General features: G+C 68.4%; 108 protein-coding genes, 1 tRNA gene and 2 pseudogenes (1 of these 111 only partly in view). 66 read left to right on the top strand and 45 right to left on the bottom strand.

All coding sequences use genetic code 11. The annotated features are described in order from the left end of the window. The 5 genes from mshC to AC4HOU_RS22190 form a co-directional block, all read right to left on the bottom strand. Nucleotides 1-753, bottom strand: the 5' portion of a protein-coding gene (gene mshC, locus AC4HOU_RS22210) for a cysteine--1-D-myo-inosityl 2-amino-2-deoxy-alpha-D-glucopyranoside ligase (RefSeq protein WP_194990896.1). The gene continues 486 nt to the left of window position 1, outside the view; the window shows 753 of its 1,239 coding nt (coding positions 1-753); it begins with the start codon at nt 751-753; its stop codon lies off the left edge, out of view. A gap of 155 nt (nt 754-908) precedes the next feature. Then, nucleotides 909-1,709, bottom strand: a complete 801-nt coding sequence (locus tag AC4HOU_RS22205; protein WP_194990897.1) for an SCO1664 family protein — start codon at nt 1,707-1,709, stop codon at nt 909-911. Between the two features lie 3 nt (nt 1,710-1,712). Beyond that, complete coding sequence (locus tag AC4HOU_RS22200) at nt 1,713-2,297, bottom strand: DUF3090 domain-containing protein (RefSeq protein ID WP_014351002.1); 585 nt, start codon at nt 2,295-2,297, stop codon at nt 1,713-1,715. 87 nt (nt 2,298-2,384) lie between these two features. Then, nucleotides 2,385-3,119 carry a histidine phosphatase family protein gene (locus AC4HOU_RS22195; RefSeq protein WP_194990898.1) on the bottom strand — a complete coding sequence of 245 codons (735 nt, stop codon included), beginning with the start codon at nt 3,117-3,119 and terminating at the stop codon, nt 2,385-2,387. A gap of 16 nt (nt 3,120-3,135) precedes the next feature. After that, entirely contained in the window at nt 3,136-4,071 is a 936-nt protein-coding gene (locus AC4HOU_RS22190; RefSeq protein WP_228815071.1) for an undecaprenyl-diphosphate phosphatase, read from the bottom strand. A gap of 255 nt (nt 4,072-4,326) precedes the next feature. Between AC4HOU_RS22190 and AC4HOU_RS22185 the strand changes: the two genes are divergently transcribed. The 11 genes and pseudogenes from AC4HOU_RS22185 (at nt 4,327) to AC4HOU_RS22135 (ending at nt 14,467) form a co-directional block, all read left to right on the top strand. Beyond that, complete coding sequence (locus tag AC4HOU_RS22185; protein ID WP_490725110.1) at nt 4,327-5,301, top strand: aldo/keto reductase; 975 nt, start codon at nt 4,327-4,329, stop codon at nt 5,299-5,301. A gap of 92 nt (nt 5,302-5,393) precedes the next feature. Further along, nucleotides 5,394-6,431, top strand: a complete 1,038-nt coding sequence (locus AC4HOU_RS22180; protein ID WP_163815410.1) for a heme/hemin ABC transporter substrate-binding protein — start codon at nt 5,394-5,396, stop codon at nt 6,429-6,431. A 130-nt stretch (nt 6,432-6,561) separates the two neighbouring features. After that, nucleotides 6,562-7,641 carry a FecCD family ABC transporter permease gene (locus tag AC4HOU_RS22175; RefSeq protein WP_194990900.1) on the top strand — a complete coding sequence of 360 codons (1,080 nt, stop codon included), beginning with the start codon at nt 6,562-6,564 and terminating at the stop codon, nt 7,639-7,641. Nucleotides 7,642-7,846: 205 nt separating this feature from the next. After that, nucleotides 7,847-8,719 carry a heme ABC transporter ATP-binding protein gene (locus AC4HOU_RS22170; RefSeq protein ID WP_195007145.1) on the top strand — a complete coding sequence of 291 codons (873 nt, stop codon included), beginning with the start codon at nt 7,847-7,849 and terminating at the stop codon, nt 8,717-8,719. Between the two features lie 153 nt (nt 8,720-8,872). After that, the gene (locus AC4HOU_RS22165) at nt 8,873-9,739 is read left to right on the top strand and encodes a helix-turn-helix domain-containing protein (RefSeq protein ID WP_194991553.1); all 867 of its coding nucleotides are present in this window, start codon (nt 8,873-8,875) and stop codon (nt 9,737-9,739) included. A gap of 77 nt (nt 9,740-9,816) precedes the next feature. Beyond that, entirely contained in the window at nt 9,817-10,929 is a 1,113-nt protein-coding gene (locus AC4HOU_RS22160) for a serine hydrolase domain-containing protein (protein WP_490725109.1), read from the top strand. Between the two features lie 335 nt (nt 10,930-11,264). After that, entirely contained in the window at nt 11,265-11,903 is a 639-nt protein-coding gene (locus AC4HOU_RS22155) for a hypothetical protein (protein WP_490725108.1), read from the top strand. Between the two features lie 76 nt (nt 11,904-11,979). After that, on the top strand, nt 11,980-12,774 hold the full coding sequence (locus AC4HOU_RS22150) for a hypothetical protein (protein WP_490725107.1): 795 nt from the start codon (nt 11,980-11,982) through the stop codon (nt 12,772-12,774). Between the two features lie 18 nt (nt 12,775-12,792). Further along, nucleotides 12,793-13,032: pseudogene (locus AC4HOU_RS22145) on the top strand (recombinase family protein); the annotation flags it as partial. A gap of 52 nt (nt 13,033-13,084) precedes the next feature. Beyond that, entirely contained in the window at nt 13,085-13,330 is a 246-nt protein-coding gene (locus tag AC4HOU_RS22140) for a hypothetical protein (protein WP_228815073.1), read from the top strand. Between the two features lie 54 nt (nt 13,331-13,384). Further along, nucleotides 13,385-14,467 carry an MBL fold metallo-hydrolase gene (locus tag AC4HOU_RS22135; protein WP_324197297.1) on the top strand — a complete coding sequence of 361 codons (1,083 nt, stop codon included), beginning with the start codon at nt 13,385-13,387 and terminating at the stop codon, nt 14,465-14,467. A gap of 273 nt (nt 14,468-14,740) precedes the next feature. Here the strand turns inward: AC4HOU_RS22135 and AC4HOU_RS22130 are convergent, their stop codons facing one another. From AC4HOU_RS22130 to AC4HOU_RS22105, 6 genes are all read right to left on the bottom strand, one after another. Beyond that, nucleotides 14,741-15,901, bottom strand: coding sequence for a hypothetical protein (locus tag AC4HOU_RS22130; RefSeq protein ID WP_195019344.1), 1,161 nt, complete (start codon nt 15,899-15,901; stop codon nt 14,741-14,743). A 196-nt stretch (nt 15,902-16,097) separates the two neighbouring features. After that, entirely contained in the window at nt 16,098-17,102 is a 1,005-nt protein-coding gene (locus AC4HOU_RS22125) for a BtrH N-terminal domain-containing protein (protein WP_194990832.1), read from the bottom strand. 107 nt (nt 17,103-17,209) lie between these two features. After that, nucleotides 17,210-17,641: a hypothetical protein gene (locus AC4HOU_RS22120; RefSeq protein WP_228806514.1), complete on the bottom strand. Its 432-nt coding sequence runs from the start codon at nt 17,639-17,641 to the stop codon at nt 17,210-17,212. A 165-nt stretch (nt 17,642-17,806) separates the two neighbouring features. Further along, nucleotides 17,807-19,966 (bottom strand): MMPL family transporter, encoded by a 2,160-nt coding sequence (locus AC4HOU_RS22115; RefSeq protein WP_195019345.1) that lies wholly within the window; start codon nt 19,964-19,966, stop codon nt 17,807-17,809. 22 nt (nt 19,967-19,988) lie between these two features. Beyond that, the gene (locus tag AC4HOU_RS22110) at nt 19,989-20,543 is read right to left on the bottom strand and encodes a WKL family lipoprotein (RefSeq protein WP_194990830.1); all 555 of its coding nucleotides are present in this window, start codon (nt 20,541-20,543) and stop codon (nt 19,989-19,991) included. A 6-nt stretch (nt 20,544-20,549) separates the two neighbouring features. Further along, nucleotides 20,550-20,900, bottom strand: a complete 351-nt coding sequence (locus AC4HOU_RS22105) for a hypothetical protein (RefSeq protein WP_163815380.1) — start codon at nt 20,898-20,900, stop codon at nt 20,550-20,552. A 160-nt stretch (nt 20,901-21,060) separates the two neighbouring features. Between AC4HOU_RS22105 and AC4HOU_RS22100 the strand changes: the two genes are divergently transcribed. From AC4HOU_RS22100 to AC4HOU_RS22090, 3 genes are read left to right on the top strand one after another with little or no spacing between them, the layout of a single operon-like run. Then, nucleotides 21,061-22,095 (top strand): NHL repeat-containing protein, encoded by a 1,035-nt coding sequence (locus AC4HOU_RS22100; RefSeq protein WP_194990829.1) that lies wholly within the window; start codon nt 21,061-21,063, stop codon nt 22,093-22,095. Beyond that, nucleotides 22,095-22,346 (top strand): DUF5703 family protein, encoded by a 252-nt coding sequence (locus tag AC4HOU_RS22095; protein ID WP_130916523.1) that lies wholly within the window; start codon nt 22,095-22,097, stop codon nt 22,344-22,346. Before AC4HOU_RS22100 ends, AC4HOU_RS22095 begins: the two co-directional genes overlap by 1 nt. Nucleotides 22,347-22,354: 8 nt before the next feature. Further along, entirely contained in the window at nt 22,355-23,434 is a 1,080-nt protein-coding gene (locus tag AC4HOU_RS22090; RefSeq protein ID WP_163815444.1) for a quinone-dependent dihydroorotate dehydrogenase, read from the top strand. A gap of 14 nt (nt 23,435-23,448) precedes the next feature. On the opposite strand, the gene AC4HOU_RS22085 is transcribed toward AC4HOU_RS22090, so the two are convergent. Then, a complete protein-coding gene (locus AC4HOU_RS22085) occupies nt 23,449-23,814 on the bottom strand; it encodes a hypothetical protein (RefSeq protein ID WP_195019346.1) in 366 nt (121 codons plus the stop codon). 345 nt (nt 23,815-24,159) lie between these two features. On the opposite strand from AC4HOU_RS22085, the gene AC4HOU_RS22080 reads away from it, so the two are divergent. The 3 genes from AC4HOU_RS22080 to AC4HOU_RS22070 all read left to right on the top strand — a co-directional run bounded on the left by AC4HOU_RS22080 (nt 24,160) and on the right by AC4HOU_RS22070 (nt 28,431). Beyond that, a complete protein-coding gene (locus AC4HOU_RS22080) occupies nt 24,160-25,641 on the top strand; it encodes a PfkB family carbohydrate kinase (protein ID WP_195019347.1) in 1,482 nt (493 codons plus the stop codon). Nucleotides 25,642-25,726: 85 nt separating this feature from the next. Beyond that, nucleotides 25,727-26,395, top strand: coding sequence for a GTP cyclohydrolase II (locus tag AC4HOU_RS22075; RefSeq protein ID WP_194990826.1), 669 nt, complete (start codon nt 25,727-25,729; stop codon nt 26,393-26,395). A 206-nt stretch (nt 26,396-26,601) separates the two neighbouring features. Continuing rightward, nucleotides 26,602-28,431, top strand: a complete 1,830-nt coding sequence (locus AC4HOU_RS22070; protein ID WP_195019348.1) for an AMP-dependent synthetase/ligase — start codon at nt 26,602-26,604, stop codon at nt 28,429-28,431. 68 nt (nt 28,432-28,499) lie between these two features. On the opposite strand, the gene AC4HOU_RS22065 is transcribed toward AC4HOU_RS22070, so the two are convergent. Both AC4HOU_RS22065 and AC4HOU_RS22060 read right to left on the bottom strand, forming a co-directional pair. Continuing rightward, complete coding sequence (locus tag AC4HOU_RS22065) at nt 28,500-29,027, bottom strand: YbhB/YbcL family Raf kinase inhibitor-like protein (RefSeq protein ID WP_195019349.1); 528 nt, start codon at nt 29,025-29,027, stop codon at nt 28,500-28,502. A 22-nt stretch (nt 29,028-29,049) separates the two neighbouring features. Then, nucleotides 29,050-30,411 (bottom strand): M20/M25/M40 family metallo-hydrolase, encoded by a 1,362-nt coding sequence (locus AC4HOU_RS22060; protein WP_163815364.1) that lies wholly within the window; start codon nt 30,409-30,411, stop codon nt 29,050-29,052. A 298-nt stretch (nt 30,412-30,709) separates the two neighbouring features. Between AC4HOU_RS22060 and AC4HOU_RS22055 the strand changes: the two genes are divergently transcribed. Both AC4HOU_RS22055 and AC4HOU_RS22050 read left to right on the top strand, forming a co-directional pair. Continuing rightward, complete coding sequence (locus AC4HOU_RS22055) at nt 30,710-32,350, top strand: Eco57I restriction-modification methylase domain-containing protein (RefSeq protein ID WP_195019350.1); 1,641 nt, start codon at nt 30,710-30,712, stop codon at nt 32,348-32,350. A 76-nt stretch (nt 32,351-32,426) separates the two neighbouring features. After that, complete coding sequence (locus tag AC4HOU_RS22050; RefSeq protein WP_195019351.1) at nt 32,427-33,023, top strand: hypothetical protein; 597 nt, start codon at nt 32,427-32,429, stop codon at nt 33,021-33,023. A gap of 305 nt (nt 33,024-33,328) precedes the next feature. Here the strand turns inward: AC4HOU_RS22050 and AC4HOU_RS22045 are convergent, their stop codons facing one another. Next, nucleotides 33,329-34,078 (bottom strand): nucleotidyltransferase domain-containing protein, encoded by a 750-nt coding sequence (locus AC4HOU_RS22045; protein ID WP_195019352.1) that lies wholly within the window; start codon nt 34,076-34,078, stop codon nt 33,329-33,331. 240 nt (nt 34,079-34,318) lie between these two features. Further along, nucleotides 34,319-34,675, bottom strand: a complete 357-nt coding sequence (locus AC4HOU_RS22040) for a winged helix-turn-helix transcriptional regulator (protein ID WP_163815354.1) — start codon at nt 34,673-34,675, stop codon at nt 34,319-34,321. A 140-nt stretch (nt 34,676-34,815) separates the two neighbouring features. On the opposite strand from AC4HOU_RS22040, the gene AC4HOU_RS22035 reads away from it, so the two are divergent. The 4 genes from AC4HOU_RS22035 (at nt 34,816) to AC4HOU_RS22020 (ending at nt 38,952) form a co-directional block, all read left to right on the top strand. Beyond that, nucleotides 34,816-35,685, top strand: coding sequence for an NAD(P)-dependent oxidoreductase (locus AC4HOU_RS22035; protein WP_163815352.1), 870 nt, complete (start codon nt 34,816-34,818; stop codon nt 35,683-35,685). Nucleotides 35,686-35,853: 168 nt separating this feature from the next. After that, entirely contained in the window at nt 35,854-37,203 is a 1,350-nt protein-coding gene (gdhA, locus tag AC4HOU_RS22030) for an NADP-specific glutamate dehydrogenase (RefSeq protein WP_163815350.1), read from the top strand. A 56-nt stretch (nt 37,204-37,259) separates the two neighbouring features. After that, a complete protein-coding gene (locus AC4HOU_RS22025) occupies nt 37,260-38,117 on the top strand; it encodes an NAD-dependent protein deacetylase (RefSeq protein WP_490725106.1) in 858 nt (285 codons plus the stop codon). 40 nt (nt 38,118-38,157) lie between these two features. Further along, nucleotides 38,158-38,952 carry a DUF72 domain-containing protein gene (locus tag AC4HOU_RS22020; RefSeq protein WP_490725105.1) on the top strand — a complete coding sequence of 265 codons (795 nt, stop codon included), beginning with the start codon at nt 38,158-38,160 and terminating at the stop codon, nt 38,950-38,952. A gap of 144 nt (nt 38,953-39,096) precedes the next feature. Here the strand turns inward: AC4HOU_RS22020 and AC4HOU_RS22015 are convergent, their stop codons facing one another. From AC4HOU_RS22015 to AC4HOU_RS22005, 3 genes are all read right to left on the bottom strand, one after another. Continuing rightward, the gene (locus AC4HOU_RS22015) at nt 39,097-39,468 is read right to left on the bottom strand and encodes a hypothetical protein (RefSeq protein ID WP_490725104.1); all 372 of its coding nucleotides are present in this window, start codon (nt 39,466-39,468) and stop codon (nt 39,097-39,099) included. 209 nt (nt 39,469-39,677) lie between these two features. After that, nucleotides 39,678-40,454, bottom strand: a complete 777-nt coding sequence (locus AC4HOU_RS22010) for an SMI1/KNR4 family protein (RefSeq protein ID WP_490725103.1) — start codon at nt 40,452-40,454, stop codon at nt 39,678-39,680. Between the two features lie 64 nt (nt 40,455-40,518). Next, nucleotides 40,519-41,319: an ankyrin repeat domain-containing protein gene (locus AC4HOU_RS22005; protein ID WP_490725102.1), complete on the bottom strand. Its 801-nt coding sequence runs from the start codon at nt 41,317-41,319 to the stop codon at nt 40,519-40,521. 134 nt (nt 41,320-41,453) lie between these two features. On the opposite strand from AC4HOU_RS22005, the gene AC4HOU_RS22000 reads away from it, so the two are divergent. Beyond that, nucleotides 41,454-41,963 carry a nucleoside deaminase gene (locus AC4HOU_RS22000; protein WP_490725101.1) on the top strand — a complete coding sequence of 170 codons (510 nt, stop codon included), beginning with the start codon at nt 41,454-41,456 and terminating at the stop codon, nt 41,961-41,963. Nucleotides 41,964-41,984: 21 nt separating this feature from the next. Here the strand turns inward: AC4HOU_RS22000 and AC4HOU_RS21995 are convergent, their stop codons facing one another. After that, a complete protein-coding gene (locus AC4HOU_RS21995) occupies nt 41,985-42,647 on the bottom strand; it encodes a GntR family transcriptional regulator (RefSeq protein WP_490725100.1) in 663 nt (220 codons plus the stop codon). 58 nt (nt 42,648-42,705) lie between these two features. Then, nucleotides 42,706-44,418 (bottom strand): cation:proton antiporter, encoded by a 1,713-nt coding sequence (locus tag AC4HOU_RS21990; RefSeq protein ID WP_490725099.1) that lies wholly within the window; start codon nt 44,416-44,418, stop codon nt 42,706-42,708. Nucleotides 44,419-44,533: 115 nt separating this feature from the next. On the opposite strand from AC4HOU_RS21990, the gene AC4HOU_RS21985 reads away from it, so the two are divergent. Continuing rightward, on the top strand, nt 44,534-46,777 hold the full coding sequence (locus AC4HOU_RS21985; RefSeq protein ID WP_490725098.1) for a glycoside hydrolase family 3 C-terminal domain-containing protein: 2,244 nt from the start codon (nt 44,534-44,536) through the stop codon (nt 46,775-46,777). 181 nt (nt 46,778-46,958) lie between these two features. Here the strand turns inward: AC4HOU_RS21985 and AC4HOU_RS21980 are convergent, their stop codons facing one another. Next, entirely contained in the window at nt 46,959-47,654 is a 696-nt protein-coding gene (locus tag AC4HOU_RS21980; RefSeq protein ID WP_490725097.1) for a methyltransferase domain-containing protein, read from the bottom strand. On the opposite strand from AC4HOU_RS21980, the gene AC4HOU_RS21975 reads away from it, so the two are divergent. Continuing rightward, nucleotides 47,653-48,084 (top strand): MerR family transcriptional regulator, encoded by a 432-nt coding sequence (locus AC4HOU_RS21975; protein WP_228815371.1) that lies wholly within the window; start codon nt 47,653-47,655, stop codon nt 48,082-48,084. The two genes, AC4HOU_RS21980 and AC4HOU_RS21975, sit on opposite strands and share 2 nt — an antisense overlap. Nucleotides 48,085-48,114: 30 nt before the next feature. Here AC4HOU_RS21975 and AC4HOU_RS21970 read toward each other — a convergent pair whose 3' ends face one another. Further along, the gene (locus AC4HOU_RS21970) at nt 48,115-48,624 is read right to left on the bottom strand and encodes a MarR family winged helix-turn-helix transcriptional regulator (RefSeq protein WP_194990949.1); all 510 of its coding nucleotides are present in this window, start codon (nt 48,622-48,624) and stop codon (nt 48,115-48,117) included. A 93-nt stretch (nt 48,625-48,717) separates the two neighbouring features. On the opposite strand from AC4HOU_RS21970, the gene AC4HOU_RS21965 reads away from it, so the two are divergent. The 4 genes from AC4HOU_RS21965 to AC4HOU_RS21950 all read left to right on the top strand — a co-directional run bounded on the left by AC4HOU_RS21965 (nt 48,718) and on the right by AC4HOU_RS21950 (nt 52,426). Next, the gene (locus tag AC4HOU_RS21965; RefSeq protein ID WP_163815325.1) at nt 48,718-49,149 is read left to right on the top strand and encodes a nuclear transport factor 2 family protein; all 432 of its coding nucleotides are present in this window, start codon (nt 48,718-48,720) and stop codon (nt 49,147-49,149) included. Nucleotides 49,150-49,261: 112 nt separating this feature from the next. After that, nucleotides 49,262-50,992, top strand: coding sequence for an FAD-dependent oxidoreductase (locus tag AC4HOU_RS21960; RefSeq protein ID WP_490725096.1), 1,731 nt, complete (start codon nt 49,262-49,264; stop codon nt 50,990-50,992). A gap of 188 nt (nt 50,993-51,180) precedes the next feature. Further along, nucleotides 51,181-52,047 carry a DMT family transporter gene (locus AC4HOU_RS21955; RefSeq protein ID WP_163815321.1) on the top strand — a complete coding sequence of 289 codons (867 nt, stop codon included), beginning with the start codon at nt 51,181-51,183 and terminating at the stop codon, nt 52,045-52,047. A 97-nt stretch (nt 52,048-52,144) separates the two neighbouring features. Next, nucleotides 52,145-52,426 (top strand): hypothetical protein, encoded by a 282-nt coding sequence (locus AC4HOU_RS21950; protein WP_490725095.1) that lies wholly within the window; start codon nt 52,145-52,147, stop codon nt 52,424-52,426. Between the two features lie 86 nt (nt 52,427-52,512). Here AC4HOU_RS21950 and AC4HOU_RS21945 read toward each other — a convergent pair whose 3' ends face one another. Next, nucleotides 52,513-53,172 (bottom strand): hemerythrin domain-containing protein, encoded by a 660-nt coding sequence (locus AC4HOU_RS21945; protein ID WP_490725094.1) that lies wholly within the window; start codon nt 53,170-53,172, stop codon nt 52,513-52,515. A gap of 57 nt (nt 53,173-53,229) precedes the next feature. Beyond that, nucleotides 53,230-53,673: a DUF4267 domain-containing protein gene (locus AC4HOU_RS21940; protein WP_194990954.1), complete on the bottom strand. Its 444-nt coding sequence runs from the start codon at nt 53,671-53,673 to the stop codon at nt 53,230-53,232. 136 nt (nt 53,674-53,809) lie between these two features. Between AC4HOU_RS21940 and AC4HOU_RS21935 the strand changes: the two genes are divergently transcribed. Both AC4HOU_RS21935 and AC4HOU_RS21930 read left to right on the top strand, forming a co-directional pair. Beyond that, nucleotides 53,810-57,046: an ATP-binding protein gene (locus AC4HOU_RS21935; protein WP_228815074.1), complete on the top strand. Its 3,237-nt coding sequence runs from the start codon at nt 53,810-53,812 to the stop codon at nt 57,044-57,046. 106 nt (nt 57,047-57,152) lie between these two features. After that, nucleotides 57,153-58,073: an NADP-dependent oxidoreductase gene (locus tag AC4HOU_RS21930; protein ID WP_163815314.1), complete on the top strand. Its 921-nt coding sequence runs from the start codon at nt 57,153-57,155 to the stop codon at nt 58,071-58,073. A gap of 31 nt (nt 58,074-58,104) precedes the next feature. On the opposite strand, the gene car is transcribed toward AC4HOU_RS21930, so the two are convergent. Both car and AC4HOU_RS21920 read right to left on the bottom strand, forming a co-directional pair. Continuing rightward, nucleotides 58,105-61,599, bottom strand: a complete 3,495-nt coding sequence (gene car, locus AC4HOU_RS21925) for a carboxylic acid reductase (protein ID WP_490725093.1) — start codon at nt 61,597-61,599, stop codon at nt 58,105-58,107. Between the two features lie 172 nt (nt 61,600-61,771). Then, a complete protein-coding gene (locus AC4HOU_RS21920) occupies nt 61,772-62,629 on the bottom strand; it encodes an RNA polymerase sigma factor SigF (RefSeq protein WP_228815075.1) in 858 nt (285 codons plus the stop codon). 224 nt (nt 62,630-62,853) lie between these two features. Here AC4HOU_RS21920 and AC4HOU_RS21915 point away from each other — a divergent pair, with 224 nt between their 5' ends. Beyond that, nucleotides 62,854-63,426: a type 1 glutamine amidotransferase domain-containing protein gene (locus AC4HOU_RS21915; RefSeq protein WP_195019369.1), complete on the top strand. Its 573-nt coding sequence runs from the start codon at nt 62,854-62,856 to the stop codon at nt 63,424-63,426. 8 nt (nt 63,427-63,434) lie between these two features. Here the strand turns inward: AC4HOU_RS21915 and AC4HOU_RS21910 are convergent, their stop codons facing one another. Beyond that, nucleotides 63,435-63,752 (bottom strand): MerR family transcriptional regulator, encoded by a 318-nt coding sequence (locus tag AC4HOU_RS21910; protein WP_163812980.1) that lies wholly within the window; start codon nt 63,750-63,752, stop codon nt 63,435-63,437. A gap of 134 nt (nt 63,753-63,886) precedes the next feature. Between AC4HOU_RS21910 and AC4HOU_RS21905 the strand changes: the two genes are divergently transcribed. From AC4HOU_RS21905 to AC4HOU_RS21895, 3 genes are read left to right on the top strand one after another with little or no spacing between them, the layout of a single operon-like run. Then, complete coding sequence (locus tag AC4HOU_RS21905; protein ID WP_280211720.1) at nt 63,887-64,321, top strand: Hsp20/alpha crystallin family protein; 435 nt, start codon at nt 63,887-63,889, stop codon at nt 64,319-64,321. Between the two features lie 38 nt (nt 64,322-64,359). Next, entirely contained in the window at nt 64,360-64,779 is a 420-nt protein-coding gene (locus AC4HOU_RS21900) for a hypothetical protein (protein ID WP_195019370.1), read from the top strand. 4 nt (nt 64,780-64,783) lie between these two features. Beyond that, on the top strand, nt 64,784-64,993 hold the full coding sequence (locus AC4HOU_RS21895; RefSeq protein WP_163812986.1) for an Rv3202a family protein: 210 nt from the start codon (nt 64,784-64,786) through the stop codon (nt 64,991-64,993). 19 nt (nt 64,994-65,012) lie between these two features. On the opposite strand, the gene AC4HOU_RS21890 is transcribed toward AC4HOU_RS21895, so the two are convergent. Beyond that, the gene (locus AC4HOU_RS21890; RefSeq protein WP_228805994.1) at nt 65,013-66,131 is read right to left on the bottom strand and encodes an alkane 1-monooxygenase; all 1,119 of its coding nucleotides are present in this window, start codon (nt 66,129-66,131) and stop codon (nt 65,013-65,015) included. Nucleotides 66,132-66,752: 621 nt separating this feature from the next. Here AC4HOU_RS21890 and AC4HOU_RS21885 point away from each other — a divergent pair. Beyond that, on the top strand, nt 66,753-67,577 hold the full coding sequence (locus tag AC4HOU_RS21885; protein ID WP_195019371.1) for a hypothetical protein: 825 nt from the start codon (nt 66,753-66,755) through the stop codon (nt 67,575-67,577). 413 nt (nt 67,578-67,990) lie between these two features. On the opposite strand, the gene AC4HOU_RS21880 is transcribed toward AC4HOU_RS21885, so the two are convergent. Continuing rightward, nucleotides 67,991-69,592, bottom strand: coding sequence for a serine hydrolase (locus AC4HOU_RS21880; protein WP_195019372.1), 1,602 nt, complete (start codon nt 69,590-69,592; stop codon nt 67,991-67,993). Between the two features lie 82 nt (nt 69,593-69,674). Continuing rightward, nucleotides 69,675-70,172 (bottom strand): MarR family transcriptional regulator, encoded by a 498-nt coding sequence (locus AC4HOU_RS21875; protein ID WP_163812994.1) that lies wholly within the window; start codon nt 70,170-70,172, stop codon nt 69,675-69,677. Nucleotides 70,173-70,272: 100 nt separating this feature from the next. On the opposite strand from AC4HOU_RS21875, the gene AC4HOU_RS21870 reads away from it, so the two are divergent. Continuing rightward, nucleotides 70,273-70,716, top strand: coding sequence for an SgcJ/EcaC family oxidoreductase (locus AC4HOU_RS21870; RefSeq protein ID WP_195019373.1), 444 nt, complete (start codon nt 70,273-70,275; stop codon nt 70,714-70,716). A gap of 7 nt (nt 70,717-70,723) precedes the next feature. Here the strand turns inward: AC4HOU_RS21870 and AC4HOU_RS21865 are convergent, their stop codons facing one another. After that, entirely contained in the window at nt 70,724-71,698 is a 975-nt protein-coding gene (locus AC4HOU_RS21865; protein WP_195019374.1) for a helix-turn-helix transcriptional regulator, read from the bottom strand. Nucleotides 71,699-71,863: 165 nt separating this feature from the next. Here AC4HOU_RS21865 and AC4HOU_RS21860 point away from each other — a divergent pair, with 165 nt between their 5' ends. Further along, a complete protein-coding gene (locus AC4HOU_RS21860) occupies nt 71,864-72,217 on the top strand; it encodes a RidA family protein (RefSeq protein ID WP_163813265.1) in 354 nt (117 codons plus the stop codon). 60 nt (nt 72,218-72,277) lie between these two features. Here the strand turns inward: AC4HOU_RS21860 and AC4HOU_RS21855 are convergent, their stop codons facing one another. Further along, nucleotides 72,278-72,934 (bottom strand): SDR family oxidoreductase, encoded by a 657-nt coding sequence (locus AC4HOU_RS21855; RefSeq protein WP_194989628.1) that lies wholly within the window; start codon nt 72,932-72,934, stop codon nt 72,278-72,280. 286 nt (nt 72,935-73,220) lie between these two features. On the opposite strand from AC4HOU_RS21855, the gene AC4HOU_RS21850 reads away from it, so the two are divergent. Next, nucleotides 73,221-73,305, top strand: a tRNA-Leu gene (locus tag AC4HOU_RS21850). A 742-nt stretch (nt 73,306-74,047) separates the two neighbouring features. Here the strand turns inward: AC4HOU_RS21850 and AC4HOU_RS21845 are convergent. Next, a pseudogene (locus AC4HOU_RS21845) lies at nt 74,048-74,947 on the bottom strand (recombinase family protein); the annotation flags it as partial. Between the two features lie 935 nt (nt 74,948-75,882). Here AC4HOU_RS21845 and AC4HOU_RS21840 point away from each other — a divergent pair. From AC4HOU_RS21840 to AC4HOU_RS21830, 3 genes are all read left to right on the top strand, one after another. Beyond that, a complete protein-coding gene (locus AC4HOU_RS21840; RefSeq protein WP_195026216.1) occupies nt 75,883-76,233 on the top strand; it encodes a hypothetical protein in 351 nt (116 codons plus the stop codon). A gap of 113 nt (nt 76,234-76,346) precedes the next feature. Further along, entirely contained in the window at nt 76,347-77,102 is a 756-nt protein-coding gene (locus AC4HOU_RS21835) for a DUF2637 domain-containing protein (RefSeq protein ID WP_195026215.1), read from the top strand. 89 nt (nt 77,103-77,191) lie between these two features. Further along, a complete protein-coding gene (locus AC4HOU_RS21830; protein ID WP_195026214.1) occupies nt 77,192-77,857 on the top strand; it encodes a hypothetical protein in 666 nt (221 codons plus the stop codon). Nucleotides 77,858-77,940: 83 nt separating this feature from the next. On the opposite strand, the gene AC4HOU_RS21825 is transcribed toward AC4HOU_RS21830, so the two are convergent. Next, complete coding sequence (locus tag AC4HOU_RS21825; RefSeq protein WP_195026213.1) at nt 77,941-78,489, bottom strand: hypothetical protein; 549 nt, start codon at nt 78,487-78,489, stop codon at nt 77,941-77,943. A 633-nt stretch (nt 78,490-79,122) separates the two neighbouring features. Here AC4HOU_RS21825 and AC4HOU_RS21820 point away from each other — a divergent pair. From AC4HOU_RS21820 to AC4HOU_RS21785, 8 genes are all read left to right on the top strand, one after another. After that, nucleotides 79,123-79,860: an amidoligase family protein gene (locus AC4HOU_RS21820; protein ID WP_490725092.1), complete on the top strand. Its 738-nt coding sequence runs from the start codon at nt 79,123-79,125 to the stop codon at nt 79,858-79,860. Continuing rightward, complete coding sequence (locus tag AC4HOU_RS21815; protein ID WP_490725091.1) at nt 79,848-80,630, top strand: class II glutamine amidotransferase; 783 nt, start codon at nt 79,848-79,850, stop codon at nt 80,628-80,630. The genes AC4HOU_RS21820 and AC4HOU_RS21815 overlap by 13 nt, the downstream gene beginning before the upstream one ends. Before the next feature lie 91 nt (nt 80,631-80,721). Beyond that, a complete protein-coding gene (locus tag AC4HOU_RS21810; RefSeq protein ID WP_490725090.1) occupies nt 80,722-81,939 on the top strand; it encodes a hypothetical protein in 1,218 nt (405 codons plus the stop codon). Then, complete coding sequence (locus AC4HOU_RS21805; RefSeq protein ID WP_490725089.1) at nt 81,927-82,676, top strand: hypothetical protein; 750 nt, start codon at nt 81,927-81,929, stop codon at nt 82,674-82,676. The genes AC4HOU_RS21810 and AC4HOU_RS21805 overlap by 13 nt, the downstream gene beginning before the upstream one ends. 69 nt (nt 82,677-82,745) lie before the next feature. Continuing rightward, on the top strand, nt 82,746-82,997 hold the full coding sequence (locus AC4HOU_RS21800) for a hypothetical protein (RefSeq protein WP_490725088.1): 252 nt from the start codon (nt 82,746-82,748) through the stop codon (nt 82,995-82,997). Further along, entirely contained in the window at nt 82,994-83,383 is a 390-nt protein-coding gene (locus AC4HOU_RS21795; RefSeq protein WP_490725087.1) for a hypothetical protein, read from the top strand. Before AC4HOU_RS21800 ends, AC4HOU_RS21795 begins: the two co-directional genes overlap by 4 nt. Continuing rightward, nucleotides 83,376-83,627 carry a hypothetical protein gene (locus tag AC4HOU_RS21790; RefSeq protein WP_490725086.1) on the top strand — a complete coding sequence of 84 codons (252 nt, stop codon included), beginning with the start codon at nt 83,376-83,378 and terminating at the stop codon, nt 83,625-83,627. The genes AC4HOU_RS21795 and AC4HOU_RS21790 overlap by 8 nt, the downstream gene beginning before the upstream one ends. Beyond that, a complete protein-coding gene (locus AC4HOU_RS21785; RefSeq protein WP_195026206.1) occupies nt 83,617-83,781 on the top strand; it encodes a hypothetical protein in 165 nt (54 codons plus the stop codon). The genes AC4HOU_RS21790 and AC4HOU_RS21785 overlap by 11 nt, the downstream gene beginning before the upstream one ends. Nucleotides 83,782-84,066: 285 nt before the next feature. Here the strand turns inward: AC4HOU_RS21785 and AC4HOU_RS21780 are convergent, their stop codons facing one another. Together AC4HOU_RS21780 and AC4HOU_RS21775 are read right to left on the bottom strand one after the other, a co-directional pair. Then, nucleotides 84,067-84,813 (bottom strand): hypothetical protein, encoded by a 747-nt coding sequence (locus tag AC4HOU_RS21780; RefSeq protein WP_195026205.1) that lies wholly within the window; start codon nt 84,811-84,813, stop codon nt 84,067-84,069. Nucleotide 84,814: 1 nt separating this feature from the next. Next, nucleotides 84,815-85,606, bottom strand: coding sequence for a hypothetical protein (locus tag AC4HOU_RS21775; protein ID WP_195026204.1), 792 nt, complete (start codon nt 85,604-85,606; stop codon nt 84,815-84,817). An 80-nt stretch (nt 85,607-85,686) separates the two neighbouring features. Between AC4HOU_RS21775 and AC4HOU_RS21770 the strand changes: the two genes are divergently transcribed. The 8 genes from AC4HOU_RS21770 to AC4HOU_RS21735 all read left to right on the top strand — a co-directional run bounded on the left by AC4HOU_RS21770 (nt 85,687) and on the right by AC4HOU_RS21735 (nt 91,997). Then, nucleotides 85,687-85,839: a hypothetical protein gene (locus AC4HOU_RS21770; RefSeq protein WP_195026203.1), complete on the top strand. Its 153-nt coding sequence runs from the start codon at nt 85,687-85,689 to the stop codon at nt 85,837-85,839. Nucleotides 85,840-86,019: 180 nt separating this feature from the next. Beyond that, the gene (locus AC4HOU_RS21765) at nt 86,020-86,340 is read left to right on the top strand and encodes a hypothetical protein (protein WP_195026202.1); all 321 of its coding nucleotides are present in this window, start codon (nt 86,020-86,022) and stop codon (nt 86,338-86,340) included. 60 nt (nt 86,341-86,400) lie between these two features. Further along, nucleotides 86,401-87,099 carry a hypothetical protein gene (locus AC4HOU_RS21760; protein ID WP_195026201.1) on the top strand — a complete coding sequence of 233 codons (699 nt, stop codon included), beginning with the start codon at nt 86,401-86,403 and terminating at the stop codon, nt 87,097-87,099. A gap of 276 nt (nt 87,100-87,375) precedes the next feature. Beyond that, a complete protein-coding gene (locus AC4HOU_RS21755; protein ID WP_490725085.1) occupies nt 87,376-87,996 on the top strand; it encodes a hypothetical protein in 621 nt (206 codons plus the stop codon). Continuing rightward, nucleotides 87,993-88,901, top strand: coding sequence for a bifunctional DNA primase/polymerase (locus AC4HOU_RS21750; RefSeq protein WP_195026199.1), 909 nt, complete (start codon nt 87,993-87,995; stop codon nt 88,899-88,901). Before AC4HOU_RS21755 ends, AC4HOU_RS21750 begins: the two co-directional genes overlap by 4 nt. Before the next feature lie 148 nt (nt 88,902-89,049). Further along, nucleotides 89,050-90,000 (top strand): DNA-processing protein DprA, encoded by a 951-nt coding sequence (gene dprA, locus AC4HOU_RS21745; RefSeq protein ID WP_195026198.1) that lies wholly within the window; start codon nt 89,050-89,052, stop codon nt 89,998-90,000. Nucleotides 90,001-90,014: 14 nt separating this feature from the next. Then, nucleotides 90,015-90,251, top strand: a complete 237-nt coding sequence (locus AC4HOU_RS21740; RefSeq protein ID WP_195026197.1) for a hypothetical protein — start codon at nt 90,015-90,017, stop codon at nt 90,249-90,251. Between the two features lie 51 nt (nt 90,252-90,302). Beyond that, the gene (locus tag AC4HOU_RS21735) at nt 90,303-91,997 is read left to right on the top strand and encodes a ParB/RepB/Spo0J family partition protein (protein WP_490725084.1); all 1,695 of its coding nucleotides are present in this window, start codon (nt 90,303-90,305) and stop codon (nt 91,995-91,997) included. 119 nt (nt 91,998-92,116) lie between these two features. On the opposite strand, the gene AC4HOU_RS21730 is transcribed toward AC4HOU_RS21735, so the two are convergent. Further along, nucleotides 92,117-92,644 (bottom strand): hypothetical protein, encoded by a 528-nt coding sequence (locus AC4HOU_RS21730; RefSeq protein ID WP_195026195.1) that lies wholly within the window; start codon nt 92,642-92,644, stop codon nt 92,117-92,119. A gap of 667 nt (nt 92,645-93,311) precedes the next feature. On the opposite strand from AC4HOU_RS21730, the gene AC4HOU_RS21725 reads away from it, so the two are divergent. The 7 genes from AC4HOU_RS21725 to AC4HOU_RS21695 all read left to right on the top strand — a co-directional run bounded on the left by AC4HOU_RS21725 (nt 93,312) and on the right by AC4HOU_RS21695 (nt 107,159). Continuing rightward, entirely contained in the window at nt 93,312-93,917 is a 606-nt protein-coding gene (locus tag AC4HOU_RS21725; RefSeq protein WP_195026194.1) for a DUF4192 family protein, read from the top strand. Between the two features lie 382 nt (nt 93,918-94,299). Further along, nucleotides 94,300-95,328, top strand: a complete 1,029-nt coding sequence (locus tag AC4HOU_RS21720) for a DUF4192 domain-containing protein (RefSeq protein WP_490725083.1) — start codon at nt 94,300-94,302, stop codon at nt 95,326-95,328. A gap of 176 nt (nt 95,329-95,504) precedes the next feature. After that, a complete protein-coding gene (locus AC4HOU_RS21715; protein ID WP_195026192.1) occupies nt 95,505-96,017 on the top strand; it encodes a single-stranded DNA-binding protein in 513 nt (170 codons plus the stop codon). Between the two features lie 356 nt (nt 96,018-96,373). Further along, nucleotides 96,374-97,927: a hypothetical protein gene (locus AC4HOU_RS21710; RefSeq protein ID WP_195026191.1), complete on the top strand. Its 1,554-nt coding sequence runs from the start codon at nt 96,374-96,376 to the stop codon at nt 97,925-97,927. Between the two features lie 541 nt (nt 97,928-98,468). After that, the gene (gene mobF, locus AC4HOU_RS21705; RefSeq protein WP_490725082.1) at nt 98,469-104,417 is read left to right on the top strand and encodes a MobF family relaxase; all 5,949 of its coding nucleotides are present in this window, start codon (nt 98,469-98,471) and stop codon (nt 104,415-104,417) included. A gap of 189 nt (nt 104,418-104,606) precedes the next feature. After that, complete coding sequence (locus tag AC4HOU_RS21700) at nt 104,607-105,344, top strand: hypothetical protein (RefSeq protein WP_195026190.1); 738 nt, start codon at nt 104,607-104,609, stop codon at nt 105,342-105,344. 237 nt (nt 105,345-105,581) lie between these two features. Next, on the top strand, nt 105,582-107,159 hold the full coding sequence (locus AC4HOU_RS21695) for an endonuclease NucS domain-containing protein (protein ID WP_490725081.1): 1,578 nt from the start codon (nt 105,582-105,584) through the stop codon (nt 107,157-107,159). 940 nt (nt 107,160-108,099) lie between these two features. On the opposite strand, the gene galE is transcribed toward AC4HOU_RS21695, so the two are convergent. The 7 genes from galE to AC4HOU_RS21660 all read right to left on the bottom strand — a co-directional run. Continuing rightward, complete coding sequence (gene galE, locus AC4HOU_RS21690) at nt 108,100-109,080, bottom strand: UDP-glucose 4-epimerase GalE (protein WP_195026188.1); 981 nt, start codon at nt 109,078-109,080, stop codon at nt 108,100-108,102. A gap of 28 nt (nt 109,081-109,108) precedes the next feature. Next, nucleotides 109,109-109,915 carry a class I SAM-dependent methyltransferase gene (locus tag AC4HOU_RS21685; RefSeq protein ID WP_490725080.1) on the bottom strand — a complete coding sequence of 269 codons (807 nt, stop codon included), beginning with the start codon at nt 109,913-109,915 and terminating at the stop codon, nt 109,109-109,111. Beyond that, nucleotides 109,912-111,114, bottom strand: coding sequence for an amidohydrolase family protein (locus AC4HOU_RS21680; RefSeq protein ID WP_490725079.1), 1,203 nt, complete (start codon nt 111,112-111,114; stop codon nt 109,912-109,914). Before AC4HOU_RS21680 ends, AC4HOU_RS21685 begins: the two co-directional genes overlap by 4 nt. Further along, nucleotides 111,111-111,452: a cupin domain-containing protein gene (locus AC4HOU_RS21675; RefSeq protein ID WP_195026185.1), complete on the bottom strand. Its 342-nt coding sequence runs from the start codon at nt 111,450-111,452 to the stop codon at nt 111,111-111,113. Before AC4HOU_RS21675 ends, AC4HOU_RS21680 begins: the two co-directional genes overlap by 4 nt. Then, nucleotides 111,445-112,602, bottom strand: coding sequence for a hypothetical protein (locus tag AC4HOU_RS21670; protein ID WP_195026184.1), 1,158 nt, complete (start codon nt 112,600-112,602; stop codon nt 111,445-111,447). The genes AC4HOU_RS21675 and AC4HOU_RS21670 overlap by 8 nt, the downstream gene beginning before the upstream one ends. After that, nucleotides 112,599-113,459, bottom strand: coding sequence for an NAD(P)-dependent oxidoreductase (locus tag AC4HOU_RS21665; protein ID WP_490725078.1), 861 nt, complete (start codon nt 113,457-113,459; stop codon nt 112,599-112,601). The genes AC4HOU_RS21670 and AC4HOU_RS21665 overlap by 4 nt, the downstream gene beginning before the upstream one ends. Continuing rightward, on the bottom strand, nt 113,452-114,108 hold a 657-nt coding region (locus tag AC4HOU_RS21660), incomplete at its 5' end, for a ferredoxin (RefSeq protein WP_490725077.1). The genes AC4HOU_RS21665 and AC4HOU_RS21660, both read right to left, overlap by 8 nt.

Raw genomic sequence — 114,108 nt, 5'->3', positions numbered from 1 at the left:
ATCGCTACCGCCGCCCTGGATGTCGAACTCGGTGCCCAGCCGGTTCACCGCGATCGCAGCGCATTCGATATGCCAGCCCGGGCGTCCCGGCCCGAACGGCGACGGCCACGACGGCTCACCCGGGCGGGCCGCGCGCCACAGCAGCGCGTCGATGGTGTCGCGTTTGCCCGGACGGTCCGGGTCGCCGCCGCGTTCGGCGAACAACCGCTCCATGGTGGCCCGGTCATAGCCGGATTCGTAACCGAACTGTTCGGTGGCGTCCGCGCGGAAGTAGATATCGGGGAATTCGGCATCGTCGACGGTGTAGGCGGCGCCGGAGGCGAGGAGTTTGCCGACGAACTCGACCACCTCGTCGACCGATTCGATGGCGCCGATGTAGTCGCGCGGCGGCACGATCCGCAGCGCGGTCATGTCCTCGCGGTACAGCTCGATCTCGCTGGTGCCCAGCTCGCGCCAGTCGACGCCGTCGCGGGCGGCGCGTTCGAACAGCGGGTCGTCGACGTCGGTGACGTTCTGCACGTAGTGCACCTCATGGCCGCGGTCGCGCCAGATCCGGTTGATCAGATCGAAGGTGAGGTAGGTCGCGGCGTGGCCGAGGTGGGTGGCGTCGTAGGGGGTGATGCCGCACACGTACATGGTGGCGGTGGCGCCGGGAGTCACCGGGCGCACCTGCCGGTCGGCGGTGTCGTACAACCGCAACGGGGGTCCTGCTCCGGGGACCGTCGGGATCGGGGTATCGGACCAGGACTGCATTCTTCGAGGGTAAAGGTGGCGTCGAGGCCGTCGGCGCCCACCCCGGCGCACACGCGTGACACGGCATGCGATACGCGGGCGCGGACCTGCACGAAACCGGCCGCGCGGCGATGTCAAGGGTTTGGCTCAGGCAGAACCGATGCCCCGGGGAATGCTCAGAACGCCGGCCATGGAATGGGCCGCGCGGTCACCGGCAGAGGCATGACCGGCTCGTCGAGCAGCCGCTTGGCGCGATCGAGCAACGCGTCGATCTCGGCATCGGTGATATGCGCGGACAAGGTGTCGGCCAGCTCGCCCGGCAGGGCGTTGGTGAAGGATTCGATATCGGCGATCAGGGCGTCGTCGATGGGCCGACCGGCCCAGCCCCACAGCACGGTGCGCAGTTTGTGCTCGGTGTGCAGGCAGATGCCGTGGTCCACGCCGTACACCTGGCCGTCGATGCCTTCCAGGGCGTGCCCGCCCTTGCGGTCGGCGTTGTTGAGCAGCACATCCAGCACCGCCATCCGGTGCAGGCGCGGGTCGTCGGCGTGGATGAGTGAGACCTCGTTGCCTTCGGGATCGAGTGCGCGCAGCACCTCGCAGAAGCCCTCCGGTACCGCGCCCGGCGGGCACAGGTCGACCAGGTCGAGACGGTGACCGCGGTCGGTGTGGTTGTCGGCGGCGGTGATCCAGCGCTGCACCATGCCAGGCCCGAACGGGCCATCCCGCAGGATCGTCTCGGGGATCACCGACCAGCCCAGCGCCTGGGAGATCAGGTAGGAGGCCACTTCGCGGCCGGCGAGGGTGCCGTCGGGGAAATCCCACAGCGGCTGTTCCCCGCGCACCGGCTTGTACACCACCCGCAGCGGGGCTTCGCCGTCACCGATATCGCAGACGAGGGTGAGGTTGCTCGCGGTGGTCACGCGCCCGATCACCGTCAGCTCGCCGGTGGTGAACTCGTCACCTGCCGCGGGCACGGTTCACTCCTCCAGCTCGGTGGCGCCGAAGATGTCGCCGCGTTTGTAGCCGTTGGTGCGCACGCACATGTGCCCGCGCGCCGACAGCGGTTCCCCGCACAGCGGGCACGGTGGGCGTCCGGCCGCGATCACGCGCGCCGAGCGCAGCGCGAATTCGCGGGCCTGCATCGGGGTCAGGAACACCCGGACCGCGTCGGGGCCTTCCTCGGTGTCGTCGAGCACCACCGATTCGTCGACCTCGGTTTCGGTGATCGCCAGCAGTTCGACCACGACCGCGCCGGCGTCGGCGTCCCAGCCCAGGCCCATGGTGCCGACCCGGAACTCGGCGTCGATCGGGGTGACCAGCGGCGCGTTGTCGCTGACGTCGTCGGCTTGCGGGGGCACCTCGGCGCCGAAGCGGCGTGCCACCTCGTCCAGCAGCAGACCCATGCGGTCGGCGAGCACCTTCACCTGCTGCTTTTCCAGCAGCACGCTGACCACCCGGGGTTCTTGCACGGCCTGCAGGTAGAACGCGCGATCGCCCGGCTCACCGACAGTTCCGGCGACGAAACGTTCGGGGGTGCGAAATACATGGATTGCTCGTGACACATGCACCTCCTGATACGTGATCATGTTCGGCCCGCGGCGCCCGTATCGGGGTCGACGCGGCCGCGAGTGCCCGGTTCGGCCGACTACTCATGACAAGGAATCGCTGGGCCGCGCATTCCCATTATCCGTGTTCCCGGCCGCACCGATCTCACCCCCGGGCACCGGACCCGACTCGGCGGACGCACGAGCGGGTGCGGGGGCCAGGCCGTCGAGATCGGGACCGGTATCGTTGATCCGGGTCACATACGGCGCGGTCGGGGTGTAGCGGACCACGCTGATGGAGGCCGGTTCGACCACGATGCGCTGGAAGCCGTCCAGGTGCAGCCCGAGCGCGTCGGCGAGGACCGATTTGATGACGTCGCCGTGCGTGCACGCCACCCACAGCACGTCGCCGCCGTGCGCCTCGGCCAGGGTGCGGTCGTGTTCGCGGACCGCGGCCACCGCGCGGGTCTGGACGTCGGCGAGGCCTTCGCCGCCGGGGAACACCGCGCCGGAGGCGTGCCGTTGCACGACCTTCCACAGCGGTTCCTGCAGCAGTTCGGAAATCGCCCGGCCGGTCCACTCGCCGTAGTCGACTTCGGCCAGCCGAGCCTCCACCACCGGTTCCAGGCCGGTTTTCTCGGCCAGCGGGGCGACGGTGCGCTGACAGCGCAGCATCGGTGAGATCACGATCTGCTGGATCGGGAGCCCGCCCAGGCGTTCGGCTACCGAGCGGGCTTGTTCGGCGCCGCGGTCGGTGAGTTCGACGCCGGGGCTGCGGCCGGCCAGTGTGTGCGCGGTGTTGGAGGTCGACACACCGTGGCGCAGCAGAATCACCGTCATGGCGCCAGCCTAGCGATCACGTGGCCGACACCACCCCGCCCGCGAGCAGACCCATCACGACCACACCGAGGACGATGCGGTAGCCGACGAACCAGTAGAGGCTGTGATTGCTGACGAAACGCAACAACCAGGCGACCGAGGCGTAACCGGCGGCGAAGGCGATGAGCGTCGCCACCAGCAGCTGCGCGCCGCTGGCATTGAGGCCCTCACCTGCGGGTTCGAACGCGTCGGGCAGGCTGAACAGGCCCGAGGCGGTGACGGCGGGGATGGCGAGCAAGAACGAGAACCGCACCGCGGCCTCGCGTTCGAGACCGAGGAACAGACCCGCGCTGGAGGTGGCGCCGGAACGGGACACGCCGGGGATCAGCGCCAGGCACTGCGCCAAGCCCATGATCAGACCGTCGCGGGTGGTGAGCTGTTCGATCGGGCGGGTCTTGCGGCCGTAATACTCGGCGGCCGCGATCACCAGCGCGAACGCGATCAGCATGAACGACACCAGCCACAGGTTGCGGGCACCGGTGCGGATGATGTCTTTGAACAGGAACCCGAGCACACCGATCGGGATGGTGGCGATGATCACATACCAGCCGATGCGGTAGTCGAGTTCGCGTTGCGCGTCGGCGTCGGGGTCGTAGCCGAGTGGCCCGGATCCGGTGACCACGGGCAGTTTCGTGGTGACCTGTTCGCTGAGCGGCACGGTCTCGCGGGAACGCTGGGTCAGCTTCTCGAACACCGTTGAACACCACACCTTCACGATGCGCCAGATGTCCTTGGCGAAGAACACCAGCACCGCGGCCTCGGTGCCGAGCTGGGTGACGGCGGTGAAGGAGGCGCCCGCGTCGTCGCCGAAGAACACCGACGACACGATCCGCAGATGTCCGGAGGAAGAGATCGGCAGGAATTCGGTCAGCCCCTGCACCAGGCCGAGCACTATCGCCTGGAGCCAGGTCATCGACTCGCCTATCACTCACCCTCCTGTACTGCCGCCGAAATGTCCGTTCCGAGAAGATGATTGGTTCATCGGCGGGTGACCCCGGCGTTCGGACCGCTATCTCGCAGCGACAGTACCGTGTCGACCTCGACGACGCCGGACGGGGTTGGGCGCCTGCGGTGTGGCCCACACGACGCGCGACCCGGCGCGCGAGAGGGACCGCACCGGCGGATCAGGCTCTACGCTTGGCGCCGTGACGAATGCGCGGACACGGTGATGGAACAGCGGACGGTCGGTCGCAGCGGCCTGCGGGTGTCGCGGATCGGGTTGGCCACCCACACCTGGGGCAGCCGCACCGATGCCGACCAGGCGGCGGTGCAGTTGATGGCGTTCGTCGAGGCCGGTGGCACCCTGGTCGACACCTCCCCGGTCTACGCCGGCGGCGCGGCCCAGCGGATCCTGGCCGATCTGCTCGGCGATCTGGTCTCCCGCGACGATCTGGTGCTCAGCGGGTGCGCGGGTCTGCATCCGCGGCCCGCCCCGCCCGCCGCCGACGGCACACCCCCGCTGCCGCAGGTTCCGGGCATCGGTGTGGACACCTCACGCCGGACGCTGCTGCGGCAACTGGATCGCACCCTCCTCGAACTGGGCACCGATCATCTCGACATCTGGCACATCGCGGCCTGGGATCCGCGCACCCCGCTCGAGGAGGTGGCCGCCACGGTGGAGTTGGCACTGCGTTCGGGCCGGGTGCGGTACGCGGGGGTGCGTGGGTTCACCGCCTGGCAGTTGGCGAGCCTGGCCGCGATGGCGCCGATCACCGTCACCCAGACGCCGTATTCGCTGCTGGCGCGCAGCGCCGAGGACGACACCGTGCCCGCCGCGGCCCACCACGGCGTCGGCATGATCGCCACCGCACCGCTGGCCGGCGGCATCCTCACCGGCAAGTACCGCGACGGGGTTCCCGCCGATTCCCGCGGCGCCGATGAAGCCACCGCCGCCGAGATCCGCGGCAGGCTCGACGACCGCGCCACCCGCGTGGTGGACGCACTCGTGACCGCCGCGGACGGGTTGGCGACCTCACCGCTGGCGGTCGCGCTGGCCTGGATCCGGGACCGCCCCGGAGTGGCGAGCATGTTCGTCGGCGCCCGCGATATCGGCCAGTTGACCGGCGTGCTGGCCGCCGAGACCCTCGAGCTGCCGCGGGCCATCGCCGCCGCGCTCGACGATGTGAGCGCGCGCACCGACTAGCCGTGGTGGATTGCCCGCGCGCCAGGGGATTCGGCTGTGATCTGCCGGACCGAGGCCGCACCGCCGGCGGACCCGCCGTTAGGCTTGCCTTCATGAGGTATGACCGTGTCCGATCCGGGTGGGTCCGAGCGCTGCTCGCGGTGCTCGCACTCGGCGTGCTGGTGGTGGCGACCGGGTGCGATGCCGGCAGTCAGGGCGCCGTCGACGGCCGCCGCGGCCCGGCCACCGCGCAGCTGGCCGACGCGGCGCCGGTGCCGATCGGCCCGGAACCGACCCCGGTCCTGCCCGCCACGGTGCGCTCCTTCGACGGCACCGAGGTCACCGTCGGCTCCGCCGACCGCATCATCGCCGCCGACCGCTACGGCACCCTGATGCAAACGGTGTGGGCGCTCGGGCTCGGCGACAACCTCGTCGGACGCTCCACCGCCGGCGTGTTTCCCGAAGTCGCCGATCTGCCCAACGTCACCGGCGGCAACGGCTCACTGAACGTCGAATCCATCCTGGCGTTGCGCCCGACGGTGTTCCTGACCGACACCACCAGCGCCTCACCGGCGGTGCGCGAGCAGCTGCGCGCCACCGGCGTCACGGTCGTCTACTTCGATCCGCAGCGCACCATGGAAGGCGTCGTCCCGCAGATCGAGGCCGTGGCCGCCGCGCTCGGTGTCCCGGATCGCGGTCAGGCGCTGGCCCAGCGCACCCGCGACGAGATCGCCGCCGCCTCCGCCGCCGTGCCCGCGCAGAATCCGCCGCTCAAGATCGCGTTCCTGTACCTGCGGTCCACCGCCATCACCATGCTGGCCGGGCCGGGTTCGGGTGCCGATGCGTTGATCGCCGCCATCGGCGGGCGCGACGCAGGCACCGAAGCCGGGGTGAGCGAACCGTTCACCGCGATCACCAGCGAAGCCATGATCACCGCCGCCCCGGACGTGCTGCTGGTGATGACCGACGGCCTGAAATCGGTGGGCGGGGTCGACGGGGTGGCCAAGATCCCGGGGATCGCGCAGACCCCGGCCGGGCGCAATCAGCGCATCGTGGACATGTCGGATGCGGTGCTGCTGAGCTTCGGGCCCAACACCGGTCGCGTCATCGAAGCGCTCAGCGAAGCCGTCTACGGTCCGGCAGGCGCATGAGCGTCATCCCCGGACGCGGTGGGCTCGGCGGCGCGCGCCGCGGCAACGAACGGCCCGTCGGCGCGAAGGCTCGGCAGATCACCGGCATCTCACCGCGCCATGGCCGTCCGGGCCGCCGCGGGGCGGGCGCATGAACGAGCAGGTGAAGCTCGCCGAACGACGGCCGGCGACAGCCCGCTGGTCCCGCACGACCGTGGTGTTCGCGGCGGCGATCGCGGCGCTGATCGTGCTGGCGCTGGCGTCGGCGGCGATCGGACAGGTACCGACGAGCATCGCCGAAGTGACCGGGTCGGTACTGCACCGCATCGGCCTGGACTGGGGGCCGATGCCCGCGCATCCCGCAGGCGAGGTGACGCTGTGGGAGGTGCGGTTCCCGCGGGTGATGCTGGCGATCCTGGTGGGCGCCGCGTTGGCGACAGCCGGTGCGTTGTTGCAGGGTGTGTTCGCCAATCCGCTGGCCGAACCGGGCGTGATCGGAGTGTCGGCGGGTGCGGCGGTCGGCGCGGGCACCGTCATCGTGGTGGGCGGGGCGTTCGTGGCGGCCTGGTCGGTGGCCGCGGCCGCGTTCGTGGCCGGTTTGGCGACCACGGCGCTGGTGTATCTGCTGGCCCGCGCCAACGGCCGCACCGAAGTGGTGACGCTGGTGCTCACCGGTGTCGCCATCAACGCCTTCGCCAGCGGCCTCATCGCGTTCCTGCTGTTCGTCGCCTCGCCGGCGGCGCGCGACCAGATCGTGTTCTGGCAGTTGGGCAGCCTCAACGGCGCCACCTGGTCGGCGGTGTGGGTGGTGGCCGTGCTCACCGTCGTCGGGGTGTGCGCGGCGATCGTGGTGGCGCCGAAACTGGATCTGCTGTCGCTGGGTGAATCGGCGGCCCGGCACCTCGGTGTCGATGTGGAGCGGTTGCGGCGCAACGTCATCGTGATGGTGGCGATCCTGACCACCGCCGGTGTGGCGTTCAGCGGCATCATCTTGTTCGTCGGGCTGATCGTGCCCCACCTGGTACGCATGCTGGTCGGACCGGGGCATCGGGTGCTGATCCCGCTCAGCGCCGTGCTCGGCGCGGTGGTGTTGCTGGCCGCCGACGTGGCCGCCCGTTCGCTGGTCGACAATGCCGACCTCCCGCTGGGCATGTTGACCTCGCTGATCGGCGGCCCCTTCTTCTTCTGGCTGCTGCGCCGCACCCGGGCACGCTCGGGAGGCTGGGCATGATCGAGCGGCCTCGCGCGCCGAGGGGTCCCGGCGCGTCGCGCACCGCGCGCCGGGCGGCACATGATGCTGGGACCAACCACCCGCCCGCCGGCCGGCCACGCCCGGTCGGTCCATGCGACCGGCTCGTGTTCACCGATGCGGCCGGCATCGCCGTTGTGGCAACGCCCGAGAACACTGCGGGCCGCACACCGAGGATGGTCGCCGGATGACCGGGCTCAAGGCCGGATTGGACACGGTGTTCGCCCGGGCACATGAACTGCCGGCCGCGCCCGACCGCGGCTCGGTGACGTTGCGCGCGAGCGGGGTGAGCGTCGACCGCCGCGGCGGTGGCGCGAAGGTGCGCCGAGTGCTCGCCGAGGTCGATTTCGAGGTCGCCGCGGGCGAAGTGGTGGCGTTGGTCGGCCCCAACGGTGCCGGCAAATCGACGCTGCTCGCCGTGCTGGCCGGCGAACTGGATCCCACCGAAGGCACTGTCGAACTCGACGGCCGATCGGTCACCCAGTGGACGCCGCTGGATATGGCCCGCCGCCGCGCGGTGCTGCCGCAGAGCCACACCGTGGGGTTCCCGTTCTCCGCCGGTGCGGTGGTGGCGATGGGCCGCGCCCCCTGGCAGCGCACCACACTGCGCGAACGCGACGACGAGATCATCGCCGCGGCGATGGCCGCCACCGATGTCACCCACCTGGCCGAGCAGGCATTCCCCACCCTGTCCGGCGGCGAACGGGCCCGCGTCGCGTTGGCCCGTGTCCTCGCCCAGGACACCGCCACCCTGCTGCTGGACGAACCGACCGCCGCCCTCGACCTCGGCCACCAGGAGGCCGTGCTGCGCCTGGCCGCCCAGCGCGCCGAGGCCGGCGCGGCCGTCGTCGTCGTCCTGCACGACCTCGGCGTCGCCGCCGCCTACGCCGACCGCGTCGCCGTCCTCGACGCAGGCCGCATCGCCGCCGACGGCCCACCCCGCGAGGTCCTCACCACCGAACTGCTGACGCGGGTCTACCAGTACCCGGTCGAGGTGCTCGATCACCCGGTGACGGGTGCGCAACTGGTGTTGCCGGTGCGCGGCGGAATCGCCGGGTAGGCGGCTGGTCCGGGAAGCCGCGCCGGCGTTCGCGCCCGAGCTGCGCGCAGACGCCGCGGCCGAGTGATCGTACCGGCCTCGACAGTGGTTGGCGCCGTTGGCGATCGATCACACGGCGCGGCCTGCAGTATGTGGTCTCCGTAATCTGGCGGAATGGACGTTGTGGAGCTCGGCGGCGCACCGGCCTGGGATATCGCGGGCCCGGCCGCTGCCGCGCCCGCGGGTGCCGCCATCATCGGCTACCGCGATGTCGGTGGCACCGGATTGGATCTCCAGGTGGCCGGGGCGGCGGCGGTCACCCTGGTGATCCCGTTCGGGGACGCCGACCCCGTCGTCGAGGACGCCTTCGGGCGGCGCAGGGTCGGCGGCTTCCTCGCCGGGCTGCCGCTCGAAGCGATGCGCGTGCGCAGCGAACGAGCCGAATGCGTCGAGGTCCGTGTGTCGCCGATCCAGGCCTACTCGCTGTGGGGCGGTCTCGTCGCTGAATTGGGCCGCGGCGCGGTCGATCTGGAGGATCTCTGGGGTCCGCGTGCCCGGCGTCTACGTGCGCAACTGGCCGCCTGCCGCAGCTGGGATGAGCGTTTCGCGGTGACGAAAGCGTTCCTGGCGCAATGGGACAACTCGGCGCGCACCCCGGATCCGGAGATCCTGGCGGGTTGGCATCGCATCATCGGCTCCGGTGGACAGGTCCGCGTCGGTGAGCTCGCCGCGTCCGTCGGATGGAGCCACAAACGGTTCGGGGCGCGATTCGAGTCGCAGATCGGCCTCACCCCCAAGCGGGCGGCGATGCTGGTCCGATTCCGGTGCGCGGTCGACGCGCTGCTGGCCGGACGACCCGCCGCCGAGGTCGCCGCCGAGTGCGGGTACGTCGATCAGGCCCATCTGTGCCGTGACGTCTCGATCTTCACCGACCGCACACCGGGCGCGCTGACCACGCACTATCTGCCGCCGATCGCCCGGCACCGGCACCGGGCGTGGGGAGAATTTTTCCAATACCGGCAGGGGCGGGCCGGTCGATAGTGGTGGGGCCTCGGGCGCGGTCGGTGAACCGGCCGCGGCTCGAATCCGCACCCATCGACACCGAGAGGACCTTCGCCGTGACCGACACCCTCGAGCCCGCCGCACTCCAGACCGCCCTGGACGCAGTGCATCACGCAGGTATGCCAGGAGTTTTCGCGGAAGTACGTGCCGGCGAGCACACCTGGCAGGGCGCCGCGGGCATCGCCGATCTGGCCACCGGCCGCCCCGTCAGCGCCGACATGCGTCACCGCGTCGGCAGCCTCACCAAGACCTTCACCGCCGCCGCCGTCCTGCGGCAGGTCGAGGCAGGCGCGATCGGACTGGACACACCCATCGGCCATTACCTGCCGCGGCTGGTACCCGGCGAACGAGCTTCGGCGATCACGGTCCGGATGCTGATCAATCACACCAGCGGGCTCGCCGAATACCTCCCGCACGCCTACCCGTCGCTGGCAGCCTTCCCCGATCTGGCCGCAACGACACCGGCGAGCCTGGATGAGCAGCGGTTCACCCGCTTTCATCCGACCGAGCTGATCGAAATGGGCGTATCCGCACCCGCGACCGGGAAGCCCGGCGCCACACCGGGGGTGTACTCGAACACCAATTACCTACTGCTGGGCCAACTCCTGGAGTCGGTCACCGGTGTCACGGCCGAGAAAGTCATCACCCGTGACGTCATCGAGCGGGCCGGACTGCGCGACACCGAACTGCCGGACGGCCCGTACCTCACCGGCCCGCATTCACTGCACTACGAGGCATGGTTCGGCATGATCGACCCGCCCCGCGACTACAGCGTGTACGACATGTCGTGGGTCGGGCCCGCGGCATCACTCATCTCCACCGTCGCCGACCTCAACCGCTTCTACCGCCTGCTTGCGGACGGCGAGATCATCAGCCGGGAATCGCTGACGCAGATGCAGCGCACCGTCCCGGTCATCTCCTTCGAAGGCGAGCTCATCGACTACGGCCTGGGTTTGCAGAAGACGACCATCCCCGGTCACGGCACCTTCTGGGGCCACGAGGGCTCGGCCTGGGGTGCCGGCGCGGTATCGATGATCAGCGACGACGGCGCCCGCCAGATGTCGGTGATGGTGAACCTCCAGCGCTGGAAAACCCCCGGCTCCCTCCGCCGACCCCATCCCATCGATACCGCCCTCGAAGCTTTCACCCGCCTCGCCCTGTGTGATTGATTCCCGCTTATGGGCGTATGTGTCGGCGTCCGGTGGCAGGAAGGCGAAGCCTGACTTCGCCGAACTGCTGCTCGGATTCTTCGCTGATGCGGACTGGACGTGAGCGGCCGCGGCGGCGGTCATCTTCCCGCCGCCCTTACCACCGGGACTTGGACATTGACGCTCTCCTGCCTTGTGCCCCTGCTTCAGCCTTCGCCACGGTCGGCCCGGACCGCCAGGGCCACCGGCGCGCGTTGTCTCGTTACCAGGGAAGCGGAACGGCCGAGGTCATATTCCTATGGCATGCTGCTCGTATCCGCTGGCCGTTCGATCGCCTGCTGGGGCAGGATCGGGCTGTGCGTCATGATCTCCACGGGCTGGCCGAGAACCCCGCGCTGCCATCGGAGCTGGTCGATCGGCTCATCGCGGTTGCGGACACCGACCTCGCCGAGGTTCTGGCCTGCCGCCCGGACCTGATCGGCACACAGGTGGCCGCGCTCGCGCGCTTCGAGGGGGCCGCGGTACGGCTCGCTCGCGCTGGTCGATTCGCCGCCGAAGATGTTGATCCGCTGGCTCACCCGCGTGTCGCGCTCGCCCTGCTGGAGGCGGGCTCCGGCAGGCCGGAGTGGGCACGCCTACTGGCAGCCGATCCGTTAGTGGACAACCGGGAGAAGTTGGCGGCCTGTCCTGGTCTGCCGCGCGATGTGACGCAGACGCTGGCCTGCGATCCCGACGTCAGGGTCGTCGCGGAGCTTGCACTGTGGGCGACAACGGATGTTGCCGCCGAGCTTGCGGCGCATCCCCCATGCTTCGGTCCGCCGCGCGGTGGCGGCCAACGAGGCCGCGCCGCCCGCCGCGCTGGCAGCGCTGCTGACCGGTGTTGGGCTGCCGCCGGCACGCTCCTGCCTGGTCTGCGACCGCGAGCCAATTCCTTTCGTTCACGACCCGAACTGCCCGCGGCCCGACTGTGTTCTGCCACCGGGCGCTTCCTGTAGCGGCTCCCACGAATCCACCGTGCACGAGATCCAGCAGATGGCCCTGCGGAACCCGGCCACACCGGTCGACGCGGCGGTGGGCTTCGCCGACCACTCCTCGACACTGCTTCGCTGTGAACTGGCAGCACGCACCGATCTGCCGCAGCACCTCTACGCGAGGCTCGCCGAGGATTCTGTCCCATGGGTTCGCGCGCATCTCGCGGACAACCCCGCCATCGACGAAGGCACGATCCGTGCCCTGGCCTTCGACCGTGGCCACGATGTCCAGCGCCGACTGGCCCACCATCCGCGCCTGCCACTCGACGTCCTCTCCCACCTTGCCGAGGCCACCCGGATCGGCTCGACTCTGCTACCGCGTATCGGCTCAGCCTCGACGGCCGAGGCCGAGGAACTGGCCGCGTCCCCGAACTCGACCCTGCGGATGCTCATCGCCCAGCGACGCGATCTGCCGACCGGGCTGCGTGACGCGCTCGCCCGCGACCCGGATGCGAAGGTGCTCGAGTCCATCGCGCCGCACCCGGGCCTGTCCGAAGCCCAGTTGCGGGCGATGGTCGCATCGCACGGTGTCCGGGTGATGGCGAAGGTCGCAGCAAATCCTGACACCACGTCATCCCTGCTGGAGGACCTGGCACAACACCGGCCTCCGGTACGCAAGGCGTTCCGTGAGATCGCCCGCCACTCCAACGCGACGGCCGCAGCTCTGCTCGCGTGCCTCACCGATCGCCAGGCCAGACCATGGGCCGCCGGCCACCGTGCCCTGCCACCGGCGATCATCGTTGAACTGCTCGACGACGAAGACTGGCAGGTAGTGAAAGCAGCGGCAGCCAATCCGTCGCTGCCGCATGCCGCGATGGCCAGGCTCGTGCCCTGAGCGAAGCGGTTCGGTTCTATCGGTGAAGTATGCAGCGCAAGCACTTCTCTCCGGCTCGACGCCCTCGCCAACACCGGACTGCCCGACGAACGGATCTACATCGACAAGAAGACCGGTGACACCGTCGCCCGGCCCGGCCTGACCAAACTGCTCGAATACGCACCCCCCGGCGACACCATCGTCGCCTACACCCTCGACCGGCTCGGCCGAAACCTGCGCGAAGTACTGAACCTCGTCCACGACCTCAGCGAGAAAGGAATCGGCGTACACCCTCGCCGACCCCATCCCGATCAACACCGCCGACGAAGGCATGGCCCGCATCGCGTTCCTGCTGCTCGCGCTGTTCGCAGAGATGGAACGCACCTTCACCGCCGAACGCGCCGCCCACGCCCGCGCAGTCGCCGAAGCCAAAGGCCGCCACATCGGCCGATCCACCGCCTGGCCCGACGACAAAATCGACTACGCCCGACTGCTCCGAGACGCGATCGGCATTCCGGTGGCAGTCGTGGCGCTGGTGATCTGGTGGCCGAGCGACGACAACGATCCGCCGCGGTGAACCCGAATCCTTGTCCGGACGCCCGGCACGTGGTGTTGTTGCAGCGTGTGCGATGTGGCGCGGCGGTTGATGAGCAGGCGGATGATGCTGGGCGGTGCGCTCGGCGCGGGCGCGTTGGTCGCGCTCGGTGCGGGGGCGGCCGCGGGGGCCGAGCCCCGGACGGTGGCGGCGCGGCAGCGGTTTTTCGGTGGCGACGTCGTCGACCCCATGACCGGTGCGGTGCGCGCGGACCGGGTGGTGCTGTCGTGGGTGGGATGTGCGACATACGCGGTGGCGTTCGCCGGCACCGTGGTGTTGCTGGACGCGTGGGTGCCGCGGTTGAGCAGCGCCGGGTATGTGCCTGCGACCGCGCAGGATCTCGCCGATCTCCAGCCTGCGGCGATCCTGATCGGGCACGGGCATTTCGACCACGCGGGTGACGCGGGCCGGATCGCGCAGGCCAGTGGTGCGGTCGTGCACGGCACCGCCGAACATTGCGCGACGATCCGGGCGCAGGTGCCGGATCCGGGGTTCGGCACCATCGCGCTCGGTGATGCGGGCACGCCGCCGGGGCACATCCACGAGTTCCGCATCGGCGATATCGAGGTGACGGCGGTGCGGCATCTGCATTCCGGGCCCACCGCACCCGACCCGGTCAACGGTTCGGCACCGTTCTTCCCGGTGCCGGATCTGTGTGCGATCACCGAACATCCCCCGACTCTCGACGACCTGCGCGTCGGCCTGCCGCGCCTGCGCGACGAGGAGGGCGGCTGCCTGCTGTATCAGCTTCGCGCAGGCGGCTTCTCGCTGGTCTGGCACGACTCGGCCGGCCCACTCACCGAGAAGGCGCCGCACGTGTTCGACGTCTTCGCCGGCCTGCCTCCCACCGACCTGCAGATCGGCGCCATCCAAGGCTTCAACCAGCTCACCAACGGCCTGCGCGACCCACGCACCTACATCGAAGCCATCCGCCCCAAGATCTTCGTGCCCGCCCATCACGACAATTGGCTGCCCGGGTTCACCGCCCCCGCCGCCACCTACGATCAGCCGTTGCGCAGCGAGCTGGACCGGATACCGGCGGACAGGCGACCCGAGCTGCACGCACTGCTCGACCCCACCGACTACATCGCCCCGGCCCTGCTCACCTTCGCGCTCTGAGGCCGCGGGCCGTGACCTGCCCACGGATCGGCCGTTCAGCCGCCTATGACACCGGTGATGTCCAGTGGGATGGTCTGAACGAGGATGTCTGCTGCCGGTTCGCCGAGCGCCCTGCCACCTGACCTCCCACGGTCCGATCCGAACCCCTTCAGCGGTAATGCTCGTTCGGACCGCCGTCCACACGGCCCGTGATTCCCACGGATGCGAGGGTCCCGGGAGTGCGCATCGTTTCGCGGCTGAGACCTGCGCCTCTCGTATGACGGCAGGGGTGGTTCAGCGGTGACCGCCGGAGTGATCGTGGGCGCAGGTGTCGGTGCGGCGGCCGTCGGTGCCGACGGCTTGTCCGGCTCCGTGGCCTTCGAGGGCGGCGAAGGGGCCGCAGTGATGGGCGGTGATCCACACGTGCACCATCGGGTTGCCCGCGCCCGGGTTGACCGAACCCGGCGGGCACGTGCCCTGGTCGTCGGTGACACCGGCGACGACCGGACCGTTGTCGCCGCGCTTCCAGCACAGGTTGTCGTGCACATGCCATTGCATCAGCGGGCCGCCGAAATCCACCAGTTCGGGATCGTCGATCTTCTTGTCCTTGGCGATGTACATCGCCGAGACCAGAGTGCGCCGATCGCCGTCGACCTGGTACACCAGCGACTCCGGGTAGGCGGGATCGAGGAAACGGTCGTCGCGGATGTAGGCGGTGTTGATGTAGTGCTCGTGGCCGGTGGACGCGTCGCCGATGGAACGGAAACCCAGGGCGCCGATCGTGCTGACGTCGGCGAAGGCGGGCAACGTGTCCAGGGTGGTGCGGATCAGTTCGGCGGCGCGCTGCTCCTGCGCGGGCGTCACGCCGGGCACACCCGAGACATCGATCGGGTTCGCCGGATCCCACGGCCGCGGCCATGCGGCGCCGGTGTCGTGGTCGTGGCCGGTGTGCTCTTCGCCGGCGGCATGGGAGTGGCCGCCGGCGCCATGGCTGTGCACATGTCCGGCGCCGCCGAGCATCGCCGCCACAGCGAGGGCTCCGGCCAGGCCGGCGGCGGTCGCGGTCGACGTGGTGGGCAACGTCGCGGCGGGCCGCACCAGGGCGAGCACGGCACCGGCGATCGCCAGCGCGCCCAGCACCGCGCACACTGTGTCGAGCAACTGCGGTGATTCCGCCGCGGACAACCCGTCGGGCCACGGCAGCCCGGCCAACCGCGTGTACCCCCACACCGCGACGGCCACGAGGTTCACCCCGATCACCATGGCGGGCACGACTTTTCGTGTCGTGACCGTGGCCAGCAGGCCTGCCGCGCATTGCGCGGCCGCCAGCAGCACCATCAGCCGGGCCAGCGTCGCGTGCTCGGTGTGCAGCCCGGCCCCGAACAGGTGCAACGCACCCGCCGCGACCGAGGCCATGCCGGCCGGCAACAGGAATCCGTGGCGTCCACCAACCATGTTCGATCTCCTCGTCGTTCTCGGCGGACTCTACTGTCCCGGGCCGACGTCGAACTCCCCTGTCGTGTGAGAGAACTCTGTGGATTTCAGTCCGGCCGAACCCAGCCGCTGCGACAGCTCATCATTGCGGCGCTCACCCAACGACGGTCGCGATCGCGGTGGCCGACACCCTGCGGCCCCCGGACGTTCGCAATGATCAGCTCAGAGCCACGTCATCGGCTCCGAGACGACTCAGTACCTCCATCGCTTCGTGCTCGAGGCGAGACAGGTCGCCGAGCAGCGTGCCTGCCCGGTCCAGCAGGTGCCGATCCCCTGATCGGCCGGCCTCCGCGATCAGGGTGGCGACCTCCGTCCACCCGTCGGCGGCGTCGGTGTATAGCCGGTGACCGGTGCGCAGGTTGTCGCTATCGAGGATGTCGCGGCATTCGCCGAGAAAGTCGCGGTACAGGTTGCGGAACAGGGCGCCGCCGGTGCCGCCCCTCTCCATCAGCAGCGCGGCCTGCGGCAGGTCGCGCTGCGGGTTGTCGGTGCGGTCGAACCAGGTAGGGATCATCGTGCTTGCCTTGGCGATTCCGCGATAGCCGAGATTGGCGATCGGCGGGTGCAGGAAGGCGCGGGCGCAGGCGGTAATGGCGGGGACGATCCGGAGCCCTACCTCGGTCACCTCACTCGGGACGGTAAGGGTGAACGAGCGATGCTGGGCCGTCATCGGTCCGCGCGCGGCCCTGGCCTGGGCCAGGCTGTCCAGGCTGGTGGTGACGGCGCCGCCTTGCTGTTCGGTGTCCACCAGGTAGGCGGTGTCCGAGTCGTAGCCGTACAGGGCGACGATGTGCCCACCGAAGTGCACCCTCGACCCGAAGTAGTCCAGGTAGTAGCTGTCGAGCTGCAACCCGACGGGCCGGCCCGCCTCGATGTCGCACGCCACGTTCTGCCAAGCCTTGCGCGCGGACCTGGTTTCCCGCACCTCGAGCCCGAGCCCGAGCGTGCCCGCCAGGTTCCTGGTCAACTCGAACGGCTTGACCCGCCCGCCGAGGAACGGGAAATCCAATGTCTTGCTGCCCCAATAGACGAACGACAGCCCGGCACCGAGACCGAAGAGCATCGGCTCGGACAGTTCAAGCCCTTGATGCCGCAGCAGCACTCCGAGCGCGGTGGTCTCGCAGTGCTGCATGCCGCGCGCCTCGACACCCTCGACGATCATGCTCTGATCATGAGCCCTCCGGTAGCCGGAGAGTCCAGCGGCTCGCCGTCCCGGCCTATCGCACACGCGGCCGGTCGTGGTGGCCCCGGCATGCGAGGCCACCAGGATCAGCCGCAGTGACTCGGCCCCGGCGCGTTCCATTCGACAGCCCGTGCTGCACCCGGCTTGTGCGCGAGGCCGCCCCACCCGATGCATTTGCCGGGAGCATCCACCTTGACCGGTCCGGCGTAGTAGGCGTAGAAGCCCTGGTCGATCTGTGGCTGATCGGCCCCCCAGATGCCGACACCGGCCCGCAGGCCGGTCTTGGTGCCGATGTAGGCGGTCTTCCACGTGACGACGCAGTTGGTTCTGCCGTTGTAGAGCAGATAGATCGTCGCCAGGCCGTCCAGGTTGTGGCTATCGATGACGTGATAGCTGCCCCCGCCGCATGCCGCGACCGGGGATGAGGCGGCATTCGCCGGGGCGGCCATGGTCAGCGATCCAGTAAGAATCGCCGCGACGGCCAAGCCCAGGCGGGCTCCGCGCTTGATGACACGCATCGTTCGATTGTCCTTCCGAGGCACCAATGATCGACCACCTCACGGCGGCGGATGACCGCCGGCCGATCAATGATCTGTCAAGATCCTGCCCTGAACCCGACTGGACGGTTTCTCAGCAGTGGAGGGCCTCGGAGCACACCGATCGTCGACGCGATGTCTGACGGATCAGACCGGATCCGAAGCCTTTTCGACGTCAGCGACGGCCGGCTGCGCCCGGCCGGGTCGGCGTCGATCACGCCAGATGAGCTTCAGCAGTGCGGGCGTGAGCAGCATCCGCACCACCGTCGCGTCCAGGATCAGCGCCGCGATCATGCCGTAGGCGATGTATTTCATCAGCACCAGATCGGAGAACCCGAACGCTCCGGTGACGACGATGAGGATCGCCGCCGCCGAGGTGATCACACCACCGGTGTGGGCGATGCCGTAGCGGATCGCCTCGGGCGGGTCGGCGCCCTCGGCGCGCGCCTCCGACATCCGCGACAGCAGAAACACCTCGTAATCGGTGGACAGGCCGAATACCACCGTCACGATCAGCACCAGCACCGCGAACATCAACGGGCCCGGGGTGAAATCGAACAGCTCCGCGCCGTGTCCTTCGACGAAGATCCAGGTCAGGATGCCGAGGGTGGCGCCGAGGCTCAGCGCCGACATGGCCACCGCCTTGACCGCGAGCACCATCGACCGGAACGCCAGATACATCAACACCAGGGCCGCGGCCACCAGCAGCGCCGCCAGCAACGGAAGCCCTTCGATGAGGCCGTTGATGCTGTCGCGTTCGAGGGCGGGCACCCCGGCCACCATCACCCGTACACCGTCCGGTGCGTCGATGCCGCGCAGCGTGGCGATGGCGGTGTCGGCCGCGCGTTCGTCGACCAGGCCGGCGTTGAGGACGTTGATGCCGTCTTTGGTGGGCGCTGCCGGTTCGAACGGCCCGGTCAAACCGGGAGTGTGGTTGGCCTGGAAGCGGATATCGCTGAGCTGCTGCGGGTCGGCGCCCACCACCACCAGTTTCAGCGGTTCGGTGCGGAAGCCGGGGAACAGCTCATCGAACTGTTCCTGCGCGACGCGCGCGGGATTGTCGTCGGCGAGATAACGTTCGCTCAGCCCGCCGAATTCGATATGACGGAACGGCACGATCAATGCCAGCAGCGCCAGCACGATCGGCACGATCACCAGCCACGGCCGTTTCATCGCCAGAATCGCCAGCCGGGAGAAGAACCCCGCGTCGATCTCTTCGGCGGTTTTGGATTTGGCGAACCGATGCCAGCCCCACAGATCGATGCGGTGCCCGATGATGGCCAGCACCGCGGGCAGCGCCGTCACCGACAACACCGCGGCCAGCAGCACCGAGCTGATGCCACCGTAGGGCACCGACCGCAGCACCCCGTTCGGGTAGATGAGCAGCGCACCGAGGCTGACGGCGATGATCGCCGCCGAGAACAGCACCGTGCGTCCCGCGGTGGCGACGGTGCGCGCCACCGCGTCCTCGACACTGCGTCCGGCCGCCAGCTCCTCCCGGAACCGGGTGACGGTGAACAGCCCGTAGTCGATGGCCAGGCCGAGGCTCACCAATGTCACCACCGCGCTGGCGAACACGTTGACCTCGATGTGGTCGGTGAGCAGCCGCATGATGCCCTGGGTGCCGAGGATCGTCATCCCGCCGATCAGCACCGGCAGCAGGGCGGCGATGACGCCGCCGAACACGAAATACAGCAGGATCGCCACGATCGGCAGCGCGATCAACTCGGCGCGATGGATGTCGTCCTGCATGCCGTGGTTGATGCCCTCCACCACCGGTTGCAGCCCGGCGAGCTGGACGGTGGTGCCCGCGGGCCCGGCGCCGGGGACCCCGGCGTGCAGATCGGATTTGATGGCGGTGTAGTTGTCGACGGTGGCGGTGCCCTCGCCGCGCAGACCGACGCTGGCGAAGGCATGGGTACGCGAGTCGTCGGCGAACCCGCTGGTGAACGCGCTGTCCCAGTAGCTGTCGATCTTGAGGACGCGGTCGGGATGCTCGGCCTGCAGGCCGGCCAGCTGGGCGGTGACCGCGGCCCGGATGTCCGGGTCGTCGACGGTGCGGCCGTCGGGGGCGGCGTAGAGCAGGATCAGATCGCTGTCGGTGTCGCGGCCGAAGGTGGCGTCGGCCAGTTTCGACGCGGCGACCGATTCGCTGGATTCGTCGAACCAGCCCTCCTGGGTCAACCGGCCCGATAGGTCGCGACCGTAGAAACCCGAGAGGGCGACCGCGAGCAGGAAGACGGCGAAGACGAGATAGCGGTGGCGGTAGACGAACCGCCCCCACCGTTGCGAGCCAGTGGAGATCATCGGTATCGGTGCGGTCGCCGGGTCAGCCGCAGGCCGGGGTGCGGTAGTCGGCCGAGCGCAGGATGCCGCACAGATCGGTGCGCGAGATCTTCCACTTGCCGTCGAGGTAGACGAAATGCACGACGGTGGTGCGGATCTGGGTGCCGGTGCCGTCCTTGTCCAGGCGCATGGTGGCGGTCAGGGTGCCGTCGTGGTTGTCGAACACCGGATCGGTGACGCCGTAGACGGCGTGCGGATTGTCCTGCAACGCCTTGTACATGTCCGGGATGGCGTCGCGGAACGCCTCACCGTCTTCGATGAGCGCGGTGCGTTCCGCATCGGGCAACGCCGGATCCAGCGCCCGTTTGATCTGGGCGTCGAGTTCGGCGGCGGTCGGCAGCACCCGCGCGGCGACCGACGAGGAGGTGGCGGCCGCCGATGACGACAGGGCCGCGTTCGCCGCGGAGCGGGCGGCGGCGACGGCATCGTCGTCGACTCCCGAACCACAGGCCGAGGCGGCGGCCAGCGCGACCAGCGTCGCGGCCGCCAGTGCGGCGCGGACAGGTCGGACGGCGCGGGAGAAGGGTGTGTAACGCATCACTACCTACATACCATCGATCACGGAGCTGATTCGGCCGAGCAACGCCCGGACGGTGGTGACGTCGCGGTCGGCGACGGTGGGGACGGCCTCTGGCACCAGGTCACGCACGAGGGCGGTCACGCTGCGTTCGTCGTCGAGGTCGATATCGGTGACCTTGACCTCGGCGACGGCGACGACGTCTTCGGGGGCGGGTACCTCGGTGTCGAGGTCGGGGCGGTAGATCTCGAGGCGCAGCGTGGAGCGGACCGTGCGGAAGGCGAAGGGGCGGCCGTCGTCGGTCGTCCCGAAACCATGAGCAAACGAACCAATTGTTAAGTCATCGATCGAAAATCCCGAAGGATGTTCTGATTTCAACCGGAACTCCTGACATTGGACGCTGTGCTGGCTCAACCGTAACTCCCCGCCACAATTATCCGCCGGAGGCGGTCGCCAAACCCCTCCCGCGTGCTCACCGCGGCGCACGTGGTCAGATGGTGTGGTTCGCGGTTGTGTCACAAGGTAGAGGAGTTCGTGGATGCGCCCACGCGGCTCGGTCCCCGCAGTAGTGGCTGGTGTGACGGTGCTGGCGTTGCTGGCGGGCTGTTCGTCCGACACCGACCCGGACAAGGTGCCCACCCGCGATCCGGCCACCGCCGCCGTTTCCCCGGACCAGGGCGCCGCCCCCGCGGGCACGGTGCTGAGCGCGCCCGCGCCGATCGGGGCGCTGGTCGCCGAGGCGAAGACCGGCCGCATCGCCGCTCTGGACGCGCGCGCCGGCACCCCCGCGGTTTATCTCATCGACGCGGCCGACCCCTCGGCCGAGACACGCGCGCGCACCGTCGCGTTGGCGGCGCCCGGCGCCACCGTGGCCCAGGGCGCACCTGGTGAGGTGCTGATCCCGGCGCCCGGGCGGGTGCTGCGCGTCGACGTCACCAGCGGTGCGGTCACCGACGTGCCCGTCGATGCCGACGCGCGGTCGGTGCACCTGGGTGCCGACGGCGGGCTGGTGATCGGCACCGCCGACGGCCGGGTGCTCTGGCTCGACGCCGAGGGCGAGGTCACCGACAGCGTGGACGGGTTGATCTCGGCCGACGCGGTGACCGTTGCCGGCGACCGGGTGGCGGTGCTGGATCGCCACCAGACCTCGATCACCGAGATCGACCCCGCCGAAGACCACCTCGGGCTGGCACTGCGGGCCGGCGACGGGGCCACCAACATGATCGGCGACCGGTTCGGGCGCATCGTCGTCACCGATACCGCGGGCGGGGAACTGCTGGTGTACACGACCGGACCGCTCGTACTGCATCAGCGTTTCCCGGTAAGATCGTCGCCTTACGCGCTCGCCTATGACAACGAGTCGGACATCGTCTGGGTGACGTGCACGCAGAGCAACGAAGTCGTCGGTTTCGATCTGTCGACGGGTATACCGGAGGAAGTGGGCCGCTACCCCACCGTCGGGCAACCGAACTCGGTGACCGTCGATGAGCGCAGCGGCGATCTGTTCGTCGGGTCCGCGACCGGTGACGGTCTGCAGCGGATTCGCGCGGACGAGCGGAAGAGAGGGCAGTGATGGCAGCGAGCCGGCGCGCGGCGCTACCGGCCGGCTGGGAAACCAGCACCGACGATTACGAATACGTGCCGCTGCGGCTGCCACCGGATGTGACCAGGGTGACGGCGTCGATGCGGCTGGCGATCCAGGCCGAATACGGCGGCTGGGAACTGTCGCGGGTGCGCGCCTACACCGACGGCAGCCGACGGGTGTTGCTTCGCCGCCGCCGCACCCCGCTGAGCAGCCCGGTCACCGCCGAGCCGGGGATGTGAGCTCGATGCTGTACCGATTATTGCTGCGGGTGATGTTCCTGGTTCCCCCGGAACGCATCCATCATCTCGTCTTCGCCGCCCTGCGCGCGGCCACCGCCTTCCCGCCCTCGCGCGCGGTGCTGAACCGGCTGCTGGTCGACCACGATCCGATCTTGCGCAGCACCGTGTTCGGCGTGGAGTTCCCGGCGCCGCTCGGTCTGGCCGCCGGCTTCGACAAGAACGCCACCGGCGCCGACGCCTGGGGTCCGATGGGGTTCGGCTTCGCCGAGATCGGCACCGTTACCGCGCAGGCCCAGCCCGGCAATCCCGCGCCGCGGCTGTTCCGGCTGCCGGCCGACCGCGCGCTGATCAACCGGATGGGGTTCAACAACGAGGGCGCGGCCGCCGCTGCCGCACGACTGCACTCCCGGCGCCGTAAGACGGTGCCGATCGGGGCGAATATCGGTAAGACCAAGATCGTCGAACCCGAGCATGCCGCCGAGGATTACGCCACCAGCGCCCGGCTGCTCGGCCCGCTCGCCGATTTCGTCGTCGTCAACGTCAGTTCCCCCAACACCCCTGGACTGCGTGATCTGCAGGCGGTGGAGTCGCTGCGGCCGTTGCTGCGCGCGGTGCTCGACACCGTCGAGGTGCCGGTGCTGGTGAAGATCGCCCCGGATCTGTCCGACGACGATATCGACGCCGTCGCCGATCTGGCGGTGGAGCTGGGTCTGGCCGGGATCGTGGCCACCAACACCACCATCGGACGCAGCGGCCTGGCCAGCGATCCGGCGACGGTGCAGCAGATCGGGGCGGGTGGGCTGTCGGGTCCCCCGGTGGCCGATCGTTCGCTCGAGGTGTTGCGCAGGCTGTACGCGCGCGTCGGTGACCGGTTGGTGCTGGTGTCGGTGGGCGGCATCGAAACCGTCGATCAGGCGTGGGAACGCATCCGGGCGGGTGCCAGCCTGCTGCAGGGCTACACCGGATTCATCTACGGCGGTCTGTTGTGGACGCGCCGCATTCATCGTGGGCTGGCGCAGAAGCTGCGCGAGAACGGTTACGCGAGCCTGGCCGAGGCCGTGGGCTCCGAACACACCGCGCGCGCCTGAATATCGCGGCGCGATCAGCTCAGTACGCACGGCGGGCCGCCCGCGAACCGGAAGTCCTCGTCCAGGTCCGCGGGCACCGTCGCGCTCTCGCACAGCCGGGCGCTGAGCCGCTTGCAGAGCAGTACGACAGCGTGTTCCCACAGCAGCCCGAGCATGCCCGCGCACTGTGCACCGCGGGCGAGGGCCGCCTGGTCATAGACCAGCGTCGGATCGCTGACGATTTCGTCGAGTTCCATGCCGGCGCGGGCCTGCTCGGCGCTCAGCCGCCGATCCGGTAGCCAGCTCAGCCGCCAGGGCGTGCGGGACTCACCGGGTACCCGATGGGCTGTTTCGGGAGTGATATCGCTGGTCATCGACCAGTCGGTGGCGTGGATGGTCACAGCTGCCTCCTGACAAACTCCGGCACCGAGACCGGGCCGGGCATTCCCGGCGCGGCGTCGCTACCGTCGTGCGGAGCGGGATGGTCGGGCGTTATCGCGAGTTGCGGATGCGTCCGGGTCCGTCCCGAGGTGGCCGTCGGGCTGTGTGTGCCTGCGGCGGCTGCGGAACCTCAGCGTCGTTGTCATCACCAGGGCCTCCCGTCCGTCTGGTGCGGCGCTCTCTCACCATCCAGTCTGTCATTTGCCGGGAATGGCGGTCAATTGCCGTTGCGATATGGTAATTGCCGGAATGACTGGTGGTTAAACCTCGTTCACGACCGGGAAATGCCGAAAGGTGGGGACGCCATGGTCCAGCAGGACTCGGGCATGGTCGCCGTGCGCAACATCCTCACGCGGCTGTGCAAACGGTCCGGTCTGAGCCCGGAACGCTTGCGCACCACCGAAATCGACGTCGGACCGCTCCTGGATCTGCCCGCGGTGCGCCGCCACGCCCACCGCAGTGGCCTCGCACCGGAGGAGGCGGTGCTCCCGGTGGTCCGCGACCTCGCCCGTCATCTCCCGCCGACCCACCGCCTGATCACCGATGCCGAATTGTCACTGGGCCTGTTACGGGACGACACGCCCGAGGGCATCGATCCGGACCGCCTCTACGCGCAGGATCTCGGCGAGCGGCGCGAATACCTCACCCAGCAGTGGCAGCGGCTGCACGAGATCGCCGGCGCCGAGCAGATCCCGCCCACCCCGACCGTGCGCTCGTTGCGGGCCACTCCGGAACGCCGCGCGTTCAGCGCGCTGGCGGGACTGCTGACGACCGGCCCGGTGTTCGGCACTCCCGTCGACGCGGGCATCAGTGTGGACACCGGGGCCGCGCACGAGCCGGCACCCGGGGTGCTGACGGTGATCGGCGACGCCGTCATCGACCACATCTACCGCGTCGACCACGTCCCTGCCGCCGGCACGTCCACCCGCGGCAGTTTCGAAGCGCATCCCGGCGGCAAAGGTCTCAACCGCGCGGTGGCCGCCGCCCGCCTCGGCGTGGAGGTGCGGTTGGTGGCGGCCGTCGGCGACGACGAGGCGGGACGGCAGATCCTGGACTATCTGCGCGCGGAGAACGTCGACACCGAGCTGGTGACCGTCGTGCGCGACGCCGCCACCCCGGTGACCTCGGTGATGATCACCGCCACCGGTGTGGCGGCCAGCATCGGCTGCAAGGACGACCGGATCCGGCTCGGCGAACGCGAACTCACCGGCCCCGCCCTGCATGCCGCGCTCGCCGCCTCCGATGCGATCCTGCTGACCTTCGAACAGCCGTTGGCGGTGATCGAGCAGGTGATGGCGCGGGTGCGGCAGATGCGGCCGCGGCCGCTGCTGATGGTGCATCCGGCCCCGCCGGTGGACGCACCGCAGCATCTGTATCAGCATCTGGGGGCGGTCGACTATCTGATGGGCGCGACCTGGGAACTGGACGAAATGGTGCCGGAGGTCAAAGCCACCTCCGGCGATCACATCGCCCGCCATCTGCGCGCCCTCGGCGTCCGAACCGTCTGTGTCATCGACGATTTCGCGTGCACGGTGCGCTCGGAGGAGCTCGATCTCGACGTCGGCCGCTTCCCCGCCGCGCTCAGCGATTCCCCGGGAGCCCGGGCCGCGTTCGCGGGGGCATTGGCGTATAGGCTCCTGTCGGCGCGCCGCCCGGCGCAGGAACAGGACTACGTGTGGGCGACCGCTGCGATGGTGGCGACCCAGTCCTTCGGCGATATCCCGGGCGCCATGCCGCTGGCAGGCGAGATCGACCGACTCGTCCGGCTCGGCCCGGAAGAGCGGTGACCACACCACTTCAGGTTCGGTTCGGCGGCGATCGCGCAGCGCACCGAACCGGCGGGGCCACACCCCGTACGACACAGGAGGCGCGTTGACCATAGTTGCGGTACCGACCGGCGACACCGGTCACCGGTTCACCCGCGGCGGGCGCGATATCAGGGTCCGGGTTCTGGAGGTGGCGGGCGGCGCCGAGGACGGGCATGTGCTCGTGTTCGGTGAGCCGGCCAACGGCTGCCTGGTCCGGGTGCATTCGCGCTGCCTCTACGGCGAAGCTCTCGGTTCCCAGGATTGCGATTGCGGCCCCGAACTCGCCAAATCGCTCGACCACATCCAGGACGAAGGCGCCGGCGTGCTGGTGTATCTGGAGCAGGAAGGCCGCGGTTGCGGGCTGGTCGCGAAGGCGCACGGCTACCGCGAGAGCGAACGTTCCGGCGCCGACACCTTCACCAGCTATGAGCGCCTCGGCCTGCCCGCCGACGCCCGCACCTACACCCACGCCGCGACCAGCCTGCTCGAACTGGGCTTGACCCGGGTGCGGCTGCTCACCAACAACCCCGACAAGGTCGCCGCCCTCACCGACGCCGGGATCGAGGTCACCGCGGTCCCGCTGGCCACCACCCCGCTCAGCGACCGGGCGGCGCAGTATTTGCAGGCCAAGCGGCAGCGGCGCGGTCACTGGATTCCCGCCGACACCTCCGTGTGGGAACAGCAGGCGGCCGTGCTGGACCGGCCCGAGACCCAGCATCGGGGCCGTAACTAGCGCCGGCCCGCGCCGGTCCGGGTGCCGTCGTGCGCTCGGACCGGTTTCGTAACCCAGGTCACAAATGTCCGGTTTCCGGCTACCATGAGTGAGCCGCGTCACTCGGTGCTGCCTCGGTGAGCCGGTGTGCCGCACAGGCCGGCGCGCTGTCCAGTCAGGGGCTCCGCCGAGACGCTCGGTTCATGCAGCGACATCGGGAACGGAACATGACCACAACAGACATCGGCTACGCCCATCCCAGCGGCACCACCGTCTACACGGTGCCGCAAGCCTTCCAGCAGACCCTCGCCCTGCGCCCCGATCAGATCGCCTTGCGCACCGTCGGCGGCACCCAGGAGATCACCTGGCGTGAATACGGTGAACGCGTGCGCGCGCTGGCCGCTGGGCTGGCCGGGTTGGGCGTTGGGCACGGCGACACCGTCGGCATCATGCTCACCAACCGGCCCGAGTTCAACCTGATCGACACCGCGGCCCTGCATCTGGGCGCCACGCCCTTCTCGGTCTACAACACCAGCTCCGCCGAACAGATCACGCACCTGTTCACCAACGCCGCCAACAAGGTGGTCGTCACCGAACAGAAGTTCCTCGATGTCATCACCGGCTCCGATGTGCCGATCGAGCATTTGATCGTGGTGGACGGCCCCGTCACCGGCGCACTCACCATCGACGATGTCGAAGCCGCCGCGAGCGAGGATTTCGATTTCGACGCCGCCTGGCAGGCGGTGCAACCCGACGATCTGGCCACCCTCATCTACACCTCCGGAACCACCGGCCCGTCCAAGGGTGTGGAGATCACTCACCGCAATGTGCTCGCGCAGGTGATCGCGCTGGTCAACGGCCCGCTGTCGGTGGGCATCGATGACCGGATCGTGTCGTACCTGCCCGCCGCGCATGTCGCCGACCGCATTTCCGCGCACGCGATGAACCTGCTCACCGGCATCCAGCTCACCACCGTGCCCGACCCGCGGGAGGTCGCCGCGGCCCTCCCCGACGCCAAGCCCACGGTGTTCTTCGGGGTGCCGCGGGTGTGGCAGAAGATCAAGGCCGGTATCGAAGCCAAGCTCGCCGCCGAGACCGGGGTGAAGAAATCGCTGGCCGAGTGGGCCATCGGTACCGGTGTCGCGGCCGCGCGCGCCGATCTGGCAGGCAGCGGCCGCCCGCTGACGTTGCGCATCCAGCATCCGATCGCCGACGCGTTGGTGCTGTCGAAGCTGCGGGCGGCGCTGGGCTTGGATCAGCTGAAGGTGGCGTCCTCGGGTGCGGCGCCCATTCCGGCGGAGACCCTCGAATATTTCCTCGGGCTCGGGTTCACCGTGTCGGAGGTGTGGGGCATGTCCGAAACCACCGGTGTCGGCACCTACACCGAACTCGACAAGCCGCGCCCCGGCACGGTCGGGCGCCCGGTCGACGGCCTGGAGTTGCGGTTGGACGCCGACGGCGAGGTGCTGGTGCGCGGACCCATCGTCACCCGCGGCTACCGCAATATGCCCGACAAGACCGCCGAGGCCTTCGATGACGACGGCTGGCTGCGCACCGGCGATGTCGGCACCCTCGACGCCGACGGCTACCTGCGCATCGTGGACCGCAAGAAGGAACTGATCATCAACGAGGCGGGCAAGAACATCGCGCCGAGCAATATCGAGAACTCGGTGAAGGCGGTGTCGTCGCTGATCGGGCAGGTCGTGGCCATCGGCGACGCCAAGCCCTACATTTCGGCGCTCATCGTGCTCGACCCGGATATCGCGGCGGTGCGGGCCAAGGAGCTCGATGCCACCGGCACCGATATCGCCGGTCTGGCCCAGCGCCGCGAAATCCTCGACGAGGTGCTGGCCGCGGTGCAGGCGGGCAACAAGAAGCTCTCCCGGGTGGAGCAGATCAAACGGTTCACCGTGCTCGGCACGGTGTGGGAGCCCGGTGGCGACGAGTTGACCCCGAAGATGTCGCTGAAACGTCAGCCGATCGCGGCGAAATACGCCGACCAGATCACCTCGCTCTACGCCGAACCCGCCCCCGACAGCGTGATCAACGTCAAGTAGCTGTCCGAGACCTGCCGATGGCGCTGTGGCCCTGAGCGAGCACGCTCAGGGCCACAGCCTTGTCCTGCTCAGTTCTGCTCGTAGGTGGCGACCAGGGTGGCGCGGGCGAGGGTACGGGAGAACAGGTTGAAACCGAGGAAGGCCGGGCTGGCGTCGGCGGGGATGTCGAGGGAGTCGACGTCGACGGCGTGCACGACGATGAAGTAGCGGTGCGGTCCGTGCCCGGAAGGTGGGGCGGCGCCGACGAAGCCGGCGAAGCCGCCGTCGTTGCGCAATTGCACCGCACCCGTTGGCAGTTCACCGCCCTGGCTGCCCGCACCGGCCGGCAGCGACGTCACCGTGGCGGGGATGTTCGCCACGGCCCAATGCCAGAAACCGGAGGCCGTCGGTGCGTCGGGGTCGAAGACGGTGACGGCGAAGCTCTTGGTTCCGTCGGGGAAACCCGACCACGACAGCTGCGGCGACACATCCTTGCCTCCGGCCCCGAACACGCCGCTGACCTGGTCGTTGCCGAACCTCTGGCCGTCGGCCACATCGTCGGAGGTCACGGTGAAGGACGGGACCTGCGGGAGAGCGTCATAGGGGTTGTAGCTCATTGGCTCCTCATCTCGGATCGGTTCAGCTGTGCAACAGGAAGTGTTCCAGCACCTGGGTGCCGAATTCGAGGGCGTCGACCGGGACCCGTTCGTCGACGCCGTGGAACAGGGCCGCGAAGTCCAGTTCCGGCGGCAGCCGCAGCGGCGCGAAGCCGAAGCAGCGGATCCCCAAGCGGGCGAACGCTTTCGCGTCGGTGCCGCCCGACAGCATGTAGGGCACGGTGCGGCCCTGCGGGTCGTGGGCGAGGATCGCCTCGTTCATGGCGTCGACGAGGTGGCCGTCGAAGGTGGTTTCGTAGGAGTCGAGTTTGGTGATCCACTCCCGTTCCACATCCGGGCCGATGAGTTCGTCGACCTCGCGTTCGAAGGCGGCCTGCCGGCCGGGCACCACCCGACAGTCCACCACCGCCTCCGCCGTCTGCGGGATGACGTTGGCCTTGTAGCCGGCGTCGAGCATCGTCGGATTGGCGGTATCGCGCAGGGTGGCACCGATGATCCGCGCGATCGAGCCCAGTTTGGCCAGGGTGCCTTCGATGTCGGGGCTGTGCGGGTCGAAGTCCAGGCCCGATTCCTGCGACACCGCGGCCAGGAACTCCGCCACCGAATCCGAGATCACCAGTGGGAAGGTGTGGGTGCCCAGGCGTGCGACGGCGCCGGCGAGGATGGTGACGGCATTGTCTTCGTGCAGGAACGAGCCGTGCCCGGCGCGGGCCTTGGCCCGCAACCGCATCCACCCCAAACCCTTCTCCGCGGTCTCCACCAGATACAGCCGCCGCTCCCCGCCGTCGGGGCGCGGCACCGTCAGCGAGAAACCACCCACCTCCCCGACCGCTTCGGTGATGCCGTCGAACAGGTCGGGGCGATTGTCGACCAGCCAGTGCGAGCCCCATTTGCCGCCGTTCTCCTCGTCGGCGAGGAAGGCGAACACCAGATCGCGCGGCGGGACGGTGCCCTCGATCTTGAACTGGCGTGCCACCGCCAGCATCATCCCGACCATGTCCTTCATATCGACCGCGCCGCGGCCCCACACATAGCCGTCGCGGACCGCGCCGGAGAACGGATGCACGCTCCAGTCCTCGGCGCGGGCGGGCACCACATCCAGGTGCCCGTGCATGAGCAGCGCGCCCCGGGAGGAATCGGCACCGGGCAGGCGGGCGAAGACGTTGCCGCGACCCGGCGCACCGGATTCGACGTACTCGGTGGTGTAGCCGACCTCGCGCAGTTTCTCGGCCACCCATTCGGCGCATTCCTGTTCGCCTTTGGTGGTGGCCAGCTCGCCGGTGTTGGAGGTGTCGAACCGGATCAGCGCACTGACCAGATCCACCACCTCCGACACCGCGCGAGAACGTTGCTGTGAACCCGGTACTCCGCCAGTTGCCGACACGTACCCTTTCCTACCATCCGCGGGCGGGGTTGCCGGTGGTTCGGTCGGTCGCGCGGTGCCCGGGCAGCCGCCGATCCGCTGGTCGGGGCGTTCGGCGGGGTCCTGCGGGTTCGAGTCGCGGTGAGCCGAATCCGGCGTGCCGTCGCTTGTGCGGTCGAGCGCGCGAGGCGGGTGTGCGGCGTGGTCGTCGGCGACCGTGTCCGAGCCGGGCATGACACCTGAGCCAATTCCGGTAGCCGCAGGTCGTTCGCCTCGTACGCTGTCCACACGGAGCCGGCACCGACGGAGCGGAGAGCGGGTGAGCGAGAGTCCGGCCGAGATCAAGCGGCACGGCAAGCACTACACGCCCACCGATCTCGCACGGTTCCTGGCCGAGCGCGTCGTCGACCATCTCGACGACGAACGTACCGAACTGCGGATCCTGGATCCCGCCTGCGGTGATGGCGAGTTACTGTTCGCGGCCTACCGTGCGGTGACCGAACGTCGGCCCGGGATCGCGGTGCGGCTCACCGGCTACGACCTGGACCGCGACGCGCTCGGGGTGGCGCGGGTGCGGGCGGCGCGCCTCGGTATCGCGGTCGACCTGCACGCGGGCGATTTCCTGGACGCACGAACCGAACTCGATACCGCCGGTTTCGACGCCGTGATCACCAATCCGCCGTATGTGCGGGTCCAGCAACTCGGGCAGGTGACCGCCCGACTACTGGCCGCCCGGTTCGGACTGCGTGGCCGCATCGATCTCACCCACCCGTTCGTGGTGTTGCTGCCCGCGCTGCTGCGCCCGGACGGGGTGGTCGGGCTGCTGTGTTCGAACCGGTTCCTCACCACCCGGGCGGGCGCCAATGTGCGGGCGGTATTGCAGCAGTCGTTGCAACCGCTCGAGCTCTACGACCTCGGTGACACCAAACTGTTCACCGCCGCGGTGCTGCCCGCGATCGTCATCGCCCGCAACCGGGCACCCGATGGGGCGTCCCGGTGCGTCTACACCTCCGCCTACCAGGACATGCGCGCCGTGCCGAACAGTGCGATCGGCTTGTACGAGGCGCTGACCGCCGGTGCCGACACCGTCATCGACCACGGTGGGCGCACCATCGCCATCAGGTCCGGGCATCTCGCATCGGCCGTTGACGCGCACCTGCCCTGGCGACGCTCGCATGCCGCAGGCGATGCGTGGTTGCAGCGGGTGCAGGCGGGCACCTGGCGCCGATTCGGTGAGGTAGCGCGCATCCGGGTGGGCATCAAGACCACCGCGGACCCGGTGTTCATCTCCGACGCTTGGCACGAACGCAGTCCGCGCCCGGAGCAGTCGCTGTTGCGCCCGCTGCTCACCCAGCACGATGTGCTGGCGTGGCGGGTCTCGCCCGCACCGGCGAGCCGGGTGCTGTATCCGTACGTGCTCGACCACGCCAGACGGACGGTGGTGGATCTGGCCGACTACCCGGATACCCGCGCCTATCTGGAGGCGCATGCCGACCGGTTGCGCAGCCGCCGCTACGTCGCCGAGGGCGGGCGCGAATGGTATGAGATCTGGGTGCCGCAACAGCCTGCGCGGTGGGCGGCACCCAAGATCGTGTTCCCCGATATCAGTGCCACCGCGCGTTTCGCGCTCGACCGGTCCGGGGCGATCGTCAACGGCAACTGCTACTGGATGTCGGTGCCCGATATCGGGGGCGACGAGCTGGCCTATCTGATGCTGGCCGTCGCCAATTCGCGGCTGGGCCTACGCTTCTACGACGAAGTGTGCGGTAACCGGCTCTATTCCGGGCGCCGCCGCTGGATGACGCAGTACGTGGCCCAATTGCCGCTGCCCGCCCCGGAATGCGCGGCGGCCCGCGAGATCATCGCCCTGGTCGCCGACGTCCTCGCCGCCGGCGCGGTCCCCTCCGCGCAGCAGTGCGCGGCGATCGATGAGTTGCTCGACGCCGCGTTCGGTCTGTAGGCCGCTGCCGTCTCATCCAGTGGGAGCATCACCGACCGCGGGACGCCGTGGCGGGCGGTGGTGCGATGATGGCGGCGTGACTGCGTGGCTGCCCCTCATCAGTTCGGTTGTTGTCGTCGTTGCGCTGTCGTTGACGATCCTGGCGACCCACCGCTCGCATCGGCGCGCGATCATCGCCGCCGACGAGCGCGCGGCCGCGGCGGTGGAGGCGGCGCAACGCACCACCGAGGCCACCCACGGCGCTGCCGCGAGCCGCGATCATGACCGGTGGCGGCGGGAAAAGGTGCTCGACGCAGTCTCCGACATCCTCGCCATCTCCGAGGAGGTCACCGATCAGCTGGATCGGCGTGCGGAGTGGAGCGCCGAGACCGTCGACGACGCCGAGGCCCAGATCCTGCACACCTTGGACCGGCTTCCCGTGCTGTTCAACGTGATTCGCCTGCTCGCCGATGACGCTCTGCTCGAAGAATGCGACCGGCTCGGCCAGGCCCTGCACTCGGTGACCAAGGCCGCCGCGGCGACGGTGGCGCGGGAGCCGATCGGCTTCGACGAACACAAGAAGCTGATCGAGCACTACATCGCCAGCTACCGCGCGATCGCGGCCATCGAGGTCGACCTCGTGGCCGCGGCCCGATCCGAACTCGGCGCCACCGCCTTGGTGCGCGTGGAGTAACCCACACACCGATCACGCCTCCCGGGCGATCAACCCACGCCGCACCGATCCGCAGCCAGCACTGCCGCCGCGCCTTCGCGCAGGCCCTCGACGAAATACCGGGGAACCTCCAGCGGCGGGAAATTCCCGCCGTCCTCGGGGTGAGTGCCGGCGGACAACACGCCGGTGCCGCTGCTGCGCCCCGGGGCGTGGAGTCTTCTCGATATCGCCGGGGTGCATGGTGATTCGGGCGAATCCTGTAGCCGCGGGCGCTGGTTCGCGCCCACCGGCCGTCTTCGTTGTCCGGCGGTGGGCGCGCCGGTGCGCTACTGGGCGCGGTCGAACAGCTCGCGCGCCTGCTCGATGGCAGCATGTAAACGCTGCGGCTGCGGCACCAGCTCCGCGATGATGTCGTCGACAGCGCGCAGCCCGGCGCGGTTCAGCATCCGCTTCTCGTTGACCACCCAGGTGCCGCGGGCCGCGAGCACCGCGTGCGCGGTCTGCACCGCCGCCGTCGCCAGCGCCCCTGCCACTTCGGTGCGGTGTCCGCGTGCGGCATAGGCGTTGTCGGCGTAGGTGAGGGTGAGCGCGGCGCGTTCGCGCCACACCGGCGGCGCGGATTCGCGCAGGGCCCGCGGGTAGTCCGGGCGCGGCAGCGCACCGTGCAGCACGCTGTTGATCGCGAGTTCGGCGACCAGCAGATAGCTGGGGATGCCCGCCAGATGGAACATCAATGGTTCCCAATGGAATCGGCCCGCCTCGGCCTCGGTGAGTTCGCGGTCGACGGCGGCCAGGTCGCGGTAGTGGATGTCGACGCGGCGGCCGTCGACGGTGAGCCACGCGCCACCGTTGAACACCCCGCCGCCCCACGCGCCGAGGTCGAACACCTCGCCGGGCCAGCCGATGGCGCGCAGGTCGGCGGGGTCGAAGCCGTGGCGGTAGTAGACGGCAAGGTCCCAGTCGCTGTCGGGAGTGTGGGTGCCTTCGGCGCGGGATCCGCCGAGGGTGACCGCCTCGACGCCGGGCAGCGCGGCGAGGCGGTCGGTGAGGTGGGCGAGAAACTGCTCGTCGGTCATGGCTGTCCTCTGAATCGGAGCGATGAAAGAACCTGCGGGCAGCACCATCCATCACGCCCGGATCTCCGGGACGCGATCAGGGGTGCCGCGCTGTCATCACTCCACGACCGGCGATGGTACCGAGCACCAGCGCGATGTGCGCGGCATTATCCGCGGCGCCGATCCCTGTCGCGGCGCCGGTCGATGACCTGACTCCAGGCGCTCGCGTGATCGAGGCACTCGGCGACGCCGTCGCCGGTCCTAGGAGGCGACGTGGATCTTGTCCGCCCCGATCCGCGCGATCCGCTCGCGCCCCCACTCCCCCAGCGGGCCGAGCGCGGCGTTGAGGGCGGCGCCGAGTTCGGTGAGCCGGTATTCCACGCGCGGTGGCACCTCGGCGTAGACGGTGCGGTCGACGATCTCGTCTTCTTCGAGTTCGCGGAGTTGCTGGATGAGCATCTTCTCCGAAATACCGGGAAGGCCGCGGCGCAGTTCGCCGAAGCGGCGCATGCCGTGGTTGTGCAGCTCCCACAGGATCAGCGATTTCCATTTGCCGCCGACGACGTCCATGGCCGCGTCGATGCCGCAGAAGTATGGTCCGGATCTCTTCGCACCCATTGCCGACCTCGCTACCTGTTCACACACGGTGTGGTAAGTACCCGACCAAATAGTAGGTACTTGTCGGGTCTTCCGGTACACCGCAGTGTTGGGGCATGCGGCGCGCATCGGCGCGCTACCGAACCCAGGAGATGTCTTCCATGCCCGACACCACCCCCGCACCGGTCACCGTCCTCGGCCTCGGCGCCATGGGCCGAGCCTTCGCCGCCACGTTACTCAAAGGTGGCCGGTCCGTGACGGTCTGGAACCGCACGCCAGGCAAGGACGGCGAGCTCGTCGCCGCCGGTGCGAGCAGTGCCGCCGCGCTCACCGACGCGGTTGCCGCGAGTCCGGTGATCATCGTGCTGCTGCTCGACCACGCCTCGGTGCACGCCACCCTCGACCCGGTGGCCGAACAGCTGTCCGGTCGCGCGGTGATCAATCTGACCAGCACGACGCCCGAGGAGTCGCGGGCGTCGGCCGAGTGGGCCGCCGCCCGCGGCATCGACTACCTCGACGGCGGCATCATGGCCGTCCCGCCGATGATCGGGCAGCCCGGCGCGTCCATCCTCTACAGCGGCGCACAGACGGTCTTCGACGAGCACCGCGCGATGCTGGAACTGCTGGCCTCGGCCGAATACTTCGGTACCGACGCCGGGCTGGCCTCGACCCTGGACTTCGCGCTGCTGGCGGCGATGTACGGGATGTTCGGCGGCTTCTTCAACGGTGTGGCGATGACGCGCTCGGTCGGTGTGTCGGCCCAGGCCTACGCCGAACGCGCGGCCGCGTGGGTGGCGGCGATGGCGCAGCTGCTGCCCGACTACGGAAAACTCATCGACACCGGCGATTACCGCGATGGCGTGCAGGGCATCGCATTCCACAAGTCCGCCATCGACGCGATCGTGCGTGCCACCCGCGATGCCGGCGCCGCCCCGGATTTCCTGGCGCCGATGCAGCATCTGCTCGACCGTCAGATCGCCGAGGGCAATGGCGCACTGGCCTTCGAGCGCACGGTCGAAGAAATCGCCTGACCCCGGCCCCGGGCGACGGGCCTGCGCGGCGGCCGGTGGCGGCTGACCGGGACGTGTGGTCCGGGCCTCACCGCCGGTGCGGTTAGCGTGTGAGGTTCGGCCGGTCGTATCCGGCGGTGACCGGAGGGTCCGGCCGAGCAGGCAACGACGACGACAAGGAGTCCGCGGGTGGCTGTCCTGGACGCGAAGCTGAGCGACATCTACGACGAGGTGTTGCGCCGCAACCCCGGCGAAACCGAGTTCCATCAGGCTGTGCACGAGGTACTCGACAGCCTCGGCCCCGTGGTCGCCAAGCATCCGCACTATGCCGACGCCGCGGTGATCCGCCGGCTGTGTGAACCCGAACGCCAGATCATCTTCCGGGTGCCGTGGGTCGACGATTCCGGCGCGGTACAGATCAACCGCGGGTTCCGGGTCGAGTTCAACTCCGCGCTCGGCCCCTACAAGGGCGGGTTGCGGTTTCATCCGTCGGTGTATCTGGGGATCGTGAAGTTCCTCGGCTTCGAGCAGATCTTCAAGAACTCGCTGACGGGGCTGCCCATCGGCGGCGGTAAGGGCGGTTCGGATTTCGACCCGAAGGGCCGTTCCGAGGGCGAGGTGATGCGGTTCTGTCAGGCGTTCATGACCGAGCTGTACCGCCACCTCGGTGAGCACACCGACGTCCCCGCCGGCGACACCGGCGTTGGTGGTCGCGAAATCGGTTACCTGTTCGGTCAATACAAGCGCATCACCAACCGCTACGAGTCCGGTGTGCTCACCGGAAAAGGCTTGACCTGGGGCGGATCCCAGGTCCGGCGGGAAGCCACCGGGTACGGCGCGGTGTTCTTCGTCAACGAGATCCTGGCCGCGGCCGGCCGTTCGCTGGAGGGGCAGCGGGTGGTGGTGTCGGGTTCGGGCAATGTCGCGATCTATGCCATCGAGAAGATCCACGAACTGGGCGGCATCGTGGTGGCGTGCTCGGATTCGAGTGGCTATGTCGTCGACGAGCACGGCATCGACTTGGAGTTGCTCAAGGAGATCAAGGAGGTACGCCGGGCAAGGATCGCCGATTACGCCGAGGCCAGGCCGGGTGCGGCGCGTTTCGTGGCCGGCGGCTCGCTGTGGGAGGTGCCCTGCGATATCGCGTTGCCGTGCGCCACCCAGAACGAACTCGACGGTGTCGCCGCGGGCAAGCTCATCGCCAACGGCTGCCATATCGTCGCCGAGGGCGCCAATATGCCGTGCACGCCGGAGGCGGTGAAACTGTTCGGCGCGGCCGGGGTGACCTTCGCGCCGGGGAAAGCCGCGAACGCGGGCGGGGTGGCCACCAGTGCGCTGGAGATGCAGCAGAACGCCTCGCGCGATTCCTGGAGTTTCGAACACACCGAGCAGCGGTTGGCCGAGATCATGCGCGGCATCCATGACCGCTGCCTGGCCACCGCCGACGAATACGGCATGCCGGGCAACTATGTGGCCGGTGCCAATATCGGCGGTTTCATCCAGGTCGCCGATGCGATGCTGGCGCTCGGGGTGATCTGAGCGCCGTCTCGGCCGCGGGCGCCAAGGGCTCGGCGGTGGGTCCGTACCCTGGGTGCATGCCCGATCACACCGCCGGGCGGGCCGAGATCGAGCGGCTCGCGCAGATGATCACCGGCCGCCGGGTCGCGGTGCTGACCGGGGCCGGGATGTCCACCGACAGCGGGATCCCGGACTACCGCGGCCCCGGCTCCCCGCCCCGCACCCCGATGACCTTCCAGCAGTTCATCGGCGACGCCGCGTTCCGGCAACGATATTGGGCGCGCAACCATGTGGGCTGGCGGCGCATGGACGCCGCGCGCCCCAACCCCGGCCATCGCGCGCTGGCCCGGCTCGAACGCCTCGGTGTGGTGAGCGGGTTGATCACCCAGAACGTCGACCTGCTGCACACCAAGGCCGGCCATCGCCGGGTGATCGACCTGCACGGCACCTACGCGCGGGTGCGCTGCCTGAGCTGTGATCATCTGGTGTCGCGGATGTCGCTGGCGGATCGGCTCGAGGCCGCCAATCCGGGGTTCGCCGACGCCGCCGACGCCACCGGTGTGGAGGTGGCGCCCGACGCCGACGCGGTGATCGCCGATACCGCCGCGTTCCGCATGGTGGATTGTGTGCGATGCGGCGGCATCCTCAAACCCGACATCGTCTATTTCGGGGAGAACGTGCCCAAGCAGCGGGTGCGCGCGGCCTATGACGTGGTCGACGACGCCGAGGTGCTGCTGGTGGCCGGTTCGTCGCTGACGGTGATGTCGGGGCTGCGGTTCGTGCGCCACGCCGCGAAATCGGGGACGCCGGTGATCATCGTCAATCGTGGGCGCACCCGCGGCGACGAACTGGCCACCCACACCGTCGATGCCGGATGTTCGCCGACGCTGAGCGCGCTGGCCGACCACCTCGCGGCGCGGGTCGCGGTGGCCTGAGCGGCTGCGTCACCGGCCGGTGAGCGGGTACGCCCCGGGTATGACGTTGTTGGTGGGCACCTCCGGGTGGCAGTACCGCGACTGGCGCGGGGTGCTGTATCCGCAGGGGGTGCCGCAACGGCTGTGGCTCGAGCAGTACACGCGGTCCTTCGCCACCGTCGAGCTCAACAATGCGTTCTACCGGCTACCCAGCGCCGAGACCTTCGCCTCCTGGCGGGCCCGCACTCCGGCGGGGTTCCGGATCGCGGTCAAGGCCAGCCGGTTCCTCACCCACATCAAACGGCTGCGCGAGCCCGAGGAACCGGTGGCGCGGCTGATGGGCCGGGCCGCGAGCCTGGGTGAGCGCCTCGGACCGATCCTGCTGCAACTGCCGCCGACCTTGCGCGCCGATCCCGCGCTGCTGGAGGCGTGTCTGCGGTGTTTTCCGGATGGCACGCGGGTGGCGGTCGAACCGCGCCACGAGTCCTGGTGGACCGAGGCGACCAGGCAGGTCCTCGAACGTCAGGGCGCGGCGCTGTGCTGGGCGGATGCGGGCGAGCAGGCGGTCACACCGCTGTGGCGCACCACCGATTGGGGCTATCTGCGCCTGCACCACGGCACCGCCGAGCCCTGGCCACGCTATCACCCCGGCACCCTGGCCGAGTGGGCGCGCCGCCTCACCGAGACCTGGCCGCGGTCGGCTGAGGTGGAGGTGTATTTCAACAACGACCCGGGCGGTGCGGCGATCTACGACGCAACCGTTCTCGCGCGCTCGGCGGCCGCGCTGGGCGCCGAGGTCACCCGCACACCGGATATCCGGCCCGCGACCGCACCACCTGCCGTCGGCGGGGCGTGACCGCAACACTTCAACCGGGGGTCGGCCGACCGGGCTGAACGCGCGCAGACACAGCCGACCGACAGCTGCAGCCGATGTCGCGTCCCGGTGCCGCCGACGCCCGGCCGGGCTGCACCGTCCCCCGGTCGGGCGTGCAGCGGGTCGTCAGTCTTCGGTCGGGAAGAACGACTCTCCATCCTCGGGGGCGCCGTCGATTTGTCCGCGGTGTTCGCCGACGGTTTCGTCGCTGTCGTCGGCGGGCAGCTGGTCGATGTCGTCGCCTTCGTCGATGGTGCCGGATTCCCCGGCGGTGGGTTCGCCCGGCTCGGTGGCGCCCAGGTCGGGTTCTTCTTCGGCCAGCCGTTGTCCGAGTGATTCGCCGGCGCGCTGTTCGGCGGGTGTCATGCCGAACTTGTCGGCGCCGGTCCAGTCCTCGGGCGGGTCGACCACGATGTCACCGTCGTCGTTGCGCACCTCGTCGGAGTCGAGGCTCTCGGTGGGGCCCAAGGTGTCGCCTGGTCCGGTTTCTGTAGCCATATGCGCCGGATGCCCGGACACCGGCCGGGCAAACAGCTCACCCGTGCGGGGCGATCTCGGTCTCGTCGGGCGACAGGCATGCTGTCGGCGGCGGCGCCCGGACGCACGACGACAGCAGCGGGTACGCCGGTGAGCGCGCGGATCGGGCAGCTTTACTCGCTCGGCGAGCAACCGCACCCGTGGTGCGCGGTCGGCGGCGACGAGCGTGCTCAGCTCGATGGCGGCCGGCGTCCGGTATCGGTGCGCGGCAGTAGGTCGAAGGCGGTGTCGACCACGACGTCGCCGAGCCCGGCGGCACGCAGATTTCCGCGTATGCGGTCCAGGTCGAGCGCGGGCAGCGGTGGAACGTGCGAGGCCGGGCCTGAATCGAGTTCGGGTTCGGGTTCGTCGTCGCCGACGCGCACGGTGACGGGGTAACCCGGATAGTGTTCGCCGATGAACGCTCGATAGGCGGCATCGTCGACCGGATCCCAGCGGTCGACGCCGGCGTGGCAGTCGAGTGCGAAAGTGCCGTCTTCGAATCCCCGCACGATCGTGAACAGCCAGGCTTCCAGCCCGGGATGGGTGATAGAGCGGTATTCGCTGTCGTGGCTGAACTCGACGATCTGGCCGGCAACGCCATCGAAGGCGCCGGCGAGATCGACGCAGACGCAATCGCCCCAGCCGTTGTCCAGGAACGGGATCCAGTCCGGGCCCCACCACTCGGCCATGTCGTCGTTGTCGACCAACCACGCCATATCTGCCAGGGTGGACTCGATACTGTCGGTGGACATCAGCGACCACGTACCCAGCAGTGCGCCGCGATGGTCGGCGCCTTCACCGTCGTGCCAGCCGAGGAGTTCACGCAGCAGCGGCGGGAACCGGCCCTCGAACCGGGCGGCGAGGGCATCGATGGCGTCCGCGGACGCGCCGGGCCGCAACCCGGCTCGATAGGCGGGGCGGTTGAGCATGAGCCATCGGTCCAGTCGGGTGAGCAGCGGATGCATGACGCCGAAACTACCGCCGCACTGCGTGATTCGCGCATCGCGCCTGCCTCCGGGCTGTGAGTTGTCAGCTGTCGGCGCGGAGCAGGGCGGCGATCTCGGCCTGTCCGCGCGCGAGCGCGTTGTCGAGGGCGGTGTTGCCGTCGCTGTCCCGGATGTTCGGATCGGCGCCCGCGGCGAGCAGATCGGTGACGACCTGCTGGTAGCGGCTGCTGCCGTCGCCGTAGACGATCGCTTCCTGTAGCGCGGTCCAGCCCGGGGTGTTGAGGTGGTTCACCGCCACGCCGGCCTCGATGAGCCTGCGCACCGTGGTGACCGAACCGTGTTCGGCGGCCGGGATGAGCGCCGTGCCGCCGTAGCGGTTGACGCTGGTCAGGTCGGCGCCATGAGCGAGGGTGAGGTCGAGGATGGAGTCGAGTCCTTCGGCGCCGGCATACAGGTAGGCCGAATCCTGCAGGGCGTCCACGGCGTTCACGTCGGCCCCGGCCTCGATGAGTGCGCGGGCGGCGTCGGTGGCACGGTTCTTGGTGGCCTCGATCAGGGGCGTGCGCTCGTGTGGTCCGCGGGCTTCGATATCGGCGCCGCGGGCCAGCAGCTCGCGCACTCGGGTCGCGGCATCGGCGGCGGCCGCGGCGAACAGATCGTCGTCGAGGGCCGGGTCGTGCGGCGGGGTCGCCGGGGCGGTGCCCGGGTTCGGTTCGATCGAGGCCGGTGCGCCGGCGGATGCGGGCACGGGAGTCGAGACCGAGGTCTGCGTGGGCGCCGGGTCAGCGGTGCACGCCACGGTAGCCGTCAGGATCGCCGCCGACGCCGCGAGGGTGACGCTCGCCGGCAGCGAACGTCGTCTGCTCGAATGGTTGCGGGTCATCGCCGACTCCTCAGATTTGGTATACCAACGATGGTCGACTCGTTGCGGGAGTTTGTCCAGATGAAGACCGGAACTGTGGTTACCGACACCAAGGAGGCGACTTGTTGGTATACCAGAGTTGGTATCGTGGGGATATGAGCCAATCAGGCGAGGGCTACCAGATCACCGATCAGGACCGGCAGCATCTGCGCCGATGCGTCGACCTGGCCCGTACCGCGCTCCAGGACGGTGACGAGCCGTTCGGGTCGATCCTGGTCGACGCCGAGGGCGCGATCCGGTTCGAAGCCCGCAACCGCATCGTCACCGGGGAACCGACCCAGCATCCGGAGTTCGAGATCGCCCGCTGGGCCGGGATCCACCTGCCGCCCGAACAGCGCGCGAGCGCCGTCATCTACACCTCCGGCGAACACTGCCCGATGTGCAGTGCCGCGCACGCCTGGGCCGGTCTCGGTCGCATCGTGTACGCGGTCGGCTCCGAACAGCTCGGCCGCTGGCAGCGCGAATGGGGTCTGCCACCCGGGCCGGTGGCCGCGCTCCCCATCACCGCCGTCGCGCCGACGGTGCCGGTCGCGGGGCCGGAACCCGGCCTCGAAGCCGAGATCAAGGAGCTGCACCAGCACATGGCCGCACGGCTGCGCGGCTGACCGCGATCGCGCGGGCCGGTGTCAGTCCGCGCCGTCGCGGATATCGGCGGCGTCGCGTTGCGCGGCGAGGGCGCGGCTGGTGTCGATGTGGGCGGCGGCCAACGCCTCGACGCGGGCCAGATCACGGTTGGCGATGGCGTCGAAGAGCTGCTGGTGTTCGCGGGCCACGGTGGTCAGATCGTCGTGGCGGCCCAGCAGCCAGCGCATCCGGCTGCGCAGCCCGGCCTGCAGTTCGCCGAGCAGTTCGTTGCCCGTGAGCCGGATGACGGTTTCGTGGAAATCGGCGGCCGCCCGGCGCGCGGTGACGGCATCACCGGCGCGGGCGGCATCCCATTCGGCGTCGAGATCGCGGCGCAGTTCGTCGAGCCCGGCGCGGGTGGCGCGTTGCGCGGCGAGCCGGAAGGCCAGCACTTCGAACGCCGAGCGCACTTCGATCAAGTCGGCGATATCGGTGGCGCTGAACTGGCGCACCACGGCCCAACTGCGCGGGCGCGCCGTCACCAATCCCTCTGTCACCAGCGCTTTGAGTGCTTCCCGCACGGGCAGCCGGGAGACACCGAGTTCGGCCGCGAGTTCGCGTTCGACCAACTTGGATCCTGGTGCCCGCACACCGTCGAGGATCTGATCCCGCAGGATCCGGGTGACCCGTTCGGATTCGGAGGCGAACCCAGCCGACGCACTCATCACCGCATTCTCGCATCCCCTCGCCCACATTTGGTATCCCACCTGCGTCGGGGGTGGGTCAACGCCCGGGACGTCCCAGCTGCTGCAGGCGGGCTTCGTCGAAGTCGAGCATGTACTGGCAGCGGGCCAGCGCCTTGGCGCCGAAACGTTCGCCGTCACGGGCGCGCAGCAGCGCCGTCCGCTGCGCACCCAGTACCCGCAGCCGCAGCTGCCGGTACTGTTCGCGCGGGTCGGGACCGTCGGCAGGCAGATCCGCCTGCGCGGCCGAGCCCTTCCGGACGGTGTCGTCGCGAACCATTCCCACCAGGGCATCCGGGAACGGGTTGCCGTCGTCGTCGGCGAGACCGGGTGTGTCGAGGACGTGTTCGGCGGCCTCGGACAGCAGCGTCCGCAACTCGGCGAAGTCGTCGCGCAACCGCACCGGATCGTCGCCGGGTACGCGGACGAGGCGGATCACCGCGGGCAGGCTCAGCCCCTGCACCAGCAGCGTGGTGGTCGCGACGACGAACGCGATCAGCACCAGCTCCGACCGCATCGGGGTCTGCGCGGGCAGGGTTTGCGCCGCCGCGACGGTGACCGCGCCACGCATCCCGGACCAGGCCAGGACCGCTCCGCCGCGGGCACCGACGGTTTCGGTGAGCCGGAAGTCGACCGTGGCCGAGACCTTGCCGAAGCGGCGCAGCATCATCTGCAGGCGTTTGCTCTCCGGCGGCAGGCCGGTGTCGGCGATGCGCGCGCTGATCTGCTCGAGGCGCGGTTTGACTTCGGCGGCGCGGCGCTGGTCCAGCCGGAGAAAGGCCACCAGCGGCATGATGAACACCGCGCGGATCACCATCACCACCAGCGCGGCCAGCAGCCCGATACCGAAAGCTTGCGCGGCGCTGAGCTGTTCGCCGCGCACATCGTCGATCAGGCCGGACAGGCTCAGGCCCATGAGCAGAAAGATCGCACTTTCCAGCAGGAAGGCGACGGTGCGCCAGTTGGTGGCGTCGACGAGGCGGTCCTGGGCGCTGAGACGGCGTGGGCTCAGGTGCCCGCTGACCAACCCGGCGACGACGACGGCGAGCACGCCCGAGCCATGGAATTCCTCGGCCGGCAGGTAGGCCAGAAACGGGATCACGAACGACACCGCCGTGGTGGCCACCGGATCGTCGAGCATGGCCCGCGCCCGCACCCCGAGCCAACCGACCAGCAGTCCGGCGATCACCGCGACCACGACCGCGAGGACGAAATCGCCGAGCACCTGCCACAGCGACACCGTCGCCGCCAGCGCGGCCACCGCCGAGCGCAGCAGCACCAGTGCGGTCGCGTCGTTGACCAGCCCCTCCCCCTCCAGCATCGTCAGCAACCGCGACGGCAACCCGAGCCGTCGGCCCACCGAGGTCGCCGCGATCGGATCGGTCGGGCTGATCACCGCGCCGAGCGCGAACGCCGCCGGCCAGCCGATATCGGGCAGCAGCTGATGAAACAACCAGCCCGTGCCGAGGGTGGTGACCACGACCAGCAGCACCGCAAGGCCGGTGATGGGTTTGAGGTTGCGCCGGAAATCGACCGCAGGCATGTTCACCGCCGCCGAATACAGCAGCGGCGGCAGCACACCGGACAAGATGAGCTCGGGTTCGACCTGCGGATGCGGAATGCCCGGCACGAAACTGAGCGCGATACCGACCACCGCCAGACTCAGCGGCGCGGCCACGCCGAGCGTGTCGGAGAACGCCGCGACCACCACGATGGCGATGATGCCGACGACCACGACCAGGGTGATCTCCACGAACCCTCCTCAGCGCTGACGGCGTGTCCCGGTAGCACCGTACGACGTGGGCGGCGGCCGTGATTCGATGTCGGTGCAGCGTTTCCCTGACCGCGGCGACCGATCGGAGCTGACGATGACGGCAACTACGGGTATCAGCGAACTGTCCTTGGCCGAGAAGGCCGCCCTCGGCAGCGGCGCGGATTTCTGGACCACCAAGGCGGTGGGCCCGGTGCCGTCGATGCTGCTGACCGACGGCCCGCACGGGGTGCGCAGGCAGACCGGCGCCACCGACCATCTGGGGCTGGCCGCGAGCAGGCCCGCCACCTGTTTCCCGCCAGCGGTCGGGCTCGGGCAGAGCTGGGATGTGGCTCTGGTGCGCCGGGTCGGCGAAGCGCTGGGCCGGGAGGCGCGCGCCCTCGGGGTGGACGTGCTGCTGGGGCCGGGGATCAACATCAAACGGGATCCGCGCTGCGGGCGGGTGTTCGAGTACTACTCCGAGGATCCGCTGCTCACCGGTGTGCTGGGTGCGGCGTGGGTGCGGGGTGTGCAGAGCCAGGGGGTGGGCGCCTCGCTCAAACATTTCGCGGTCAACAATGCCGAACACGATCGGATGCGATCGAGCTCGGATGTGGACGCACGGCCGTTGCGGGAGATCTATCTGCGAGCCTTCGCCCATATCGTGCGCACCGCGCAGCCGTGGACGGTGATGTGTTCCTACAACCGGATCAACGGCGTCTACGCCGCGCAGAACCGGTGGCTGCTCACCGACGTGCTGCGCGATACCTGGGGTTTCGACGGGCTGGTTGTCAGCGACTGGGGTGCGGTGTCGGACCGGGTCGCCTCCGTCGCCGCGGGCCTGGATCTGCAGATGCCCGGCGGTGGCGGCGACCCGGACGCGCAGGTGGTGGCAGCGGTCGAATCCGGTGCGCTCGAGGTTGCCGCGGTCGATCGGGCCGCGCAGAAAGTGGCCGAGTTGGCGGCGAAGGTGCTCGCCGGGCGGGCTGCTGCCCCGGCGGCGCCGGATCCGGACGCACATCATCGGCTGGCTCGTGAGGTCGCCGCACGTTGTGTGGTGTTGTTGCGCAATGACGGTGAGCTGCTGCCGTTGCGTGCCGGGCAGTCGCTGGCGGTGATCGGCGAGTTCGCGCAGACCCCGCGCTACCAGGGTGGCGGCAGTTCGCATGTGAATCCGACCCGTGTGGATGTGCCGCTCGAGGAGATCGCTGCCGCGGCCGAGCCCGGGCAGGTGCGGTATGCGCGTGGATTCCGCACCGACACCAGCACACCCGATCCGGTGCTGGTGGCGGAGGCTGTCGCCGCGGCGCGTGCGGCCGAGGTGGCGGTGGTGTTTCTCGGGTTGGGCGCGGGCCAGGAATCGGAGGGCTTCGACCGCGAGGATATCGAGCTGCCCGCCGACCAGCTCGCCCTGCTGGCCGAGGTCGTGGCGGTTCAGCCGAAGACCGTGGTGGTGCTCTCCCACGGTGGGGTGCTGCGGTTGGCGCCGGTGGTCGAGCTCGCGCCGGCCATCGTCGACGGCGCCCTGCTCGGTCAGGCCGCGGGCGGCGCGCTCGCGGATGTGCTGTTCGGGCGGGTCAATCCCTCGGGCAGGCTCACCGAGACGGTGCCGCTGCGGCTTCAGGATGTGCCCGCGTATCTGAACTTCCCCGGCGAGAACTCCCACATCCGGTACGGCGAAGGTATTTTCGTCGGCTACCGCTGGTATGACGCGCGCGAGATGGCGGTGAGTTTCCCGTTCGGACACGGCCTGTCCTACACCAGCTTCACCTACTCGGACCTGGCGGTCGAGTCGAGCGCGAGCGGGCTCACCGTGGAGGTCACCATCACCAATACCGGTGACCGGCGCGGCCGTGAGGTCGTGCAGATCTACACCGCGCTGCCCGAATCGGCGGTCACCCGTCCGCCGCGCGAGCTCGGGGGCCATGCGGTCACCGATGAGCTGGAACCCGGTGCGAGCCAGCGGGTCTCGATTCCGATCGAGCGCGAGGCACTGGCCTACTGGGAGACCCGCACCGAGGCGTGGGTGGTGGAGGGCGGCACCTACCGGGTGATGGCCGGTGCGTCCAGCCGCGATATCCGCGCCACCGCCGACGTCGAGGTGCCCGGCGACGAGCTGCGCCTGCCGATCACCCGGCAGTCCACCCTCGGCGAGGTGCTGGCGAACCCGGCCGCGGCAGCGGTGCTGTCACAGATGTTCGCGGCGATGACCGGCGGCGGTGACGGTGACGGTCAAGCCCTCGGCGTCGACATGATGCGCATGCTCGCCTCCATCCCGCTGGACCGGCTCACCGGCTTCGGCATGTCCCCCGCCGACCTCGACGCCCTGCTGTCGGCCACCGACGACCACAGCCGACCGTGAGCCGTCGCCGTTCCCGCGACCCCGGCCACAGCCGACCGTGAGCCGTCGCGCCGTTCCGCGACCCCGGCCAGAGCCGAGCTGCACGAGGGGCTCTGTGACCGCCGCGCACGCCGCCGGGAGAAGGTGGCCGGCTTCGACGGGTCACCGCCGCGGTCTCGGGGCCGGCGCAGTCAGCAGGTCGCTATTTCCGCGCCGCGACGACGAACATCGGCACCGCGACGAAGATCCGGTTCGTGCGGGCGCGCTCGGCTTGCTCGGCGAGCCAGCTCTGCTCATCGGTGATGCGGCGCACCAGGGCGAGTGCGGTGTCGTCGGTGAACACGCTGGTGCGCACCTCGACGACCGGGTCGCTGAAACCGGCGTCGAGCAGCAGGTTGCGGTAGCGGCGGGCGATGCGCGGCGACGGCAGCGAGTCCGCCTTCGCGTGGACCAGCCGCCGGGTGGTCTCCGGCTGGTCGGAGTCGATGACCACCGTGTCCCAGTCCTGGCCGAGCAGCACGGCCCGCCCGCCCGGAGCGAGCACCCGGTGGGCCTCGGCGACGGCGCGCACCGGGTCGTCGACCGTGTGCAACACCTTGTCCGCGCGGTAGCCGGCCACCGACCCGGTGGCCAACGGCAGTTCGCAGGCATCGCCGACGTGGAACTCCCCGGCCGGCCAGCGCTCCCGGGCCACGGCGATCATCTCGGGGTCGGTATCGATCCCGACGGCGTGGCACCCACGCTCGGCCAGTTCGGCGACCGCGCGGCCACCGCCGCAGCCGACGTCGACCACGGTCCGGCCGGTGAGATCGCCGAGCAATGCGTAGGAACGTGCGCGCAGTTCCACAGACATCGGCTGCGCATCGATGGCGTCGAGGACATCAAGAAGAGTGGACATGCCCGCCATAATTCGACTTAATGTCGACATGAAGTCAAGTGTGCTGACGATCGGCCAGGTCGCCGACCGCTTCGGCCTGCCGACACACGTTCTGCGGCACTGGGAGTCGGTCGGCCTGCTGCATCCGGCCCGCGTCGCCGGCGACCGCCGCCGCTACACCGACGACGACCTCGTCCGGGTGGCGTCGATCATGATCGCGAAGCGGGCCGGCCTGCCGCTCGAGGACATCCGGGCGTTCCTCGCCGCCGCGGACCCGGCCGCCCGCAAGGACGTGCTGCAGCGCAACCACCGTGCGCTGCAGGCCAGGATGGCGGCACTGCGTTCGGCGCTGGATCTGCTCGAAGCCGGCATGAACTGCTCGCACGAGGACATCACGACCTGCCCGAACTACCGGGCCCACCTCGCAGCCGAGTCGACCCGAGGCCGATGACCGGCATGGTCGCCGCGCGGGAGGGTCCCGCTAGGTGATGTGCCCGCCCAGGGCATCGGCTGTGCGTGCGGTTGCGGCGAGGTGGGCGTTGACTCGCCCCAGCAGCGCGAACAGCTGTGCGCGTTCCTCGTGATCGAGTGGGGTCATGATCTGTTCGTTGACCGTGTCGAGGACGCGGTCGAGTTCGGCGAGGCGTTGTTCGCCGGCTGCGGTGATGGTGATGACGTTGCGGCGTTTATCGGCCGGGTCCGGGGCGCGGCGCACCCATCGGCCCTCTTCGAGGTCGTTGAGTACCGAGACGAGGTCACTCTTGTAGACGCTGGTTCGCTCCGACAGCGTCGCCTGGCTCGCCGGCCCGAATTCGGCGAGCGCGGCCAGCACCACGAAGTGATCCTTGCGCGCCCCCGTGGCCCGTAACGCCTCGCGCGACAGGCGCGTCATCTGGGCCGCCGTCATCGAGGTCAGGCGTGAGAGCTGCTTTTTCAGCCGCGCCGGAGTGGACTCGCCGCGGTCGAAGCGCATCTCCTCATCGGTGTCCATGCACCGAGCCTACCCCTTGCGTTAGTGCCACTAACGACCTACATTCATTCGTGGCACTAACGTTAGTGCTCCGAACAGATTGTAGGAGTTCCCATGACCCCCACCGAATCCCTGATCCGTACCCTCGCCGACCGCGCCGAGCTGGCCGATCTCGTTGCCCGCCACAGCCTCTGGATCGACGAGGGCTTGGCCGACACCGACCGCATCTTCACCGACGACGTCGTGGTGCGCTCCATTCGCGGGCAAGCCAAGGGCATCGACGCCCTCGAAGCTCTCGCCCGCGCAGGGCACGACACCTACACGCGCACCCTGCACAACAAGTCCAACCTCGTCATCGAGATCGACGGCGACACCGCGACTGTGCGCGCGCACGACGTGGCCGTCTTCGTCATCGACGACAGCACCGCGGCCGTCGCGGCCGGTATCGGCCGCTACCGAGCTCGCCGCACCTCGGCGGGCTGGCGCTTCGACGCACTCGACATCACCCCGGTCGCGCTGACCGACGCGCTGCCACGCACCCTGTAACCCGCCCGACTGGCCGAATATCTCGATTTTGTGGCCGCCAGTCGTTGCTGTCGGCGTCGCGCACCGCTCTACGCTCGAACAACAGGTCAACGGTGATGGAGGACACAGGCAGATGGCGTTCGACTACGACGTGCTGGTGATCGGTTCGGGATTCGGCGGCAGCGTGTCCGCGCTCCGGCTGACCGAGAAGGGCTACCGGGTCGGCGTGCTCGAGGCCGGACGCCGCTTCGCCGACGACGAATTCGCCGCGACGTCGTGGCGGGCACGGCAATTCTTGTGGGCGCCACGGCTGGGCTGCTTCGGCATCCAGCGGCTGACGTTGCTGAAGAACACCTTCATCATGAGCGGCGCCGGTGTCGGCGGCGGCTCGCTGGTGTACGCCAACACCCTCTACGAGCCGCCTGCGGCGTTCTACGCCGACAAGCAGTGGGCCGGTATCACCGACTGGCGCGCCGAACTGGCACCGCACTACGACCAGGCCAAACGCATGCTCGGCGTCACCACCAACCCGGCCACCACCCCCAGTGACCGGATCCTGCGTGAAGTCGCCGACGAACTCGGCGTCGGCGACACCTACCGCCAGACCCCGGTGGGTGTGCTGTTCGGCGGCGCCGGGGCCCGGCCCGGCCAGGAGGTGCCCGACCCGTTCTTCGGTGGTGTCGGCCCCGCGCGGCGCACCTGCACCCACTGCGGCGAATGCATGACCGGATGCCGCCACAACGCCAAGAACACCCTGGTCAAGAACTACCTGTATCTGGCCGAGCGGGCGGGTGCGCGCGTGCATCCGCTGACCACGGTGGTGGATGTGCGGCCCCGCCCCGGCGGCGGCTACGAGGTGCACACCCGCCGCACCGGACGCTGGGCTCGCACGGGAGCGCGCGTGTTCACCGCCGAACAGGTGGTGTTCTCCGCGGCCGCGCTCGGCACCCAGAAACTGCTGCACCGGCTGCGGGATCGCGGCTCGCTGCCCCACATCTCGCCGCGGCTCGGCTATCTGTCGCGCACCAATTCCGAGGAGCTGCTGTCGGTGCGCAGCCGCCGCCGCGACGCCGATTTCACCAAGGGCGTCGCGATCACCTCCTCGATCCATCCCGACGAGCACACCCATATCGAACCGGTGCGCTACGGCAAAGGCAGTAATGCGCTGGCGCTGATCACCACCGCGATGGTCGGCGACGATGGCGTGCGCCCGCGCTGGCGTCAGTACCTGCATCAGCTGCGGCGCAATCGCCGCGACCTGGTGCACATGCACAATCCGCACCGCTGGTCCGAGCAGATGATCGGGCTGCTGGTGATGCAGTCGGTGGACAACTCCATCACCACCTACACCACCCGCGGCGTGTTCGGCCGCAAGATGACGACCAAACAGGGCGAAGGCGAACCCAATCCCACCTGGATCCCGATCGGCCACGAGGTCGCCGAACGCGTCGCCGACAAGATCGACGGCTTCCCCACCGGCGCCACCAGCAGCATCGTCAATATCCCGGCGACCGGCCATTTCATCGGCGGCTGCGCCATCGGCGACTCCCCCGCCACCGGCGTCGTCGACCCGTACCACCGCCTCTACGGCCATCCCGGCCTGCACGTCATCGACGGCTCGACCATCTCGGCCAACCTCGGGGTCAACCCGTCGCTGACCATCACCGCCCAAGCCGAACGCGCGATCGCCCTGTGGCCCAACAAGGGTGAGCCGGATCTACGGCCCGAACTCGGCGCACCGTATCGGCGGCTGGCGCCCATCGCACCGGCCGCTCCGGTGGTGCCTGCCACCGCCCCTGCCGCTTTGCGGTTGCCGATCGTCGAGATCTCCGGCGGCCAGCCGCTGGTCGAACACGACAACTGACCGCACACCACGCGATCTCGACCGGTTCGCGACAACGTCGTCGCGTCGGTCACCGAGCCGGTCGCGTCGGATCGCGTCGGCGCGGCCCCTCCTGAACGGGCCGCGCGAGGACGCTGCCCGTGAACGCTCAGCCGTCGGTACCGCGTCGATCCCGCCGACCCGACGCCCGGCGCGGCACACTGGTGCGGGTGAGCAATGTCCCGGTCGCCGCGGTGGTGTGTGCCTTCCTCGCCGCGCTCGGGTTCGCGGTGGCCGCGGTCGCGCAGCAGCGGGCCGCGGCCGAGGTGCCCGAGGGTGCGGCTTTCCTGGCCGGGTTGGCGCGCAGTCCTCGCTGGTGGGCGGGGATCGTCGGGGACGGCGGCGCGTTCGTCTTCCAGATCGTGGCGCTGGCGTTGGGGTCGGTGCTGGTCGTGCAGCCGATCCTGGTGACGTCGTTGATCTTCGCGCTACCGCTGGCCGCACGCTACAACGACCGGCCGGTGACGCGGACGGCCTGGGCACAGGCGATCGCCCTGTCGGTCGCGCTGGCGTGTTTCCTGGTGGTGGGTGATCCGTCGCCGGGGGTGCGGGACGCGCCGTGGTCACACTGGTTCGGCCCGCTGATGCTGGTGCTCGGGCTCGTCGCCGCGGCGGTGGCGGCCGCGGTCGCGGTGCGGGCCACCGCGGTGCGGGCGCTGCTGCTGGGGGCGGCGGCGGGGCTGTTGTTCGGTGTGTCGGCGGCGGTGACCCAGCATGTGGTCGAACTGTTCGGCGACGGCATCGCCACCGTGTTGCGCAGCTGGGAGCCGTACACGATGGTCGGGGCGGGCCTGCTGGGGTTGTATCTGCAACAGCGCGCGTATCAGATCGGTGCGCTCTCGGCGTCGCTGCCGGCGTTCACCGTGGCCGAGCCGCTCGCGGCGATGTTCCTGGGTCTGACCGTCCTCGACGAAACACTGAACACCGGGACCGTTGGCGTCGTGGTGGTGCTGGCGTCGGTGGTGGTGATGTGTGTTGCGGCCGTGCAGCTTTCTCGCGCCCAGGCCGAGGCCGTGCCCGCCGAGCACGCCGGATGATCGCGCCGCCGGGCATGATGGCCGTCCGTGGACAGCGACAATTGCCGGTCGGTTGCCGATCTTTGTCGATCGACGCGCTCTGCATGGTGGTCGGTATGTGTCGATCCCGGCACCGGAGCTCGACGGTGAGGCCGGCCCGTTCCTCGAAGGTGGCGAAGTCCTCGTCCACGGCAACCACGTTTTCGTCGGCGAGTCCGGGATGGCCACCAACGGTCTGGCCATCGACGCCGAAACCTATATCACCGACCCGCTTTTCGAGCGCGACGGCCGCGACGTGCAGGCTCGCGGCACCACGGTCGAGTACGTGGACTTCGCGGTGTCGCGACTGTTCGGTGGCGCGTTCCGGTACTCGACCCAACCCCTGGGCCGCTTCGACTGAGACACCCCAGCGTTCGCCACACCTCCCGGTCTGGGTGGCGACGAACGACCACCGGCAACCCGTCGTTGCCGGTGGTCGCGCCGCGGTCATCGCACCGCAGTCCGAGCGAACCCGCGGACGCGCCGGATGTGGCGGACGTAGCGAGGACGACCGATCACGTACCAGATGACGCGCACCGGTGCCGGCAGCACACCCAGCAGCAGCGCACGTTCGGCCGAGTCGGCGTCCTCGAGGACGAGACCGAACAGCGTGAGCAGAGTCAGTTTCGGTGTGTTGGCCACCAAATGCTCACCCAGCGACGCCCATTCCTTGTCGGTGATGTGGTCGGCCGCGAGCGGAAGCAGCATGGTCTCTTCGTCATCGAGGTGCTCGACCAAGACCGCCCGGTGATCGGCCAGGACCGCGACCAGCGCGTCGCGTTCATCGGCACCGGCCGTTGCCTCCCACGCCGGGACCGCGCTGTCCAGGCTCGCCAAGGTGGCTTCGACGCGCTCATGCTGTCGCTGCATCCGCAGGATGACATCGGCGCCCAGATCGACGCGGGACAGCAGCGGCGGCCACAGCAGCTCGTCCTCGCCCTCATGATGGTTCTTCAGTCCCAGCCGATAGTCGCGGAAATGGCCGGCGATCACCGCTGCGCGCGCGGTGTCACCAGGGGCAACCGCCGCCACGAGCTCCATCAGCAACCGCGACTCGCGCCGGAACGCGCGGTGCACGATCTTCATGTCCTGGGTGTCGACGCTCATCTGTTCCTGCCTTTCAACATCGGTGGTGTTCGCTTGCGGTTCGATGCGCCTGCGGCGCTAGGCGCCGACGAGGGAACGTGCGACACGGCCGCGCGCCACCGGATCGGTGCCTGCCGGTTGCGTCCGCTCGGTCAGCAGCAGGACCGCCGTCAGCGCGACGACGACCACGGCCGAGCCGTGCACGATCAGCGCCGTCGACACGCTGCCGCCGTGCGACACCACCGCGAGCGCGTCACCGACCGGGATCGCGGCGTGGATCAGCACCACCCAGCCGAGAACGCGCCGCAGGCCGAGGCCGAGCAGCAGGAAGGTGACGGCCGCGATGGCGAGGTCGCGCACACCCTTGACGACGAAATAGCCGTCGGCGTTGCCGGTCGGCCACGGCTCGATACCGAAACCGGCGGGGGCACTGCCGGGAGCGAGCAGGAAGCTCAGCCCGAAGTACAGGGGCGCGGCCGCGCAGATCACGGCCAGCACGGTGGTCAAGCGATACTTCGTCATGATGGTTCTCCTCGGTTGGTCGGCGGATCGTTTCCGTCCGATGGGACCGTGTTCGGTCTGCTCCGAGACTGCGTGCGCGGGTTTGGAGGCCACCTGGAACCGACTTGGAACGCCGGTCACAGCGGTGGTGCGTACGATGTGCCAGGTCATGGTCTTCATCCGGGTATTGGGGTCGTTCGCGGCCGAAGCCGACGGCGAACCCATTCCCCTCGGCGGACCGCGCCAACGTGGCGTGCTCGCCCTGCTCGTCGCCGCGCGCGGCCACGTCGTGCCGGTCGACCGCATGGTCGAGGACCTGTGGCGCGGCGAGGCGCCCGCCCGCGCGCTGGCGTCGCTGCAGGCCTACATCTCCAACCTGCGCCGTCTGCTCGAACCCGGCCGCCCGCCACGCACTCCGGCCCGCCTGCTGGTGAGCGCCGCACCCGGCTACGCCTTGCGCCTGCCGCAGTCGGCGGTCGACGCCTGGCGCTTCGAAGAACTGCTCGACCAGGCCCGCACGCGCACCGACCCCGGCGCGGTCCGCGCCAGGCTGGACGAGGCACTGGCCCTGTGGCGAGGACCCGCGTTCGCCGAGTTCGCCGACGAACCATGGGCTGTGACAGAGACCGGCCGCCTCAGCGAGCTGCACCTGGTGGCCCGGGAACTGCACCTCGCGGCGCGCCTGCGTCTCGATCTTCCCGCGACGGTGGCGCCCGACGCCGAAATCCTCACCCGCGACCATCCTTTGCGCGAGGAGGGCTGGCGACTGCACGCGCTCGCCCTGTGGAGCAGCGGCCGCCAGGCCGATGCGCTCGCCGCGCTCCGCCGCGCCCGCGCCACCTTCGCCGACGAACTCGGCCTCGACCCCGGACCGGATCTGCTCGCGCTGGAAGAGGCGATCCTCACCCAGCGCACCGACATCCTCCGCGAGGCCGGCCCACCACCCCGAAACGACGCACCCCACGCGAACACCGTGCCGGACAACAGCATTCGAACCGGCACCGATCCGGGCACACCCGACGCGGGGACGTTCGTCGGACGCGACGACGAACTCGCCGCACTACTGGCGGCCGCGACCGATGCGATCGAATCCCGAGGGCGCGTCGCGCTCGTCACCGGAGAAGCCGGGCTCGGCAAATCGACACTGCTCGAACACCTCACCGCCCGACTCGAACACCACGGGTGGCTGGTGGCCACCGGGCGCTGCCCCGATCTCGACAGCGCCCCGCCGGCCTGGGCGTGGGTCGAGGTCCTGCGCACAGTGGCCGCGACCGTACCGGCCGGCGAGTTCGCCGACGACCTCGCGCCGCTGCTGTCGGATGCGGCAGCGGTCACCGGTGACGCGGCCGCCGGGCGGTTCCGGCTGCGGCAGGCCGTGTGGGCCTTTCTCGCCGCGGCCGCCGCCGAGCGTCCGGTCGCCATCGTCGTCGACGATGTGCACTGGGCCGACGCCGCCACGCTGGAACTACTCGGCGGCTGCCTCGACACGCGCGCCCCGATCTTCGTCGTCGCCGCCTACCGCGCCGACGAGAGCGAGCACCTCACCGCGACACTGGCCGCCCTGGCCCGCACCGCGCCGCTGCGGCTCGATCTCGCCGGACTCGACCGCGCCGCCGTCGCCCAGCTCGTGCGCGCCGAATGCCGGGCCGATGAAGCGACCGTGACCGGAATCGCCGAACGCACCGGCGGCAACCCGTTCTATGTGCGGGAGAGTGCGCGGCTGCTCAACGGCGAGGGCGCCTTGATCGCGTTGTCGGAGGTGCCCGACGGTGTCCGCGACGTCCTGCGGCGCCGCCTGGCCCGGCTCCCCGAAAGCAGTGTTGCTGTGCTGCGGCTCGCCGCGGTCGCGGGCCGGGAAAGTTCGGTGGACGTGCTGGTGCAGGCCGCCGACACCGACGAGGACGGCGTGCTGGACGCACTGGACGCCGGCGTCATCGCCGGGCTGCTCGACGAGCCCGGGCCGGGGCGGGTCCGATTCGTCCACGCATTGGTCAGGGACACACTGGTCACCGACGTCAGCCGACTGCGCATCACCAGGATGCACGCCAGGATCGCCGCCGCTCTGGAAGGCACCGGCGATATCGCCGCCCTCGCCCACCACTATGCGCGCGCCGGCTCACCGAAGGCCGTCGGCTACTGCGTGCGCGCCGCCGAACTGGCCGAGGCCCGCTACGCCCACGACGTGGCGGCCACACTGCTCACCGACGCCGTCGCCAACTCCAGCGACCCGGACGAACGCATCGACCTGTGCGGCAGGCTGCTGCGCGCCCAGGTCAGAGCCGGGGACGTCGCCGCGGCCAGACAGACCCGCGAACACGCCGTCACCTACGCCGAATCCCTTGGCCGCGACGACCTGATGATCGCGGCGTTCACCGCCTGGACCGAACCCACCCCCTGGCTTGCCCGCACCTACGGCACGGTCGACCATCCCATCGTCGACCGCCTCCGCCGACTGCTCGACCGCACCGACCTCGCCGCAGAGGTGCGCGCCCACCTGCTCATCGCCTATACCCACGAACTGGTCGGCGAAGCAGACCCGACCGTCATGGCGGCCGGGCGGGAAGCACTGGCACTGGCCACCTCACCGCGCCTGCGCGCCGGGGCGCTCCTGGTCCTGGCACGCGACTCGGGCCGGGAAGAGTACTCCCGTGAGCTGGTGCGGATCGGCATCGAGCACGATCTGCCCGTCTACCGGGTGACCGGGCTGCTCAACCTGGCCGCCAATGCCGCCGGGGCCAACGACCCGGCCACCATGCGCGAGCTGATCGGGCAGGCACTCGAACTGGCCCGCACCTACCGGATGCCGGAGGCGATCGGCGCCGCCGAGATCGCGCTGGCCTCACTGCTGCTCATCGAGGGCCGGTTCGCCGACGCCGAACACTGCTACATCGACGCCACCGAACGCCTGGAACGCGCCGGATCGGTGCACGCCACCGGCTTCCTGCGCCTGGCGCTCGCGGCGACCTGGCTCAACGCAGGCACTCTCGGCGACCACCTCGACGACATCCGCGCCCTGCACACGGCACTCGGCCCCATGGTCGCCGACCTGCACACCCTCGCCCTGCACGCCGCCGGCCACACCGAGCAAGCGCGCCGAACCCGCACCGCACCGACCCCGATCCGCCCCGACTTCTTCTTCACCTTCCTGACCAGCCTGCGCGCCATGGCCATCCTCGCCGTCGGCGACCGCGCCGCCGCCGAGCAGATCTACACCGACCTGCTCCCCCACCGCGACGGTCCCCCGGCCGGCGCGGAAAGCCTGTCGCTGGCCGTGCGTCCGGTCGCCCACACCCTCGGCGAACTCGCCCGATTCCTCGGCCGCGACGCCGAAGCCGACGCCCACTTCGCCCGCGCCGACGCCATCGCCGGATTGTGGAACGCGCACCTGAGCTGATCCGCTCCCCGGCACCGGCACGGCGTTCCAAGCCGGCTCCAAGCGCCTTCCAAAGCCCCGGGACCACTGTCGAGCCATCAGAACCGAACTGATGGAGGAGTCACCCATGAGCAGCACAGCAACTTTCCGGGCCGCCGTCGTCCGCACGCCGAGCGGACCTGATTCGATCGAGATCATCGACGTACCCGTCACCGAGCCCGGACCAGGCGAAGTACGGGTGGCGGTCGCGGCGGCGCCGGTCAACCCCACCGACCTCGGCGTCGTCAGCGGCTTCTTCCACGAACTCGGCATGATCGACCAACCCGCCCACACCGGTCTCGGCTGGGATTTCGCCGGCACCGTGCTCGCTGCCGGGCCAGGAGTGGACCTGACGCCCGGCACCCGGGTCGCCGGCGTGGTCCTCGGATTCGACCGTGACTTCGGCACGTATGCCGAACAACTCGTCGTGCCCGCCGCCGAGGTGGCGGTGGTGCCCGACGGGCTCGACCTGGTCGCGGCATCGACAGTGCCGCTCAACGGGTTGGGTGCGGCGCGGATCGTCGACCTGCTCGGCGACGCACCCGCCGACGGCAACCGGCTGCTGGTGACCGGCGCGGCCGGTGCGATCGGCGCCTATGTGGCCGCGCTGGCCCCTGAGCGCGGCTGGAAGGTGACCGGTCTGGCCCGCCCCGCCGACGAGGCGTTCGTGCGCGGTCTCGGCGCCGACTTCGTCACCGAGGCCGCACCGGGCTGGGACGCGGTCGTCGACACCAGCTCACAGCAGACGTGGGGCCTGACCCCGGTCCGCGACGGCGGCGCCTTCGTCGGTGTCCGGCCCAATCTCGCGCCCGCACCCGAACGCGGCATCACGGTGAACGCCCTGCTGACCCAGTCCGACCGCACGCGACTGGAGCAGCTACTCGCCCTCGCCGAGTCCGGTCGCCTGCCCGCCCGAGTGCATGCGGTCCTGCCGTTGTCCCGAGCCGCCGACGCCCACCGGGCGATGGCCGAGGGCGGGACGCGCGGACGCTACGTGCTCCAGCCCTGACCGAGCAGCCCGCCCCGGAGACGCCGATGCCTCACGGGATCAGCCCGTGCCATCGAAGGTCGCCCAGGTATTTGGTGATCAGATCCGCACTCAGGTGCGGGATGTCGGCGTCCGGGCCGAGTTGCGCGGCGCGCACCGCGGCCCGGAACTCGGCGGCCGGAATGGCCGAACCCGCGATCGCCGGCGCGGGCCGGGCGAAGGCGTGCAGCAGCGGCAGCACCGAGGCGCTGCGCTGCGGCTCGGGCAGCCCACGCAGCGCCGCCTCGAAACGGGTCACCCAGTCGGTGTAGTCGTCGACGCGTTCGATCGCGACACCGGCCTCGATCAGCCAGTCGACCACCGTATCGAGCGAGATCCCGTCATCGTGCGGGTTCACCACATGGAAGCTGTGATGGCCCGCGTCGACGGCGGCGCCGAGCACGGTGATCGCTTCGGCGGTGAAATCCGCTGGTAGCCCGTCGTAGTGGGCCCGTGCCCGCGCACCGTCGCCGGCGCGGCGGTAGAACGAGGCGGGCGCGAGTCCGGTGGCGGCCAGCCCGATCAGCAGCCGGGTGAACATGTCCGGCACATTGAGCTGCCCACGGTAGCGCGGATGGGCCAGCACCATATCCGAGCGGAACACCGCCACCGGCAGGCCGCACAGATCGTGCGCTTCGCGCAGCAGCACTTCCCCCGCCCATTTGCTGTTGCCGTAGCCCGCGGCGTACCCGGCGCCGTTGCGCCGCACCGGGCTACCGGCCCGGATATCGCCGCCCTCGGTGAACACCGTGCGATCGACGTCGGCGGCCACCGCGACCGTCGACAGATAGGTCACCGGCTTGAGCCGATGGGTGAGCGCCAACCGGATCACCTCGGCCGTACCGACCACATTGGGGCCGAACAACTGCTCATACGGCAACACATGGTTCACCAGTGCCGCACAGTGCACGACACGGTCCACGCGCCGCGCCAACTCCTGCCAGGCCGGTTCGTCGAGCCCGAACCGGGGCGCGCTGATATCGCCGGCGATCACCTCGAGGTGGGCATCGGCCGATTCCCGGTAGCGGCGCAGCAACTCGGGATCACCGGAGTCGAACGCCGCGTCGAGCCTGCGGCGCGCGCTGTCGGCGTCCTTGCCACGCACCACACACAGCACCCGCCCGCCGACGGCCGCCATCCGCTGCAACCACAGCAGGCACAGCCACCGCCCGAGGTAGCCGTTGGCGCCGGTGATCAACACCGTCGACGTCGTCGCAGCCAGCGGTAGCCCTGGCGCCGCCGCCACGGTGTCGGCGCCGATGAATTTCTCCAGCGTCAGGTCCGCGGCCGCCACCTGTTCGGCCCCGGCGCCGTGCACGCTCGCGAACGACACCACCTGCGCACCGGATTCCCTTGCGGTGCTGATGTATTCGGCGAGATCGCCCAGCGTGGTCGCCGGGCTCGTCACCACGCTGACCGGCACCTCGACGCCGAAGATCTCGGTCAGCAGCTTCGCCAGCGACAGCGCCGAGAGCGAATCACCGCCGAGGTCGGCGAAACCCGCCTGCGGGCTCGACTGTTCGGGCGTGCAGTCCAGCACGGCGCGCGCGGCTCCCAGCACCGTGTCCACCACGGCGACCTCGCCCGCGCTGATGTGCAGGTCCCGCAGCTGCGCCGAACGCCCCTCGGCGCGATCGCGGTACATCTGCTCGAGCCGCGGACCATACCGGCGCTCGAGCGCCGGGCGCAGCAGCTTACCGATTCCCGACAGCAGCCCGTTCTCGATCGTGAACGGCTCGGTCTCCACGATGAACTCGCGCGGAATCTCATACGGTTCCAGCCCGGCCTCGGCCGCCACCGCACGCACCGAGGCGGCGATCGACGCCATGAGCTCACCGGTGTTCGCTGCCGCGTCGATCGCGGCCTCGGTCGGCACCACCACCGCGAGCAGATAGGCGCGCACACTACTGCCGTAGACGAAGATCTGCCGGATCAGCGGGCTGCCCGCGAACACCGCCTCCAACTGCGCGACAGCGACGAACTCCCCTTGGGACAGCTTCAGCACATTATTGCGCCGATCCAGATACCGCAGCCGATCCGGGCCGATCTCGGCGACGATGTCGCCGGTGCGGTAGAAACCGTCGGCGTCGAAGACCTGGGCGGTGATATCGGGGCGCCGGTAATAGCCGGGAATCATGGTCGTGGTCTTGAGCAGCAGCTCACCACGCGGATGGGGGGTATCGGTGGTGCGGTAGCCGAGTTCGGGGACGTCGACGAGCTTGTAGTCGATCACCAGCGGCCTGCGCACCCGGTTGTCGACCACCAGACCACCGCCGGCCTCGGTGGACCCATAGGCGTCGTGCACCTCGATCTCGAGCAGCGACTCCAGGAACGTCTTCAGCTCCGGCGCCAGCGGCGCGCTACCGGTAGAGGCCGAAATCAGCCTGCCGCCGAGCACTTCGCGCCGCAGCTGCGCCCGCACCTGCTCCTCGGACCGGCCACCCGCCACCTCGCTCTGATACCGCTGGTAGATCATCTCGCTGACCCGCGGCACCAGCACCATCTCGGTGGGCCGCACCAGCGCGATGTCGTCGAACAACGTCGACATGTCCGCCGCGGCGGTGAAATACGCGGTGCCACCGCGCACCAGCACCCCGGCCAGGGCCAGCCGTCCGGCGAGATGACTCAACGGCATGTAGTTCACACTGATGGCCGGCGGGTTCGAGCCCGCCTTACGGGCCAGCCCCTGCAACCAGATCCCCGCGGCCAGTCGATCGGTGTACATCGCGCCCTTGGGCGTGCCGGTGCTGCCAGAGGTGTAGATCAGCATTGCCAGCGGGTCGGTATCCCGGTCCGCGAAATACGGTGCGACCCTGGGCATATCGCGGCCGGCCTCGATCACCTCGGCCAAGGTTTCGAGCGTGATCGACGTGCCGGCCAGTCGCTCCCGAGCCGTGGCCAGCGCGGACCGGTGCGCATCGAGCTCGGCGACGTGATCGATCACCACCAGCCGCCGCAGCCCCGGGCCGGCCAGCGCGCAGTCGACCGCACGGTCGAGCAGTTCGGGCGTGGATGCCAGCACCCGCGGTTCGGTCTCCGCGACGATCTGGGCCAGCGCCGGACTCGGCGCCCCTGCCTGCAGCGGCACCACCACCGCCCCGAGCCGCACGCAGGTCAGATCGACGATGGTCAACTCGACGCCGGTCACGCCGAGAACCGCGATCATCGTGCCCGCCTCGACTCCGGCCGTGCCCTGCCACGCGGCGGCTATCGCCTCGACTCGATCGGCCACTTCGGCATAGCTGAGGGTCTCGAAACGGTCGAGCCAGCGGCGTTCGGGCTGCCCGGTGACCGGATCGCGCACGATGTCGAACGCGCGCTGCCCGAGCGCGGGACGTTCGGCGTAGCCGGTGAGCACACTGGCCACGATCTGGGCGACACCGGTGCCGGGCGTCCGCACGGCATCGAGCACTGTCTCATCCGGCGCCGCCGCGCGGGCCTGGTGATCATCGCTGTACAGCTGAGCGATGCGCTGCCTGCGCCGAGCAGCCGGCGTCTCGATCGACATGGTGTTGGTGCCTCCCCTGGCCGGCCGAGCACGTCCTGAACGTTAGCGTGCCTAAGCAAGATGCCAGCCGGGGAGCGCTTACGCAGCCGCAATCGGGTGTGATACCAGTCACAAGGGTGCTGATGTCTCAAACGCGGCAGGGGACCGGTCATTCGACCGAGCCGGACACGAGCTAAGCGGCAGCCGGTTCGGCCAGTGCCTGCTCCCGCAGACTCGCCAGCGTGCGCGACAAGATTCGCGACACCTGCATCTGGGACACACCGAGCCGTTCGGCGATCTGGTTCTGGGTCATCGACCCATAGAACCGCCACACCAGCACCTGACGTTCCCGCCGCGGCAGCGCGGCGATCAGCGGCCGCACCGCCATCGCGTCCTCGAGCAGGCCGTAGCAGGGTTCCTCACTACCGAGCCTGCGCTGCACCGCACTGCCCGCGTCATCGTCGTCACGAGCGATCGACTCCAGCGAATTGCTCGTATGCCCATTCGCGGCGACCATCGCCTGCGTCAGCTGAGCCAGCTCCACCCCGAGCTCGGCGGCGACCTCACGGGCGGTCGGCACCCGTCCCAGCCGCTGCGACAGCGCTTCGGTGGCCGGACCTATCCGCAACTGAATGTCTTTCATCGTGCGCGGCACCCGCACCGCCCAGGTGCGGTCGCGGAAGTGGCGGCGCACCTCACCCATCATGGTTGGCACCGCATAAGCGAGAAACGTACTGCCGCGGCTGAGATCGAAACGGTCCACGGCCTGGATCAAGCCCACCCTGGCCACCTGCTGCAAATCGTCGAAGGACTCACCGCGTCCACTGAAACGACGCGCGATGTGCTCGGCCAGCGGAAGGCACAGCTCGATGATTTCGTCGCGAACATGCGCGCGATGCGGATCGTCGGGGTCCAATGACTCGAGTTTGTCGAACCACGGCTCGATGTTCTCGTAACTGTCCGAAGAATCTCCGTATTTCCCCGCACCGGCACCGACTGATCGGGCCGCAGGAGCGGTTGTGGTGGTCTGAGCGTGCTTCGACTGGTTCATTGGGCCTCCTCGGTTCCCCAATCGGCTGACGTTCGGCTCGACCTGACTGAGGGGTACCCAATTTCCCGTAATCGAAAAGTGATCGCCCACGCCGCCGTTCGCCCCCGCGACGAACTGCACGGACGTGTCGGCGCCGCACACCCGGGTATGCCGGAAGCGAGTCGCATGATCCGCGACCAGAGCGCCGAACACGCGCACCGGGCATCGACAGGAAGGAACCGCGCATGGCAGGCACCGATCTCACCCAGCGCCGCATTCTGGCGATCGTCACCAATTACGGCGTCGAACAGGACGAACTCATGGTTCCCGTGCAGCATCTCCGCGACGCCGGCGCCACGGTCGATATCGCCGCCGAATCCGGCGACGCCATCCAGACCCTGGTGCACGACAAGAATCCCGGCACCACCGTCCAACCCACCGTCACCCTCGACGCGGTGAACCCGGCCGACTACGACCTGCTGCTGATCCCCGGCGGCACCGTCAACGCCGATTCGCTGCGCCTCAACGCCGCCGCCGTCGACATCACTCGCCGGATCGCGGCCGCGGGCACACCGATCGCCGCGATCTGCCACGGACCGTGGCTGCTCGTGGAGGCCGGCATCGTCGGCGACAAGACCCTCACCTCGTTCCCCTCCCTGAAAACCGATATCCACAACGCGGGCGCCGCCGAGTGGGTGGACCGATCGGTCGTCGTCGACGACACCCACGGCTACCCGCTGATCACCTCACGCTCCCCCAAGGACATCGGCGACTTCATCGAACGCATCGGCCTCACCCTGGCCGAGCGAGCGGCCTGACCGCCCGCTCAGCCGTTGCCGCGACGACGCAGCCGCGCCAGATCGGCGTGCAGGGCGGCATTGGCGTCTTCGAGTTCGAGAATGCGGCCGATGCCGGCGAGGTTCACCCCATCGGCAGCCAGCGCCGCGATCCGATGCAGCCGCGCCAGATCGTCGCCGCTGTAGCGGCGGGTTCCGCCGTCGCTACGGGCCGGGGTGATCAGACCGTGCCGCTCGTACAGGCGCAGAGTCTGCACGCCGATGCCGGCCAGGTCGGCGGCCACCGAGATCGCATAGACCGCCTGCGTCGAGTCGGGGAGACGAGGCTCGAAACTCTCCTGCGTCATCCGTTCTCCTCACTCCTGCCATTCCTTTCAGATTTTCTATCCTAAGCCCTTGCGTTCATCTCACCGCCGAGCTATAACGAATCTATGTCAGATGACATAGGTTATCTGCTCATCGATACAGAGAATGGAGTGATCTGGAGGTGGCGACCATGCTGATGCGCACCGATCCGTTCCGTGATCTGGACCGACTGACGCAGCAGGTGTTCGGCACAGTGGCCCGCCCGGCCGTCATGCCGATGGACGCCTGGCGTGCGGGCGACGAATTCCTGGTCGAGTTCGACCTACCCGGCATCGACCCCGAATCGCTGGATCTCGATGTCGAACGCAATGTCGTGACAGTCCGCGCCACGCGTCCAGAACTGCAAGGCGACCGCGAGATGATCGCCGCAGAACGCTCCCGCGGCGTCTTCAGCCGACAGCTGTTCCTCGGCGACGGCCTCGACACCGACCACATCCGCGCCGACTACACCGACGGCGTACTGCGCCTGTCCATCCCGGTCGCGGAGAAGGCCAAACCCCGCAAGATCGCGGTCGAGCGGGCCGAACGGCGTCAGGCCATCGACGCCTGATCCGGCACGGCCCGGCACTCCTTCGAGGAGACAGGGCAATGATCGGAACGGACTCGCGCGAGGACCTGCTCGACACCGAACTGCTCCTGCTCGACCCCGACATCGAGCAGCTCTTCGCCGAAATGGACGCCATTGTGGCCGAAGCGCTGGCCCGTTGGCCCGCACCACAGCACCCCGGCCAACGGGTCCGGCCCGAGCGACCACCGCGCGCACCGACGCACCCCGCGCTCGTCGCGACGCTACGCCGGCGCATCCCGCCCGGCGTGCAGCCGACTCAGCGCGGCCCGCCGCACCGCGCGGTGTCCCCGCAACCGGCCGAGATCGACACGAGTGAGGTGATGCCCCTGTTCGCCACGGTCTCACAGCAACCCATCTCGAACACAGTCACTCTTCGCGGGGCGACCCGGAACCCTCCGGGCCGCCCCTGGCCCGTCACCCGATCGGACGCAGGGAGGTAACGCGATGACCCCGTTCCCCACCGGCAGCGACGCCGACCGCAGCGACCAGCACACCCTCGCCTACGCCACCGACGTCGACGCCGGACTCGACACCGCGGTACCCCCACTCACCACTCGCATCCGCGAAGCCTTCGACAACGCCGATACCGCCGACCGCATCGATCAAGCCTGGATCACCCCGCTGCCCGACGACGAGTACCCCCTCGCCTACTGACCGCGGGGACACCGGGCCATCAGCGATTACCGGCCGCGACCCCGTGCTCCGCCAGAATCCGTTCGCGCTTACGCGGAGCGATATTGGCCTTGGTGACATCACCGCCGTAATGCGCGAGCACCCGCGGATCCATCACCCGCCGCCACAGTGGAGGGACAGCGGCCAGCAAGATCATGGTGGCGTACCCCGCGGGCAGCTGCGGGGATTCGGCGGAACTACGCAGCGTCTGATACCGCCGCCCCGGGTTCGCGTGATGGTCGCTGTGGCGCTGCAAATGGAACAGGAAGATATTGGTCACCAACCGGTCGCTGTTCCAGCTGTCACGCGGCGAGCAGCGCTCGAACCGGCCGTTGGGGCGGCGCCTGCGCAGCAGACCGTAGTGCTCGACATAGTTGACCGTCTCCAGCAGGGCCGCGCCGATCACCGCCTGCAACAGCAGCCACGGCAACACCTCGAGCCCGAATGCCGCGATCAGCGAACCGAACAACACCACCGTCATCGCCCACGCCTGCACGATGTGGTTGTGCGGTGACCACCAACCCTGGCCGTGCCGCTGCAACCGCTCACGTTCGAGCGCGATGGCCGAGCGGAACCCACCCGAGACGGTGCGCGGCAGGAACTCGTACAGCGACTCCCCCAGCCGCGCGCTCGCCGGATCCTCGGGCGTCGCCACCCGCACGTGATGACCGCGGTTGTGTTCGACGAAGAAATGCCCGTAACCGGATTGGGCCAAGGCGATCTTGGCCAGCCAGCGCTCCAGATGCTCGGCTCGATGCCCCAGCTCGTGTGCCGCGTTGATCCCGATCCCGCTGACGAATCCCAGCGTGACCGCCAAGCCGAGCTTGTCGACGAAACTCAGCGCATCGCCCGCCCACATCGAGGACGCGATCACCAGTCCGAGCAATTGGATCGGCAGGAACATGTAGGTGCACCACCGGTAATAGTGGTTGTTCGACAGCGCCTCGTAGTCCTCGTCGCGGGGGTTGCTGCCGTCCTCGCCGACGATCAGATCGAGGACCGGAATCACGATCAAGACGATGATCGGACCGATCCACCAGAACACTTCGGATCCCGTGCGCAGCACCAACTGTGAGGGCAGCAGCGCACACCCCGGGGCAATCAGCCCCAATACCCACAGATAACGCTTCCGATCCTGAGGACCCCGCGATTCGCCCGCTTGCACTGAGACCAACTCCGAGTGTTGCCTTGTGGCCCCCCACAACGAATAAATCCGGATGCTCACCCGGCCCGTTACAGCCGGCGCAAATCATTGGCATCCCGATTCTCGCACCCGCGACTCGAGTAGATCAATACAGATGATCATGCCCCTTGGATCAACCAAGCGACCGTTCGGATAGGGCCCAATAAAAAGGGCAGACGCCGTTCAATTTGCGGAACGGCGTATCGCCCGGCGCCCTACTTTTCCCGCAAACCCGCTGAGCCACATCGTGATCCAGTCGATACCGCTATATTTCGAAAAGATCCGTTCCCACATCGACCGGTGCTTTGAAATGCGCGATCCGATCGGCACGCCCGGCGAGCTCAGCCGTGGGCGCCGCAATTATCCGCTCGTGCAGAAACCACACCCATACCGCCGAATCGAGCCACCGGATCGTCGAGCAAACTACAGTTTGCAGTGACGACGAAACCAAGGGGCCGAGACCGATCGCGCCCGACCGGCCGGGCACCCTCGGGAAGGGACCGCACCGATGCACCGCGGCCGAATCAGCTCACCCGGGCGAGCTCCCGGAGCCCTCCCATGACCCGCTGGTTCACCGACACCATCGTCGACAACGGCCGCCTGCCGCTGCTGTTCATGATGGTTGCCTTCCTGCTGACGTTCCTGTTCATCCGGATGAGCACCCGGATGATCCGCGCCGAAGTCTCCTGGTGGCCCGGCAACGTCACCCCGGGCGGCCTGCACATCCACCACGTGATCTTCGGACTCGTCACCATGCTGGTCTCCGGCCTACTGCTGGTCGCGCTCGCCGCGCACGAAACACCGGTCCTCAACTGCGTGCTCGCCACCTTCTTCGGCATCGGATCCGCGCTGGTACTCGACGAATTCGCCCTCGTGCTGCACGTACGCGACGTCTACTGGAGCGAGGAAGGCCGCAGCAGCATCGACGCCGTCATGGTCGCATTCGCCATCTCGGTGCTGTTCCTGCTCGGCATCCACCCCCTCGGCCTCGCCGACGACTTCGACGAATACACCGACGACGGCGAAGTCGCCACCCTCATCGCCTCGATCGCCGGTCTCACCATCCAATACGGCCTCGCCGCCATCACCCTGCTCAAAGGCAAATACTGGACCGGCTTCCTCGGCCTGTTCTTCCCACCACTGCTGATCGTCGGCGCCCTCCGGCTCAGCAGGCCGACCGCGCCCTGGGCGCGGTGGCGCTACCGCCCGGACTCATCGAAATTCGCCAAAGCCACAGCCCGCGAAACCCGCTACCGGGAGCCGGTGGTCCGCGCGAAGATCACCGCCCAGGAATTCGTTTCGGGTCGCTTCACCACACCCGAACCGGCTGCCGAACCGGAGACGAGCAGAGTTGGGCGAACCGGCAGCGGACACGAACTCTGATGCGGCGAAGGCTCGGACCGTCCGGCGGCGGGCCGCCGGCTAGGCGGTAGTCCGTACTCGACGCCCTCCTCCCCTCGCGGCATACTGTCCCGCCGGCTGTAGCTCGGCCCCTCGAGGACTTGGGCCGACCGATTCTGATGAACCGCACCAGGCCCTCACGCCTCCTTGCTGTTTTTACGGAGGGTCGTGTATGGGCGACGTTGGCTATTGGGTGAGGCACATTCATAGATGCGCATATCTACGTATCGGCAAGATTAACACAGCGAGATTATCGGACCCCTTCTCATACCGAACTTCAGCCCCCACTCGCTCAAACCGGTAGCCGAGCTACGCCGGACCTCACTTCCCTGGCCGACATAGTTTGCGTGTCCACCGCCCCTCCCCCATGTCGCCGTGGACGACAACTACACGCCTCAGCTCCCCCGGTCGAACGATCCGAGTCCCTCCTGGTCGTAATACTCGAGCGTGAGCTCATCACCGTCGAAGGTCGCCTTGGAGACCGAGCCGGGGGCGGCGTTCTCCCCGGAGGGTGTGAAGACGAAAGTGTCGCCATCCCAGTGAGTCAGCGGGAAGGCCGTATTCTTCGGGCCGAGCGTCAGGGTCAACGCGCCCGCGGTTTCGGTGATGGTCGCCGGGCCGTAGTACGGGTTGTCGTAGACGCCCGCGTAGTCGGTCAGCGGGCGGGCCGGAGCCGGGTCGGCGGGCGCGGTGGCTCCGGCCAGTTCGCCGGTGGGCGCGCTCATCGGCGCGAACGCTTCCCGGTAGAGGGCTCGCCAGTCCTGCCGGATCTCACCGAATTGCACCAGGTCGGCGAACTCGGCGTTGAGCGTCTCGGGTACGCCGATCGGTGCCGCGTTGGTCAGCGTCACGATGCCGACGTCGGCCGAGGGAATCAAGGTGAACGCGGTCGCCGCTCCGAGTTCGAATCCGCCGGAATGGCTGAGCATCACCCGTCCGGCCGCGGATTCGGAAACATTGAAGCCGAAGCCGTAGAAGCTGGCGCGTGCGTCGGCCGATTGCGGTGGGTGCGCGACCGACTGCGGTGAGATCGCGGGCAGCAAGTCCTGCGGTTCGATCAAGGCGCGCCCGTTCACCGAGCCGTCCGCGAGCACCATCGTCATCCATTTCGCCATGTCCGCGACCGAGGAGCTCACTCCCCCGGCCGGCGATTGCGCGTCGGGCTGTCGTCCCGGATTGGTGACCCGGTATTCGCCATCGACGAAGGTGTGACCGTCGGCCCGGTTCGCGCGTTCGGCGAATTCGCTGTAGAGCGAACTCGTGGCGGTCATGCCGAGCGGCTCGTACAACTCGCGGGCCGACAGTGTTTCCCAGTCGGTGCCACCGGCGCGCGCCACGGCCATGGCGGCGGCGGTGACCCCGAAGTTGGTGTACTCGTACGAATCGCGGAAGGGTCCGAGCGGCAGCAGACGCAATCGCTCGACGACCTGTTCGCGGTCATAGCCGAGATCCTCGAGCAGGTCACCGGCGTGATCGGGTAGTCCGGACCGATGGGCATACAGGTCGCCGACGGTGACATGGTCGGTCACGTAGGGGTCGCCGAGAGCGAAGGACGGCATCAGCTCCTCGAGCGGCGAATCCCACTCGACCTTGCCCGCAGACACTTGGTGCGCCACCACCGTCGCACCAACCGATTTCGACACCGACGCCAGCTGGAACACCGTGTCGGGCCCGACCTCGCTCTTGCTGTCGACATTGCCGACGCCGAAACCCTCGCTGTAGACCACCCTGCCGTCATGCACGATGGCCACCGCCATCCCGGGGATTCCGGAGGATGCCATCAGCTCCTCGGCCAGCCCACCGACCCGATCGACCGCCTCGCCGACTCGGCCATCCGGGATCGCGACACCCGCGACCTGGTTGGGCAAGATCGAATCGGTCGCCGACGGCGTCGTACTCGCCGACTCCGCCGGTTCCTCACCCCCGCAACCGCTCACCACTAGTCCCGCGGCGACAACAGCCGCGAGAGCCCCGAACCTCGACCGCCGACGCTTCATTACGTCGCCTCCTGGGTGTGGCACGCCCCCGTCCGACAGTAATGCACCCGGGTACCCGGCGGAAGATCACCGATGCGGGCCGCTACGCCGGTGACGTCCTCGACCGACCCCGGCGGCTACCGGCGCTGTGTGCCCGGATCTCTTCGGTGGCCGCTCGGAAAGCAGGTGCGGCCCGAGCGAAATAGTCGAACAACAGGGCGCGCTGCTCGGGGGTGTAGTGGTCGAGGACTTCGGCCAGGTGCCGGCGGGCAGGGCCGACGACCTGCTGGATGCGATCGAGGGCTTCGGGCACCGGCTCGACGAGCACACGCCTGCGGTCATTCGGGTCCGCCGTTCGGCGGGCGAAACCGGACTTCTCCAGCCGGTCGATCAGGCGGGTGGTGGCGCCTGTGGTGAGCCCGGCCCGGGTGGCGAGCTCTCCCGAGGACAAGGCGCCGTGGAACGCAATCAGGCTCAGCGCGTACCACTCCGAGGTGTGCAGACCTGCGGCTTCCGCGCTGGCGAGGCCTTGCAGGCCCACCGCGTCCAGGTACTGCCGGAAGATCACATGTTCGCGGTCACCATCCGCCGTACTTGCCATCGGGTCGCCTCGCCTCGTACATTCAATTTATCTGCATCTGAGCAGATACTTCTTGCATGCAGTATCTGCGCCATTCTAACCAGCGAGGGAGTGATTCACCATGCAGCAGGACATCGCCGCGGTGAGAGCGGTCATCGACGGTCTGGTCGCCGCCTGGGCCGACCACGACGCCGAGGCCTACGGCGCACTGTTCACCGAGGACGCGAGCTATATCAGCTTCGTCGGCACCGTCTACCGCGGCCGGCGCGATATCGTGAGCAGCCATCGCGCGCTGTTCGCGAAGTTTCTCGCGGGCACGAAACTCGCCGACGAGGTTCTCGACATCCGATTCTGCGGAACCGATACAGCCGTGGTCACCAGCCGGGGCGATACCTACAAAGGCGGGCGGCCGCGCAAGCTGAGCAAGGTCCAGACCTACACGATGGTCCGTGACACCGACGGACAGTGGCGCGTGGCCGCCTTCCAGAACACCCAGCGCAAACCGGTCATGGAGAAGATCTCGTTCCTCGTCTCCCCCGACACCGTCCCCCGGGCACAGCAGTGATCATTTCTCAGGACGGTTGTCCATAACAGGCGACCAGCGCGGCTGCGCGATCGTGAAGACGGGTGCGCAGCCATTGCGGCGCAAGAGCTTCCGCGTCCGTGGCGAGCTGCCACAGGGCCCATTCCGCATGCCGGGCATCTTGGAAACTCACCTCGAGGCGTAGTCGACCGTCCGTGTCGGAGTCCTCGGCATGCACGGCCAGGGCGGTGCCGACCAGGTCCTCGCGCCGTGCCGGATCCACCAGCGCCAGCACGGTGACCTGGTCGCCACCGGCACGAAAACGTGTGCTGCGCTCCTGCCAGACGCGATCCAGATCGACCCGGCCCGCCCGCTGCGCGGGTTCGGGCAGTTGCTCGGCAGCCAGCACTCGCGACAGCCGATAGGTGCGATCCGCACCCGCTCGGGTGGCCAGCAGATAGACGTGATCGCGCACAGTGACCAGGCCGATCGGGTCCACCGTTCGCCACGTCGGGGCCTGGTCCACGGCGGCGTAGTGGATGCGCAGTTTGTGTCCGGTGAACACAGCACGGCGAACCTCGGCGGCCACGGCCTCGGGCACCTCGTCCTCGACCAGCCGACGTGAGAGCAGATCGGTCTCGGGATCGACGAGCAGCCGCCCGGCCACCTCGTCGGCGGTGGCCCGGTAGCTGTCCGGCAGCGCATCGACCACCTTGAGCATTGCCGAAGCCAACGCCGAGCCGAGACCGAATACCTGTGCGCCACGCCGGGATCCGGCCACCAGCAGGGCGAGTGCCTCGTCATGGTTGAGTCCGGTGAGCTCGGTCTGGAATCCCGGTAACAGCGCGAAACCGCCGTGTCTGCCGCGTTCGGCGTACACCGGGACGCCCGCCGTCGACAGCGCTTCGATGTCGCGCAGGACCGTGCGCGTCGACACCTCGAGCTCATCGGCCAGCTCCGCCGCCGTCAGCCGGCCACGCCGGCGCAGCAGCAGCACCAGCGATACCAGCCGATCAGCGCGCACACCGGAAATCTTCCCAGAAATACCTGACACAGGATGTCGTGAATCGTTGGAAGGCTCGTCAACACGGCGCCTAGAACAGGCGGCGGTAGGTACCTCGACAATGCGAATGGAGCTGAAGTGGTAGCGCAACGAACGGCAGTGAACCCGGTGACGTGGTCGCTGGAGATGGGGTTCAACCAGGGCGAACTCGTTTCCGGGCACACCCGGACGCTGTACTGCTCCGGCCAGACCGCGATGGGCGAGGACGGCACTCCCCAGCACGACGGCGACATGGCGGCGCAGTTGGCCCTGAGTCTCGACAATGTCGAAGCCGTGCTCGGCAAGGCAGGAATGTCGCTGGCGAACCTGGTCCGGCTCAACGTTTATACGACCGACGTCGACCTGCTCTTCCAGCATTACGGCGTGCTGGCCGCGCGATTGGGCGCCGCCCAGGTAGCCCCGGCCACCACGATGCTCGGCGTCACCCGCCTCGCGATCCCCGGCCAGCTGGTCGAACTCGAGGCGACCGCCGTCGACTGATGCTCGCCCCGCCGCCTCTGGTTGCGATGCCGGAGGCGGCGGGTAGCCGGAAGGTGACGATCACCCGTCGTACGACACGTGGGGCGTCCAGTCGTCATCGGGCCGCTGCACCGCTGCCCACATGGCTTCCGCGATGGGCGGCGGGGAGAACGGACCCGTCTCGGCCAGCAGGCCGTTGATCTGGACGGCGACGGCCCTGATCCCTTCACCAGCCAGGGCGGCGTCGAGACTGATGACGAGATTGCGTACGCCGGCCTTCTGCACACCGAGCGAAGCCGCGCCGTGCCACGGCTTGTCGGCGGCCGCGCTGCCCGTCACCAGGATGCGCGCCCCGCGCGACATGAAGCGGTATGCCGCCTGTACCGCGGGCAGCAGTGCCGCGACACCGAAAGTGACGTCCTCGAGCAGTTCGGCCACGGTCAGGTGCAGCGGATCCTTCTCCCGCCACGCGCTGGGATTGAAATGCAGCAGATCGATGCGGCCGTGGCGGGACCCGATCTCGGCCACCACGCGGCTGATGTCGCCCGCATCGAGCAAGTCGATGGCGGCACCCTCGGCAGAGAGGCCGTCGGCGGTGAGCATGTCCGCCAGCCCGGCGGCATCCTCGGTCGTGCGAGCGGTGAGCGCCGCATGGTAGCCCGCGCGGGCGAATCGGCGCGCGACCGCGACACCGAGACCGGGCCCTGCGCCGATCGTCAGATGGACGGGAGTGGTCATCCCGCCAGGCTAAGTCGCCGGAGCCACTCCTGCGAGGACGCTCCCCACGCCGGTTACTTTCACACGCGTGAGTGCTCCCCCAAGGCAAGCTGACGGCAGGGCCCACCACCTACCGCCCGGATCGCCGGCATCGATAACTCCGCAGCCGCAGCAATCCCACTCGCAGCCACCCCGGCGCCGACAGACGCCCGGTACGCACCCCAAGCCCCTCTCCTCAGTAAACCACCAGGTCAGGGCGCGATTTGGCGCTTACCCTGAGCATCCGATAATCTTGCTGGGCACACCGGTCCGGGTGGCGGAATGGCAGACGCGCTAGCTTGAGGTGCTAGTGCCCTTTATCGGGCGTGGGGGTTCAAGTCCCCCTCCGGACACAACCACTACGCCCACGGGCGGTTGTGGGCTGGTTTCGGCCACCACCGTTCGTGTGGCGTGGTTATAGGTGAGCTTCAGGCCAAGCTGCCGATAGATCTCGAGTTTCTCGGCTGGGTCGGCCTTGCGTATCACTTTCACCAGACCCCCGAGCGAATCGATGAGGCTGGCGATCTCTTCCTGTGTCATGCGCTGGTTTGAAACGTGCCGGCTTTCTAGTGCCGCCATCTGTGCGGTGACGAGTTGCCGCTCTCGCTGCACGTCGTCAATCCACCCAGCGACAAGTCCTGGGTTTGCCCCCGCTTCCAAGGCTGCACGGTGTCTGGCGAGTTTCTGATCGATGGTGGCCAGTGATCGACGTGCCGCATCCAGTCCTGGTGCATCATCCGGTTGGGCGGCTTCGAGCATAGAGAGGGAGTGTGCGAGCCGATCGGGATGAAAGATATCTGCCAGCCATGTGTCCAGAGGACCGGTGAGTTGGTCTTCGCGCAGGTAGACCGACGGCGGGTGGTCGAGCTGGTTGGCAATAGCGTATTCCGAGGGGTATCGGCATCGGTAGTGGGCTCGCTCGTGGTTCCACGTACCCTGCATCCTCCTCCCGCAGGACTCATGAAACAGCAGCCCTTTGAACGTGTAGGGATGCTGTCGTCGAGTCACAACCCGGCCGGTCGATTTCGGGCCCCGGGAGGCCAGTCGTAACCGGACGTGTTCGAAATCAGTTCTGCTGACCAACGCCTCGTGAGCAGGTCGGTCGGAGTAGACCCACTCGGTTTTCGGATTCCAGGTCAGCCGGGTGTGATGGCCGAGAGCGACGTCGTCTACGTCGATGAGGCACTCTTGCTTGCGCTGCTTGTTCCACACTTCGTAGCCGGTATACCGCGGATTGGTCAGGATCGAGCGGACCGCACTCTTCGACCACGCGACTGCCGAGCGGTGGTTGTTACGCTTGCTGTCGTAAGCCGACGGGCACGAAATACCCTCAGTGGTGAGGCGTTGCGCAATCGCGAATACCCCTATACCCGACAGGTACTCGTGATAAATGCGCTGCACTACTGGCGCCGTGACCGGGTCGGGTTCGAGCCGGTGTAGCCGCTTACCATCGGCGGCTTTGCCCGGATTGGGATGAGGGCCGGCGTCGGCGAGCCGGTACCCGTAGGGTGGTCGGCCCCCAAGGTAGCGGCCCTCGACTTGCACTTGCGCGGCCATAGCAGCACGAACACGGATCTTGATGCGATTACGCTCGCCTTTGGACATGCCACCGAAAACCGACATGATCAGGTCGTGCGCTTCGGAGTCAGCGTCGATCGGACCACCGACCTCCGGCACCCACAGTTGCACGCCGTAGTGAACGAAGACTGGAAACGTCAGCCCGAACTGGTTGCCGTAGAACGCGCGCTGCGGTTCTCCGATCACGACCGCGTCGAACCCCCGCTCAGGTTCTTTGAGCAGCTCGAGTAACCGCCCGGCAGCGGGGCGCCGCTTCCATGGAATCGACCGCGACTGCCCGATGTCGAAGAACTCCGCGACGATCTGCCCGTGCTGACCAATCAGGGCGTTCGCTCGTCCGAGCTGCCAATTGCGAGACGCTTCCGGATCTTGTTGGTCTTCGGTGGAGACCCGCCCGGCGAAAGCGAATCTGATCATTGCTGCGATTCCTCCTGCTGGTTGAGAAAGACATCGGTGTTCGGTGGTGACCTAGCTGAACTGGCCCCGTCCGTGGAATGAGCGACTGGAGATGTTTGTGGCGGACTCGGTCCGGAGCTATCGGCGCCCCCGCCCTCAGCATCACGGACATGTCGGAGAATGATCTCCAGCAACACTCTAGCGGCTGAGCCGTTGAGCATCGGCGGGTCGATCGGGACGTTGACCGTGATGTCTTCCGCATCTTCTCGCGCAGACCCATCTGGCGTGTTCGTGCGCTCAGGTCGCACGGCGCACGTCCTCGCCTACAGCGGCGTACTGGAAGCGGCTGGTCGACGGCCGAACTATTCGTGTGCACCGGTTGCCGTACGCGCCCGACCGAGCGTCGGCATCACCCCCTGAGGGCGCGCGAACCAACGTATTGAGGCGGAAAGCCGGGTTTGACGAAGGCGCGGACGCTGGGTACACAAGCTCGGGAGCAGCCCGCGCCCCAGGACGACTAGTAGAAGCTTGGCCGTGGAGATCGATAGGCATGAATCCTCCGGGCCTGCCGATTCTCCCACTATCCATGAAAGCTGAAGCACGACGATTTCGCAACCACAGTCGGCCCTATGCACAAACGAGGACAAGCCGCCACGACCCGTGGGTAGCGACGCGGCCCGATGCCTTGCGCTCGACCGTGTGCCGGTGCCTGGTCGCTCCACCTGACAAGGATTTCGGTCTCCCTGCACTTTTGCTAGCGAATGGTGCTGCGTCTGTTCGGCCAGGATCGGGTGTTCCCGATGGGCTCACATCGAGACGCCCGTCGCAGAGGCGGAGCGTTAGCTAGCCGTCCGCACGATCTCGGCCCCGATCAGTGTCTGGTCTTCCGCCGGAGAAGTAGGGCAGCGATCGCTGGCAACCGGTTTCGCCGACGCTGATGCAGCACCTGCTCGAGCATGTTCGAACCCGGCGCAGCCCGCAGTCGGGGGCAGCTGCTGCGCTATCGCAACGGGAGGCCCATTACTGCTCGTCGCTACGACTACATCTGGCGTCGAGTCGGTGAGGAGCTGCCGTGGGTCGCCGCGCAGGGCATGAGCATGTACTGGTTGCGGCACACGACACTCACCTGGGTCGAGCGCACTTTCAGCTACGCGGTCGCACGCGAGTATGCCGGCCACCGCGGCAAGGGCGGCGGCACGACAACCACCTACGTCAAATCCCACCTCCAGGAGGTGGCGGCCGCGCTTTCGGTCCTGACAGGCGAGTCTCACCCACTCGCCTCTGCCGGCGTGCCGCTCACACACTGACCATCCGCAGGAGGACCCCGATGCACAGCTCTGCCTCCGATCCACCGAACCGTACGGACGCAACGGAAGTGGCTCCCACGGCTGCGCCGCGTGCGCACACATTCTTCTGGGCAGTGCTCGTTGCCGCCGCTGCTGTCAGCATCATCGGCAACGCCACGCAAGCGATCCTGCACGGCAGCGCTGTACCTGTTGTCGCCGCCGCCGTCGCCGTCATACCACCGCTGGCGTTGCTCGCCGCTGTGCACGGAGTTTCGGTCCTGGTCCGCGCCGACACCGGAGCCCGCGCAACCCACATCGTCGCGACAGCGATGACCGCTCTGATCGCCGCGGGCGCGTTCTGGCTGTCGTTCACCGCGTTGAGGTCGTTGGCGGTTACGGCCGGCGTACCCGGCAAGGAGGCGTGGCTGTGGCCGCTGATTATCGAAGGCTCGATGGCACAGTCCACCGTCGCGCTGCTCGCACTCGCCCATTCCGCTCACCCGGCTCCCGGACCGACCGCACACTCCCAGCCGGAATCCGTCGAAATTCCGGAAAGTGCGCACGCGAGCGTGCCCAATGCCCCGGCCGCTGCGGCGGATGAGCCGATGCTCGAACGCGTGCGCACGCCGCTCGATTCGGCTGCTCCGGTCTCGGCGGACTTCGCAGCGCTGGCAGAGCTGTTGTGCGCACGCGATCCTGCCAGGCGCCGCGATCCGCATGTGGTCGCGCACGCGTTGAAACGCCACCACAACGATGGCTGGAGTCCCACCCAGATCGCCAACGAACTGAACAAGAGCCGCTCGACTATCAGCCGCATCCTGTCCGACGCCGCCGCCGCACAAGCAGCGCACGACTCACCGGACAGTTCGCAGACCGGCCCGGCGTTGTGACCAGCTACAGCGCCTGCCGCATCAAAGAGGCTGCGGCAGCAATCGGCTCGACATACCGCCCACCGTGTTGGATTATCGAAGGAGTCTTCGTGACAGCGTCACCATCCGCACTCACGGCAGCTGTCCATCTCGTTCAGGGGGTTCCGATCGACGTCGACTTGAGCTGTCCGCACTGTCACCAAATTGACCTGGTGCAAAGCGTTCCCGCCGTATACACCGACGGCATCTCCTCGAGCTTCGGCACCGGCACCTACTCCGGTGTCGGCGTGGCCTCCACAGGTCTGGTACCTGTCATCGGCACCGCCTCCATCGACCGCACCCATGTCACGATGCTGGCGCGCACCCTGGCACCCGAGCCCGCGCTCGAGTCGGCCACCCGACTCACGATCGTCGGTCTACTGCTACTGATTCCGGCATTCTGCATTGCCATCCCGATGGCGATCTCTACTGCGATGGGAGACCCGGCCATGTCCTTGGCGACATGGGTGGTTTGTCTCCTGTTCTTCATCGGACCGATAGCTGCACCGGGTCTCGTCACGCTCGCCGTCGCCGTCGGCCGAGCCCGCACCAACAAACGGATACTCCGAGGCCGACCGGCAGCACGTGCGGTCTGGCAAGCAGGGGTCTACTGCCACCGATGCGGATTGGTCTTCTGGCCCTTCTCTCCGGCCGCGGACATACCGCAACGTCAGCCCTTCAGGCCGGAGCAGTTCCGATCGCTGGTGTGGAACGTTGGCGGGTTCGTCAAAACCTGACCCCGCCCGTCGCCAGACTTCGTGCCGGGCGTGCTCAGAGGTCATGCCGGGGGTACTACGCGTTCGAGCCTGGCCCGACCGGTTCAGCTTCCACGCCGATCACTCGCCAACTTCCCCGAATCACCTCTACTGCTGCTTGTTGCAATGTCTACAGCCGTGACGTTCGGCTGCTGATTCGGTGGGTCGGGTCGGTCGGTAGTTCGGTCCTCCGCTGTCTCGCTCGGCGCACCGTCACCGTTGTGAGCCACACGCGCGGCCGCCAGTAGCTGGCGTACGTGTTTCGGGGACGTCTCGAGGAGTTCGCTGATCTCGACTTCTGTCAGCCCTGTTTCACTCATGCGAGCAGCTGCGGCTGCTTGCCGCGCGTGGTGTTCGGCCTTTTCTCGTCCAGCACGTTCTTCGGCAACCCGCATCCGCTGCTGTAGTGCGGTCGCTTCGGTGTCGAGTTGCGCTTCGCATTCGGTGATCGCGTGCCATTCGGCGATGTAGTCCTTGATCGCGGCGCGTATCACGCGTTCGCGTTCCCGGGCTTCGTCCTTGCGGCGGCGCTCGCGTTCGCGCGCGCGTTCAAGTCGCTGGATGAGTTCCGGTGATCGTGGTTTGCGCGATGTGCGCGGCCGGTCAGACGCCATTCCAGGCCTCCTCGATAGTGGCCTGCCTGTCTGATCTCCCACGATAAGCCTACGCGCCTGTCTCCTACCGGCACCAATGCCGTGCCAGGGCGGGCATCGCACCCGGGCGGCCCCCCCTAGCCCACGCCGGATCGCCACCGCGATCCGGCGTTTTTCGTTCCCGGAAGGACATTGCTTATGGCGACCCCTGTTGCTTACCCGCCATGTGCGGTCTGCGCCACGACAACCCCCGGTGATCGACGTCTGGTCGGGAACCAGCGAGTCTGTGCCCAGTGTTATTCCGATTTGCCGTGGTGTGGGCGCTGTGATGCACCGGCGCTGGTACTCATCCCGACCGCTGATTGCGGTCGCCTGTGCCGCCCATGTGTGGCCGGATGGACGCAATGCGCATCGTGTCAGGGCCTCACCGCGTCGGCGCTCCGCGCTGACAGCGGCGGTCGTGTGTGCCGACGCTGCTCGTTGGTGTCCTACGACCCCTGCTTTCGGTGTGGCCGGTACTGCCCGAACACGCGGTATGTGTCGGGGGGACACCGAGCCTGCGACCAGTGCGCAACCGAACTGGATGCTTGCTCGGACTGTGGCGGCCTGCTGCTTCCGGGCCATCGTTGTGAAGGATGCGCCCGTCGAGGACATGTGTGGAACTACACCTACAAGCCCGACCCGATCTTCCATGGTGAAGGCCCGCTCTTTCTGGGGCTCGAGCTGGAAATCGTGGTGCCGGAGTACCGGTTCCAGGATTGTGCTCGGCTCGCGACCGATCAGCTGGGTCGGCTCGGCTACCTGAAGCGGGATTCATCGATCCGACCGTGTGGGTTCGAGTTGGTCACCCACCCGATGTCGTACCGGTTTGCCCTCGAGGGGTTTCCGTGGCCGCTGCTGGGCTCGCTCGCCGAGCGTGGCTGCGTGGCCGACGAATCGGTCGGGCTGCACGTGCATGTCAGCCGCGCCGGGTTCGATTCGCCGGCGCATGTGTATCGGTGGATGAAGCTGCTCTACCGCAACGAGCCCGAAGTGGTGTCATTGGCGCGGCGTCGTTCCCACTACGCGCCATTCGACGACCGCGCCCGCGCGAAGGCCCGGGACACGGCCAAAGGCCCGGTGCACGCACTCGGACTCGACCGCTACCAGGCGATCAACCCCCACCCCCGCCACACCCTGGAATTGCGGGTGTTCGCCAGCTCCTTGGAGCCCGGCGAAGTGAAGGCTGCATTGGCATTCGCGGCGGCGTCGGTGGAGTACACGCGCGGCCTGCGGATTCCCGAGGTGCGCGCCGGGGGCTGGGGATGGGGCCGTTTCGCCGAGTGGGTGGCCGCGCGCCCTGAGTACCTGCCGTTGACCGTGCAGATGGAGGACCTGGCATGTGCCTGCTGACCTATTACCCCGCCGGTGTCGATGCCGACTCGACGGCGTTGATCAACGGAGCGGTCGCCAATCCCCACGGTCACGGCTACGCCATCGTCACCGGCGATCGAATCCTGGTGGGGCGAGGCATGTCAGCTGCGGAGGTGATCGCGGAGTTCACCCGGCGCCGGGAACGCTATCCCGACGGTCCGGCGTTGTTTCATTCCCGCTACGCCACCAAAGGCATCCGCGCCACCGACAATTGCCACCCGTTCCCGCTCGGTCGAGACGGGCGAACCGTGCTGGCGCACAACGGAACCCTTCCCAAGCGAGTCCATCCGCGCGCCTACGACCCGCGTTCAGATACCCGCATCGCCGCCGAGGAGTACCTGGCCCGGCAACCGTTCGGGTCGATCGATACCCACCGCGGGCGGCGGGGGCTGGAGTCGTGGCTGGGGTCGAACAAGCTGGTGATCCTCACCAGCAATCCCGCCTACGAGAAGCAGGCGTACCTGTTCGGCGAACAGGCCGGCACCTGGGATGGCGGCGTGTGGTATTCGAACCGCAGCTACCTGCCGCCGGCACGGCGCTGGCCGGCACGGTCGTATTTGTGCCCGTGGTGCGGACTCTTCGACACGCGTCGACCGGGTCGCTACTGCGGCCGGTGCGGTTGGTGCTTCGACTGCGACTCCAGCTTCCCGCTATGCGTGTGCTTCGACACCACTGCCACTGACAGCGAGCCCACACACCGCCGCAGCCGCGCCCCGGCGGTGGTGCGGCGGATCGATTCGGCTCGCTGACCTTCTCCTTCCACCCGCAAGGGCCCTGCTTCCAGCTGTTTCGGCTGGCAGCGGGGCCCTTTCTCGTTCCATCGAAAGGTCGTGATCCCCCGTGCCTACCGCTGTGCTGGACCAGTTGGAATGCGAGAACTGCTCGCATCTCCTCGTCGACCAGGAGCCGGTCACCACGGTCGATAACGAATACCTGTGCCGCGACTGCGCGGCCCAGGTGCCCCGCTGCGACGGATGCGCGCTCCACGCCCGTGACCGTCAGTTGACCGTCGACGACACCTACCTGTGCAGCGAGTGCCTGGTGGGCTGGTCGCGCTGCGACGACTGCTCCCGCCGCAGCCCCGACATCGTCTCGATCGTCTCCGGCGGCGATGTCTGCCTCAGCTGCGTCACCGGCTACAGCACCTGCGACGACTGCGACGCCTACGCCAGCCAGCTGAATGAAACCGACGGCGGCCGCTGGGTGTGTGCCACTTGCGAGTACGACGACTACACCGACTGTGCCGACTGCTACCTGCTGATCTTGCGCGACGAAACCTACTGCAGCGGCTGCCGTGATGACCACTCGGCTGACCACGACGGCATCTACCGCTACGACTACAAGCCAAGCCCGGTCTTCCATGGCGACGGTCCGCTGTTTCTGGGGCTCGAGATCGAGATCAAGACTCCCAACGACGTACTCCCGGACGCCGCCCACACCGCGGTGAACCAACTCGGTGAGCTGGCCTACCTCAAAGAGGACGGGTCGATCTCGTGTGGATTCGAGCTCGTCACCCACCCGATGGACTACGACTTCGCGCGCGCCCAGTTCCCGTGGGCGTTGCTCACCGAGCTGCGCGCGCTCGGCGCCTATACCGACGACAACGTCGGTATCCACGTCCACGTCTCCCGCGCCGGATTCTCTTCCCCCGCCCACGCCTACCGGTGGTTGAAATTCGTCTACCGCAACGAAGACGCGGTCGTGCGCTTGGCGCGGCGCCGATCCGATCACTGGGCGATGTTCTGCCCGCAGGCCCGCTCCCGAGCCCTCGCTGACGCCAAAGGCCTCAGCAGTTTCACCCGCCGGTACCAGGCGATCAACACCCTCCCTGAACACACCTTCGAGCTGCGGGTCTTCGCCAGCTCGCTGCGCCCACGGCAGGTACTGGCCGCGCTGGCGTTCGCCGCCGCGTCGGTCGAATACACCCGCGGCTTGACCGCGGCCGAGATCGCCCGGCGCCGCGGCTGGGAATGGGCGGCGTTCACCGCCTGGGTGCGGACCCGTCCGCGGTACTCGCCGCTGCTCGCCGAAATGGAGGCCCTCGCATGTGCATCCTGACCTTCGTCAAACCCGGCATCGCACCGCAGCTGGACAACCTGCGGGCGGGTGCGCTGGCCAACCCGCACGGACACGGCTACGCCGTCCACACCGGCACCGACATCATCGTCGGCCGCGGCATGGACGCCGACACACTGATCGATGAGTTCGCCGCGACCCGATCCCGCCACCCCGAGGGGCCGGCATTGTTCCACTCCCGCCTGGCCACCCACGGCCCACGCAACCGCGACAACTGCCACCCCTTCGCCGTCGGCGGCGACGAGCGCACCGTGATGGCCCACAACGGCATCCTGCCCACCAACGTCCACCCCAAGCCCGGTGATCTGCGCTCGGACACCCGTATCGCCGCCGAAGACTTCCTTCCGAACCGGCCGTTCGGGTCCCTGGATTCCTGGTCCGGACGCGAACGGCTCGAACAATGGCTGGGCACGGACAAGATGGTGCTGCTGACCGTCGACCCCGCCTACCGGCATCCGGCCTACATCTTCAACGAACACCGCGGCCACTGGAACGAGGGCAGCTGGTACTCCAACGACAGCTACCTGCTCGCCGCCACCTACGGCTACCTGTGGGAATTCTGCGACTACTGCGGCGAACCCGACAACAACGATCTCGGCCCCCACTGCGGCTACTGCGGCTACTGCGCCGAATGCGCACGCCCCTTCCCATCCTGCGTGTGCCCCGACCTCGACGGCACCGACCGCTACGCCGACCTACTCGACCTCGAATACACCTGACCATTCCCGCACCGGCTGTGACCAGCCCATGCCCGCGCGGACTGGCCCACCACCCCTGGAGTCCCCGATATGCGACACAGGCTCGACCTGCCGACCGTTCTCGTCCGGGTCCGCGACCTCGACGGCCACTCGGCGACCGTCAGCACCGACAGCCACCACGTCCGCCTAGTGCTGCGCGATGCCCACTACCCCGACACCGAATGGCGCTACATCGACCTCGATGACGCCGCTGCCGCCGCCCTGGCCGCCGGGCTGGCCGCAGTCGGGCACCCGCACCCGCACTCAAGGAGGTTGCGCGGTCTGTTCAGACGGCGGCGATGACCGGACCACACCCTGACGCCGCCACGGAGGTCCGGTTCCTGACCGTACTCGCAGGCCACATCGATAACTGGTTCGCCGACGACGCCAATCTCGACGACCTCGACCAGGCCCGCGCCCTCATTCGCGCCCGGATCACCGCCCTCACCGGAAACGACCCGGCCGCGCCCGACACCGGCTCCGCTGCGGTCCTGGCCACTGAACTGCACCATCTGCGTCACAGCCAGGCCCGCACCACGATCACCACCCGCAGCGGCCACATCCATCAGGCGACCGTGCGCGCGGTCCACACCCGCTACGTCGTCCTCGGTGTCGGGCCCGGCGAGGTGCTGCTGCCGCTGGAGTTCATCGAATCCCTCACCCGTACCGAACAGGAGACCCATGCCTGACGACGTCCTCAGACCGTTGAACCGCGACGAGGTCCTGCGCGTCCTCGTCGACGGCCTCGGCCCCTACCTCGAAGCAGCCCAACCGATTCGCAGCATCGCCCGCGCCACCGCCGCCACCCTCGACGGCGACGACAGCGACGAATTCCACCGGCTGCTCACCACCTACGACAACAAGCTGCGCGTGCTGCGAGCATGCCACCGCGCACTCACCGCCATCGACAAGCCGAGCAGCGATGCCCACTGAGCTCAACCGCTGGGTCGCCAGCCTACGACCCGACCCCCGCTACCTCACCTACCAGCCGGACACCCTCACCACCCGGGCACAGGTCCTTACCGTCGGCCAGCACGCCGCCTTCGCCACCCCACCCACCAGTGGAACACCCCTGGCCAGGGTTTGAGTTGGCAGTAGCGAAACTTCATTACGCAGGCGGGGAACACCATCTCGATTTGAAACGCTCGTCAGAACTCGTCGTCAGGCTTACCAAGGCCCTCGACCAGGTTGGGGACGGGGTGGAGTTGGTGGAAGCCCCGCTGGCTGGGTGGCGGGTCGATGCTCGTCGCGGTGTCCAAGTCGATTCCGAATGCGATCGAGCGACGGGGGCATGAGGGCACCACACCGACAGCAATGTTCGTGTAGTCCGATCGCGGTCAACCGTCCGCCGGCAAGCATCACTTATCGGCGGTCAGAACTTCTCGTTGTAGCCGGGAAGCATGACGTCTCCCCACGTGAGCTGTGTTGATCCGCGGTCGCCCCACTCCGCGAACCACCATGGGACAAAGTCTGGATCACCTTTCTGAAGGGCCAGATCCGGCCGCGGCTTCATTTCGGCTGCAACGTCACCGAGCCAGCCCAAGATCCGGCAGCAATCTCGCATCCACAGCATCTCCTCGAGCACTTCCGACAGTTCGTCCTCGGTAATCGTGTCGAGATGCATCGTCATCTGCGACCACGCCGCCAAATCAGGATTCTTGTCATCTGGGACCTGCCGCCAACTGAGCTCCCCTCGATGACCATCAGGCCCCTTTCTCGGTCCCTGCGGTCCACCGAGACGCATGATCGTCATCGTTCGATGGGGCTCTTCGCCAGTGATCGAGTAGATGTACAGGAGATGAGCAAGCTTGTGGCGCACCTTGCCGACCTTGTCGACGGCAGCTGACCATTCATCGTGGGGCCACCGGACACCATAGATCTCGGCAACTTTCCGGATCGTGGCCGGCAACTTCGTCTCGCTAGATGGACGTGCTCCGGGACCGGCCACATGGAAGTACATGAAGTTGACCTCGGCCACAAGGCTTTGCCAGCAGCCGACGACGTTCCACGCACTACGCTCAAGTGATTCGGCCGGATGCCACGCCTCCTCCTCTATCCGCTGCTGCTCGTCGAATCTCCTCGATATGTCTTCGAGACTGTCGTTCGGGGCGTCGTCCACCTCAGCACCCCTTGCTTCGCAGCTCGTCCAGGAATGTCTCCGTGGCGCCCGTGAGCCTCTCCATGAGCTCAAGAGCACCGGTGGGCCGGCCTCCGAATCCAGCGGCGTCGATGTGCTCGATATATGCCGTCTCGCCCGGTAGTTCAACCCATTCCGATCCCGACGGGTTGTCGATCTTGAGCGGAACCAGCAGGCGCGCGCGCCCGAGCACTGCTCCGTCGACGATCGGTTTGGCGGCAGACGTGAGCTCGGCGATTCGAGTGGTGTTGCGGTCGAAGCTCACCTCGCCGATTGACACCAAGACGTGGAGCGTCCTGTGCTTATCGCGATTGACGAGGTCGTTCAGAATATGCAGGCCGCCCTGCTGTGGGTCCTGCTGATGGAACGGTTGTTTGTCGTAGACGTGCGCCCACACGGCCGGGTCCACCCACTTGCTGTACCTGCCATCGACGCCTGCCCAGTCCTTCGCGTTGAGGATGACGGGGAACTGGACGGACTTCTTTTCCTTCTCAGTCAACGAATGTCGAGCAGCAATATGGCCATACAGGGCGTGGTCGAGTGCTGCGCGCAAGTTGGTCAGGATGTCACCAATCGCGAGGCCCCAGTCCTCGGAGGGCGGAGGCTGTTTCACCCTGGCTACGCACTCCACGATCACCACCGCCGAATCGAGCGGATCCTTCTGCTGACGAATCCGGAAGGTGACCGCATTGCTGTCCCTATAGTTCTGCATGTCCGTCCGAAGCTCGGCGAGGTGCTTCTTCGCTCTGCCCAACTTCGCGTAAGCGCTCTGCATGGCAAGACCATAGGCGCATCGCGTTGGTGGGGCGATCGAATTGGGTCGTCCGCGCACCCCTGCTCCGTACCGTCCGGCCCATGACCGTGTTGATCCTCGTCCTGTGGGTGCTGGCCGTCGGCCGCGTTACCCGCCTGATCACCCGCGACAAGCTGACTGAGCCGTTCCGTACCTGGGTTGTCACCCGCCGCGGTGTCGACTCGCAGATCGCGTACCTGGTGCACTGCTCGTGATGCTCCAGCATCTGGGTCGCGTTCGCCACCGCGCCGACCGCCGTCGCGTTGTCCGGGTTGTCGTGGTGGCTGCTGCCGATCGTCGCGCTCGCGGCCTCGCACGTCAGCGGCCTCGGCTCTCTTCTCGACGCCGACTAACCGCGGTGGGCCGTGCACGGCGGGTGATTAGCGTCCGCGACCATGGCCCGGATCTTCGCGCGACGCAAACCCGCTGTGACCGCTGCCGTGCAACCGGTCCGCGACCCCGCCAAGGCCTTCCGCACCCAGCTTGGCAAGACCGGCACCGGCGCCTGGCAGCCGGAATCGTGGGAGATGTACGAGCTGTGCGGCGAGCTCCGCTACATCTGCACCTGGGTATCGAGCGCCCCGTCACGGTGTCGGCTCGTCGGATCCGAGATCGACCCGGAAACCGGCCGCTCACCCACGCTCACAACACCACCCCACTATCGCGGTAACAGCCGACGCATCGAGCGCGGCTCCCTGTGTTCACCGTGCCTCTGACGCCCGTTCGCATCTTCATGCCGACAGATGTGCTGTCGCATCGCCACGAAAGGTACCCCCATGACCGACGCACCTCGCCGACACCGGCCGTCAACCGCCGGCAAAGTTCCGGTGCCGACGCGGCTGGCCGGCGCTCCGACCGCGCAGGGCATGGTCGTTCCGATCATCACCCTCGCGCACCGCGACCGCACCCGGCCGGTGTGGGGCAAACTCGACCTCGCCCGTCAGCAACACGCGCTGCGTCAACGCCTGTGTCAGATCTGCGGCGAGCCGCTCACCGACCCGGTCGTGCTCTACATCCGGCCCGCGGACTACCTGCGCGGGGTCGCTGCCGAACCCGGCATGCACCCCGAATGCGCGCACTACTCCCGACAGGCCTGCCCCATGCTCGCCGGAACCCAACACCACTACAACCCCAGCAGCAACAACACCCGCCGCTGCTCCGACCCGGAATGCCGCTGCCGCTACTGGGCCCCGCACGAACCCGACCCCGCCGCCTCCGCGCGCACAGCGAGCGCGGCCGAGGCCTGGTATGAGGCATGGATCCGGCTCGGCGACTATCACCTCACGACATCACCTGCTGACGGCGACGACCACGAGATCAGTGGAATTACGCTCCATCACAATATGTTTCGGCGGCTACGCAAGATCCGCGATGCCGCATCCGACACCACATCTCAACAGTCAGGCGACGTGTTGGCCTTGTGGGCAGCGACCCGCGCGCTGTCGGGGTTGCTCGACGGACACGGCAAGAACTGACCGGTTGTTCTCCACAGTTGTGGAATCCCCTGTGGAACAACCATCGCCGAGGCCAACCTGCATGGTCGGCGCACACCAGCCGTCCGTGCGCGGCCTCTTGCTGTCCGCGCCGCCGGCCTCGTGTCGGTGTCGACAACCCATCGCCTCCGTCCTGCGTCTGCGCAGGGCCGCCCCATGCAGGCGCGGGTCATGCGACCGGTTGCCGATGCCGATTCGTGCGCGACCCGCAACCACGGCCATGCCGTGCCCGCCTGTCCAGAAATCGGAGACGATGCTATGACCACTGACCACTCCGCTTGCGCCGACGCTGTCTTCATGGAGACAGCCCGCGCGATCGCGGCCGCCCTCGGTCCGGGTTGGACGGCCGAGCGCAGCTACACCGTCGACCGGAAGGCCCGGCTGATTGGTCCAGATGAGCAGCGACTGTTCATCATTCATGGCGATGACAGCCACCGCCGCAGCGACCGTGGACATCTGCGTGTGGTGACCAGCTACGGACAATTCGCTCGCTACCTGCACCCGGGGGAAGGCGGGCAGTTCATCACCGTCGCCGCCGTCCGCCCTGCCGAGGACATCGCTGCCGCTATCACCAGCCGCCTGCTTCCCGACTACGTGCGCATCCTAGGCCTGTGCCGGGGTCGGGCCCGCGCCGACGACGCCGCGATCGCCCGCCGCCGCACGACCCTCGACGCCCTGGCCGCCATCCTGCACGCCACGATGGCCGATTCCGACCGTGCCGTGTTCGGCCAGTCCTATGATCCCATCCACGGCGAGGTAGCGGTCCTCGACGCTGCCACAGTCGCTTTCAGGATCGAGGCGAGGAAGACGGCCGCTGTCGGGGTCGCGACCAGCATCGCCGCCCTCAACACAGGCTCGAATCAGGCCAACGGTCGATGACCAGTGTCCACACCAGCGAGTTGCTACCGGCCGCTCTCGCCCACGCGGCGCAGGGTTTCTCGGTCTTCCCGCTGCACCCGAACTCCAAGCGACCGGTCATCACCCGCTGGGAACAGCACGCCACCCGAGACCCGGCACGCATCCGTACCTGGTGGTGGCGCCGCCCCAACGACAACATCGCCATCGCCTGCGGACGGTCGCGGCTGCATGTCCTCGACCTCGACACCAGCCACCACACACCCATGTCGAACACCGCCCCCACGGCGGTGGAGGGGCAGCAGACGCTGGCGCGCCTGGCCGCCGACCATAACCGGGCACTGCCCGTGCCGACCTACACCGTCATCACGCCCTCCGGCGGGATGCACCTCTACTACGCGGTACCGGTGGTGCCGGCGCTGCGCAACAGCTGCGGTCGCCTCGGCCCGCATATCGATTCCCGTGGTCACGGCGGGTATGTCGTCGCCGCTGGATCCACCCTGCCCCACGGCCGGTACCGGATCGTCGACGACCGAACCCCGATCCCGTTGCCCGGCTGGCTCGCTCAGCTGCTCACCAGCAGCCCTGCTCCTGCGGCAGCCCCTAACGCGCGCAAGGTGATCACGCATCCGGATGCCTATGTGCGGGCCGCGCTGACCAACCAGGCCGCCCGTATCCGCACTGCCCGCACCGGCACCCGCCACCGCACGATCCTGCTCGCCGCCAACAGCCTCGGCCGCCTCGTCGGCGCCGGGCTCCTCGACCACGACCACGCCTACACGATCCTGGCCGACGCGGCCCGCATCCATGTCGGGGTGGACGCATTCACCGACACCGAAGCCCACCGCACCATCACCGACGGACTCTCCTGGGCCGCCGCCCGCGCCACCGGCACTGGCCGACCGCGCCATCCCCGGCTCACCGTCTGACCACCGCCGTCGCGCACAACTATCAGCTGCCCTTCTCGGCCGCATCCCGGCCCGCCGGCCGAACCGCGACCACCTCCACATGCCGGCGGGCCGGCTGTCGGCGAAGCCGTGCCGGGTGATCCGAATCCGCGGATAGACAGGAGCTTTCATGAACCAGTACGCGCGCCGATCCAGCGACCGTGAGCATCGGCCGGGGCGTCATGTGTGGGCTGTGCTGGCCCGCGCCGCGGTCACGACCGACCATGCGATCGGGGCGCTGGTCGCCGAGCTCGGCGCCGACGCTGCCGCGGCCCATCTCACCGACGACCCGCCCCGATACGGTTTGCCCGCCGAGCTCGCGGCGCTGGCAGCCGAGGACCTCGAGCAGGCCGCGCGCGTGGGTGCACGCCTGGTGACACCCGCCGATGAGGAGTGGCCTGGCCAGCAGCTGAGCATCCTCGACGCACTACACGTGGGTGCGCGGGCGCCGCTGGCGTTGTGGGCCCGCGGACCGCACCGTATGAACGCCTTCCTCGATCGCACGGTCGCGGTCACCGGATCCCGGGCCTGCAGTGCCTACGGTCGCCACGTCGCCCAGGAGTTCGCCGGGTATTTCGCCGACCGTGGGTGGACGGTGATCAGCGGCGGCTCCTTCGGCATCGACGCCGACGCCCACCTCGCCGTCCTCAACCGCTCCGGCGCCACGATCGCGGTACTGGCGACCGGTATCGACCGCCTCTATCCGACGGGCAACCAGCATCTATTGAGCCGTATCGCCGAGCACGGGCTGCTCGTTTCCGAGTACCCACCGGGCACACCGCCGCTCAAATCCCGCTTCCGCGAACGCAACCGGCTCGTCACCGCGCTCGCGCGGGGCGTGGTCGTTGCCGAAGCTGCTGTACGCAGCGCCAGCACCGACACCATCGACTGGGCCCACCGGCTCGCGCGACCGGTGTTCGCGGTACCCGGATCGATTTTCTCGGCCACCTCGACTGGCTGCCACGCCTTCATCCGCGACGGCCGCGCCCGCCTCGTCACCGACCCCTCGCAGGTCATCGACCACCTCACCGGCCACGACCAGCCCACCCGGGCGCACGCCAAACCATCCCCCGCACGATGATCAGGAGGTCCCTCATGCCCACCGCCGCACCGACCGTGCCCACCATCGACCGGTCCGAGTTCGACCAGCTCGCCCACCTCGGAGCCGCCGGCGGCGTCTCGGCACTCACCGACGATGACGCCATCGCGCGCTGGCGCAGCGAGTACCCCGAGTGGCGCGGCCGGTACTGGGCGTTCCTCGACGACGGATACGACGTGCTGCGCCTGCACCCGATCAACGTCGCCCGCGCCCGCACCCCCGACCGCGCCTGACCGGTGCCCGTCTCTGCCCGATCCCATCGATCACAGCTCGGAGGAAACCCCATGACCGCTACCCTCGCCGAACCGGCCGCACCCGACACCGCGCAGCCCCCGACACCGACACCCAGCGATGCCAGCGACGCGACCGAAACCGTCGCGGCGGACGCCGATAACGCCGCCACCGACACCGACACCGGAGCAGAAGCAGTCGTTCCCCCGATCGGGGTCGGCGCCGATTTCCGCGACCCGCGGGAGCTGGTGATCGGTGAAAACGTCCGCCGCAGCGTCGATCTCGCCGACCACCTTGATCAGGTGGCCTCGGTCCGGCAGTTCGGTGTCCAAGCCCCGGTGCTGGTGGAACGCGAAACCGACGGCACCCTGCATGTCCTCGACGGTCAAGTGCGTGTCCTGGCGGCAATCGAGGCCGGCTGCGCATTCATTCCGGTGTGGGTCACCGAGGCGCGCACCGACCTCACCCGCGAGCAGCGGCGCATCGACCGGGCCATGCGGCAGATGAACCTCAACGTCCGCCGCATCGACCTCACTGAGAGCGACTACGCCGCCGGTGTCGCGTTCATGCTCGACATCGGCGCGTCGGCCACCGACGTCGCCGACGGGTTGCAACGCCCGCGCTCGGAGGTCCGCAAACTCGGTGCCGTCGGCCGGTCCGCCACCGCGGCCCAGCTCGCCGATGACAACCAGCTCGGCCTCGATCAGCTCGCCGTCCTCGCCGAGTATGACAACCTCGGCGACACCGACGCCGTGGAACGGCTGCGGTCGGTCTCCCGTTACCAGTTCGCGCTCGTGGCCAAATGCATCGCCGCTGAACGCGACTACACCCGCCGCCAACTCACCGCCGCCCTCCCCTACGGCGTCTGCGGGTTCGGCGTCCTCACCGACGAGCCCGACACCACCTCCGACCAGGCCCGCTACCTGCCCACCCTCGACGTCGAAACCACCGACGGCACACCGGTGGATCCCGACCTCATCTACACCGACCCCGCTCGCTGGGTCGTCCATTTGAGCGTCGAGGACGACGCCGACCTCGTCGACGCCACCACCGGCGAGCTCGTCGACCCCGACAGCGTCGACTGGAACCTCACCCGCGGCGAACCCGATGCCGAACCGGCAGCAGGGCTGCGGCACCCCGACACGGTCACCCGCCGCGACCGCTGGTCACCGACCTTCTACTTCCCCGTCGATCAGCTCGATGCGAGCGGGTTGCGCCCGATCACGGTGCGCGGCGATGACCCCGAATCGGTGCACGCGGCCGAAGCCGAGGCTGCCGCTCGGGAGGCCGCGCGGCAGGCCAGGCGGCGGGTCATCGCACTCAACATCCGGGGCGAAGCAGCCAACAAGCGGCGGCTGGAGTTCCTGTCGAGCTACCTGCAACGGCGGACACCGCCGAAGCAGGCCGCCCGGTTCGTGGCCGAGCACTTGGCTCGCGAACTCGACACCTCCGAGCTGCAGCTGGTGACCAAGCTCCTCGGTGTCGGTGGCTCCCGCGAGCAGTTGCTCAAAGCCATCGCCGACGCACCAGTCAACCGCGCCTGGGTGATCGCGCTCGCGATGGTCATCGCCGCGCACGAGACCCCGCTCGGCAAGAGCTTCTGGCGCGACCACTCCGCCACGACACCGGCCTACCTGCATCTGCTCGCCGAGGTCGGTGCCGGCGGGGACTACACCCTCGACAAGGTCGAACAAGCCGCGGCCGGCGACATCGACTACCACGACATCGATATCGACACCGCAGCCTGACCCGCCTCGCGCGTCGAGCGGCCCGGCGCCCCCGCGAGTCGGGCAGCTCTGCGCTGTCGGCTCGTCGGGGCGTCAGCGGCGGTCGGGCCGTGAGCTCAACACAGCCGACGCGCTCGGCGCTACCAGCGGCCGCGTCGGCCGCCGAGTAGCACCATGAACAGTGGGGTCGTCAGATCGCGGGGCCAGTCGATCTCGGTCAGCTCTGGGTCTGCGGTCAGCAGCAGCAGTGAGTCCACCCTCCCGGTCCGGGCGTAGCGCACAAGCTGGTCTTGCACTGCGTCGGCGGTCCACAGGCTCGCGGTCTTCACCTCGATGCCGGTTCGGTGTCCGTCGTCGTGGTAGGCGAGGAAGTCGATGCGACTGCCTCGCGCCGCATGTGTTCCGACCGCGAGTTCGGCCTCATGCTCGATGGTGACCTCGTCGTAGGCGCCACCGGACTGCCACACCTGGTCGACGATCTCGTGAAGCTCGTCCTCATTGCAGTAGCGCGGGTCGTCGTAGTAGTCGACGAAGGGCTCGACCAGCAACCGGACATAGCTGTCCCACACCGATGAGTCGACCAGATCCCCCGGTCGCACACAACACCGCCGCACGTAATGCCGGTCGATGTAGTCGAATTCGTCTCGACCGTAGCTGGCCTCTGGCATCAGGACCCCCTCGTATCGTCTCTGGAACGCCAGGATCGCATGGGGCACCGACACATTCGGCTGACACAACTCCACACCGCGTCGACGATCGGTACCGATTCACCGCCGAGGAGCCGAGGGCAACGCGATGCCTCAGCCTGCCAAGCCGCTCGACCGCCAATCACCTGCCCCCTGGCGCAGCCACGCAGGCGGGTGACCCACCGCGCAAGCCGACCGTATCCGTCCTGTCCGAGCCGCATCCGACACTCGGCGTCGCCGACGTAGATCTCCTGATCCGCCAGCTGTTTCCGATTTCTGCGCGGACAGCGCGCGATCTACGGCCATCACTGATTGCTCACTCACCTGGAGGTGGACTCTGTTCTCCTACCGTGCGATCTGGCAGATCGACATCCGTGCTCGAGATCCCCTGCATGCCGCCCGCAGCGCATGCGCCATCCAGCGTGACCCGGACTCACCGGCCACTGTCTTCGACATCATCGATGAGTTCGGCACCACCTTCCGCGTGGACCTGGCCGAGGACAACCCGCACCTCGACGCCCAACCGATCCTCGCCACACCACCCATGCCCACATGGATGGCACGGCTGCTCCCCCGGCGGTTCCGGCGCCACCGAATCCGCTCCCGCCCATAACCGAGTTACTGCGGCGGGAAGAGAAAGGAGCCCTGAGTGGAATTCGACGTCCCTGGTCAACTGATCGCCTCACTGCGCTTACGAGCCGATGAAAGCTGGAACGTCCTCACTCACCGTGACCAACCGGCGATCGTGCTTGCCGGCGTGGCCCTGACCGAGAATTCGGTGGCACATCTGCACGGCTACGCCCGCCTCGGGCTCTACGACGACGATGGCCGGTTCGATCTCGACCAGATTCGCGCGCACCTACGATGGCTCGGCCGCAACGTACAGCCGGATGCGATGTTCGCTCTGATCGTCGACGGCCATGGACCATTCCGACGGCACCCCTGCCGGGACTACGGCCCTGTGCTCGCCGAGATCAGCGCCCTCGCACACTACTCCGGCTGCGAACTGGCCCACGCCTGGCACGTGCACTCGCTCGATCCGGGCAGCAGCTGGACCAGTCTCACCGCACCGAACCGCAGCGGCATCATCATCGTCCCCCCGACACCACAAGCGGACACCCAGGCGGTGTTCACCGACAGGTCGCCCAGACACGGCTCTCACATCGTCAGTGAGCAAATGCTGCTGGAGGCGCTGGAATTTCTTGTCGAGCGAGTCCGCGGTCTGGACACTGAGGCACTGCCTCGCCGGGTGTAGCCGTCGCCTTTCCGCCGAGGCGAGGGCACAACCCGGTCGCCGATGCGCGCGCAGCCACGACCGATAGCAGCGGCACCGAGGCGATCGACCTTGTACCAGGCCATGCGTCAGCACCGATCTCCGCCAGCCGTGCCGGGACGGTGCCCAGTCGCACAACAGGGCGGGCATCCGATATCTCGACCGCCCGCAGACTACGCGCGGCCTACGAGCTCGGTCCCGCCCGTTCGGTTTCCCGCTGTCGTACACCCGGCGCCGCGACGGCGACAGTCCGCCTCAATCCGCTAGGCGGTTGTGTCCGTTGCCGCAGTGCGGTTGGCCGCTTCATCGACTCTTGAGGAGTGTCATGTCCGAGTCCACGGTTCGCGTCGACGATCCTGGCGATTTGATCGCGGCGATCCCCTCGATGCTGTCGTTCCCACCGACGCGCTCGCTGGTGGTGATCACACTGCGCCACCGCGACGTGGCCGGCCGCGACCGCGAAACGCTGATCGAAACGGTCGCTCGTTTCGACCTCGGCCCCGACCCCGAGCGCCTCGCCCGTACAGCGGTGCGAGCATGCATTCGCGGCACCGATGCGGTCATGGTCGTCTTCGTCGACGACCGCGCAACACCGGAGGATGCGCAGACCCAGCGTCGGCTCTTGCGCATCTTGACTGACGGGTTCACCGACGCCGGGGTGCGGGTAGCCGGGGCCTGGGCCACGTCCCGGATCGAGGCGGGCGTGCCGTGGCAAGCGGTCACGAACCCGGCTTTCGGTGGGACGCTGCCAGATCCGATGTCGGGCGCCGTCGCCGCAGCCACCGCCGCCGGTGGCGGGCCGATACGCCGCTCGCGGGAGGAAATCACTGCCCTCGTTGCTCTCGATTCGTCCGCCGCCGCACAGCTCGACACCGTTTTGCCGGTCGCGCTCGATGAGATCCATCAACGGTGGCGCCTCGCCAGCGACCGGGGCGAGCTCGACGCTATTCGTCGGGAAGCGATCGAGTTCATCCTCGACCGCGTCCGCGACATCAGTCGCGGTGAGCACCCCAGCTCCGACGATCTGGCTCGGATCGCTCTCACCGTCGGCGATGGTTTCGTCAGTCTGGTCATGCTGGCGGTGTCGGCGGGCGAGCATGCCCACGCTGCCGAAGCATTGTGGCTGCGGCTGACTCGCTGTCTGCGCGGTGCTGTGCGCGCCGAACCTGCGGCCCTGCTCGCATACAGCGCCTACCTACGTGGCGATGGGTCACTGGCCACCAGCGCAATCAAGGCAGCATTCGCCGCCGACCCCGATCACCCGCTCGCAGACCTGCTCGCCGACGCGCTGCGCGACGGTTACCCGCATTCAACGCTCCGCGCACTTGCCGACCGCGGAATCGACACCGCCACACAGCTCGGTATCGACCTCCCCCGTCACGCGTCCACCTGACTACCGATCACGCCCAGCCCGGCAAACACGCCGTGCCCACCCAGATGCCCGATCTCGATCCCGATCCCGATCCACCTGATCTGACCGTCGGGCGCAGTTCTAAGGATCCCCCGTATTCCATGCCCGCCCATTCCGAGGGCATGCCTGTTTTTTGTCACCGAAGGAGATACCTGATCATGGCCGCAGACACGAACCTTCCCCTTATCGGCAATCTGACTGCCGATCCCGAGATCCGCTACACCCCGGCGGGTGTGCCGGTGGCGAATTTCACCGTGGCCTCCACGCCGCGGGTGTTCAACCGCGCCGCCGGTGAGTGGATCGATGGCGAGGCGTTGTTCATGCGGTGCACCGCGTGGCGGGAGATGGCCGAGAACGTGGCCGAATCACTGACCCGGGGTTCGCGGGTGATCGTATTCGGCCGGTTGAAGTCACATTCGTGGACCACCGAGGACGGGCAGCGGCGCTCCCGAATCGACCTCGAGGTCGACGAGGTCGGTCCCTCGCTGCGGTTCGCCACCGCGAAAGTCACCCGCACCCCGCGCCCCTCGACCGCTACCACCGCGACGACGACCGCGGCGGCGGACCGGTCGGGGGATCTGGTCGGCGCTGGTGTCGGCGCCGATCCGTGGAGCGGCAACAACGCGGGGTGGGGCGTGGCAGGTCCCGGCGACGACAGTCCGGGGTTCTGACCGAAAAGGTGCTGTTACAGGTGATGACTGGAGGTGGGTGAGGGCTGACCGTCTGGCCGCTCGCCCCGCCCATCGATTGCTACCGGACCGGACCCCGACACGGCTGCGGGCCCGCGCCCGGACGTCCCCGAATTCCCCAGCGCACCGTCACGCCTTCATCCGCCGGTTTCTGGGTTGTGCGCGGGAAATTCGGGGCCGCCCGCGTGGCCGCGTTCCCTCCACCGTGTCGGGGTCCGGCCCGGTCGGCGGCTCTCAGGCGGGTCGACCGACCAGCCGCCCAGCCCTGTGGCCGGGGTGCGTGCGTTCGAGCGTGCGCCCCGGCAGCGGGCTCTATCCATTACTCGAGAGGAATCGTGATGACCGCACCAACCCTGACCAGCCCCGCCTCCACGACCCCGTTCACACTCGCGCTGGCCGAGATCGACGAGCTGCTCGCGACCGACCCCACCGCAGCACGCGCCCGATTCACCGCCGCCCTCGCCGTAGCGTCGGAGACCGAACGCGAACTCCTCGACAAGGCAGTCGACCGGTTCACCCGCTCACCCTACGATGTGGCGGCCCGCCAGCTCGGCTGGATGGCCAAGAGCCGACCCGAATTCCGCGCCCTCATCGCCCACCTCATCACCGACACCGACCCCGGGCTCTACCACCCCGACCAGGGCGCGCCCACCGAGGTCGGCATCGAGGTCGCCGAATGGGTCAGCCGCCAAATCCGCCAGCGCCGCGCCAGCGAACGCCCCCACGCCGTCCCGTCCCCCACCACCGACGCCGCCCGGCTCGCACCCGCCGCCGTCGCGAAGCGGCGCGCCCGCCGCGGCATCACCGGCCCGGTCGATCTGCGTCACCGCGACCGCGACCGCCGCACCCGCGAGCATCGCCGCCGCGGCGACGACGAGTTCGCCGCCTACGCCGCGACCCGCCTCTACGCCATCGACGACCACACCGAACCCCACGGCGACCCGGTCATCGCCGACCCTGGCAAGCCCGGCCACTTCGTGTGGACGCACGTGCAGGCTGCGCTGTGGGACCGCTCCTACTTCCTCCACGTCGCCCAGGACTACTGCGACCGCACCCGGGATCTGCTCACCCCGCCCGAGTACGCCGACCGCACCGCCGCCGACGCCGCCACCGGCCGCGACGCCACCCTCGACGCGGCCGCCAACACCTTCCTCGGCGAACACGCCACCGACCCGGCACCGCCGCGGCGGCGCACGAGCTGGCGCAACAACACCGTCTGGGCGAAGGTCAGCACCGGCGACCAGCGCCGCTTCGCCGCCGCCCGCACCAGGCTCCGGGTCCCCGACGACTACGACGAGCTTCTCCCCTACACCCAGCTCGACGAACCCGAAGCCACGTGGGAAGGCTCCGGCCTCGACTACGACCGCGCCGTGCTCGTCTCCTACCTCGGGTGGCCGTGCGTGGTGTGCTGGATCGACCGCAGCGCCACCGACCGCCGACCGGTCCACGTCCGCGACGGACGCTGCGTCAGCGACGACGGGCTCTGCGACGTCTGCCGCGCCGACGGCCACCCCGGCATCCCACCCCTGCCCGCGCAGTGGACCACCCAGCAGTTCATCGAATCCCGCTGCGCCCACATCGCCGCCACCTATCCGCGCCAGGCACGTGCCCTGCTCGACCGAATCCGGGCCGCCTCCGCGAATTCCGGCAGCCCCGCCTGGCGGATCATCACCCGATGGATGGACGCCCACCTCGAACGCCCCGAACCCGCACCCCGGACCGCGAACCGGCCCAGCACCCGGCGACGCCGTACCACCCTCGGAGCCGGACAGCGCGTGACCCGCTGCGACGCCTGCGCCCAAACCACGGTCGTGCACGCCGACGGCTACTGCACCGACTGCCGAACCGCTCTCGGGCTCGTCGTACATCGCGTCCGACCCAGCGCCGCTTAAGCACGGCAGGTCCGGGGCCGCTGTGAGCGCCATCGTGCTCACAGCGGCACAGGCCATCACCCTCGCCGAGCACACTCGACTTCTCGCGCGCTCTTTACCCGCATGCCCGGCCTCATGCCCCGTCTTCGACTCCGGTCCGTCGCGGTGACAACTCCTGCGGCGGACCGGGCACCACCCCGGTCACACTCACCAATCCACCCCACCCTCATCGCACGCCACGCCCTCACATCCAAACCCACCACCACATCACGCCCGACACACTTCACCTCCCCACTCCATCCTCACCCCCTTGCTCCTCTCACCTTTACAACAAGCACACCTCTTGCATCCAGGATCACTTTCCGGACTATCGCCGGAAAGGCGACAGAAGCGCGCTCCTCCGAAACGCGCCCAGACACCATTGGCGTTGCGGGTTTTGGGCATCTCCGGCACGATCTGGCCGGACACAATTAAGTAACTACCAGGCACTTTGGCCGATTAGCCACAATTCAAGTGAATTCGAGGGCTGGCGTTCCTGCTGTCATGGGTGCTGGCTGGAGGTATGACCGCGACGATTCATAAGGTCGTCGCAGGAAACGGCTATCAGTATTACCTGCGCAGTGTCGCCGCGAACGACAATTCCGACCGCGGCCGCGCCAGCCTGTCCGACTACTACTCCGCCCACGGCGAAGCACCAGGCCGATGGCACGGCACCGGCCTCACCGCGCTCGGCGTAGCCCGTGGTGCGGAAGTGACCGAAGCGCAGATGAAATCGCTGTTCGGACTGGGCCGCCACCCCGACGCCGACGACATCGAGGCCCGCGAGTACGACAAGCAGCTCGCGCTCGGCGCCAAGCCCGCCGACGCCGCACGCGCGGCCGACGAAGCCTCCCGATTGGGAAACCCATTCCGGGTCTATACGGAGGTTTCCGAATTCAGGAAACGCTGTGAAACCGCGTTTCGGGAACACATTTCGACGCACGGACACGATCCGGCTGCGGCCATTCCCTGCGACGAACGGTCCCGGATCCGCACCCATGTCGGGTTCGAGATGTTCAGCGACGAATACGGGCGCGCGCCCATAGATGCGCGCGAATTATCGGGTTGGGTGGCCAAGAACTCACGCCCCCGGTCCACCGCGGTCGCGGGTTTCGACCTCACCTTCTCCCCCGTCAAATCGGTGTCCGCGTTGTGGGCGCTGGCGCCGCGGTCGGTGTCGGAGAAGATCGAAGCCGCCCATCACGCCGCCATCGACGATGCCCTCGCCTGGTTGGAGCGGCACGCGGCGTTCACGCGGCTGGGGCGCAACGGGATCCGGCAGGTCGATGTCGATGGCATCGTCGCTGCCCGGTTCACCCATCGTGACAGCCGTGCCGGCGACCCCGATCTGCACACTCATGTGCTGATCGCCAACCGCGTCCGCACGCTCGACGGGCTGTGGCGCACCCTCGACGGCGCCGCCCTCTACCGGGTGGTCGTGACGGTGTCGGAGATCTACAACACCCGCCTCGAGCACCACCTCGAACACAGTGTTGGGGTTGAATTCGCACCGCGCGCGGCCGCCGATCCCGGCAAGCGACCTATTCGCGAAATCATCGGCATCCCGAAGGGTTTGATCGACGCCTGGTCCAAGCGTGAGGCGGCGCTGCAGGTGCGCCTCGGTGAGCTCGCGGCGGTGTTTCAGCAGCGGTTCGGGCGTGAACCGGTCCCGACGGAAATGTATCGGCTCGCACAGCAAGCGACGCTGGAAACCCGGCCCGCCAAACACGCCCTGCGCTCGCTTGCGCAGCAGCGCGCCAGCTGGCGGACCGAGGCACTCGCGCTGCTCGGCAGCCGGGAAGCACTCGCCCGGATGATTTCGGTCGTGTTGAATCCGTCTCGTTCGGGCCGGATCTCGCCAACATCGCAGTGGATTACGTGCACTGCGAAGCAGGTCTTGGATGTGGTGGCCGAGCAGCGGTCGACTTGGCGTGAGCACAATGTGCGCGCCGAAGCCGAACGTCAACTCCGCGGCCAGATCACCGGCCGCGATTGGGAACGCACTGTCGCGGCGGTGGTCTCGGAGGCGTTGTCGCCGCAGCAGTCGATCGCGCTCGGCGATCCGGACACCACGGCCGAGCCGATTCTCGGCACGGTTCCGGCGCCGTTGGCGCGCCGCGGCGGCGCTCATGTGCACGTGCGGGCGGGCGATCAGGTCTACACCTCCACCACGGCGCTGGCCGTCGAGGCCGCGCTGATCGAGCTAGCGGTGCAACCCGGAGGGCGCAGCGTCGCCGCCGAGCTGGTCACCGCCGCGGTCCAGGACCACAATCACGCGTTTCCGGATCGACCGCTCAACGCCGGCCAAGCCAGCGTCATCTCGGCGTTCGCGACCTCCGGAATGCGGGTCCACACCGCCAACGCCCCCGCCGGATCCGGCAAAACCACCGCCATGAAAGTCCTCACCAACGCCTGGCATGCCAGCGGCGGCACCGTGCTCGGCCTCGCACCCACCGCAGCCGCCGCAGCCGTACTCGGGGAATCGATCGGTGCCCGCGTGGAAACCGTGGACAAGGTACTCGACGTCCTCGCTCGCCACACACCCAACCCGAACAACGTCGCGCTCGACCGGGAACTGCCGCCAGCGTTGCCGCAATGGGTCCTCGATATCGACGCCGAGACGTTGGTAATCGTCGACGAACAGGCCAAACTCGGCAACCACAAACGCCTCAAACTGCTGCAGTTCCTCACCGCCCGCGGTGCGACGATCCGCTGCATCGGTGACGATCACCAACTGGCTTCCATCGAGGCCGGCGGCGCACACACCGACATGGCCGACGCCGCACCCGAACACACCCTCACTCTCACCCATGTGGTGCGGTTCGCCGCCAGTGGTGAAGCCACCGCCAGCCTCGGCCTACGCGACGGCGACCCGGCCGCGCTGGGCTGGTATCTCGACCACGGCCGCATCCACGCCGGCCACGCCGGCGCCATCCACGACGACACCTACACCGCCTGGGCCGCAGATCATCTCGCCGGCCGCGACACCGTCATGCTGGCGGCCACTCACGAGACCGTGACCGCGCTCAACGCCCGTGCCCGCGGCGACCGACTCACCCGCAACGACGCCGCACCGAGCGCCGAAGTGCCCCTCGCCGATGGACTGTGCGCCTCGATCGGCGACACAATCCGCACCCGGCACAACGATCCCCGGCTGCGGTTCGGGGACCGGGACTGGGTGCGCAACGGCTACACCTGGACCGTCACCGCCGTCCACCCCGACGGCTCCCTCACCGCCAGCCACCGCCGATCCGGGGAAGAACACAGCGCTAGCGTGTGGCTTCCTGCCGAGTATGTGCGCACGCATGTGCGGCTCGGGTATGCGGCCACCATCGATTCCGCGCAAGGCATCACCGCCGACACCTGCCATGTCGCGCTCACCGGATTCGAGACCCGACAACAGCTCTATGTCGCCATGACCCGCGGTGTGCACGCCAACCACGCCTACCTGCCCACCGCCCTCGACGGCAGCGAGGCCTCCTTCTGGTCCGAACCCGCCATCTTCCCGCGCACCGCCGTCGAAGTCCTCCTGCGAATTCTCGACCGCGACGGCGCCCAGAAATCCGCCCACACCCAACTCCGGGATGCCCTCGACCCGTTCCGACGCCTCGGCCGCGCCGTCGACATCTATCACGACACCCTCGGCCTCGCCGCCGAACACAGCCTCGGCCCCGACGGCCTCGCCCGCCTCGACACCGCCGCAAATCAGATACGGCCGGGGTTGACCCACTGCCCCGCCTACCCGGTCCTGCGGCTGCACCTAGCGATCATTGCCATGACCGGCGCCGACCCGATCACCGCCCTGCGCGAGGCCGCGGACGCGCGCGAACTCGAGACCGCCGCCGACGACGCCGCCGTCCTGGACTGGCGTCTCGACGCCAGCGGCCGCCACTCCACCGGCCCCGGACCACTGCCTTGGCTCCCCGGAACACCTCCCGTCCCCGACGATCATCCCCTCGCCGCACACCTGTACGCACGGCAGCGCATCGTCACCCAGCTCGCCGACCAGATCCGCAACCAGACCCGCGACTGGACACCAGCCACCGCACCCGGCTGGGCGCGACCGCTCATCGGCGTCACCGACCCGGGCCTGGTCGGTGAGCTGGCAGTGTGGCGAGCGGGCCTGCACGTAGCCGAACGCGACCACCGCTCCACCGGACCTGCGCGTTACTCCAACCTCGAACGCGACCACCAACACGAACTCGACGATCGCATGCAGCGCGTGCTCGGCGACCCGAACGCCGCCAGCAACCGGTGGGCGCCGGTTGCCGAAAAGCTCGAATCCCGCCTGACCCTGGACCCGTTCTGGCCGGTCATGGCCGAGAAGCTCGACCTCGCCCACCGCGCCGGCCTCGACATCACCGGCCTGCTCACCACCGCCGCCGCGCTCCGGCCGCTGCCCGACGAGATGCCCGCCGCCGCGCTATGGGCGCGCCTCGAGCTCGAACCCTCCGCCCTCGTCACCCACAACGGTGCTGCCCTGCAACCCGATTGGCTGCCCGATCTGCACGCCGTCCTCGGTGCCGAGGTCGCCGACCACATGACCGCTGACCCCGGCTGGCCGCGCATCGTTGCAGCCATCGACCACGCCAGCACCGGCACCTGGACGCCCCACGACCTGCTCGCCACCGCCTACGAGCTGTTGCTCGCCGCCCAACCCGACGACGCGCCCGCCCTTCGCCCCGACCAACTCACCGCCGCCCTCGCCTGGCGCATTGACGCCCTCACCCATCACACCCCAACGCCGACCGAATCCGAACACCACCCGGAGCCGACCATGCCCACCAACGACGAGGAACACCCACCACAAACCACCAACCCCGACAACCCGCCAGCGAACAACGATCTTCCTAAGGCGATCCACTCTGTCGCCGAAATCTTCCACTCCGGCAACGTCGCCGCCGCCGTGACAGCGTTCCGCTCGGTCGCCGCAACCGCGACGCCTGAGCAGCGTTCGGTCATCGCCGAAGTCGCCCAAATCCTGTACAGCCGTCCGTGGAAGGTCGCGAAAGCCCGGCTCGAATGGCTCGCGAACCAGAACCCACAGCACACCGCACTCATCCACGCCTGCACACCCGACACCGACCCCGGCGTCTACCAACCCGACACCATCCCCGAACGAGCACACCAGCGCACCCTCCGCTACCGCACCGAATACCAACGCCGCTACCGCGACACCACCCAGCACAAACCCGCAATGTCAGCGACCGACCACGCTGGCATCGACCTCACCGACAGCTACCTCGACACCAACGACGGCAAACCAAACACACCAGGCCAGCCCCCGCAGCACGGCATCTGGAATCCCGAACCCGACAACCGCACAGCACCCGACCAACCACTCCGTGGCGGCCTATGGAACCGCGACAAACAAAGAGACAAGCCATACCGCGACCGCCTCGACTACGACCTCGCCGCAGTCCCCGACCTCCGGACCCTGCCCTGTGTGTCCTGCGGCATCGAACGCCGCCGCGCCGACGCCACACCCATCCCACCCCGCCGCACCGACGACGGCCTCTGCACCGACTGCCGCGACGACCACACCGGCATCCCCGACCACAATCAACACCCCCTCGAAGCCCGCTGCACCTACCTCGCCGACACCCACCCACCCGAAGCCGCACTCGCACTCCTCCGCCGTGACTGGCGGGCACTCCGCAACCCAGCACACCGCCACATCATCGAAACCTGGATCCACAACCACTCCCTCACCACTACCGACGCGACCGTCGCTGACCACACCGCGGCCCGTCGCGACGACCCTTTGAGGCTGCTCACCGATGACCAACTCGCCGAACGCATCAGCAACCTCGAACTCGCTCTCGCCACACCAGAAACCGAAGCCGCGATGTACGAACCATTCGCCAACACCGCCGACGACCCGGACTCCCGAACAGTCGCCGAACACCACCGCGCCGCCCAAGACGCCATCCGCCACGCACAGCAGACCGCCGACAACCTCACCGCCGCCGCCCAAGACCTCAACACCATCCGCACCGAACTAGCCGACGCCCGACACCAACTCACCACCACACCCCGCCGCCACCGCAGCCAACACACCACCCTCCGCAACCGCATCGAAGAACTCCTCACCCAACAAGCCACCGCCGAGCACCGCCACCAGCAAGCCCGCAACAACCACCGCACCGCTCATCGCCACGCCACCCAACTCGCCGGCCCCGAACCCGGCTGGCAGAAACTCCTCGCCAACCCACCCGACCACCGCACACCCAACGAGGCCGCCCACGCCGACAGCCAAAATCGCGACGACCACTCTTGGCACGCACGCCTTCACGGGGAACTCACCCGACACCGCGCCGAACAACATCGCCGACAAACCCTGACACCCACCCAATATGCCGACGAAGAACACACCCGCACACAGCAGCTACGGATCACATTCGACACCGAATTGCCCGGGGACCCCGATGTCCTCGACACCGACGTTCACATCCGCGATGTGGGCCTCTGACGGAGATACCCTGCGTCGGCTCGTAGACAGGGCGCTACCCGAATCACCCTGCGTGGATTGCGGGCGTTTGGATGCCGGCCACACCGCTCATCATTCGACCAGACAGCCGCTGCGGGAACCGGCCAATCAACACCGCCACGCGGGTGGAGGCTTCATCCCCGCAGGATGTGAACTGCCTAGGCTCGCATCGTGTGCTTCGAAGTGGACCCCAACGACCCGTCAAAATTCATGTACTTGACCGAGGAACAGATGGAGGCGCTGTACTGGGAGAAGGCAGACGACTACCCGAAGGATCTCGCCGAGCTGTATCTCGGCTTTCATGCCTTCGCTCGTATCGAGTTCCTGGTGTTCCGCGACCGGCTGAGTGCGGCGATATTCTTATGGCGATCGACGAACTCGTCCGCTGACCGCGCGCTCAGATCACTCGACCAGCGGAAAAGGACCGCTGATCGTGCTGCACCGCCCCCGAACGACCCCGCATGGAGCCTTTGGCACCAAGTCGATTACGAGAACGATCTCGACGAGAACATCTATACAGTCGAGGAGGCCTGGACGATCGCATGCGGAGCGGCAGCTATGACGGCAGTAGCGGCGCTCGAGGCCTTGGTGGACGATCTGGCGCCGCCGGATTCACCACGCCGTGGAGGACTACATATCAAGATGTCGCGGCTCCTCGACCATATCGCCCCGCCACCTGACATCCGAAGCGATATCGAAGCCGAGGTGACGAAGGTACGGGACAGGCGAAATGACTACGCCCACGCATTGACCGGCTCGCCATGGCCGAGACCGACGACACCCATCAGGCCGGCCAGGCCGCACACGGTGTTCGACGCGGAGACGCTGGAGGACACGCTCTACACGGTTGGTGAGATCGCAGTCTGGTTGGAAGGCCAGCTACTGGACACCGAGACGAATCCTGGCTGAGCCAGTATCCCCCAGCGCCGACATGGATTCACGGACCTGATGCACTCACCGACGGATTTAGCCGCCGTAGGTCGCGATCGTGTGGCCGGAGAACCACTCATTCGTAGCAGTGGACCCGCTTACCACCGATGCTCCCGCATGCTGGACAGCGGCGCCGCTCCCAGCTACGCCGTCCCAGCAGCAACAGTGTCGGTGGCGAACTTTAGGATAAGTTGGAGAAGCAACAGGGGAGGATCAATGGCCATGCCGCCGCGGGAGTCGATCATTCGAGGGCATCTCGCTGACCGACTCGAGATGCTCGAACCCGGTCTTCGTCTCTACCGGCAGGAGTACTGGATCCCGAACCCTGAAGGCACCGGCGGCTACATCGATATTCTCGCCCGCGATCTGCACCAGAACTGGGTCGTCATCGAACTCAAGCGCGCAAACAACACTGCCCGCGAAACCGCCCAGGAGCTGGCAAAGTACGTCGAGCTGCTGCGCCGCGAGAAAGGTGTGCTTCCGGGCAGAATCCGTGTATTCGCAGTCGCGCTCGAACCCCAGTGGACCGAGCTACTGACCCCGCTGAGCAACCTCGCCCGGGACTGGGACCACGACCTACGCGGCTACCGCCTCACCATAGACCGCGATGGCGTCCCGCAATCAGCACATCGGGTCGAATTCCTTGCCCCACCTGCCGAACGACGACTCACCTCGATCCACGTCATCTTCGAGTTCGTCACCACAGCCGAACGGGACCGGTGCTGGGACAAGGTCGTCCATTCCGCTGCCCAAGCAGGAGCGATCGACCTGATCGGCGTCCACATCGACTACGTCGGCCCATCCGGCGAAATCATGTACCCTCATGCCCTCTACCTCGCGTTCGGCCAGATCGATTCAATTGCGCAACTCGACGACGATCACCCCTGCGCCCAATTCTGCGATCACCCGCTCTTGGACAGCGAAGAACGAGCCGAATATGAGCACCCAGACGTCTATGACGCCCTCACACATGTGTGCTCGACCATCCGAGCAGGCGCGATTGAAAACGGCGGCCCCGCCAGGTTCCCACAGCTCACCCAGGAGGATGGCTGGATCATCGAACACATCCACCGCGCTGGCGCCTTCCGCCACGACACCTACAAGGACAAAGACGACATCGTCCGGCTCCTCACCCGCCGCGACGGCGAGCCCACTATCCTCTTTGTCGGCACCGCCAGTAGCAAAACTCCCGGACCGTGGCGCGAATTCCGGCAATCAGCGATGACCTGCCTGGCGACCAACAGAGACTGGACCGAACTCGTCGGCGCATGGTTCGATCGGATAGCCGAACTTCCCGGCGAGTACGACGTCGGGCTCAGGATCTACAACCCGTGCGACATCATTACCACCCTCGTGCACGGCCTGCCGGCTGACCTTCGCAAGTTTCAGCCGTTCATCTTCGGCGTCGCCGAACCGCGTGACAGTGACTCCACCAGTCATGTCATCCACGGCGGACTCCGATGGAACGGCACACGAGTGCCCGACCTGGTCGGCTACTCACATCTGGTCTATCGCGATGTGTTATCCTGGCACGCAGCGAAATACGGTGGTATCGCGCACCTGACAGACAACGAGCTTCTTCAACTCTGGGGCATCCGCCACCTGATCGAGGAAATCGACATTTCACCGGCCAACCTCGCCACGCAAGAACCTAGAGTGACGGTTAGGTTTCCGAGCACGACCGCACCCGACGAGCTCAGTGAGTGGACTTCTATTCACACGTTGGAGGACTTCGTATCACACCACCTGCACGAAGTATGGCTACTGGTTCGCGAATACAGTGGACTTTCGTGACAGAAAGCTGCATTCGAAGCCAATGAATGGATAATCCAAAATGACTGCAAACTGAGGCTTCACAGAAGCCCATCCTCTCGACATGCTGTGGGTGTTCTCGAAGACTGCCTTTCGTCGACACCCGCCCAACGAATACCGAACGCTATCGCAGGTTGGCCATTCCGAAGCTCGGCAGGGCCGTCAGGTCGGTGCGCGGTCGGAACGGCAACGTCATCGCCCTTCCAGGTTCGAGCAGCGGTAATCAATCGTGACGACAGCGCGCTGACGGCTCCGCGCCGTCACGCGGAGCCGTCGAATGGGTTGCAGAAACCTGCTCGGGTGGGGTCGAGGTGAACTCCGCGGCGGTACCTAGCGACGGCCATGCCTTGCGCATCGCCGCTGCCGTACGCTGCAGTAGGTCTTCTGTGATGGGTTCGATAGGCGTCCGTGGCGGCGGAAACGGACGTCGACTCGAAGCAAGACGTCGTGGCAAGGCGTCCATAGCTCTCCAGGATCATATCGAACATCCGAGCGCGATCTGCCGGATGTATGGCTCTCGGTGTGGGCATTCGATGGTTGCGGCGCGGATCGGGCGCACTCGCGAACGGGTTCGGCGTCTGTGATTTGCCGAGCGACGGAACAAGTCATCAGCCGTGCCCATCCGCTGCTCGCCGACGACAAGGAGCGGGAGGCATTCGGCGGGCGGGGGCACGTGCCAGCGAAGAGACCGGGCGGCGGAGGAGAATAGGCACGGCGTGGATCGCGCCCCCGGGTCGACGCATGAGGCGACCTCGCGCAGGCAGCGTATTGGCCCAGTGGTTGTCGCTTGCAAATGGGAGTGCCGCAGTCGCCAAGTGGACACGGCCAAGCTGAGCAAGCCTGCGTTGGCCGATCAAAAGCCCTCGCTGTCGGCATTTGCGCGAAGGCGCTGATGCTAGCATCAAAGAGCGATCGCCGGATCCTAAGGTTGCTGGACTTGATGGAACTGCCAGGCACTTTCGATGATGTCGGTGAGGTCGGTATGTTGCGGTTTCCAGCCCAGCTCGCGGTGTGCTCGTTCGCTGGAGGCGATGCAGATTGCGGGGTCGCCGGGGCGGCGGCCTTCCAGCCGGACCGGAAAGTCTGCTCCGGTGACTTCCCGGACGGTGTTGAGGACTTCGCGGTTGGTGAAGCCTTCGCCGTTGCCGAGGTTGTAGATGTCGTGGCGGCCGGGTTGGACGGCGTCGAGGGCGAGCAGGTGCGCGGCGGCGAGGTCGGCGACGTGGATGTAGTCGCGGATGCAGGTGCCGTCGCGGGTTTCGTAGTCGGTGCCGAACAAAGTGAATTCCGGGCGGTGTCCGCTGGCGGCTTGCAGCAGGATGGGGATCAGGTGCGATTCCGGGTCGTGGCGTTCGCCCAGGTGGACGCCGTCGGCTGTGAGGACGGCTCCGGCGGCGTTGAAGTAGCGCAGGGAGGCGGCGCCGAGTGTGGTGGAGGCTCCGCATTCTCCGGCGATGAGCTGGTCGACTGTCGCTTTGGTTGCGGCGTAGGGGTTTTTGGGGCGGACTTCGGCGGTTTCGTCGAAGGCGGTCTGTCCGTTGCCGGTGTACATCGAGCCGGTGGAGGAGAAGATCAGCCGCGGCACGTTGGCGGCACGGATGGCGCGCAGCAGGGCGAGGGAGCCTTCGATGTTGTTGTGCCAGTATTTCTCGGGATGGGCGACGGATTCGGCGACCTCGATGCTGGCGGCGAAGTGCAGCACGCCGTCGAATTCGGCGTCGGGGGTGATGATGTTCGCGGCTCGGTGGATCGACATCCGGTGGAATGTGGCGGCGGCGGGGAGGTTGGCTTCGTGGCCGGTGGACAGGTCGTCGATGATCTCCACCTGGTGTCCGGCGTCGACGAGTTGGTGGGCGACGACGGAGCCGATGTATCCGGCGCCACCGGTGACGAGAAGTTTCATGAGGATCGAATTCCTTTCGAGCGTACGACTATTGGACGGCCGCGGTGGCGACGATATAGCCCTTGGGGTCGCGCCAGCGCTGTCCGGGGTGGGTGGTGAACCAGTGGTGGATGTCGGTGGTGACCGCGTCGAGGATCGCGGCGCGGTGTGGGCTGGCGGTATCGATGCCGCAGAATGAGAACAGAGCCTCGGCGAACCTGATCAGGAGTTCGGGGGTGTCGAAGACCAGGGCGTTGTCGCTCTGGTGGATGCGGACGTCGCCGAAGACCGTGTTCATCATCTTCGGCAGGCTGGCCGAGTTTACGTCGTTGACTAGGCCCGGGGCTGGGGCAAGCCCGTACTCGGCGGCCCGTTCGATGACGAGTTGGCGGGTGCGGGCGCAGGTGGCGGGGTGATTGACGCTCACGGCGACTCGGCCGCCTCCGCGGGTAATCCGACGGAGCTCGCGCAGGGCTTGGTTTGGGTCGGGGACGTGGTAGAGCATGTGGCGGGCGGTGACGATGTCGAACTCGTCGTCGGCGAACGGCAAAGCTTCGGCGTCGCCGACGACGCCTTCGACCCCGGGCACAGCGCCGGCGACGGTGACCATGGCGGTGGAGATGTCCAGGCCGACGAGCCGGCCGTGGTGTCCGTGTTCGGCGAGGTGGGCGAGGAATCGGCCGTCGCCGCAGCCGATATCGGCCAGGTCCTCGGTTCCGGTCAGCTCGAGTGCGTCCAAGACTGTGGCGACGGGGTCGTCGGGGTGTTCGCTGTGGCGGGCGTGGGTGTCGATGCGGACCTGCAATGGGGTGGTGGTGGCATATTCCGAGCTCAGGCTGGATTGAGTGGTGCTCATGCGCAGGTGTCCTCCTCGGCTTTGCGTGTCGCGTTGGGGTAGTGCAGGTGTCCGGCTGCCACGGTCAGGATCGGTGTGGTCAGCAGGTCGAGATCGCGGGTCGGGTCGCCGGGGACGGCGATCAGGTCGGCGCTGAGCCCGGCGGCGAGGGTACCGGTGAGGTGCCCGATCCGGAGCGCATCGGCGGCCTGGCGGGTTGCCAGGTCGATGACCTCGGCCGGGGACAGTCCTAGGTCGAGGTAGGCGGGCAGTGAGTACGGGTAGCAGCCTGGTGGAGTGTTCGGGATGCCGGCGTCGCTGCCGGGGATCAGCCGGACACCGGCGGCGAGCATGACCCGCAGGTGGTCGCGGCGGACCGGCCATTGCAGCCGCCCGGCCGCCGACCGGGCGAGGTGATTGATGGTGGGACAGACCAGGATTTTCCGGTCGGCGATCTCGCGGACCACTCCGTGGTCGAGGTCGAACCCGTCGGCGGTCATCCAGGTGCAGTGCTCGATCGAGTCGACTCCGGCAGCGACGGCTTGACGGATCGCGGCGGTTCCGTGTGCGTGGGCGGCGATCGGGAGGCCGTGCTCGTGCGCGGCGTCGACGGCCGCACGGACTTGGGTGTCGGTGAACTGCTGCTCGTACGGCGAGCTGGTGCCGCCGGTGGTGAACCCGCCGCTGCCCATGATCTTGACCCAGTCCGCGCCGCGGGCGGCGTTGGCTGCCACCAGGTCCCGGATTTCTGTGAGGGTGTCGACGGCGCCGCCGAGGCTGTGGCAGTGCCCGCCCGCCACGGTGAGCGGGATGGTGGCGGTCAGGACCCGCGGCCGGGTGTGGGGCCGGGCGAGGGTGTCGATGTCTGTGTAGCGGGGTGCGCCGAGGTCGCGCACCGTCGTGACGCCCGCGCCGAGGAGTTCGGCCAGCCCGGCGCGGATGGTGGCGACGGCGTCAAGATGGGTGGTCGCCTGGATCGCCGCTGGCAGATGTGCGGCACCGCCGAAGGCCAGGTGCACGTGCGCGTCGATAAGGCCGGGCAACACGGTCGCCTGCGGTAGGTCGAGCCGTGCTACACAGCAGCCCTGCCAGTCGCCGGGCAGGTCAGATGCGGGGCCGACCCAGGCGATCTTGCCCTCGTCGATCACGACCGCGCCCGGGGCATGGGTGGCGCCGCAGCCGGTGAGCACTCGGGCGGCGGTGATGATGCGCGCGCTCATGCCGGTCGCTGCGCAGGTGTGTGCCGGTCGGGATCGGCGAAGACCTCGATCACCAGCGTGCCCGGCGTGACAACGGCCGCGTGCGGCTCCTGGTCCGCCAGGCTGAAATACTTTCCGCCGCAGACAGTTCGGTGTTCGTTCGCGGCACTGAGGTCGACCCGCCCGGCGAGTACCAGTCCGAGTTGCGGGCCGTGCTGGTGGCGCGGCACAGCCGCTCCGGTGGGGAAGGACCAGAACACGACCTGTCCGTGGGGCCCGGCCATCAGGTAGCCGCGGCCGCCGGGGAACGGGGTGTCGATGGGAGGGAGTTTGCGTATCCAGTCCGGCCAGTCATCCATGGTCGTTCCTCCCTGTTGTCGGACCGGCCGCCGGGGTGGGGCCGGTGTAGTTCGCCACCGGCCGTGCACCGAAGTTGTGCGGGCCCAGGTGGTGGTAGTAGTCGGCGCGCAAGCCCTGGAGGTGGGCGCGCAGCACCTGGTTCGGGTGGTCGATGCCGCGCCCGAACTCCACCGGCGAGATCCGCGCCAAGGCCTGGAGTGAGTCGAGCGCGATCGGGACAGTGCTGGGGTCGATCGCTGCCATGGTGACGTGCAGCGCCGAGGCTGCCGCCCGCCGGATCCGGGGTGGCCCGTAGAGAATCATTGTGGATGCCAGCACCGAGCGCTGGAAACCGTCGAGCAGATGCACGTCGGCCGGAATGGTGTGCAAGGCGTCGAGCAGGTCGCGGTGGGTGGGCGCGACGCCGAACAGTTGTGCAGCCGCGGCGACGACTAGTTCGTAGGTGTGTGCGTCGGTGAGCGGCATCGGCTGGCTGTGTTCGCGGGCGCGCACCAGCTCGGCGACCACGTCACGGTCCAGCACATCGCAGGCCCTCGGGTCGTCGACCAGGCTGGCGTAGCGCTGCGGTCCGCCAGCGCAGCCGCCGCTGCATGCCACGGCCCGCAGCGCTTCCAGCGCGGTCTTGGTCCGCCACGGCGTCGCCCCCGGTGGGCTGTCGGGGCAATAGATCGTCGCGAGCTGATGGGTCAGACTTTCCAGGCCCTCACGCGGGCCTATCCGTGGGTCGGCGACCCCGGCCGGTGCCGGCCCGGCCAGCGGGTGGTCGGCCGCGTGGTGCAGGTCGGCGCCGAAGCGGCCCGCGACCCGGCCCGCATTCTGGCAGTGGACGGCGAATACGGTGCTGTCGATATCGGGGTGGGCCTCGAGCAGCGCCTGGGTGAACTTCTCGACCGGTGCGGGATCGCCCGGGTCCTCGACGACGGCGACCAAGTCCACATCCGAGGCCAAGGCGTATCCGGTCCGGCGACGGCGCACTGCGGGTTCGCCGCGTGCCAGCGACCCGGACAAACAGACGCTCACCTCCTCGCCCAGATGGATGCGGGCCCGCTCGAACACGGTGCGCGCGTACCCGGCCAGATGCTGAGTGACCCGCTGGCGGGCCCGAGGCGGCGTGGTGGCGGTGTGGGAGAACCAATCCGGGGCGGTCACGGCCGGGTCCCTATCGCGTCGACGATGGCCGACATCTCCCGATTCCCGAGGCCCAGTTGCAGCGCGCGACCGAACTTCTCGGCGGCGGCAGTGATCAAGGGTGCCGGGACGTCACCGAGTACGGCGGTAGCGTGCCGGAGGTCTTTGGCGATGACAGCCAGTGAGCAGTTCGTCAGGTCGTGCTCGCCGCCGAGCATCGCCGCACCGTAGGCGCTGGCGACCGGCGCAGCCCAGCCGTGCCGCGACCACACCGCCATCAGCTGGGCGATGTCGAGGCCGAGCGCGGCCGCCGCGGTGAAGGTTTCGGCGAGCCCAGTCAGGATCACTGCCGCCAGCGCATTGTTCAGCAACTTCACTGTTGCCGTGGCCCCGGCATCGCCGACTTGTACGACCTCCGCGGCGATGATGCGCAGCAGCCGGTCCGCTGCCGCGAGGTCTGCGGCCGCACCGGCGGTGAACGCCACCAGCGTCCCGTTCTCGGCACCGACCCGGCTCCCGGTGACTGGCGCCAGCACCGGCCGGGCCCCCGCTGCGGCGGCTTCACTCATCCAACGCTGCGCGTATCCCGGTGACAGCGTGGATGATTCGATCACTACCGCCCCGTTTGCGGCGGCGAGCGCGCCTTCGGGGCCGAACCACACCGCCTCGCTGGCGGTGTCGTCGTGCACGAACGACCACACCACTGGCGCTTCCTCGGCCGCCTGCGCCGCTGACGCGCACACGATGGCGGGCCCGTCGATCGCGGCAGTGGTGCGGTTGTAGCGGCGCAGCTCGAAACCGTGAGCATCCAAGCGGGCTGCGACGGCGTTGGCCATGATCCCGGCGCCGAGCATCGCCACCGTACGCGGTTCACTCATCGCCGCTGTCCTTGCCGTAGAGCAGCCACACCATCGTCGGCTGCCACTCGACACGAACCTCGAGCTGCGGGTATCGGGCGACCACATCGACCGAGGCGATGCAGGCGTCGACCTCAGCGTGAGCGGCCGCGCGGGCGGCCAGCGGCTTGGCGTTCACCGACACCAGCCGGGCTCCCGGTGCGTACCGGGTGGCGAAGATCCGGGTCGCGGGATGGGTGGCCACGCTCTCCACCGGTGCCGAGCGCGGCAGATCACGCCGGACCGCGAGACACATCGGCTTGGTCAAGCTCTCCCAGCAGCGGTGCAGCCGCAACACTCCGCTGTGCGTGAAGTGCTGATCAACCCAAGAATCGGTGGTCCGGTCGTGCGCGTCCAAAGTCAGGTATCCGGCCGCGACCAGCGCCCGCACTCCACCCTCGGCCGCGGCCGCCATGGCGTCGGCGAAAGAATCCACCAGGTGCACTACCGAGGCGTGCCGGCAGGCTTCGGCCTCGGCATCGGTCCCCGGTGGGCCCAGAGTCACGATCGGCGAATCAAGCCCGAGTCCTGTCGGCTCCCGCTCGCACACCGTGATCGCATCGTTAGGGCAGCAGGCGGCCGCGGCGCGGGCCTTCTCGATGCACACCATAGTGCCGTCGCCGGTGGCCGT

It is taken from the genome of Nocardia sp. JCM 38205 (assembly GCF_058222935.1).
This window is presented reverse-complemented; position numbering and strand designations above follow the sequence as displayed.

Excerpts from the sequence above, each read along its gene's own strand:
- AC4HOU_RS21775 (WP_195026204.1), bottom strand. The coding sequence starts at position 85,606 with ATGCAGAGCGCTTACGCGAAGTTGGGCAGAGCGAAGAAGCACCTCGCC.
- AC4HOU_RS21765 (WP_195026202.1), top strand. The coding sequence starts at position 86,020 with ATGGCCCGGATCTTCGCGCGACGCAAACCCGCTGTGACCGCTGCCGTG.
- AC4HOU_RS22190 (WP_228815071.1), bottom strand. The coding sequence starts at position 4,071 with ATGACCTGGCTCCAGGCGATAGTGCTCGGCCTGGTGCAGGGGCTGACC.
- AC4HOU_RS21805 (WP_490725089.1), top strand. The coding sequence starts at position 81,927 with ATGTGCATCCTGACCTTCGTCAAACCCGGCATCGCACCGCAGCTGGAC.
- AC4HOU_RS21825 (WP_195026213.1), bottom strand. The coding sequence starts at position 78,489 with ATGGCGTCTGACCGGCCGCGCACATCGCGCAAACCACGATCACCGGAA.
- AC4HOU_RS22040 (WP_163815354.1), bottom strand. The coding sequence starts at position 34,675 with ATGGGTGCGAAGAGATCCGGACCATACTTCTGCGGCATCGACGCGGCC.
- AC4HOU_RS22095 (WP_130916523.1), top strand. The coding sequence starts at position 22,095 with ATGGCAGCGAGCCGGCGCGCGGCGCTACCGGCCGGCTGGGAAACCAGC.
- AC4HOU_RS21680 (WP_490725079.1), bottom strand. The coding sequence starts at position 111,114 with ATGAGCGCGCGCATCATCACCGCCGCCCGAGTGCTCACCGGCTGCGGC.
- AC4HOU_RS22070 (WP_195019348.1), top strand. The coding sequence starts at position 26,602 with ATGACCACAACAGACATCGGCTACGCCCATCCCAGCGGCACCACCGTC.
- AC4HOU_RS21800 (WP_490725088.1), top strand. The coding sequence starts at position 82,746 with ATGCGACACAGGCTCGACCTGCCGACCGTTCTCGTCCGGGTCCGCGAC.
- AC4HOU_RS21795 (WP_490725087.1), top strand. The coding sequence starts at position 82,994 with ATGACCGGACCACACCCTGACGCCGCCACGGAGGTCCGGTTCCTGACC.
- AC4HOU_RS22185 (WP_490725110.1), top strand. The coding sequence starts at position 4,327 with ATGGAACAGCGGACGGTCGGTCGCAGCGGCCTGCGGGTGTCGCGGATC.
- AC4HOU_RS21885 (WP_195019371.1), top strand. The coding sequence starts at position 66,753 with ATGACCCGCTGGTTCACCGACACCATCGTCGACAACGGCCGCCTGCCG.
- AC4HOU_RS22180 (WP_163815410.1), top strand. The coding sequence starts at position 5,394 with ATGAGGTATGACCGTGTCCGATCCGGGTGGGTCCGAGCGCTGCTCGCG.
- AC4HOU_RS21980 (WP_490725097.1), bottom strand. The coding sequence starts at position 47,654 with ATGTCCACTCTTCTTGATGTCCTCGACGCCATCGATGCGCAGCCGATG.
- AC4HOU_RS21995 (WP_490725100.1), bottom strand. The coding sequence starts at position 42,647 with ATGAGTGCGTCGGCTGGGTTCGCCTCCGAATCCGAACGGGTCACCCGG.
- car (WP_490725093.1), bottom strand. The coding sequence starts at position 61,599 with ATGTCGATCGAGACGCCGGCTGCTCGGCGCAGGCAGCGCATCGCTCAG.
- AC4HOU_RS22165 (WP_194991553.1), top strand. The coding sequence starts at position 8,873 with ATGGACGTTGTGGAGCTCGGCGGCGCACCGGCCTGGGATATCGCGGGC.
- AC4HOU_RS21895 (WP_163812986.1), top strand. The coding sequence starts at position 64,784 with ATGACCCCGTTCCCCACCGGCAGCGACGCCGACCGCAGCGACCAGCAC.
- AC4HOU_RS21695 (WP_490725081.1), top strand. The coding sequence starts at position 105,582 with ATGGCCATGCCGCCGCGGGAGTCGATCATTCGAGGGCATCTCGCTGAC.
- AC4HOU_RS21880 (WP_195019372.1), bottom strand. The coding sequence starts at position 69,592 with ATGAAGCGTCGGCGGTCGAGGTTCGGGGCTCTCGCGGCTGTTGTCGCC.
- galE (WP_195026188.1), bottom strand. The coding sequence starts at position 109,080 with ATGAAACTTCTCGTCACCGGTGGCGCCGGATACATCGGCTCCGTCGTC.
- AC4HOU_RS22125 (WP_194990832.1), bottom strand. The coding sequence starts at position 17,102 with ATGATCGTCGAGGGTGTCGAGGCGCGCGGCATGCAGCACTGCGAGACC.
- AC4HOU_RS21870 (WP_195019373.1), top strand. The coding sequence starts at position 70,273 with ATGCAGCAGGACATCGCCGCGGTGAGAGCGGTCATCGACGGTCTGGTC.
- AC4HOU_RS21785 (WP_195026206.1), top strand. The coding sequence starts at position 83,617 with ATGCCCACTGAGCTCAACCGCTGGGTCGCCAGCCTACGACCCGACCCC.
- AC4HOU_RS22115 (WP_195019345.1), bottom strand. The coding sequence starts at position 19,966 with ATGATCTCCACTGGCTCGCAACGGTGGGGGCGGTTCGTCTACCGCCAC.
- AC4HOU_RS21755 (WP_490725085.1), top strand. The coding sequence starts at position 87,376 with ATGACCACTGACCACTCCGCTTGCGCCGACGCTGTCTTCATGGAGACA.
- AC4HOU_RS22195 (WP_194990898.1), bottom strand. The coding sequence starts at position 3,119 with ATGACGGTGATTCTGCTGCGCCACGGTGTGTCGACCTCCAACACCGCG.
- AC4HOU_RS21760 (WP_195026201.1), top strand. The coding sequence starts at position 86,401 with ATGACCGACGCACCTCGCCGACACCGGCCGTCAACCGCCGGCAAAGTT.
- AC4HOU_RS22080 (WP_195019347.1), top strand. The coding sequence starts at position 24,160 with ATGGTCCAGCAGGACTCGGGCATGGTCGCCGTGCGCAACATCCTCACG.
- AC4HOU_RS22025 (WP_490725106.1), top strand. The coding sequence starts at position 37,260 with ATGCCCGATCACACCGCCGGGCGGGCCGAGATCGAGCGGCTCGCGCAG.
- AC4HOU_RS22020 (WP_490725105.1), top strand. The coding sequence starts at position 38,158 with ATGACGTTGTTGGTGGGCACCTCCGGGTGGCAGTACCGCGACTGGCGC.
- AC4HOU_RS22140 (WP_228815073.1), top strand. The coding sequence starts at position 13,085 with ATGGCCCGCATCGCGTTCCTGCTGCTCGCGCTGTTCGCAGAGATGGAA.
- AC4HOU_RS22170 (WP_195007145.1), top strand. The coding sequence starts at position 7,847 with ATGACCGGGCTCAAGGCCGGATTGGACACGGTGTTCGCCCGGGCACAT.
- AC4HOU_RS22000 (WP_490725101.1), top strand. The coding sequence starts at position 41,454 with ATGAGCCAATCAGGCGAGGGCTACCAGATCACCGATCAGGACCGGCAG.
- AC4HOU_RS21930 (WP_163815314.1), top strand. The coding sequence starts at position 57,153 with ATGAGCAGCACAGCAACTTTCCGGGCCGCCGTCGTCCGCACGCCGAGC.
- AC4HOU_RS21985 (WP_490725098.1), top strand. The coding sequence starts at position 44,534 with ATGACGGCAACTACGGGTATCAGCGAACTGTCCTTGGCCGAGAAGGCC.
- AC4HOU_RS21675 (WP_195026185.1), bottom strand. The coding sequence starts at position 111,452 with ATGGATGACTGGCCGGACTGGATACGCAAACTCCCTCCCATCGACACC.
- AC4HOU_RS22010 (WP_490725103.1), bottom strand. The coding sequence starts at position 40,454 with ATGCATCCGCTGCTCACCCGACTGGACCGATGGCTCATGCTCAACCGC.
- AC4HOU_RS21790 (WP_490725086.1), top strand. The coding sequence starts at position 83,376 with ATGCCTGACGACGTCCTCAGACCGTTGAACCGCGACGAGGTCCTGCGC.
- AC4HOU_RS21875 (WP_163812994.1), bottom strand. The coding sequence starts at position 70,172 with ATGGCAAGTACGGCGGATGGTGACCGCGAACATGTGATCTTCCGGCAG.
- AC4HOU_RS21860 (WP_163813265.1), top strand. The coding sequence starts at position 71,864 with ATGGGGTTCAACCAGGGCGAACTCGTTTCCGGGCACACCCGGACGCTG.
- AC4HOU_RS22120 (WP_228806514.1), bottom strand. The coding sequence starts at position 17,641 with ATGCGTGTCATCAAGCGCGGAGCCCGCCTGGGCTTGGCCGTCGCGGCG.
- dprA (WP_195026198.1), top strand. The coding sequence starts at position 89,050 with ATGAACCAGTACGCGCGCCGATCCAGCGACCGTGAGCATCGGCCGGGG.
- AC4HOU_RS21915 (WP_195019369.1), top strand. The coding sequence starts at position 62,854 with ATGGCAGGCACCGATCTCACCCAGCGCCGCATTCTGGCGATCGTCACC.
- AC4HOU_RS21730 (WP_195026195.1), bottom strand. The coding sequence starts at position 92,644 with ATGCCAGAGGCCAGCTACGGTCGAGACGAATTCGACTACATCGACCGG.
- AC4HOU_RS22175 (WP_194990900.1), top strand. The coding sequence starts at position 6,562 with ATGAACGAGCAGGTGAAGCTCGCCGAACGACGGCCGGCGACAGCCCGC.
- AC4HOU_RS21900 (WP_195019370.1), top strand. The coding sequence starts at position 64,360 with ATGATCGGAACGGACTCGCGCGAGGACCTGCTCGACACCGAACTGCTC.
- AC4HOU_RS22065 (WP_195019349.1), bottom strand. The coding sequence starts at position 29,027 with ATGAGCTACAACCCCTATGACGCTCTCCCGCAGGTCCCGTCCTTCACC.
- AC4HOU_RS22110 (WP_194990830.1), bottom strand. The coding sequence starts at position 20,543 with ATGCGTTACACACCCTTCTCCCGCGCCGTCCGACCTGTCCGCGCCGCA.
- AC4HOU_RS21970 (WP_194990949.1), bottom strand. The coding sequence starts at position 48,624 with ATGGACACCGATGAGGAGATGCGCTTCGACCGCGGCGAGTCCACTCCG.
- AC4HOU_RS21920 (WP_228815075.1), bottom strand. The coding sequence starts at position 62,629 with ATGAACCAGTCGAAGCACGCTCAGACCACCACAACCGCTCCTGCGGCC.
- AC4HOU_RS21975 (WP_228815371.1), top strand. The coding sequence starts at position 47,653 with ATGCCCGCCATAATTCGACTTAATGTCGACATGAAGTCAAGTGTGCTG.
- mobF (WP_490725082.1), top strand. The coding sequence starts at position 98,469 with ATGACCGCGACGATTCATAAGGTCGTCGCAGGAAACGGCTATCAGTAT.
- AC4HOU_RS21750 (WP_195026199.1), top strand. The coding sequence starts at position 87,993 with ATGACCAGTGTCCACACCAGCGAGTTGCTACCGGCCGCTCTCGCCCAC.
- AC4HOU_RS22100 (WP_194990829.1), top strand. The coding sequence starts at position 21,061 with ATGCGCCCACGCGGCTCGGTCCCCGCAGTAGTGGCTGGTGTGACGGTG.
- AC4HOU_RS22035 (WP_163815352.1), top strand. The coding sequence starts at position 34,816 with ATGCCCGACACCACCCCCGCACCGGTCACCGTCCTCGGCCTCGGCGCC.
- AC4HOU_RS21665 (WP_490725078.1), bottom strand. The coding sequence starts at position 113,459 with ATGAGTGAACCGCGTACGGTGGCGATGCTCGGCGCCGGGATCATGGCC.
- AC4HOU_RS21735 (WP_490725084.1), top strand. The coding sequence starts at position 90,303 with ATGACCGCTACCCTCGCCGAACCGGCCGCACCCGACACCGCGCAGCCC.
- AC4HOU_RS21815 (WP_490725091.1), top strand. The coding sequence starts at position 79,848 with ATGTGCCTGCTGACCTATTACCCCGCCGGTGTCGATGCCGACTCGACG.
- AC4HOU_RS21685 (WP_490725080.1), bottom strand. The coding sequence starts at position 109,915 with ATGAGCACCACTCAATCCAGCCTGAGCTCGGAATATGCCACCACCACC.
- AC4HOU_RS22005 (WP_490725102.1), bottom strand. The coding sequence starts at position 41,319 with ATGACCCGCAACCATTCGAGCAGACGACGTTCGCTGCCGGCGAGCGTC.
- AC4HOU_RS21770 (WP_195026203.1), top strand. The coding sequence starts at position 85,687 with ATGACCGTGTTGATCCTCGTCCTGTGGGTGCTGGCCGTCGGCCGCGTT.
- AC4HOU_RS21945 (WP_490725094.1), bottom strand. The coding sequence starts at position 53,172 with ATGAGCGTCGACACCCAGGACATGAAGATCGTGCACCGCGCGTTCCGG.
- AC4HOU_RS21740 (WP_195026197.1), top strand. The coding sequence starts at position 90,015 with ATGCCCACCGCCGCACCGACCGTGCCCACCATCGACCGGTCCGAGTTC.
- AC4HOU_RS22015 (WP_490725104.1), bottom strand. The coding sequence starts at position 39,468 with ATGGCTACAGAAACCGGACCAGGCGACACCTTGGGCCCCACCGAGAGC.
- AC4HOU_RS21940 (WP_194990954.1), bottom strand. The coding sequence starts at position 53,673 with ATGACGAAGTATCGCTTGACCACCGTGCTGGCCGTGATCTGCGCGGCC.
- AC4HOU_RS22045 (WP_195019352.1), bottom strand. The coding sequence starts at position 34,078 with ATGACCGACGAGCAGTTTCTCGCCCACCTCACCGACCGCCTCGCCGCG.
- AC4HOU_RS22130 (WP_195019344.1), bottom strand. The coding sequence starts at position 15,901 with ATGGTTGGTGGACGCCACGGATTCCTGTTGCCGGCCGGCATGGCCTCG.
- AC4HOU_RS21855 (WP_194989628.1), bottom strand. The coding sequence starts at position 72,934 with ATGACCACTCCCGTCCATCTGACGATCGGCGCAGGGCCCGGTCTCGGT.
- AC4HOU_RS21910 (WP_163812980.1), bottom strand. The coding sequence starts at position 63,752 with ATGACGCAGGAGAGTTTCGAGCCTCGTCTCCCCGACTCGACGCAGGCG.
- AC4HOU_RS21965 (WP_163815325.1), top strand. The coding sequence starts at position 48,718 with ATGACCCCCACCGAATCCCTGATCCGTACCCTCGCCGACCGCGCCGAG.
- AC4HOU_RS21710 (WP_195026191.1), top strand. The coding sequence starts at position 96,374 with ATGACCGCACCAACCCTGACCAGCCCCGCCTCCACGACCCCGTTCACA.
- AC4HOU_RS21715 (WP_195026192.1), top strand. The coding sequence starts at position 95,505 with ATGGCCGCAGACACGAACCTTCCCCTTATCGGCAATCTGACTGCCGAT.
- AC4HOU_RS21960 (WP_490725096.1), top strand. The coding sequence starts at position 49,262 with ATGGCGTTCGACTACGACGTGCTGGTGATCGGTTCGGGATTCGGCGGC.
- AC4HOU_RS21840 (WP_195026216.1), top strand. The coding sequence starts at position 75,883 with ATGTTCGAACCCGGCGCAGCCCGCAGTCGGGGGCAGCTGCTGCGCTAT.
- AC4HOU_RS21935 (WP_228815074.1), top strand. The coding sequence starts at position 53,810 with ATGTGCCAGGTCATGGTCTTCATCCGGGTATTGGGGTCGTTCGCGGCC.